At 67.5% G+C, this 112,945-nt stretch carries 102 protein-coding genes and 1 pseudogene (2 of these 103 cut by a window edge); 61 read left to right on the top strand and 42 right to left on the bottom strand.

Going from position 1 to position 112,945, the window contains the following annotated elements; translation table 11 throughout:
- The 8 genes from FVQ98_RS08015 to FVQ98_RS07980 form a co-directional block, all read left to right on the top strand.
- On the top strand, positions 1-577 hold the 3' end of the coding sequence (locus FVQ98_RS08015; RefSeq protein ID WP_147912909.1) for an Hpt domain-containing protein. 5,672 nt of this gene lie to the left of the window's left edge; 577 of the gene's 6,249 nt are visible here — the last part of the coding sequence; its start codon lies beyond the left edge, outside the window; the stop codon is at positions 575-577.
- Positions 578-613: 36 nt separating this feature from the next.
- Positions 614-1,213 carry a YqgE/AlgH family protein gene (locus FVQ98_RS08010; RefSeq protein WP_147912908.1) on the top strand — a complete coding sequence of 200 codons (600 nt, stop codon included), beginning with the start codon at positions 614-616 and terminating at the stop codon, positions 1,211-1,213.
- Positions 1,214-1,669, top strand: coding sequence for a Holliday junction resolvase RuvX (gene ruvX, locus FVQ98_RS08005; RefSeq protein ID WP_147912907.1), 456 nt, complete (start codon positions 1,214-1,216; stop codon positions 1,667-1,669). It begins immediately after the preceding gene.
- Positions 1,666-2,166, top strand: coding sequence for a bifunctional pyr operon transcriptional regulator/uracil phosphoribosyltransferase PyrR (gene pyrR / locus FVQ98_RS08000; protein WP_147912906.1), 501 nt, complete (start codon positions 1,666-1,668; stop codon positions 2,164-2,166). The genes ruvX and pyrR overlap by 4 nt, the downstream gene beginning before the upstream one ends.
- 2 nt (positions 2,167-2,168) lie before the next feature.
- Positions 2,169-3,131 carry an aspartate carbamoyltransferase catalytic subunit gene (locus FVQ98_RS07995; protein WP_147912905.1) on the top strand — a complete coding sequence of 321 codons (963 nt, stop codon included), beginning with the start codon at positions 2,169-2,171 and terminating at the stop codon, positions 3,129-3,131.
- 225 nt (positions 3,132-3,356) lie between these two features.
- Positions 3,357-4,667: a dihydroorotase gene (locus tag FVQ98_RS07990; protein ID WP_147912904.1), complete on the top strand. Its 1,311-nt coding sequence runs from the start codon at positions 3,357-3,359 to the stop codon at positions 4,665-4,667.
- Between the two features lie 108 nt (positions 4,668-4,775).
- Positions 4,776-5,528: a lysophospholipid acyltransferase family protein gene (locus FVQ98_RS07985; protein ID WP_370512931.1), complete on the top strand. Its 753-nt coding sequence runs from the start codon at positions 4,776-4,778 to the stop codon at positions 5,526-5,528.
- Between the two features lie 285 nt (positions 5,529-5,813).
- Entirely contained in the window at positions 5,814-7,688 is a 1,875-nt protein-coding gene (locus FVQ98_RS07980; protein ID WP_187265674.1) for an IPTL-CTERM sorting domain-containing protein, read from the top strand.
- 106 nt (positions 7,689-7,794) lie between these two features.
- Here FVQ98_RS07980 and FVQ98_RS07975 read toward each other — a convergent pair whose 3' ends face one another.
- Entirely contained in the window at positions 7,795-8,907 is a 1,113-nt protein-coding gene (locus FVQ98_RS07975) for an ABC transporter ATP-binding protein (protein ID WP_147912901.1), read from the bottom strand.
- A 96-nt stretch (positions 8,908-9,003) separates the two neighbouring features.
- Between FVQ98_RS07975 and FVQ98_RS07970 the strand changes: the two genes are divergently transcribed.
- The 5 genes from FVQ98_RS07970 to FVQ98_RS07950 all read left to right on the top strand — a co-directional run bounded on the left by FVQ98_RS07970 (position 9,004) and on the right by FVQ98_RS07950 (position 13,509).
- The gene (locus tag FVQ98_RS07970; protein ID WP_147912900.1) at positions 9,004-10,617 is read left to right on the top strand and encodes an ABC transporter permease; all 1,614 of its coding nucleotides are present in this window, start codon (positions 9,004-9,006) and stop codon (positions 10,615-10,617) included.
- Between the two features lie 51 nt (positions 10,618-10,668).
- Positions 10,669-11,007: an ArsR/SmtB family transcription factor gene (locus tag FVQ98_RS07965; RefSeq protein WP_147912899.1), complete on the top strand. Its 339-nt coding sequence runs from the start codon at positions 10,669-10,671 to the stop codon at positions 11,005-11,007.
- Between the two features lie 181 nt (positions 11,008-11,188).
- A complete protein-coding gene (locus FVQ98_RS07960; protein ID WP_147912898.1) occupies positions 11,189-11,497 on the top strand; it encodes a c-type cytochrome in 309 nt (102 codons plus the stop codon).
- Between the two features lie 11 nt (positions 11,498-11,508).
- The gene (locus FVQ98_RS07955; protein WP_147912897.1) at positions 11,509-12,798 is read left to right on the top strand and encodes an NAD(P)/FAD-dependent oxidoreductase; all 1,290 of its coding nucleotides are present in this window, start codon (positions 11,509-11,511) and stop codon (positions 12,796-12,798) included.
- A 105-nt stretch (positions 12,799-12,903) separates the two neighbouring features.
- Positions 12,904-13,509 (top strand): c-type cytochrome, encoded by a 606-nt coding sequence (locus tag FVQ98_RS07950; RefSeq protein ID WP_255507689.1) that lies wholly within the window; start codon positions 12,904-12,906, stop codon positions 13,507-13,509.
- A 101-nt stretch (positions 13,510-13,610) separates the two neighbouring features.
- Here the strand turns inward: FVQ98_RS07950 and FVQ98_RS07945 are convergent, their stop codons facing one another.
- Positions 13,611-14,714: a YeeE/YedE family protein gene (locus FVQ98_RS07945; RefSeq protein WP_147912896.1), complete on the bottom strand. Its 1,104-nt coding sequence runs from the start codon at positions 14,712-14,714 to the stop codon at positions 13,611-13,613.
- Positions 14,715-14,766: 52 nt separating this feature from the next.
- On the opposite strand from FVQ98_RS07945, the gene FVQ98_RS07940 reads away from it, so the two are divergent.
- The 10 genes from FVQ98_RS07940 (at position 14,767) to soxB (ending at position 23,683) form a co-directional block, all read left to right on the top strand.
- Positions 14,767-15,753: an MBL fold metallo-hydrolase gene (locus FVQ98_RS07940; RefSeq protein ID WP_255507688.1), complete on the top strand. Its 987-nt coding sequence runs from the start codon at positions 14,767-14,769 to the stop codon at positions 15,751-15,753.
- Positions 15,750-16,259 (top strand): thioredoxin domain-containing protein, encoded by a 510-nt coding sequence (locus FVQ98_RS07935; protein WP_255507687.1) that lies wholly within the window; start codon positions 15,750-15,752, stop codon positions 16,257-16,259. The genes FVQ98_RS07940 and FVQ98_RS07935 overlap by 4 nt, the downstream gene beginning before the upstream one ends.
- Positions 16,260-16,361: 102 nt before the next feature.
- Positions 16,362-16,697 (top strand): hypothetical protein, encoded by a 336-nt coding sequence (locus tag FVQ98_RS07930; protein ID WP_147912895.1) that lies wholly within the window; start codon positions 16,362-16,364, stop codon positions 16,695-16,697.
- Between the two features lie 139 nt (positions 16,698-16,836).
- Entirely contained in the window at positions 16,837-18,216 is a 1,380-nt protein-coding gene (soxC, locus tag FVQ98_RS07925) for a sulfite dehydrogenase (protein ID WP_147912894.1), read from the top strand.
- On the top strand, positions 18,200-19,270 hold the full coding sequence (locus FVQ98_RS07920) for a c-type cytochrome (protein ID WP_147912893.1): 1,071 nt from the start codon (positions 18,200-18,202) through the stop codon (positions 19,268-19,270). The genes soxC and FVQ98_RS07920 overlap by 17 nt, the downstream gene beginning before the upstream one ends.
- 99 nt (positions 19,271-19,369) lie before the next feature.
- Positions 19,370-19,828 carry a thiosulfate oxidation carrier protein SoxY gene (gene soxY / locus FVQ98_RS07915; RefSeq protein ID WP_147912892.1) on the top strand — a complete coding sequence of 153 codons (459 nt, stop codon included), beginning with the start codon at positions 19,370-19,372 and terminating at the stop codon, positions 19,826-19,828.
- A gap of 144 nt (positions 19,829-19,972) precedes the next feature.
- Positions 19,973-20,284: a thiosulfate oxidation carrier complex protein SoxZ gene (gene soxZ, locus FVQ98_RS07910; protein ID WP_187265673.1), complete on the top strand. Its 312-nt coding sequence runs from the start codon at positions 19,973-19,975 to the stop codon at positions 20,282-20,284.
- A 96-nt stretch (positions 20,285-20,380) separates the two neighbouring features.
- Positions 20,381-21,193, top strand: coding sequence for a sulfur oxidation c-type cytochrome SoxA (gene soxA, locus FVQ98_RS07905; protein ID WP_147912891.1), 813 nt, complete (start codon positions 20,381-20,383; stop codon positions 21,191-21,193).
- Between the two features lie 12 nt (positions 21,194-21,205).
- The gene (gene soxX / locus FVQ98_RS07900) at positions 21,206-21,886 is read left to right on the top strand and encodes a sulfur oxidation c-type cytochrome SoxX (RefSeq protein ID WP_147912890.1); all 681 of its coding nucleotides are present in this window, start codon (positions 21,206-21,208) and stop codon (positions 21,884-21,886) included.
- A 60-nt stretch (positions 21,887-21,946) separates the two neighbouring features.
- Positions 21,947-23,683 carry a thiosulfohydrolase SoxB gene (soxB, locus tag FVQ98_RS07895; RefSeq protein ID WP_147912889.1) on the top strand — a complete coding sequence of 579 codons (1,737 nt, stop codon included), beginning with the start codon at positions 21,947-21,949 and terminating at the stop codon, positions 23,681-23,683.
- 385 nt (positions 23,684-24,068) lie between these two features.
- Here the strand turns inward: soxB and FVQ98_RS07890 are convergent, their stop codons facing one another.
- The 10 genes from FVQ98_RS07890 to gspG all read right to left on the bottom strand — a co-directional run bounded on the left by FVQ98_RS07890 (position 24,069) and on the right by gspG (position 34,731).
- Positions 24,069-25,469 carry a GspE/PulE family protein gene (locus FVQ98_RS07890; protein ID WP_147912888.1) on the bottom strand — a complete coding sequence of 467 codons (1,401 nt, stop codon included), beginning with the start codon at positions 25,467-25,469 and terminating at the stop codon, positions 24,069-24,071.
- Positions 25,470-25,478: 9 nt separating this feature from the next.
- Positions 25,479-28,244, bottom strand: a complete 2,766-nt coding sequence (gspD, locus tag FVQ98_RS07885; protein WP_255507686.1) for a type II secretion system secretin GspD — start codon at positions 28,242-28,244, stop codon at positions 25,479-25,481.
- Between the two features lie 142 nt (positions 28,245-28,386).
- A complete protein-coding gene (gene gspN, locus FVQ98_RS07880) occupies positions 28,387-29,202 on the bottom strand; it encodes a type II secretion system protein N (protein WP_147912886.1) in 816 nt (271 codons plus the stop codon).
- Positions 29,203-29,233: 31 nt separating this feature from the next.
- Entirely contained in the window at positions 29,234-29,752 is a 519-nt protein-coding gene (gene gspM, locus FVQ98_RS07875) for a type II secretion system protein GspM (RefSeq protein ID WP_255507685.1), read from the bottom strand.
- Positions 29,749-30,984 carry a type II secretion system protein GspL gene (gspL, locus tag FVQ98_RS07870; RefSeq protein ID WP_147912885.1) on the bottom strand — a complete coding sequence of 412 codons (1,236 nt, stop codon included), beginning with the start codon at positions 30,982-30,984 and terminating at the stop codon, positions 29,749-29,751. The genes gspM and gspL overlap by 4 nt, the downstream gene beginning before the upstream one ends.
- 45 nt (positions 30,985-31,029) lie before the next feature.
- Positions 31,030-32,013: a type II secretion system minor pseudopilin GspK gene (gene gspK / locus FVQ98_RS07865; protein ID WP_147912884.1), complete on the bottom strand. Its 984-nt coding sequence runs from the start codon at positions 32,011-32,013 to the stop codon at positions 31,030-31,032.
- A gap of 152 nt (positions 32,014-32,165) precedes the next feature.
- Positions 32,166-32,858: a PulJ/GspJ family protein gene (locus FVQ98_RS07860; protein WP_147912883.1), complete on the bottom strand. Its 693-nt coding sequence runs from the start codon at positions 32,856-32,858 to the stop codon at positions 32,166-32,168.
- A gap of 287 nt (positions 32,859-33,145) precedes the next feature.
- Positions 33,146-33,541, bottom strand: a complete 396-nt coding sequence (gene gspI / locus FVQ98_RS07855) for a type II secretion system minor pseudopilin GspI (RefSeq protein ID WP_255507684.1) — start codon at positions 33,539-33,541, stop codon at positions 33,146-33,148.
- The gene (locus FVQ98_RS07850) at positions 33,538-33,975 is read right to left on the bottom strand and encodes a prepilin-type N-terminal cleavage/methylation domain-containing protein (protein ID WP_147912882.1); all 438 of its coding nucleotides are present in this window, start codon (positions 33,973-33,975) and stop codon (positions 33,538-33,540) included. Before FVQ98_RS07850 ends, gspI begins: the two co-directional genes overlap by 4 nt.
- A gap of 312 nt (positions 33,976-34,287) precedes the next feature.
- Positions 34,288-34,731, bottom strand: coding sequence for a type II secretion system major pseudopilin GspG (gspG, locus tag FVQ98_RS07845; protein WP_147912881.1), 444 nt, complete (start codon positions 34,729-34,731; stop codon positions 34,288-34,290).
- A 74-nt stretch (positions 34,732-34,805) separates the two neighbouring features.
- Between gspG and FVQ98_RS07840 the strand changes: the two genes are divergently transcribed.
- Positions 34,806-35,486: a hypothetical protein gene (locus tag FVQ98_RS07840; RefSeq protein ID WP_147912880.1), complete on the top strand. Its 681-nt coding sequence runs from the start codon at positions 34,806-34,808 to the stop codon at positions 35,484-35,486.
- 294 nt (positions 35,487-35,780) lie between these two features.
- Here the strand turns inward: FVQ98_RS07840 and ilvA are convergent, their stop codons facing one another.
- A complete protein-coding gene (ilvA, locus tag FVQ98_RS07835) occupies positions 35,781-37,367 on the bottom strand; it encodes a threonine ammonia-lyase, biosynthetic (RefSeq protein WP_147912879.1) in 1,587 nt (528 codons plus the stop codon).
- 349 nt (positions 37,368-37,716) lie between these two features.
- On the opposite strand from ilvA, the gene FVQ98_RS07830 reads away from it, so the two are divergent.
- Positions 37,717-38,169 carry an OsmC family protein gene (locus tag FVQ98_RS07830; protein ID WP_147912878.1) on the top strand — a complete coding sequence of 151 codons (453 nt, stop codon included), beginning with the start codon at positions 37,717-37,719 and terminating at the stop codon, positions 38,167-38,169.
- 356 nt (positions 38,170-38,525) lie between these two features.
- Here FVQ98_RS07830 and coq7 read toward each other — a convergent pair whose 3' ends face one another.
- Positions 38,526-39,170, bottom strand: a complete 645-nt coding sequence (gene coq7, locus FVQ98_RS07825) for a 2-polyprenyl-3-methyl-6-methoxy-1,4-benzoquinone monooxygenase (RefSeq protein ID WP_147912877.1) — start codon at positions 39,168-39,170, stop codon at positions 38,526-38,528.
- A gap of 262 nt (positions 39,171-39,432) precedes the next feature.
- On the opposite strand from coq7, the gene FVQ98_RS07820 reads away from it, so the two are divergent.
- From FVQ98_RS07820 to pgi, 13 genes are all read left to right on the top strand, one after another.
- Complete coding sequence (locus tag FVQ98_RS07820; protein ID WP_147912876.1) at positions 39,433-40,377, top strand: porin; 945 nt, start codon at positions 39,433-39,435, stop codon at positions 40,375-40,377.
- A gap of 285 nt (positions 40,378-40,662) precedes the next feature.
- On the top strand, positions 40,663-41,607 hold the full coding sequence (locus tag FVQ98_RS07815; RefSeq protein ID WP_147912875.1) for a porin: 945 nt from the start codon (positions 40,663-40,665) through the stop codon (positions 41,605-41,607).
- 386 nt (positions 41,608-41,993) lie between these two features.
- On the top strand, positions 41,994-42,974 hold the full coding sequence (locus FVQ98_RS07810; protein ID WP_147912874.1) for an ABC transporter permease: 981 nt from the start codon (positions 41,994-41,996) through the stop codon (positions 42,972-42,974).
- 58 nt (positions 42,975-43,032) lie between these two features.
- Complete coding sequence (locus FVQ98_RS07805) at positions 43,033-44,622, top strand: ABC transporter substrate-binding protein (RefSeq protein ID WP_147912873.1); 1,590 nt, start codon at positions 43,033-43,035, stop codon at positions 44,620-44,622.
- Positions 44,623-44,733: 111 nt separating this feature from the next.
- Complete coding sequence (locus FVQ98_RS07800) at positions 44,734-45,654, top strand: ABC transporter permease (protein WP_147912872.1); 921 nt, start codon at positions 44,734-44,736, stop codon at positions 45,652-45,654.
- Positions 45,655-45,729: 75 nt separating this feature from the next.
- Positions 45,730-46,734, top strand: coding sequence for an ABC transporter ATP-binding protein (locus FVQ98_RS07795; RefSeq protein ID WP_147912871.1), 1,005 nt, complete (start codon positions 45,730-45,732; stop codon positions 46,732-46,734).
- Positions 46,735-46,742: 8 nt separating this feature from the next.
- A complete protein-coding gene (locus FVQ98_RS07790) occupies positions 46,743-47,789 on the top strand; it encodes an ABC transporter ATP-binding protein (RefSeq protein WP_147912935.1) in 1,047 nt (348 codons plus the stop codon).
- A 377-nt stretch (positions 47,790-48,166) separates the two neighbouring features.
- Complete coding sequence (locus tag FVQ98_RS07785) at positions 48,167-49,312, top strand: methionine ABC transporter ATP-binding protein (RefSeq protein ID WP_147912870.1); 1,146 nt, start codon at positions 48,167-48,169, stop codon at positions 49,310-49,312.
- A 5-nt stretch (positions 49,313-49,317) separates the two neighbouring features.
- Positions 49,318-49,983, top strand: a complete 666-nt coding sequence (locus FVQ98_RS07780; RefSeq protein WP_147912869.1) for a methionine ABC transporter permease — start codon at positions 49,318-49,320, stop codon at positions 49,981-49,983.
- Between the two features lie 170 nt (positions 49,984-50,153).
- Positions 50,154-50,966, top strand: coding sequence for a MetQ/NlpA family ABC transporter substrate-binding protein (locus FVQ98_RS07775; RefSeq protein ID WP_147912868.1), 813 nt, complete (start codon positions 50,154-50,156; stop codon positions 50,964-50,966).
- Between the two features lie 135 nt (positions 50,967-51,101).
- A complete protein-coding gene (locus FVQ98_RS07770; protein WP_147912867.1) occupies positions 51,102-53,015 on the top strand; it encodes a bifunctional metallophosphatase/5'-nucleotidase in 1,914 nt (637 codons plus the stop codon).
- A gap of 113 nt (positions 53,016-53,128) precedes the next feature.
- Complete coding sequence (gene tal, locus FVQ98_RS07765; RefSeq protein WP_147912866.1) at positions 53,129-54,076, top strand: transaldolase; 948 nt, start codon at positions 53,129-53,131, stop codon at positions 54,074-54,076.
- 8 nt (positions 54,077-54,084) lie between these two features.
- Positions 54,085-55,680: a glucose-6-phosphate isomerase gene (pgi, locus tag FVQ98_RS07760; protein ID WP_255507682.1), complete on the top strand. Its 1,596-nt coding sequence runs from the start codon at positions 54,085-54,087 to the stop codon at positions 55,678-55,680.
- A gap of 44 nt (positions 55,681-55,724) precedes the next feature.
- Here the strand turns inward: pgi and FVQ98_RS07755 are convergent, their stop codons facing one another.
- The 6 genes from FVQ98_RS07755 to groES all read right to left on the bottom strand — a co-directional run bounded on the left by FVQ98_RS07755 (position 55,725) and on the right by groES (position 62,503).
- A complete protein-coding gene (locus FVQ98_RS07755; protein WP_147912865.1) occupies positions 55,725-57,917 on the bottom strand; it encodes a TonB-dependent receptor in 2,193 nt (730 codons plus the stop codon).
- Between the two features lie 182 nt (positions 57,918-58,099).
- Positions 58,100-59,641, bottom strand: coding sequence for a PepSY-associated TM helix domain-containing protein (locus tag FVQ98_RS07750; protein WP_147912864.1), 1,542 nt, complete (start codon positions 59,639-59,641; stop codon positions 58,100-58,102).
- A complete protein-coding gene (locus FVQ98_RS07745; RefSeq protein WP_147912863.1) occupies positions 59,638-59,928 on the bottom strand; it encodes a hypothetical protein in 291 nt (96 codons plus the stop codon). Before FVQ98_RS07745 ends, FVQ98_RS07750 begins: the two co-directional genes overlap by 4 nt.
- Positions 59,925-60,188 carry a hypothetical protein gene (locus FVQ98_RS07740; RefSeq protein WP_147912862.1) on the bottom strand — a complete coding sequence of 88 codons (264 nt, stop codon included), beginning with the start codon at positions 60,186-60,188 and terminating at the stop codon, positions 59,925-59,927. Before FVQ98_RS07740 ends, FVQ98_RS07745 begins: the two co-directional genes overlap by 4 nt.
- Before the next feature lie 189 nt (positions 60,189-60,377).
- Positions 60,378-62,030 carry a chaperonin GroEL gene (gene groL, locus FVQ98_RS07735; protein ID WP_147912861.1) on the bottom strand — a complete coding sequence of 551 codons (1,653 nt, stop codon included), beginning with the start codon at positions 62,028-62,030 and terminating at the stop codon, positions 60,378-60,380.
- A gap of 182 nt (positions 62,031-62,212) precedes the next feature.
- Complete coding sequence (gene groES / locus FVQ98_RS07730; RefSeq protein ID WP_147912860.1) at positions 62,213-62,503, bottom strand: co-chaperone GroES; 291 nt, start codon at positions 62,501-62,503, stop codon at positions 62,213-62,215.
- A 517-nt stretch (positions 62,504-63,020) separates the two neighbouring features.
- Between groES and FVQ98_RS19630 the strand changes: the two genes are divergently transcribed.
- Positions 63,021-63,197, top strand: a complete 177-nt coding sequence (locus FVQ98_RS19630) for a hypothetical protein (protein WP_187265671.1) — start codon at positions 63,021-63,023, stop codon at positions 63,195-63,197.
- A gap of 14 nt (positions 63,198-63,211) precedes the next feature.
- Positions 63,212-64,375 carry a calcium:cation antiporter gene (locus tag FVQ98_RS07725; RefSeq protein WP_147912859.1) on the top strand — a complete coding sequence of 388 codons (1,164 nt, stop codon included), beginning with the start codon at positions 63,212-63,214 and terminating at the stop codon, positions 64,373-64,375.
- Between the two features lie 88 nt (positions 64,376-64,463).
- On the opposite strand, the gene xth is transcribed toward FVQ98_RS07725, so the two are convergent.
- Complete coding sequence (gene xth / locus FVQ98_RS07720) at positions 64,464-65,240, bottom strand: exodeoxyribonuclease III (protein WP_147912858.1); 777 nt, start codon at positions 65,238-65,240, stop codon at positions 64,464-64,466.
- A gap of 136 nt (positions 65,241-65,376) precedes the next feature.
- Here xth and FVQ98_RS07715 point away from each other — a divergent pair, with 136 nt between their 5' ends.
- The gene (locus FVQ98_RS07715) at positions 65,377-67,146 is read left to right on the top strand and encodes a dipeptidase (RefSeq protein ID WP_147912857.1); all 1,770 of its coding nucleotides are present in this window, start codon (positions 65,377-65,379) and stop codon (positions 67,144-67,146) included.
- A 107-nt stretch (positions 67,147-67,253) separates the two neighbouring features.
- On the opposite strand, the gene FVQ98_RS07710 is transcribed toward FVQ98_RS07715, so the two are convergent.
- The 6 genes from FVQ98_RS07710 to FVQ98_RS07685 all read right to left on the bottom strand — a co-directional run bounded on the left by FVQ98_RS07710 (position 67,254) and on the right by FVQ98_RS07685 (position 71,648).
- Entirely contained in the window at positions 67,254-67,811 is a 558-nt protein-coding gene (locus FVQ98_RS07710; RefSeq protein WP_147912856.1) for a DUF488 domain-containing protein, read from the bottom strand.
- A 19-nt stretch (positions 67,812-67,830) separates the two neighbouring features.
- Positions 67,831-68,055, bottom strand: a complete 225-nt coding sequence (locus FVQ98_RS07705) for a hypervirulence associated TUDOR domain-containing protein (RefSeq protein WP_147912855.1) — start codon at positions 68,053-68,055, stop codon at positions 67,831-67,833.
- A 117-nt stretch (positions 68,056-68,172) separates the two neighbouring features.
- Positions 68,173-68,670, bottom strand: a complete 498-nt coding sequence (locus FVQ98_RS07700) for a dihydrofolate reductase (protein ID WP_147912854.1) — start codon at positions 68,668-68,670, stop codon at positions 68,173-68,175.
- Between the two features lie 91 nt (positions 68,671-68,761).
- Positions 68,762-69,745 carry an alpha-ketoacid dehydrogenase subunit beta gene (locus FVQ98_RS07695; protein ID WP_147912853.1) on the bottom strand — a complete coding sequence of 328 codons (984 nt, stop codon included), beginning with the start codon at positions 69,743-69,745 and terminating at the stop codon, positions 68,762-68,764.
- Positions 69,742-70,743 (bottom strand): thiamine pyrophosphate-dependent dehydrogenase E1 component subunit alpha, encoded by a 1,002-nt coding sequence (locus FVQ98_RS07690; protein ID WP_255507680.1) that lies wholly within the window; start codon positions 70,741-70,743, stop codon positions 69,742-69,744. The genes FVQ98_RS07695 and FVQ98_RS07690 overlap by 4 nt, the downstream gene beginning before the upstream one ends.
- A gap of 74 nt (positions 70,744-70,817) precedes the next feature.
- Positions 70,818-71,648 (bottom strand): thymidylate synthase, encoded by an 831-nt coding sequence (locus FVQ98_RS07685; protein WP_147912852.1) that lies wholly within the window; start codon positions 71,646-71,648, stop codon positions 70,818-70,820.
- 121 nt (positions 71,649-71,769) lie between these two features.
- Here FVQ98_RS07685 and FVQ98_RS07680 point away from each other — a divergent pair, with 121 nt between their 5' ends.
- The 5 genes and pseudogenes from FVQ98_RS07680 to FVQ98_RS20060 all read left to right on the top strand — a co-directional run bounded on the left by FVQ98_RS07680 (position 71,770) and on the right by FVQ98_RS20060 (position 79,539).
- Positions 71,770-72,444: an ion channel gene (locus tag FVQ98_RS07680; RefSeq protein WP_147912851.1), complete on the top strand. Its 675-nt coding sequence runs from the start codon at positions 71,770-71,772 to the stop codon at positions 72,442-72,444.
- A gap of 175 nt (positions 72,445-72,619) precedes the next feature.
- On the top strand, positions 72,620-73,585 hold the full coding sequence (imuA, locus tag FVQ98_RS07675) for a translesion DNA synthesis-associated protein ImuA (protein WP_147912850.1): 966 nt from the start codon (positions 72,620-72,622) through the stop codon (positions 73,583-73,585).
- On the top strand, positions 73,551-75,344 hold the full coding sequence (locus tag FVQ98_RS07670) for a Y-family DNA polymerase (RefSeq protein ID WP_147912849.1): 1,794 nt from the start codon (positions 73,551-73,553) through the stop codon (positions 75,342-75,344). Before imuA ends, FVQ98_RS07670 begins: the two co-directional genes overlap by 35 nt.
- A gap of 442 nt (positions 75,345-75,786) precedes the next feature.
- A pseudogene (locus FVQ98_RS20395) lies at positions 75,787-76,104 on the top strand (PHP domain-containing protein); the annotation flags it as partial.
- 96 nt (positions 76,105-76,200) lie between these two features.
- Positions 76,201-79,539: a helix-hairpin-helix domain-containing protein gene (locus tag FVQ98_RS20060; protein WP_417629347.1), complete on the top strand. Its 3,339-nt coding sequence runs from the start codon at positions 76,201-76,203 to the stop codon at positions 79,537-79,539.
- A 37-nt stretch (positions 79,540-79,576) separates the two neighbouring features.
- Here FVQ98_RS20060 and FVQ98_RS07660 read toward each other — a convergent pair whose 3' ends face one another.
- Positions 79,577-80,479, bottom strand: a complete 903-nt coding sequence (locus FVQ98_RS07660) for a LysR family transcriptional regulator (RefSeq protein WP_147912848.1) — start codon at positions 80,477-80,479, stop codon at positions 79,577-79,579.
- A gap of 91 nt (positions 80,480-80,570) precedes the next feature.
- Between FVQ98_RS07660 and FVQ98_RS07655 the strand changes: the two genes are divergently transcribed.
- The 5 genes from FVQ98_RS07655 to FVQ98_RS07635 all read left to right on the top strand — a co-directional run bounded on the left by FVQ98_RS07655 (position 80,571) and on the right by FVQ98_RS07635 (position 86,871).
- Complete coding sequence (locus tag FVQ98_RS07655) at positions 80,571-81,434, top strand: class I SAM-dependent methyltransferase (protein WP_147912847.1); 864 nt, start codon at positions 80,571-80,573, stop codon at positions 81,432-81,434.
- A complete protein-coding gene (locus FVQ98_RS07650) occupies positions 81,431-82,273 on the top strand; it encodes an arylamine N-acetyltransferase family protein (protein WP_222707583.1) in 843 nt (280 codons plus the stop codon). Before FVQ98_RS07655 ends, FVQ98_RS07650 begins: the two co-directional genes overlap by 4 nt.
- 196 nt (positions 82,274-82,469) lie before the next feature.
- Positions 82,470-85,079, top strand: a complete 2,610-nt coding sequence (alaS, locus tag FVQ98_RS07645) for an alanine--tRNA ligase (RefSeq protein ID WP_187265670.1) — start codon at positions 82,470-82,472, stop codon at positions 85,077-85,079.
- Between the two features lie 3 nt (positions 85,080-85,082).
- The gene (locus tag FVQ98_RS07640; protein ID WP_147912845.1) at positions 85,083-85,601 is read left to right on the top strand and encodes a TlpA family protein disulfide reductase; all 519 of its coding nucleotides are present in this window, start codon (positions 85,083-85,085) and stop codon (positions 85,599-85,601) included.
- A 163-nt stretch (positions 85,602-85,764) separates the two neighbouring features.
- Positions 85,765-86,871 (top strand): transglutaminase-like domain-containing protein, encoded by a 1,107-nt coding sequence (locus FVQ98_RS07635; RefSeq protein ID WP_147912844.1) that lies wholly within the window; start codon positions 85,765-85,767, stop codon positions 86,869-86,871.
- 115 nt (positions 86,872-86,986) lie between these two features.
- On the opposite strand, the gene FVQ98_RS07630 is transcribed toward FVQ98_RS07635, so the two are convergent.
- Positions 86,987-87,928, bottom strand: a complete 942-nt coding sequence (locus FVQ98_RS07630; RefSeq protein ID WP_147912843.1) for an MBL fold metallo-hydrolase — start codon at positions 87,926-87,928, stop codon at positions 86,987-86,989.
- A gap of 128 nt (positions 87,929-88,056) precedes the next feature.
- On the opposite strand from FVQ98_RS07630, the gene FVQ98_RS07625 reads away from it, so the two are divergent.
- Positions 88,057-88,572: a hypothetical protein gene (locus FVQ98_RS07625; RefSeq protein WP_147912842.1), complete on the top strand. Its 516-nt coding sequence runs from the start codon at positions 88,057-88,059 to the stop codon at positions 88,570-88,572.
- Positions 88,573-88,642: 70 nt separating this feature from the next.
- Here FVQ98_RS07625 and FVQ98_RS07620 read toward each other — a convergent pair whose 3' ends face one another.
- Genes FVQ98_RS07620 through FVQ98_RS07610 form a run of 3 tightly spaced genes read right to left on the bottom strand, consistent with a single transcriptional unit; the run spans position 88,643 to position 91,481 of the window.
- A complete protein-coding gene (locus FVQ98_RS07620; RefSeq protein WP_147912841.1) occupies positions 88,643-89,584 on the bottom strand; it encodes a pseudouridine synthase in 942 nt (313 codons plus the stop codon).
- A 59-nt stretch (positions 89,585-89,643) separates the two neighbouring features.
- A complete protein-coding gene (gene trmB / locus FVQ98_RS07615; protein ID WP_370512930.1) occupies positions 89,644-90,519 on the bottom strand; it encodes a tRNA (guanosine(46)-N7)-methyltransferase TrmB in 876 nt (291 codons plus the stop codon).
- Positions 90,516-91,481: an inositol monophosphatase family protein gene (locus FVQ98_RS07610; RefSeq protein WP_147912840.1), complete on the bottom strand. Its 966-nt coding sequence runs from the start codon at positions 91,479-91,481 to the stop codon at positions 90,516-90,518. Before FVQ98_RS07610 ends, trmB begins: the two co-directional genes overlap by 4 nt.
- Before the next feature lie 299 nt (positions 91,482-91,780).
- Between FVQ98_RS07610 and FVQ98_RS07605 the strand changes: the two genes are divergently transcribed.
- Positions 91,781-92,206, top strand: a complete 426-nt coding sequence (locus FVQ98_RS07605; protein ID WP_147912839.1) for an Hsp20/alpha crystallin family protein — start codon at positions 91,781-91,783, stop codon at positions 92,204-92,206.
- A 36-nt stretch (positions 92,207-92,242) separates the two neighbouring features.
- On the opposite strand, the gene miaA is transcribed toward FVQ98_RS07605, so the two are convergent.
- The 3 genes from miaA to FVQ98_RS07590 form a co-directional block, all read right to left on the bottom strand.
- Positions 92,243-93,241, bottom strand: a complete 999-nt coding sequence (gene miaA / locus FVQ98_RS07600; RefSeq protein WP_147912838.1) for a tRNA (adenosine(37)-N6)-dimethylallyltransferase MiaA — start codon at positions 93,239-93,241, stop codon at positions 92,243-92,245.
- Positions 93,222-94,421, bottom strand: a complete 1,200-nt coding sequence (locus FVQ98_RS07595) for a multidrug effflux MFS transporter (protein WP_147912837.1) — start codon at positions 94,419-94,421, stop codon at positions 93,222-93,224. Before FVQ98_RS07595 ends, miaA begins: the two co-directional genes overlap by 20 nt.
- A 249-nt stretch (positions 94,422-94,670) precedes the next feature.
- Positions 94,671-95,564, bottom strand: a complete 894-nt coding sequence (locus FVQ98_RS07590; RefSeq protein WP_147912836.1) for an alpha/beta hydrolase — start codon at positions 95,562-95,564, stop codon at positions 94,671-94,673.
- 131 nt (positions 95,565-95,695) lie between these two features.
- On the opposite strand from FVQ98_RS07590, the gene FVQ98_RS07585 reads away from it, so the two are divergent.
- On the top strand, positions 95,696-96,862 hold the full coding sequence (locus FVQ98_RS07585) for a glycerophosphodiester phosphodiesterase (RefSeq protein ID WP_147912835.1): 1,167 nt from the start codon (positions 95,696-95,698) through the stop codon (positions 96,860-96,862).
- A gap of 83 nt (positions 96,863-96,945) precedes the next feature.
- Here the strand turns inward: FVQ98_RS07585 and FVQ98_RS07580 are convergent, their stop codons facing one another.
- Positions 96,946-97,431, bottom strand: coding sequence for a hypothetical protein (locus FVQ98_RS07580; RefSeq protein WP_147912834.1), 486 nt, complete (start codon positions 97,429-97,431; stop codon positions 96,946-96,948).
- 325 nt (positions 97,432-97,756) lie between these two features.
- Entirely contained in the window at positions 97,757-99,607 is a 1,851-nt protein-coding gene (gene mutL / locus FVQ98_RS07575; protein ID WP_147912833.1) for a DNA mismatch repair endonuclease MutL, read from the bottom strand.
- A 329-nt stretch (positions 99,608-99,936) separates the two neighbouring features.
- On the opposite strand from mutL, the gene FVQ98_RS07570 reads away from it, so the two are divergent.
- Entirely contained in the window at positions 99,937-101,025 is a 1,089-nt protein-coding gene (locus FVQ98_RS07570) for a choice-of-anchor Q domain-containing protein (RefSeq protein WP_222707582.1), read from the top strand.
- Positions 101,026-101,390: 365 nt separating this feature from the next.
- The gene (locus tag FVQ98_RS07565) at positions 101,391-102,050 is read left to right on the top strand and encodes a DedA family protein (protein WP_147912831.1); all 660 of its coding nucleotides are present in this window, start codon (positions 101,391-101,393) and stop codon (positions 102,048-102,050) included.
- Between the two features lie 237 nt (positions 102,051-102,287).
- Here FVQ98_RS07565 and FVQ98_RS07560 read toward each other — a convergent pair whose 3' ends face one another.
- Positions 102,288-103,754, bottom strand: coding sequence for an N-acetylmuramoyl-L-alanine amidase (locus FVQ98_RS07560; protein WP_147912830.1), 1,467 nt, complete (start codon positions 103,752-103,754; stop codon positions 102,288-102,290).
- Positions 103,751-104,248: a tRNA (adenosine(37)-N6)-threonylcarbamoyltransferase complex ATPase subunit type 1 TsaE gene (gene tsaE / locus FVQ98_RS07555; protein WP_255507679.1), complete on the bottom strand. Its 498-nt coding sequence runs from the start codon at positions 104,246-104,248 to the stop codon at positions 103,751-103,753. The genes FVQ98_RS07560 and tsaE overlap by 4 nt, the downstream gene beginning before the upstream one ends.
- Here tsaE and queG point away from each other — a divergent pair.
- Positions 104,240-105,334 (top strand): tRNA epoxyqueuosine(34) reductase QueG, encoded by a 1,095-nt coding sequence (queG, locus tag FVQ98_RS07550; protein WP_255507678.1) that lies wholly within the window; start codon positions 104,240-104,242, stop codon positions 105,332-105,334. The two genes, tsaE and queG, sit on opposite strands and share 9 nt — an antisense overlap.
- A gap of 180 nt (positions 105,335-105,514) precedes the next feature.
- Here queG and FVQ98_RS07545 read toward each other — a convergent pair whose 3' ends face one another.
- Positions 105,515-106,426: an AEC family transporter gene (locus FVQ98_RS07545; protein ID WP_147912828.1), complete on the bottom strand. Its 912-nt coding sequence runs from the start codon at positions 106,424-106,426 to the stop codon at positions 105,515-105,517.
- 128 nt (positions 106,427-106,554) lie between these two features.
- On the opposite strand from FVQ98_RS07545, the gene FVQ98_RS07540 reads away from it, so the two are divergent.
- A complete protein-coding gene (locus tag FVQ98_RS07540; protein WP_147912827.1) occupies positions 106,555-107,523 on the top strand; it encodes a tripartite tricarboxylate transporter substrate binding protein BugE in 969 nt (322 codons plus the stop codon).
- A 148-nt stretch (positions 107,524-107,671) separates the two neighbouring features.
- Here FVQ98_RS07540 and FVQ98_RS07535 read toward each other — a convergent pair whose 3' ends face one another.
- Positions 107,672-108,829 carry a c-type cytochrome gene (locus FVQ98_RS07535; RefSeq protein WP_370512929.1) on the bottom strand — a complete coding sequence of 386 codons (1,158 nt, stop codon included), beginning with the start codon at positions 108,827-108,829 and terminating at the stop codon, positions 107,672-107,674.
- A 28-nt stretch (positions 108,830-108,857) separates the two neighbouring features.
- On the bottom strand, positions 108,858-109,574 hold the full coding sequence (locus FVQ98_RS07530; protein WP_255507677.1) for a c-type cytochrome: 717 nt from the start codon (positions 109,572-109,574) through the stop codon (positions 108,858-108,860).
- Positions 109,575-109,649: 75 nt separating this feature from the next.
- Here FVQ98_RS07530 and xerD point away from each other — a divergent pair, with 75 nt between their 5' ends.
- From xerD to FVQ98_RS07515, 3 genes are all read left to right on the top strand, one after another.
- Positions 109,650-110,672: a site-specific tyrosine recombinase XerD gene (gene xerD / locus FVQ98_RS07525; protein ID WP_147912825.1), complete on the top strand. Its 1,023-nt coding sequence runs from the start codon at positions 109,650-109,652 to the stop codon at positions 110,670-110,672.
- Between the two features lie 95 nt (positions 110,673-110,767).
- On the top strand, positions 110,768-112,654 hold the full coding sequence (locus FVQ98_RS07520; protein WP_187265668.1) for an acyltransferase family protein: 1,887 nt from the start codon (positions 110,768-110,770) through the stop codon (positions 112,652-112,654).
- A gap of 65 nt (positions 112,655-112,719) precedes the next feature.
- Positions 112,720-112,945, top strand: partial view of a Bug family tripartite tricarboxylate transporter substrate binding protein gene (locus tag FVQ98_RS07515; RefSeq protein WP_147912823.1) — the start only. It continues 764 nt past the right edge of the window; only the first 226 of its 990 coding nucleotides appear in the window; its start codon is at positions 112,720-112,722; its stop codon lies off the right edge, out of view.

Raw genomic sequence — 112,945 nt, 5'->3', positions numbered from 1 at the left:
GCGCTTGCCGGGCTTGGTCGCCATCACGGCGCTCGCTTCAGGTGCCGTGGCTCTGATCTACAACCCGGTGGCGCTGGCCTCGGTGTACGGTGAGCAGGCCCATGCGCTGACCGGCCAGATCCCGAGCACCGAGGTTGTGGCGGCGCCCGGAGCGCCGGTTGAGCCGGTGGCGCCTGCGCTGGCCCCGCACTCGGATATTCCGCTGGTGCTGGTCGTTGACGATTCCATCACCGTGCGCCGGGTCACGCAGCGCCTGCTGCAGCGCGAAGGCTACCGCGTGGCCTTGGCGGCCGACGGTCTGCAGGGCCTGGAGCGGCTGCAGGCCGAGCGGCCAGCGGTTGTGCTGTCCGACATCGAGATGCCGCGCATGGACGGCTTCGACTTTGTGCGCAACATCCGCGCCGACGAGAAGCTGGCCGACTTGCCTGTGATCATGATCACTTCGCGCATCGCGGAAAAGCACCGCGAACACGCTCGCGAGCTGGGCGTCAGTCACTATCTCGGCAAGCCGTACTCGGAAGACGAGCTGCTTGGCCTGATCAAGGGCTACACCACGGTCGCGGCGCTCGCCAAGTGACGCGGTCGGCCTGGCCCGACCGCTAGAATCGGGTGCATGGCCGATGCTGTGCAGCCGATCAACTTGACGAACCACTTCCTCATCGCCATGCCGGGCATGGAGGATGGGACCTTCGCCGGCAGCGTCGTGTACGTGTGCGAGCACAGCGAGCGGGGCGCACTCGGGTTGATCATCAACAAGCCGGGCGACATCAACCTGGGCGACTTGTTCGAGAAGGTCGATCTCCCGCTGGACCGCAAGGAGCTGAGCGCACAGCCCGTCTTCCACGGCGGCCCCCTGCAGACCGAGCGCGGCTTTGTGCTGCACGACCCGATGATCGCGGACGGGCTGGGCGCCGACGAGTCCATCTACGCCTCGACGCTGGCGGTGCCCGGCGGGCTGGAGATGACGACCTCGAAGGACGTGCTGGAAGCCATGTCCAGCGGCGGCGGCCCGCGTCGCGTGTTGATCACCCTGGGGTTTTCTTCATGGGGCGAAGGGCAGCTCGAATCTGAAATTGCGGGCAACAGCTGGCTCACGGTCGATGCCGACATCAGCGTGATCTTCGATTCGCCCATCGAACAGCGCTACGACCGTGCCATGCGCTTGCTGGGCCTGGAGGCCTGGATGCTGTCGCCCGACGCGGGGCACGCCTGAATGGCCGCGCCCGCCCTCGCGCCAGGCGCCGCCGCTCCTGCCTCCGTATCGGCACCATGGGACGTGCCGGCCTCACAAGCCAGTTTCCTCGCCTTCGACTTTGGCTTGAAGCGCACCGGCGTCGCCAGCGGCAACCGAATCACGCGCACCGCGACGCCCCAGGCCACCATCCGCGCTGAAGGCGATGCGCGCTGGCCGCAGGTACAGGCGCGCATTGCGGAATGGCAGCCCGACGCGCTCGTCATCGGCGTGCCGTTTCACCCCGATGGTGCCGCGCACGACAACACGCGCCGTGCGCAGAAATTCGGGCGCCAGTTGCGCGCCCGCTTTGGCTTGCCGGTCTACGAGGTGGACGAGCGTTACAGCACCACCGAAGCGCGTTCGCAGGGCGCGCTCGACGCCGATGCCGCCGCCGCCGCCATCATCCTGGAACAATTCTTGAGGGGTCTCCCATGAGTTCACTGGCGCTCGACGCCGAGGCGCTGTATGCCGATCTGGTGCAAGGTGTGCGCCCGCTGTTGACGGCCGACACGCGCCTGGTCGGCATCGTCTCCGGCGGCCAGTGGCTGGCCGAGCGGCTGCAGCGCGACCTGGGCCGCAAAGGCACGCCCGGCGCCATCTCGTCGGCATTGCACCGCGACGACTTTGCCAAGCGGGGCCTCGCCGCTGCCGGCCAAACCACCCTGCCGTTTGAGGTGAACGGCGCCGACATCCTGTTGCTCGACGATGTGCTCTACACCGGCCGCACCATCCGCGCCGTGCTCAACGAGCTGTTCGACTACGGCCGCCCGGCGCGGGTGCGCCTGGCCGTGCTGGTCGATCGCGGCGGTCGCCAGTTGCCCGTCGCGGCCGACTTCGCTGCCGCGCGCGTCACCGTGCCGGCGGGGCAGTCGCTGGCACTCGCGCAAGGTGATGCCGGGTCTTTCAGTTTCCGCATCGAACACAAGGGGTGACCGTGCTGGCCCGACGCAACCCGCAACTCAACAAGAACGGCGAGCTGATCCACCTGCTCAGCACGGAAGGGCTGTCGCGCGACATCCTCACGCACATCCTCGACACAGCGGCGCAGTTCGTCAGCGTGAGCGACCGCGAGGTCAAGAAAGTGCCGCTGCTGCGCGGCAAGAGCGTGTTCAACCTGTTCTTCGAGAACAGCACCCGCACGCGCACCACGTTCGACATTGCTGCCACGCGCTTGTCGGCCGACGTGTACACGCTCGACATCGCGCGCTCGTCCACCGCCAAGGGCGAATCGCTGCTCGACACCGTGGCCAACCTCAGCGCCATGGCGGCCGACATCTTTGTCGTGCGCCACAGCGAAAGTGGCGCGCCCTACCTGCTGGCCGAGCATGTCGCGCCGCACGTGCACGTGGTCAACGCGGGCGACGGGCGGCACGCGCACCCCACGCAGGGGCTGCTCGACATGTACACCATCCGTCACTACAAGAAGGACTTTTCCAACCTGGTGGTGGCCATCGTGGGCGACGTGCTGCACTCGCGCGTGGCGCGCTCGGACATCCATGCGCTGACCACGCTTGGCGCGGCCGAGGTGCGCGTGGTTGGCCCGCGCACGCTGGCGCCGGGCGACTTCGGCCCGATGGGCGTGCGCGTGTGCCACACGCTGGAAGAAGGCATCAAGGACGCCGATGTGGTCATCATGCTGCGCCTGCAGAACGAACGCATGAGCGGCGCGCTGCTGCCCTCCAGCCAGGAATTCTTCAAGAGCTTCGGCCTCACGCCCGACAAGCTGCGCTGGGCCAAGCCCGACGCCATCGTCATGCACCCGGGCCCGATCAACCGCGGGGTCGAGATCGATTCGCAGGTGGTCGATGGCCAGCAAAGCGTGATCCTGCCGCAGGTGACTTTCGGCATTGCGGTGCGCATGGCGGTCATGAGCATCGTCGCGGGCAACGAGGCATAACGTGGACCACCCCCAGGCTCCACGCGCTGCGCGCTGTTGCGCCACCCCCCTCGAGGGGGCGCCGCCGCTGGCCGGTGCAAGCCCGGCCAGGGCGGCTGCTGGCGTGGCCTGCTCCGCGGCCATTCGATCGGGTGCGTGGGCTGATCAGGCCTTGTGTGAACTACTTAATTGATAGCTGGCCGCGCAAGCTGCGCCAGGGCCAGACGCCGATTTGACACTTAAACCATGAAACTCCTGATCCAGCACGGCCGGGTGATCGACCCGGCCACCGGGCGCGATGAAGTGAGCGATGTGGCCATCGCTGCCGGCCGCATCCTGGGCATCGGCAAGACGCCAGCCGACTTCGCGCCCAACCGCACCATCGACGCGCGCGGCTGCTGGGTGCTGCCTGGTCTGGTCGACCTCACGGCGCGCCTGCGCGAGCCGGGGCACGAACACGCCCGCATGCTGGAAAGCGAGATGGCCGCCGCCGTCGCCGGTGGCGTGACCAGCCTGGTCTGCCCGCCCGACACCGACCCGATCCTGGACGAGCCCGGCCTCGTCGAAATGCTGCGCACCCGTGCCGAGCGCCTGCACCAGGCCCGCGTGTTCCCGCAGGGCGCCCTCACGCGCGGGCTGAAGGGCGAGGTGTTGACCGAAATGGGCCAGCTGACCGACGCGGGCTGCGTGGCCTTCGGCCAGGCCGACGCGCCCATCGTCAACACCCAGGTGCTGCAGCGCGCACTGCAATACGCCAGCACCTTTGGCTACGCCGTCTGGTTTCGCCCGCTCGACCCTTGGCTGGGCACGGGCGTGGCCGCCAGTGGCCCGCTGGCCATGCGCATGGGGCTGGCCGGTGTTCCGACCACGGCCGAAACCATTGCGCTGCACACCCTGTTCGAACTGCTGCGCGCCCTGCGCGGCAGCGGCGCCGGTCCGCGTGTGCACCTCTCGCGCCTGTCCAGCGCGGCGGGCGTCGAGCTGCTGCGCCAAGCCAAGGCCGAGGGTCTCAACGTCACCGCCGACATCAGCATCAACTCGCTGCACCTGACCGACCACGACATCGGCTACTACGACACCCGCACCCGCCTTACGCCGCCGCTGCGCCAGCAGCGCGACCGCGATGCGCTGGGCGCGGCGCTGCTCGACGGCACCGTCGACGCGCTGGTGTCCGACCACACCCCGGTCGAAAACGACGCCAAGCACCTGCCCTTTGCCGAGGCCGAACCCGGCGCCACCGGGCTCGAATTGCTGCTGCCGCTGGCGCTCAAATGGGGCGCCTCGGCCGGCGAGGGCGCGGAATCGCGCGCGCTGGCCGCCGTCACCAGCGCGCCCGCGCGTGTGCTGGGCCACGCACTGGGCACACTGCAGGCCAGCTGCGGCCGTCTGGCCGAAGGCGGCGTGGCCGACCTGTGCGTGTTCGATCCCGAAGCGCGCTGGACCGTCGCGCCCGACGCGCTGCGCAGCCAGGGCAAGCACACGCCGTTTGAAGGCTACGAACTGGCCGGCCGCGTGCGGTGCACGCTGGTGGGCGGCCACCTGGCGCACGGTGGCTGAAGCCATGACACGCTGGCGCAGCACGCTGCGGCGATGCGCGGCTGCGCAGACGACTCCTCTGCCTTTGTTTGGGGTCGGTGCACGCATCTGGCCGCGCCCACAACAGCCGTGAAAGTCTTCACCGCCACCTGGCTGCTGATGCGCGGCGGCGCGCACATCGCGCGCGGCTGGTGGACCATCCGCACGCGCTTTCCGCAACTGACCCAGGCTGAGCGCGAGGCCGAAGTCCAGCGCTGGGCCGCCGGCTTCCTGCGCGTGTGGCGGATCGACCTGCAGGTGCATGGCGCGCCGCCCAAGGACGGGCCGCTCATGCTGGTGGCCAACCACATCTCCTGGCTCGACATCCTGGTGCTGCACGCGGCCGGGTTCTGCCGCTTTGTCGCCAAGTCCGACATCAAAGGCTGGCCCGTCATCGGCCACATGGCCACCCAGGCCGGCACGCTCTACATCGAACGCGAATCGCGCCGCGACGCCCTGCGCGTGGTGCACCACATGCGCGACGCGCTGTTGCGCGGCGAAGTGGTCGGCGTCTTCCCCGAGGGCACCACCAGCGACGGCCAAAGCCTGCTGCCCTTTCACGCCAACCTGATCCAGGCCGCGGTATCGGCCGCCGCGCCGGTTTTGCCCGTGGCGCTGGAGTTCGTCGACGCGCGCACAGGGCGCATCAGCATGGCGCCCATCTACATCGGTGATCAGACCCTCGCCGGCTCCGTCTGGCGCACGTTGACCACCCCCGGCATCCGCGCCGTCGTGACCTACGGCGCGCCGCAGCTGCCCGTTGGCCGCGAACGGCGCGAATGGGCCGCCGCCCTGAAAACCAGCGTCGCTGCCCTGCGCCAGCACACGGCTGCTCCTGAATAAATAGCTTGTCGCGCAAGTGGTTGTAGGGCTAGTGGGCGATTTTTATAGGAGTCGCTGACCCCGCCGCACGGCTTGGGTCCCATGTCGCATGCCGCCGCCCGCCCCAAAATACCCAGTTTCAGGGATATGCACTTTGAAACATCCCGGCTAGGCTCGTCCCCATCTGTTCGCAGGTCGATGGACCGCTGCGGCTCAAAGGCATCCGGCCCTGGCAGCGCCCGCCGGGGCGCCGCACCATCTACCGACCGAACGGCCCCGTTCCACTTCCTGCTCAAGGTGCTGTGCATGTTGTCTTGTCCCGTGACCTCTTCGCGCCGCCGCGCTTCTGCGCTGCGGCGCGCCGCCGTCTTGCAGGCCGTCCTGCTGGCCGCCGGCGCCGCCCAGGCCGCCACCTGGACGGTGACCAGCGTGGGCGACAACGCCACCACCGCCCCGTGCAGCGTCGGCAACCAGTGCGCCACCTTGCGCGACGCCATCGCCGCCGCCGCAGCGGCGGGCGACACCATCCAGTTCAGCGGCACTGGCATCATCCCCTTGGTGGCCGAGCTGGTGGTGAGCAAGAACCTGACCATTCATGGCCCTGGCGCAGCCCAGCTGACGCTGAGCGGCCAGGGCGCGGTCCGGATTCTGACCGTTTCTGCGGGCAGCCTCACGCTCAGCGGCGTGACCTTGGCTGATGGCAGCGCTCAGCGCAACCATCCGAATGACTGGGGCGGGGCTGTCTATGTCAGCCAAGGTGCCACGCTGAGCTTGGCGGACAGCGTGGTTCGCAACAACACGGCCGGCTTCGGCGGAGGCTTGGCGGCCTCAAACGGGACGCTCGCGGTGACCGACACCACTTTTGAAAACAACAGTGCGAGCTTTTACGGAGGCGCCGCATTCGTTTGGGGTGTCGCTTCCAACGGTTCCTTTGTAGCCAATACCTTTAGCGGCAACGCCGCCGACAGTAGCGGTGGGGCCATCAACGCGAACAACGACAGTGTGCTCACCGCAGTCAACAACACTTTTGAGGACAACCGAGCTGAGCTGCCGGGCGGCGCTGTGTTTGTCGTTGGCGCAGCCTCGATCCGGAACAACACATTTTCGGCCAACCGAGCCAGTGGGGGTGCGGCAATTTTTGCAGTGTCGCTCGCGGGCATTGACAACAACGTGTTCACGGATAACGTGTCGACATTTTTAGGAGGTGCACTGTGGGGGAGTATCGCCGGTAGCCGCAACGTTTTCTTCAATAACACGATCGCTGGCATGGCCGATGACGCCACGACCTACGGCACTACCAGCCCCATCATCACCACCGCCGCGCCTCTGGGTGCCCTGGGCAACCACGGCGGCCTGACCCAGACGATGCTGCCGCAAGGCGCGGCCCTTTGCGCGGGCGACGTCAGCCTGCTGCCGGCTGGCACCACGACCGACCAGCGCGGCCAGCCGCGCACCTCGGCGGTGCCTGCGGGCACCTGCTTGGACGCGGGCGCCGTGCAGCTGGTGCGAACCGCGGCGACCGTTGTTGTGGCGGTCACAGGCAACGGCAGCGTCAGCGCCGGCGCCACACCCGCGCCGCTGGCCGGCGGCATCAGCGCCTGCACCAGCCAGGGCGGCGCAGCTTGCCAGGCCGACTACGACAGCAACTTGGTGCCCAACGTCACGCTCACCGCCACGCCACCCGCCGGCGAGGTCGTCTCCTGGGGCGGCGCCTGCGCCGGCGCCACGGGCAACAGCTGCATTGTCACCATGGACCAGGCGCGTGCGGTCACGGCCGCGTTTGCCGCCGCGCCGGCCCTCCCCGTCGGCTTGATCGTCGCCGTCACCGGCAACGGCAGTGTCAGCGCCGGCGCCACGCCCGCGCCGCTGGCCGGCGGCATCAACGCCTGCGCCAGCCAGGGCGGCGCAGCTTGCCAGGCCGACTACGACAGCAACTTGGTGCCCAACGTCACGCTCACCGCGACTCCGCCCGCTGGCGAGATCGTCAGCTGGGGCGGTGCATGCGCCGGCGCCACGGGCAACAGCTGCACCGTCACCATGGACCAGGCGCGTGCGGTCGCGGCTGTATTTGCCGCCGCGCCGCCGGTGCCGGTGCCCACGCTGGGCCAGTGGGGCTTGCTGCTGCTGGGCGCGCTGGCCGCGGCGATCGGCGGGCTGGCGCTGCGCCGTCGCAGCGCCTGAATGCTATCGAAACAGAAGCTAGTCGCGCAAGTGGTTGTAAGGCCAGAGGGCGATTTGGCTTGAAATTGAGGGTGCGGCGGCGCTGAGCGCGCCTGCACCCGCTGCGTCAGGCCGCGCGCGCGGGTGAGGCTGCGGGTGAGGCCGCCGGTGCTGAGGCCTCGGCCGGGAAGGTGACGATGTGGTCCACCTCGGGCCGGATGCCGATCCATTCGCCGACGCGGTGGTTGTGGTGGCTGGGTACGTGGGCCATCACGGTTTCGCCGCTGGCGAGCTTCAGCGTGTAGAGAAATTCCGAGCCGCGAAAGGCCTTGCGCACGATCTGCGCCTGCACCGGCGCGGCATCGTCGTGGACGATGTCGTCGGCGCGCAGCAGCAGGTCGCAGTCGCCGTTCGGGTAGGCGCCGGGCAGCGGGCAGTCGGTCAGGTTCTGCAGCGTGCCCAGCGGCGTGTCGACCTGCGCGCCGGCGCCGCTGGCAATGATGCGCGCGGGCACGAACACGCCGTGGCCGATGAAGTCGGCCACGAAGCGCGTGGCCGGCCGATGGTAGAGCGTGTACGCGTCGTCCCACTGGTGCAGGTGCCCGTGGTTCATCACGCCGATCTGGTCGCCGATGGCGAAAGCCTCCAGCTGGTCGTGCGTGACGAAAAGCGCGGTGGCGCCGGCGTTTTTCAGGATGCCGCGCAGCTCGTGCGCCAGGCGCTCGCGCAGGTCGACGTCGAGGTTGGAAAACGGCTCGTCGAGAAGCAGCAGGCGCGGTGACGGCGCCATGGCGCGGGCGAGGGCGACGCGCTGCTGCTGGCCACCGGACAGTTCATGCGGGTAGCGCTTTTCACTGCCGGAAAGGTCGACCAGCTTCAACACGTCGGCCACGCGCGTGGCGCGCTCGGTGGCGTTCAGGTGGCGCAGACCGAAAGCGACGTTGTGCGCCACGTCAAGGTGCGGGAACAGCGCGTAGTCCTGGAACACCATGCCGATGCGGCGCCGCTCAGGCGGCAGGTGCACGCGCGCGCTGCTGACAATTTCGTCGCCCAGGCGGATCTCGCCGTGGCTGACGCGCTCCAACCCGGCGACGGCGCGCAGCAAGGTGGTCTTGCCGCAGCCGGAAGGGCCGATCAGCACGCCGATGTCGCCCGCGCGCAGGGTGAGTGAGGCGTCGTGGACGGCGGGGCGGTCGGCGCCGGGGTAGAGGACGCTGACCTGGTCGATCTGCAGGAACATGGTGGGCGATTGTAGATGCGTACAATTCTCATTTGGCTCGGCAACGAACGGCTGTAGCCAGGCGCGCTGCGCTGTCATTGACCGACCCACTAACCCATCTTGCGCGCGCTGCCGACCTTCCTGCTTGTCCTGCTGGCCTTGGTGCTGGTGCTGCCGTTGCTGGCGGTGGGGGCGTCGTGGCTGCAATGGAACGCCGCATCGGCCCAGATCCTGCGCGAGATGGCGACCACCGTGCTGCCCGAATACCTTTGGGTGACCGTGAAACTGGCGGTGATGGTGGGCATCGGCGTGGTCGCCCTGGGCGTGCCGGCCGCGTTGCTGGTGACGGTGTTCGACTTTCCGGGGCGCCGCACGTTCGAATGGCTGCTGTTGCTGCCGCTGGCCATGCCGGCCTATGTGACGGCCTATGCGTACACCGACTTTCTGCAGTTTTCCGGCCCGCTACAAGTTTGGCTGCGCACCACATTTGGCCTGGAAGGGCGTTTGCTGCCCGAGGTGCGCAGCGTGTGGGGCGCGGCCTGGGTCTTTGCGTTCTCGCTGTACCCCTATGTCTACCTGCTGTCGCGCACCGCGCTGGCCGAGCGCGCACCGCAGTTGATGGAGGCGGCGCGCCTGCTGGGCGCCTCTCTGCCTCGACGCGTGCGCGAGATCGCCCTGCCGATGGCGCGCCCGGCCGTGGCGGCCGGCACGGCGCTGGCGCTGATGGAGGTGTTGGCCGACTACGGGGTGTCGGCCTACTTCGGTATTCAGACTTTCACGGCGGGCATCTACAAGGCCTGGCTGTCGATGGACAACCGCGTCGCCGCGGCGCAGCTGGCCACGCTGCTGCTGGCGCTGGTGGTAGTGCTGCTCTGGCTGGAGCAGCGCGCGCAGCGGCGGCTGCGCTTCGTTGGCAGTGCGACGGCGCGTGCCAATTCGGGCGACGCGCGGCCGATCGTGTTGCACGGCCGGCGCCGCGTGTTGGCCTGGGTGCTGTGCCTGCTGCCGGTGCTGATGGGTTTCGTGCTGCCGGTGCTGTTCATGCTGCGGCCGCTGGCGGCCGACTGGTCGGTGCTGCCCTGGGACAAATTCCTGACCTGGGCCTGGAACAGCGTGCGCCTGGGCGCCATCACGGCGGTGCTGGCGGTGGGCGCCGCTTGGTTCATCGCCTACAGCGTGCGGCGCGCGCCCGATGCGTTGCGGCGCAGCGCGGCGCAGCTGGTGTCGCTGGGTTACGCGGTGCCGGGCGCGGTGATCGTGGTCGGCATGCTGCTGCCAGTGGGCTGGGTGCAGGCGCGCTGGCCCGAAAGCGGCGTGGGCGGCTGGATCACGGTGACCATCACCGGGCTGGTCTGGGCTTACCTTGTGCGTTTTGTCGCGGTGGCGCTGCAGTCCATGCAAAGCGGCTACGCGCGCGTGCCGCGCAGCCTGGACGAATCGGCTCGCATGCTGGGCGCGGGTGGCCTCGTGCTGGCCGGGCGCGTGCACTGGCCGCTGCTGCGCCGCGCCAGCTTTGCCGCGGCGCTACTGGTGTTTGTGGACGTCATGAAGGAGCTGCCCGCCACCATCGTGCTGCGGCCCTTCAATACCGACACGCTGGCGGTGGTGGCCAACCAGCTGGCGCGCGATGAGCGCCTGGGCGAGGCGGCGCTGCCCTCGTTGGCACTGGTGCTGGTGGGGCTGGTGCCGGTGATCCTGCTCAGCAGAACGTTGCGTTCGGACAAGCGCTGAAGTGATCTGGCGCGGGTATAGTGGTGTCGGCCGCTGCGCGAGTGTCCGAACATGGTCAACAGTGACATTTTTGAAGACGAAGAAACCCGCACCGAAGAAGTCTTCGAGCGTGCGGCGGAGCTTTTTCGCGTCCTGTCTGCTCCCACGCGCCTGAAGATCATCAGCGCGCTGTGCCCGGGCGAAAAGAACGTGGGTGCGCTGCTCAGCCAGATCGCCACCACCCAGCCCAACATGAGCCAACACCTGAACACGCTCTACAAAGCCGGGGTGCTGGGCCGCCGCCGCGATGGCGTGCAGATCTACTACCGCATCGTCGACGAACGCGTGCTGACGCTTTGCAAGGCGGTGTGCGCGCAACTGGCGCAGGAAGACCTCAGCTTCGAGTGCTGAAGGGCGCTGCGGTCCTGTTCATGCAACAGGGCGGTGATTGCCACATGCGCGGCGTTAAAACCCTTTCGCAGGATCGGGTAAGTCCTGAGCAGATGTCTCGGGTGGCGCCCCTATCATCGGACGCATATAAGCGCGGGCGAATCTGTCGCCGCGCCGTGAAATGCCAACCCGAGGAGTCGCCATGAAACTGCCACTGTCCTTGGGCCTTGCCGCCGTCGCACTGTGTGCGACCAGCGCGGTGCAGGCTCAGGTCGATCTGAGCCAGGTCCGCAGCTGGGCTGCGGCTTGCGCCAACTGCCACGGCACCAATGGCAACGCCCAGAAGGGCAGTGAGCCCCTCGCTGGTGGCAACAAGGACGAGATGCTCAAGAAGCTGATGGATTTCAAGAGCGGCGCCAAGCCCGCGACCATCATGCATCAGCTGAGCAAGGGTTACACCGACGAACAGCTGGCGGCCATCGCGACTTGGTTCGCGGCCCAGAAGAAGTGAGGAGGCGCACCATGGATCGTCGTCAATTCGTTCAGGCCGGCTCCGCGGCTTCGGTACTCGGCATCACGGCCGGCTGCGCCTCCACAGGCAGCGGCAGCAGCGGCACCTCGGCGCGCGGCAAGGTGGTCGTCGTGGGCGGCGGCTACGGTGGTGCCACCGCGGCCAAATACTTGCGCATGTGGTCCGACGGGGGCATCGATGTGACCCTGGTCGAGCCCAACGACGCCTTCATCTCTTGCCCCATCTCCAACCTGGTGATCGGCGGCAGCAAGCAGATGGCGGACATCACCACGCCCTACGACAACCTGGCCCGGCGCCATGGCGTGAAGATCGCCAAGGACCGCGCGGTGGGCATCGACGTCGACAAGCGCCAGGTCAAGCTGGCCGGGGGGGCTACGCTGCCTTACGACCGACTGGTACTGTCGCCTGGCATCGAGTTCATGTGGGACGCGCTGCCCGGCATGAAGAAGCCCGGCGCGCAGGACAAGGTGCTGCATTCCTGGAAGGCCGGCCCGCAGACCGCAGCGCTGCGCAAGCAACTTGAAGCCATGCCCGATGGCGGCGTGTACGCGCTGAGCATTCCGCTCGCCCCGTACCGCTGCCCCCCTGGCCCGTACGAGCGCGCCTGCCAGGTGGCGCATTACTTCAGCAAGGCCAAGCCCAAGTCCAAAGTGCTCATCCTCGACGCCAACGACGACGTCACCTCGAAGGGCCCGCTGTTCAAGAAGGCCTGGGCCGACCGCTACAAGGGCATCATCGAATACCGTCCCAAGCACAATCTGACCGACGTCGATGCCGCCACCGGCACGCTGAAATTCGAGTTCAACGACGACGTGAAGGCGCAGGTGCTGAACGTGGTGCCGCCCCAGCGCGCGGGCGACATCGCCCACAACGCGGGCCTGACCACCGCCAACAAGCGCTGGTGCGAGGTCGACTGGTTGACGATGGAATCGAAGGCCGCCAAGAACGTGCACATCCTGGGCGACGCGCTGCAGGTCGCGCCGCTGATGCCCAAGTCCGGCCACATGGCCAACCAGCACGGCAAGGTCGCCGCGGCGGCCATCGTGGCGCTGCTTTCGGGCCGCGCGCCCAACAACCTGCCGATCTACAACAACACCTGCTACAGCTTCGTCAGCGACACTGACGTGGTCCACGTGGCCAGTGTCCACCGCTACGACGCCGCGCAGAAGACGATGCTCACGGTGCCTGGTTCAGGCGGGGTGTCGGCCGCAGCGAGCGAGCTGGAAGGCCGCTACGCCATGGCCTGGGCCAACAACATCTGGGCCGACACCTTGGCGTGATGGCAAGGCGGGGCCGCGCTGCGGCGTCGCTGCACCGCACCGCACGGTGCAACTGTTTGAGCGATTCACGGGCCCTTGGTGGCCCGGCTTTTTTTGGTGGACCTCATGGCAAGACGAACTCACACCTGGACCATGGCGCTGCTGTTGATGGCGGCGACCGGTGCAGCGCATGCGCAGGCCAACGAAGAGCGGGCCAAGAAAATCATCGGCGGCTCCTGCTTTCTGTGCCACGGCGCCGACGGTGAATCGGCCAGCGAGGTGTTTCCGCGGCTGGCCGGACAGAACGCCGAGTACATCGCCAAGCAGTTGGAAAACTTCAAGAGCGGCAAGCGCAAGAGCACGGCCATGGCCAGCATGGTGACGGAGCTGTCGCCTGACGACATGCGGGCGCTGGGCCACTTCTACGCCAGCCGGCCGCCGCACAAGGAGGCCGCCAAGGACGCCGAACTGGCCGCCGCCGGCCGCTACTTGTACTTGCACGGCAACAAGCACAGCGGGGTGCCCGCCTGCGCCAGCTGCCACGGCCCGGACGGGGCGGGCAGCGCCACCCTGCCGCGTCTGGCCGGCCAGTTTGCCGCGTACACCGACGCGCAACTCAAGCAGTTCAGCAAGCGGGAGCGCAACAACGACAACGCCGTCATGCACAGCGTGGCCGAAAAGCTCACGCCGCAGGAAATGGCGGCGGTGGCCGAGTACCTGAGTGGTCAATAAACGCTATCTATTCGGTAGCTGTTTGCGCAGATGGTTCTAGGGCTACAGCGCTATTTGCCTTGAAATAGTGCGGGGCGGGACATTGTCTGCCATGCAGCCACTCAGGGCGCCACCGGCACCACCACGGGCGCGCGCTGCGTCGCCGGATGATGGGTTTGCACCGGCTCGGCGAGCAGGCGGTCCATCACTCCAGCGCCGGCCCACATGCCCAGCAGCGTGATCCACGCCGTCAGCGCGAAGATCGATCCGCCCGTCATACCAGCGCCCACCGCGCAGCCGCCGGCCAGCATGCTGCCAAAACCCATGGCCATGGCGCCGACGATGTAGCGTGCCATGCTGTAGCCGTCCTTGAAGCCTTCGACCTTGAATTCGCGCCCGATCAGCGCGCCGAGGGCCGAGCCGATGAACACGCCGGGCAGCATGCCCGCGTCAAACCCGAACGGGGTGCCCGGCGTGGTGAGCACGCGCATCAGCCACTCGGCCGACGGGCCGCTGAAGGTCAGGCCCTGCACCTGCACCATGTCGAAGCTGGACTGCGACACCGCGTAGCTGAACCACCAGGCCAGCGCCACGGCCAGGCCGGTGCCGATGCCGCCCACCCACATCCAGAAGCGGTTGGCCGTGCGCAGCGAGAAAACGATGGCCACGGCCATCCAGCCCAGGCCAAACAGCAGGCCACCCCAGTGGTCGCTGCCGACGCGTGCCAGGAGGTCGCGCGCCGCGCCGCCATCGACGGTCCACCAGCTCGACACTTCGGTGCGCAGCGGCGCCAGCGCGCCGGCCAGCGAGGCCTGCGCCGTGACCGCGAACACCAGCCCCGAGAGCAGGGCGCGCAGGTTGCCATTGGCCGACAACACCAGCAGCCGGCTGGCGCAGCCGCGCGTCATGATCATGCCGGCGCCAAACAGCAAGCCCCCGACCGCCGCGCCCGACAGGCTGCCGCGCGCGGCGAGCTGACGCGACTGCGTGACATCCAGGTGGCCGGTCAGCACCAGCGCCTGCGCCACGACCACCGCGGTCGAGAAGGCCAGCAGCCACACCGACAGTTTTTCGCCGAATTTGCCGCGCCAGAACTCCAGCACCGCGGCGCGCAGGCAGAAGCGCGAGCGTTGGGCAAAGAAGCCGAACAGCGCGCCGATCACCGCGCCGCCGGTCGCGAGCACCGCGGCGGTACTGTACTGCTCAACCCAACTTGTCAGGTCCATGGCCTTTGCCGATAATCAATTAAGTACCAGCTTATAAATATAAGGGGCCCAGATGCAGGGGGCAATTGATCGACGTCAAGTTCTTCAGCGATGCGTCTGCGCGGCTTTTGGCGGCGCCGCACTGGCTTGGTCGCGCTACGGCAACGCGGCCGACGCACCGGCAGCGCCCGTCGAAATGCAGCCGCACGAAGTCGTGCCGGGCTGCTGGTATGTGGAAGGCCTGTCGGCCCTGGGCTCGCCGGCCAACCAGAACTTCATCTCCAACGCCGGCTTTGTCGTCACGTCCGACAGCGTGGTCGTGATCGACGCGCTGGGCTCGCCCGCGCTGGCCGAGCGCCTGCTGGCCGAGATCGCCAAGATCACGCCCAAGAAGGTCTCGCACGTCATCGTCACCCACTACCACGCCGACCATGTCTATGGCCTGCAGGTGTTTCAACAGGCGGGCGCGCGCATCATCGCGCACCAGGCCGGGCGCGAATACCTGTTTTCCGATACCGCGCGGCTGCGCCTGCAGGCCTCGCGCGACGAACTTAAACCCTGGATCAACGACCAGACGCACCTGGTCAACGCCACCGAGTGGATCGACGCCAAGCGCGACCTGACGGTGGGCGACACGCGGTTCGTGCTCCAGCCCGTTGGCCCGGCGCACACGCCGGAAGACGTGGCGGTCTACATCCCCAGCCGCAAGGTGCTGTACGCGGGCGATCTGGTGTTTCGCAACCGCATTCCCTTTGTCGGGCAGGCCGACAGCCGCAACTGGATTGAGTCGCTGGGCAAGCTGCTCACCTTCGATGCGCAGGTCATCGTGCCGGGCCACGGCCCCGCATCGACCGAGGCGCGCAAGGACATGCAGCTGACGCGCGACTACCTGGTGTACCTGCGCAAGACCATGGGCGAGGCCGCGCGCGACATGACACCCTTCGACGAGGCCTACAAGGCCACGGACTGGAGCCAGTACGAACACATGCCCCTGTTCGGCCCCGCCAACCGCATGAACGCGTACAACACTTACTTGCTGATGGAGCACGAAACGCCGTGACGCACTGGCCGCCCTCTCTGCTGCCCGCCTGGCCGCGCCGCCGCGCGCTGAGCGCTGCCGTGGCGCTGGTCGGCGTATGGGCGGCCGGCGCGGATGGGCCAGCGCGCGCGGCCACACGCACTTTGCCGCTGTCGAAGTCGCTGCCCGACGAGCTGAACCGTGCGCTCAAGGCCGGGCAGCCGCTGGTCGTGATGGTCAGCCTGCACCGCTGCCCATGGTGCGAAGAGGTGCGCAACAATTACCTGGGCCCGATGCACGCCGAGCAAGCGCTGCCGGTGGTGCAGGTCGACATGCGCGGCACCCAGCGCACGGTGGATGCGCAGGGGCGGGCGACCGGGCACGATGCGCTGGTCAAGGCGTGGGCCGTGAAGGTGGCACCGACGGTGCTGTTTCTCGGCCCCGGTGGCCGCGAGGTGGCGGACCGGCTGGTGGGCGGGTCAACGGATTTCTACGCCGCCTACCTGGACCGGCGGCTGGAGCAGGCGCGCAAGGCGTTGGCCGGATGACGCGTCGGATTTGAAGTGTTTTTGGCCTGCGGCGCTACAGGATCAAGCGCGGGCAGCTATGTAAAAGATAGCGTTTGGCAGATCGACAACAAGGAGACGACGATGAACACAGCGCTTGGCATTCGTTCATGGCTCGCCGCAGGCGCCCTGGGGCTGGGCAGCGCCGCCATGGCGCAGACGCCTGCCATCTTCAAGGACGCCGATCTCAAGCTCGGTGAAAAGCTGATCGCCGAAAACAAGTGCAGCGAATGCCACGCGCGCAAATGGGCGGACGATGGCAACGCCATCTACCGGCCCAAGGGGCGCATCAACACGCCCAGCGCGCTGCGCAGCATGGTCGAGAGCTGCAACACCGAGATGAACCTCGGCCTGTTCCCGGAAGATGTGACGGCGGTGGCGGCCGTGCTGAACCGCGACCATTACAAGTTCAAGCAGTGAGCCGCGTAGCGACGCGGGCTGCCGCGCGCCTGGGATGCGCGACGCCAAAGGAAGTTCCCCAAATCGGGGCTTACCCCATGCTGTTTTGCGCGAAAACCCGTTAATATAATCATTTGCGCATATAAAGAATTTGACACTCATGCCCGACGATCAAATCCCCTGCGCGCCCGCCGGCGTCGAACGAGGACGCTTGCGCAAGGCGCCAGAGAACTTCCTGGACGCCGCTGGCGTCCGAACTGTTTTTGCAGAGGCCAAAAAGGGTCGCCGCGACTTCATCCGCGGCGCATTCGCCGCTGCGGTGGCGGGTGGCGCTGCGGCGCGCGCCAGCGCTCAGGCGCCGTCGGTGGGCGAAGGCGAAGCCGCGATTCTCAAGCTGCCGGCCCACAGCACCGGCCTGGGTCAGCCCGTCGTGACCGACGGCTATGGCCGTCCGTCCAAGTACGAAGGCAACGTGCAGCGCCGCCAGAGCCCCGGTCTGACGCAGACCAACCAGGCGTCGGTGTCGTTTGCGCCCATGCAGTCGCTGTTCGGTATCGTCACGCCCAGCGGCCTGCACTTCGAGCGCCACCACCAGGGCTGGTGGGACATCGACCCGGCCCAGCACCGTCTGATGATCAACGGCATGGTCAAGACCCCCAAGGTCTTCACCATGGACGAAATCATGCGGCTGCCCAGCGTGTCGCGCTTTCACTTCATCGAGTGCGGCGCCAACACCGGCATGGAGTGGGGCAACGTGGCCGTGCCCACGGCGCAGTATTCGCACGGCATGCTGTCGTGCAGCGAATTCACCGGCGTGCCGCTGATCACGCTGCTGGAGATGGCCGGCGCCGACCTGAAGGGCGGCAAGTTCGTGCTGGCGGAAGGCGCCGATGGCTCGTCGATGACGCGCACGATCCCCATGAGCATGATCACCTCCGGCCAGGTGCTCGTCGCCTATGGGCAGAACGGCGAAATGCTGCGCCCCGAAAACGGCTACCCGCTGCGCCTGGTGGTGCCGGGCATCCAGGGCGTGAGCTGGGTCAAGTACCTGCGCCGGATCGAGCTGGGCGACAAGCCCTACGCCACCAAGGACGAGGCGGTGCACTACATCGACCTGATGCCCGACGGCCAGCACCGCCAGTACACCAGCATCCAGGAATGCAAGAGCGTGGTCACCACGCCCTCGGGCGGCCAGGTGCTGCTGGACAAGGGCTTCTACAACATCAGCGGCCTGGCCTGGTCGGGCCGCGGCAAGGTCAAGAAAGTGGACGTGTCGGTCGACGGCGGCCGCAACTGGCGCACCGCGCGGCTGGAGTCGCCGGTGATGGACCGCTGCCTCACGCGTTTCAATCTCGACTGGGTGTGGGACGGCAAGCCCGCCATCGTGCAGAGCCGCGCCATGGACGAAACCGGCTACGTGCAGCCGAGCTACAAGCAGTTGCGTGCCGTGCGCGGATCGCGCTCGATCTACCACAACAACGCCATCCAGTCCTGGTTGGTTCAGGAAAACGGCGAGGTCAAGAATGTTCAAGTGTCGTGAAGCGGTTGCATCGCTTTTGATAGCTGCTTGCGCAGTACCGGCGCTGGCTCAGGACAAGTTTCCTGGTATTGGCCGGGCGGCCACGCCGAAGGAAGTGGCCGCGTGGGACATCGACGTGCGCCCCGACTTCAAGGGCTTGCCCCCGGGCAGCGGCAGCGTGGCCAAGGGCCAGGACGTGTTCGAGGCCAAGTGCGCGACCTGCCACGGCTTCTTTGGCGAACTGAACTCGGTGTTCTCGCCGCTGGTGGGCGGCACGACGGCGGACGACATCAAGTCTGGCCACGTGGCCACGCTCAAGCGCACCGATTTCCCGGGCCGCACCACCTTCATGAAGGTGCCCACCGTCTCGACGCTGTGGGACTACATCAACCGCGCCATGCCCTGGGACAAGCCCAAGTCGCTCACCAGCGATGAGGTGTACGCGGTCACGGCCTTCCTGCTGAACCTGGCGCATGTCGTGCCCGAGAACTTCACGCTGTCCGACAAGAACATCGCTGAGGTGCAGAAGAAGATGCCCAACCGCGACGGCATGACCACCGCGCACGCGATGTGGCCGGGCAAGGAGCTGGGCGGCACCGCCAAGCCCGACGTGCAGGCCGTCGCCTGCATGAAGAACTGCGGGCCTGAGCCCAAGACCACCTCGGTGTTGCCCGAGCATGCGCGCAACAACCACGGCAACCTGCGCGAGCAGAACCGCACCGTCGGGCCGCAGCGCGGCAGCGACACGACCAAGGCCGAAGGCCTGCTGGGCGACGCGGCCGGCCCGGTCAAGGTGGTGGCCCCTGCCGGCGGTGCAGCCAGCCCGAATGCCGCTGCCATCGCTTTGACGCAGACCCACGCCTGCACCGCCTGCCACAACATGGACGGCAAGCTGGTGGGCCCCAGCTTCACCGAGATTGCCAAGAAGTACCCCGGCAAACCCGACGTGCTGGCGGCCAAGATCAAGTCTGGCGGCTCCGGTACCTGGGGCGAAATCCCCATGCCACCACAAACCTTGCCCGAGGCGGACACCAAGGCCATCGCGGCCTGGCTGGCCGCTGGCGCCGGGAAATAAGCCCTGCGCGACCCCACATGCACCAATGGGGGGGTTTCCCCCATGCGCATGCCCACTGAACGCATTAGCATTCACTTAATTTTGAGGAGTATCAACCCCATGCAAACCCGTCGACAGACACTGAAGCAGAGTGCCGTGGTGGCTGGCCTGCTGGCCGGCACCGGCCTATTTCCGCAGTACGCGCTGGCCTTCAACAAGGCCGCGTTCGAAGCCAAGAGCCTGAACGACGCGCTCAAGGCGCTGGGCGCCAGCGGCGCTCCCGCTGCCAGCACCTCCGTCACGCTGACGGCACCCGACATCGCCGAGAACGGCGCCGTGGTGCCGCTGGCTGTTGCTTCATCGCTGCCTAACGTCAAGCAGATGGTGCTGCTGGTCGAGAAGAACCCCAACGCCCTGGTGTCCGTGTTCAACGTGACGCCGGAAGTCGAGGCCAGTTTCTCCACGCGCGCCAAGATGGGCGAATCGTCCGACGTCTACGCCGTGGCGATCACCGCCGACGGCAAGGCGCATTACGCCAAGAAGGAAGTCAAGGTCACCCTGGGCGGCTGCGGCGGATAACTGATGGTCACCCCCTGAGTCGCTGCGCGCCTTCCCCCTCAAGGGGGACAACGCCAGTTGCCGGCACAGGTCCGGCAACGGCGTTCGCTGGTAAGGCGGGCGCGGCACGACCGGCAAGTACTGAATTGAATTAGGAGAAAGAACATGGCAGATCCAATGCGAATTCGCGCTCAGGCCGCTGGCGACAAGGCCACGGTGCGCGTGCTCATGAGCCACGAGATGGAGTCCGGTCAGCGCAAGGACGCTTCCGGCAAGCTGGTGCCGGCTTGGCACATTTCGGACGTCACGGCCAGCCTGAACGGCAAGCCGGTGTTCAGCTGCGAGTGGGGTCCGGCGGTGTCGAAGAACCCGTTCCTGCAGTTCACGCTGAAAGGCGCCAAGGCCGGGGACAAGATCTCCGTGACCTGGAAAGACAACAAGGGCGAGACGCGCACCGACGAAGCCACGGTGTCGTAAGCCCCGAGGACTGGCCTCGCAGGGCGCGAGAGCGGGCGTGCATACCCTTCACGCCCGCTTTTTTTTGTGTGAAGTAAAAGAACGGAGAACATTCCTATGAACCACTCCCTCATGGCGCGCGTGGCGATCGCGTTGACAGCGACGGCCCTCGCCGGTGGCGCGCTGGCCCAGGAAAAATCCTCGACGCAGGCGATCGAGGAATACCGTGAGATGCTGCAGGACGGCAACCCCGCCGATCTGTTCGAAGCCAAGGGCGAAGACCTGTGGAAGCAAAAACGTGGACCCAAGAACGCGTCGCTTGAGCGCTGCGACCTGGGCAAAGGCCCGGGCGTGGTGAAGGGTGCGTTTGTCGAGCTGCCGCGCTTCTTTGCCGATACGGGCAAGGTGCAGGATCTGGAATCGCGCCTCGTCACCTGCATGAGCACGCTGCAGGGCATCGACCCGAAGGCCATCGTCAATGGCCAATGGGGCAAGGGTGAGCGCGCCAACACCACCGCGCTGGCGACCTGGATCGCCGCGCAGTCCAAGGACATGAAGTTCAACCTGCCGCAGTCGCATGCGCAGGAGCGCACCATGTACCAGGTTGGCAAGCGCCTGTTCTACCAGCGCGGTGGCGCGCACGACTTTGCCTGCGCCTCGTGCCACGGCGAAGAAGGCAAGCGCATCCGCCTGCAGGATCTGCCCGACCTGCGCAAGAACCCGGGCGACGGCATCGGCTTTGCCGCATGGCCGGCCTACCGCGTGTCCAACGGCCAGATGTGGACCATGCAGCACCGCCTGAACGACTGCTACCGCCAGCAGCGCTTCCCGGAGCCGACCTTTGCGAGCGATGCCACCGTCGCGCTCGGCGTTTTCCTGGGCGTCAACGCCAAGGGCGCCAAATCAGCCGTTCCCACCATCAAGCGCTGAAGGAGAAACCCGATGAAATCCCCAACTTCCGTCTTCGCGCTTTCGATTCTGGCCGCCGTCGCGGTCGCCGGGTGTGCCACAGACATCGGCAGCGGCAGCACGTCTTCGCAGTCGTCGGCCGAACTCGACGCCCTCACGCAGAAGATCGTGGGCGAGTCTTTCCACGACAAGGGCATCGTCAAAGTCAGCAAGGTCTTCGCCGACGACGAGACGATCCGCGCCTGCAACGCCGCAGACGTGTCGGGCAGACCGCTCGACGCCGAGACCGCCAAGCGCATCGAGGCGCTCAACATGAAGACCATCAAGTGGCCCGCGGGCGGCAAGTTCATCGGCGACTGGAAAGCCGGCGAAGCCCTGGCCCAGAGCGGCCGTGGCATGACCTGGACCGACTCCGACAAGGTGCCCAACGGTGGCAATTGCTACAACTGCCACCAGATCGACAAGAAGGAAATTTCCTTCGGCACCATCGGTCCCAGCCTCTACAACTACGGCAAGCTGCGTGGCGTGAAAGACCCGAATGCGCCCGAATCCAAGGCCATGGTGGAGTACACCTGGGGCAAGATCTGGAACAGCAAGGCCTACAACGCTTGTTCCAACATGCCGCGCGCCGGCCACATGGGCATCCTGACCGAGAAGCAGGTGGCGGACATCGTCGCCCTGCTGCTCGACCCGAGGTCTCCGGTCAACCAGTAAGGGCCCACCAACCCGGCCATGCCGGGTTTTTTTGTTTGTCTTAGTTAAGCAGTCGCTGATATGAATCTGTCCAAACGCGAATTTCTCCAGGTGCTCAGCGCCGCCAGCGTCGCGGGCATGGGCCTGAGCCGCTATGCGCACGCCGCAACACCAGTGGCCGCCGAGGGCCTGTACGACGTGCCCAAGTTCGGCAACGTCTCCTTCCTGCACATGACAGACTGCCACGCGCAGTTGAAACCCATCTACTTCCGCGAGCCCAGCGTCAACCTGGGGCTCGGCGAAATGAAGGGTCGCCTGCCCCACCTGGTGGGCGAGCACCTCCTCAAGGCTGCGGGCCTGAAGGCTGGCACGCCGGCAGCGCACGCGTTGACGTACCTCGACTTCGAGGCCGCCGCCAAGCGCTACGGCAAGGTCGGCGGCTTCGCACACCTGGCCACGCTGGTCAAGCGCATGAAGGAAAGCCGCCCGGGTGCACTGCTCCTGGACGGTGGCGACACCTGGCAGGGCAGCGGCACCTCGCTGTGGACCAAGGGCCAGGACATGGTCGACGCCTGCAAGCTGCTGGGCGTGGACGTGATGACCGGCCACTGGGAATTTACCCTGGGCATGGAGCGCGTCAAGGAGATCATCGAGAAGGACTTTGCCGGCAAGGTCGACTTCGTCGCCCAGAACGTCAAGACCACCGACTTTGGCGACCCCGTCTTCAAACCCTACGTCATCAAGCAGATGAACGGCGTGCCCGTGGCCATCATCGGCCAGGCCTTTCCTTACACGCCGATCGCCAACCCGCGCTACATGGTGGCCGACTGGGAATTCGGCATCCAGGACGAGAACCTGCAGAAGATGGTGGACGAAGCGCGTGGCAAGGGCGCGCAGGTCGTCGTGGTGCTGAGCCACAACGGCATGGACGTCGACCTGAAGATGGCCAGCCGCGTGCGCGGCGTGGACGCGATCCTGGGCGGCCACACCCACGACGGCATGCCGGTGGCCAGCGTCGTCAAGAACGGCGGCGGCCAAACCCTGGTGACCAACGCTGGCAGCAACGGCAAGTTCCTGGGCGTGCTCGACTTCGACGTCAAGGACGGCAAGGTCAGCGACTACCGCTACAAGCTGCTGCCCGTGTTCGCCAACATGCTGCCGGCCGACAAGGACATGGACGCGCTGATCACCAAGATCCGCGGCCCGTATGAAGCCAAGCTGGCCGAACAACTGGCCGTGACCGAAGGCCTGCTGTACCGCCGCGGCAACTTCAACGGCACCGGCGACCAGCTGATCGTCGACGCGCTGATGGACGTGCAGGGCGCCGATCTGGCCTTCTCGCCCGGCTTTCGCTGGGGCACCTCGCTGCTGCCGGGCCAGGCCATCACGCGCGAATGGCTGCTGGACATGACCGCCACCACCTACAGCTACGCCACGCTCACCGAGATGAAGGGCGAGATGATCAAGACGGTGCTGGAAGACGTGGCCGACAACCTCTTCAACCCCGACCCGTACTACCAGCAAGGCGGCGACATGGTCCGCGTGGGCGGCCTGACCTACGCCTGCAGCCCGACCGAGGGCATGGGCAAGCGCATCAGCGACATGCGCCTGAAGGGGAAGCTGATCGACCCCACCAAGACCTACAAGGTGGCCGGCTGGGCGCCAGTGGCCGAAGACGCCGCCAAAGCCCGCAACCCGACCATGGTCTGGGACGTGGTGGAGCAGTGGCTGAAGGCGCGCGGCGGCAGGGTCGCGCCGCGCAAGCTGAACAGCCCCAAGCTGAGCGGCGTGCTGCCGAACTCGGGTTACGCGGCCTGACGACGTCTCGCCTGCGCCAGCTCGCTCCTGAATAAGGAGCTGACTGCGCAGATGGTTGTAGGCCCGAGAGCCAAAAAGGCTTGAACAAGAAAAAAGCGACTCGCCTTGGGGCGGAGTCGCTTTTTTTCCATTGAACCCGGCCGAGTGAACCTGCACGCCGTGTCGCACCGACCCGCCGTCTGCACTGGCCGCGCAACGCGGGGCAATGGCACGGCGCGGGTGGCGTGTGCGCCGGCCAGGTGCGGCGGGGCAACACGAGGTGATGCGGCTGGAGGTTGAACTGCCACCTTTGCGCTATCGAATGTGAAGCTAGCCGCGCAGTTGGCGCTAAGGCTAGAGGCCCAAAAGCCTTGAAAACAGCTGCCGCAACAGGCGGCGCTCACACTCAATCGCGCGTGACGCGCAACACTTCTTCCCGGCTGGTGATGCCTTCGGCGATCAGGCGTTCGGCGTCGTCGCGCATCAACTGCATGCCGGCGGCCAGGCCCGCGGCGCGGATGGCGGCTTCGGGCGCCTGTTCGTGCACCTGCGCGCGGATGCCGTCGTCGACCATCAGCAGCTCGAACACGCCGGTGCGGCCCTGGTAGCCCGTCTGGCCGCAGGTGTCGCAGCCCGCGCCGTTGCACACCGCGCAGTACTTGCGCACCAGGCGCTGCGCCAGCACACCGAGCAGCGAGCTGGACAGCAGGAAGGGCTCAACGCCCATGTCGATCAGGCGCGTGACGGCGCTGGCGGCGTCGTTGGTGTGCAGCGTGGCCAGTACCAGGTGGCCGGTCAGCGAGGCCTGGATGGCGATCTGCGCGGTCTCGATGTCGCGGATCTCGCCGATCATGACAATGTCGGGGTCCTGCCGCAGGATAGCGCGCAGCGCACGCGCAAAGGTGAGTTCGATCTTGCTGTTGACCTGCGTCTGGCCGACGCCGGGCAGGTCGTATTCGATCGGGTCTTCCACCGTCATGATGTTGTTGCGCGTGGCGTCCAGGCGAGCCAGGCTGGCGTACAACGTGGTGGTCTTGCCTGACCCTGTGGGCCCGGTCACGAGGATGATGCCGTGCGGCTGCGCGATCAGGTGCTCGAATTTCTGCAGCACGCTGCCCTGCATGCCCACGGCTTCCAGCGTCAGCTTGCTTTCGGACTTGTCCAAGAGGCGCAGCACCGCGCGTTCGCCGTGCGCATTGGGCAGGGTGGACACCCGCACGTCGATCGCCCGCGTGCCCAGGCGCAGGCTGATGCGGCCGTCCTGCGGCAGACGTTTTTCGGCGATGTCCAGATCCGCCATGATCTTCAGGCGCGAGATCAGCGCCGCGTGCAACGCGCGGTTGGGCCGCACCACCTCGCGCAGCGCGCCGTCGACCCGAAAGCGCACGCTGGAATGGCGCTCGTAGGCTTCGATGTGGATGTCGCTGGCGCCGTCGCGCGCCGCCTGCGTCAAGAGCGCGTTCAGCATGCGGATGATGGGCGCGTCGTCGGCCGATTCCAGCAGGTCTTCGACCGCCGGCAGCTCCTGCATGATGCGAGACAGGTCGGCGTCGGATTCGACTTCGCTCACGACCGCCGCGGCGCTGGACTCGCTTTGCGAATAGGCGGTGCTGATGCGCTGGGCCAGGCTTTGCGCGTCGGCCTGCTGCAGCGCGATCGGCGCTGGGCCCGCGCCGAAGCTGCGCATGACCTCGCTCAACTGGCCAGCGTCAGGGTGGCCATCGTGCCACAGGGTAAGCCCGTGACCATCGTCTTCCAGCAGCAGGCGCGAGGTTCGCGCGAACGCGTAGGGCAGCGGGTAGCGCATGCCGTGCCCTCAGGGACGCGTGAATGTGGTGCCGCTGTAATCGCTGCCTTCACCGGCGATCGGATTGATCATCGGTGGCGGCGGGGCGGGCCGGCTCCAGGCCTCGGGCCGAGCGGGCACGGCGGGCGGCAGACTGCTGGGGTTGATGGGCAGTACGACGCTGGCCTCCGGCTGCGTGGCCTGCTGCGTGGCGCGCATCATTTCGTAGCGGTCCAGCGAATAGCTTTCGGTTGACGGCGCGTCGCGCACGATCACCGGGCGCAGAAAGACCATCAGGTTGGTCTTGCTGAGGCTGCGACCGCGGGTTTTGAACAGGTTGCCGACCACGGGCACGTCGCCCAGCACGGGTACCTTGTCCTCGGTGCTCTGGTAGGCGTCTTCCATCAAGCCACCCAGCGCGACGATGCCGCCATCGTTCACCAGCACGCTGGATTCGATGGCGCGCTTGTTGGTGGTGGGGCCCGCCTGGTTGCCCAGGGTGCCAGGCACCACATTCGACGTTTCCTGGTAGATCACCAGCTTGATGGTGCCGTCTTCACTGATCTGAGGGCGCACCCGCAGCGTGAGGCCGACGTCCTTGCGGTCGTAGGTCTGGAACGGGTTGACCGAGTTGGTGTTGGAGCCGGTGTTGGTATAGCTGCCCGTCACCATGGGCACGTTCTGGCCGACGATGAACTTGGCTTCCTCGTTGTCCAGCGTCAGCAGGGTGGGCGTGGACAGCACGTTGCCCGCCCCGGTGCTCTGGATGAAGTTGGCCATGATGCCCAACGCATTGCTGCCCAGCAGCAGGTTGAAGCCGGTGCCAGGGGCCATTGTCGGCTTCCAGCCGGTCCGGTTGGCCCCCAGAAACTGGGCGGCAAAATCGAAGATGTTGGGCGTGACGGCGCCGCCTTCGCTGAGGCTCGGCGAGCGGTAGTTGGTGCCGACAACGCCAACGGTGCTGCCGTGGCGGCCGAGAGCCTGCCACTGGATGCCGAAATCCGCGGCGCGGTCGGCGCGCACCTCAGCGATCAGGCTTTCCACGAAGACCTGCGCGCGGCGCTGGTCCAGTTTGTCGATGACGGCGCGCAGCTCGCGGTAAACCGGTTCGGGCGCGCTGATGATCAGCGAGTTGGTGGCCGGATCGGCCTGGATCTGCCCGCCGGTCGACGGCTGGTTGTTGCCCGCGGCATTGATGGTCGGCCCCGAAGCTAGGCTATTGCCGCCGCTCGCGCCCTGCGCGTTGTTGATCGACTGCATGCCCTGGTTGGCACTCAATCCGCCCGCGCTGGCCATGGCGCCGCCACCTGCGCCGCCCGCACCGGCGTTGGACTGGCCGGGCAGCGCCGCCAGCGCGGCGCGCAGCGTCACCGCCAGCTTGGTGGCATCGGCATTTTTCAGGTAGACCACGAAAATGTTGCCACTGCCGCCGTCAGCGCGGGTGGTGGGCGGCTGGTCCAGTTGCTCGATCAGCGTTTTGGCCAAGGCCAACCGGGCGGGGTTGGCCGCCCGCACGATGATGGCGTTGCTGCGTGGCTCGGGAACCAGCGTGGTGCGGTAGCCTTCGTTGGCGCCAGCGGCTGCGGCCACCGGCACGTTCGGCTGACCGGGCACACCCTGTGGGGTTATCGCCGTGCCGCTGCCGCCCGATTCCAGCAGACGCGCCACGAGCGGAGCCAGATCCGAGGCGACCGCGTAACGCAGACGCACCACCTCGACACCCGTGGCGTTCGACACGTCCAGCGATGAAATGATGCGCGCCAGCCGCTGCAGGTTGTCGGCGTAGTCGGTGATCACCAGCGAGTTGGTGCTGGCGTTGACGTTGATCGTGTTGTTCGGGCTGATCAGCGGCCGCAGCACCGGGACCAGATTGTTGGCATTCTCGTGCGTCAGGCGGAAGATCTGCGTGACGATCTGGCCGCCCGTGGCGCGCGGCGTGCCCGCCGACACCGCGCTGCTTTGCAGCTTGGCTTCGGCTTCGGGCAGCACCACGTACATGCCGTTGGATTCGACCAGCGCAAAGCCTTGCGTGCGCAACTGGGTCGAAAAAAGGCGCATCGCTTGCGCAGGGCTCACCGGCGTGGTGCTGGTCAGCGTCATCGTGCCCTTGACGCGCGGGTCCACCACCACGTTGCTGCCGGTGATGGTGGCCATGGTGCGCGCCACGGCGTCGATCTCGGCGTTGGCGAAATCCAGCGTGACGTTGCCACGTGCTGTTGGCTGCGATTCCTTGGAGGACTCGGGCGTGGCGGCGGCGCGCTTGCGGGGCGCGGCTTCGGGCGCTGGCGCATCGCCGGTCTTGGCTTGCGCGAGGACCACGGCGGGTTGGGTGGAGGCGGCCGAATCCGGCTCCAGCGTCAGCAGCAAGGCGTTGCCTTCGCGTGAAGTGCGAACGTTGGCGGCCTCGGCCAGTTCCAGCACCATCCGTGTGCGGTCACCGGCGGCGGCCAGGCGAATGCCCTTGATGTTGCCTTGCGCCAGCGGCACGGTACTCGCCATGTTCCCTGTCTGGATGCCCGGCAGATCGATGGCGATGCGCGGCGGTGACTGCATCAGGAAGCTGCTGGGCGACACGTCGGTGGCGCCGTTGAATTCGATGCGCACCGCATCGCGTCCGTCTTTCTGCAGGCCCGTGATGGCGCTGATGGCGGCCTGCGCGTTGACCATGGTCGCGGCGCCCAGGAGGGTGACGGCGGTCGCGGTCTGGCCCCAGTGCTTCAGCACGTGGTGCATGAGGCAGCGCAGACAGGGTTGACTGGCCGCCGAGAAGGGGTTATTGACACGGGCGCGGGCCATCGGGCATACGTCTCTGCAGGCGATTTCCACTGTAGCAGTTGGGCCTGCAAGGGTCAGAATTCGGCGCGCCAGATTGTGTGAAAATTCCATAAAAACAACGACTTGCCTAGGATTTGTCAGCTTTGACATCAAGTTGCGGTGCTCAGCCGATCGAGATGATCGCGCGCTCGCCCTGGCGTCTTCCGAGAATGTTGAGCAGGTTGGCGAGTTGCGCCTCGAGGCCCGGGGCCGCGGTGGCTTCGCCCTTGAAACGCAGGCGCGACCCGACCCACTGGCCGTCGCCCGACAGGCGCAGCGCGCCGTCCAGCGTCGACAGTTGCAGCGAAACGGCATCGCCGCCCTGAACCTGTACGCGGTACGAGCCGAGCGGCTGCACCGTCGAGAGGCGCGAGGACAGGTGGCGCAGGGTAACGTCCAGTGCACCTGCTACCGCCAGCCGACCGGAGACCGACTCGACCTGAAGCCCACGCGTCGACAAAGCGAGTTCACCCTGCGGCTGAACGGTGTTCCAGGGTGTGCCGAGGCCGGTCAGTACCGCGGCGGGCCATTGCGACTGCGCGTCGGCAATGCGGACGCGCCCGCCACCCCAAAGGGGGGTGACGGCGAGATCCAGTGGTGTGTTCGGCGTACAGCAGTCGGCAGTCACCGCGGCGCGCACGCCAGTCCAGTCCGGCCGCAGTCGCCACTGCACGCGCCCAGGCAGCGCGGTGACGTCCTGGCTGCCGGCACCACCGGTGAGCACCAGCCGCGCGGATCCGGCCCAGAGGCTTCCCGCCGGCTCGGTCAACTGGACCATGCCGCGGCTCGCGCTGTACACGCCCTGTGCCAGCCACCGTGCCGGGGCGGTGACCACAACCACGGCCAGCAGTCCGAGCAGCGCGCCTGCCACGGCCCACGCCCAGGGCGCGCGCAAGCCACGTTCGCCAGGGTCTGCGCTGCCGCGCTTCCAGATCTTCATCGGGGGCTCCCCGGCAATGGTGCGCGCGGCCTCACGAGCTGGGCACGCTGAGTGACAGGGTGCCGCTCCAGTGCACCGGAGCGCCCGGGGCGGTGTCGCCGCTGCGGGTCAGACGCGCTTCGACCGGCGTGGCCCGCGCGTTGACGCGCACGTCAGACAGCCAGTCTGCCAGTGCCGCGGCAGATGCGCCCTTCAGAACGACGTTGGCGCGATCGCCGATCACGCTCAGCTGCCCGGTATCACCCAGGCGCTGCTTCATCGCGGTCTCGAGCGCCTTCAAGGCCTCATCCTGCGCCAGCCGGGGCACGGACTTGAGCGCGTCCGCCTCGGCCTTGAGTTGTTGCATCTGCTGCGCCTGGGCCTGCAAGGCCGTTCGCTGGGCCGGGGCTTCGCGCAGTGTGCGCAGCGCCGGTGCCAGGCCGACCCACCACAGCACTGCCAGGCCGACCACGGCCATCGCCAGCACCACCATACGCCGCTCGCGGGCGTCCATTTGCGCCCAGTTAAGCGCCAGGCGGCCAGGTGGCCGGTTTTCCCGAGCGCGGCTCACAGCGAGCTCTCCTGACGCAACACCAAGGCGTCGGCGTCGGTGTGCGCGCGGTAACCCAGTGGCCGCAGGCGCTGGTTGGCGTCGCTGAGGGCGCTGGCCGGCAGCGGCACGCCCTTGACGCGCAATTCGCCTGCGCTGTATTCGATGGCCGACGGCGTGGTCTGCGTGCCCAGCACCTGCCCGAGGGCACTGATCATCGGCTCCAGATCGCGGTGCGACGTGGCGCCCGAACGCTGCCGCAACGAGGCGACTTCGCGGCTCATCTGCACCGGTGCGTCGACGATGGCGCGCACGTGCGGGAAGCTTTCGGTCAGCGTGCCGTTGACCTGGGCGCGTCGCGTCTGCAATTCGTCCTGAGTGCGCCAGGCCCACAGGTTGAGTCCCGCCAGGTTGGCCAGCAGCAGCACGGCGACACCCCAGCGTGCTGGACGCCACTGCGGGGCATGCAGAAAGTCGCGCCACATCGCTCCGGCGCGCTTCACGGCGCGCGCGCGGCCGGTCCGGGCAAGGTCCAGCTGCGCCAGGTCCCAGTTCGATCGGCTCGCTGCCAGCAGGCGCTTGGCGGGCTGGTGGATCGTCACGCGGCGGTTCAGCAGCTGTTCCGCGAGTTCTGCCACGGCCGGCTCGGCCAGCAATTCCAGTGGAGCGCCATCGCCATCGCTGTTGGCCTTCAGCGCATCCGGCGGCAGCAGTGCCAGGGTGCCCTGGGTGAACGGCAGAGCCTGCGCACCGCCCGGGACGCCGTCGCCGGTCATCAGCACGCGCGCGTGATCGGGCTCGCCCGTGACGATCATGCGCAGGGCGCCGGTGCGGGGCCGCAGTTCGGGCACGATGCGCGTGATGGGCCGCTGTGCCGCGTCGAGCGCGCGCAGGTGGGCCGCCAGCCACGCCCGGTTGCAGACCGCTACCCAGGCGTTGCCGCCGCCCGCAGCGTCGGGGTCGACTGCAAAATGCAACTGGTCGGGGTCGTCCAGCAGCACATCCTCCAGCATGCCGACCAGGGTCGGGCGCAGGCGCGGCGAGCCCGGACCCACGCCGCGCGGCAGCGTGACCCGATGCCACGACACCTGGCTGGCCGGCGCCATGGCCACCACTTCGACGCCGCGACCGGCGGGGGGCAGCAGGCCGATCGCCGCCGTCCCATGCGAGGCCAGCGATTGGCCGTCGGTGGACGTGGCGTAGTCGTAGTTGCCCGGTAGACCCGGCGGCAGGGTGATGAGGAGCAAGCTCATGGCGAGTCGGCGATTGTAGGCGGCGACTGTGTCAGGCAGGCCGACTTAGCGCGCAGGGCCTGTCAGCCCCGCAGGCGTGGGGCCCGCGCCTAGGTCCACCGTGAGCGCTGTCCGCTCGCGCCACAGGGTGGTGACCCGGCGGGTCGCGCGTTCTCGCTGTACGACCGAGACCTCTTCCAGCGCGACATCGTTCAGCCGCAGGCGGCCACGCACCTCGAAGAAATCGGACGTCGTGCTGGTCCAGCTGATATTGGCGCCGCTCACGCCCGTCGCCTCCATCGCCTTGGCGGGTGAGCGGAAAAAGGCGCTGTCGCGCTGCACCACGATGCGCTGGGCACGCGCCATGTCCAGGTCGGGGATCGCGGCCGCAATCACCTGCGCGCTGGCGGTGTTCAGGTTGACGGGGGTGATCTGACGGTTCAGTAGCGGCAGTACGGTGACGTAGGGCCGCAACGCCGCCAGCGTGTCGTGCGAGAGGCCCAGCCAGGCCAACTGTTCGAAGCGGCGCGGCATCAGCGGTGCGTCGGCGCCGTCCTCGGCCGCTTGGCCACGCATGGCTGCGTCGGCGCGCGCCAGGCCCCGTTGCAGGGCGCCCAGCTCGCCGGCAGGCAGGTTGAGCAGCTCGAACAGCCGGGTGAAGCGCGTGAGTGCGGTCAGCTGGTCCTGCGGCGAACTGGTGATCAGGTTCATCACGTTCAGACGCGATTGCATGTCGGTGACCTGCCCTGACAGAAAGGCATCGCGGTCGTTGTCGTTGCCCGATTCGCCTGCGGCCAGGAAGGAGGACAGACGCGCCTCGGCCAGGGGCACGGCCCAGGGCTCGCCCAGGTGGTCGGCGTCGAAGCCGCGGGTGCGGTCCTCGCGCAGATCGCCCGCCAGGATCAGGCGCCCCCAGTCGAGCGCGCCGGTCAGGATCCATGCCGATTGCACGCGCGTGCGCTCGGCCGCTTCCACCTCCACGCCGCGCCACTGGCGCCACATGGCCGCGGCCGCCAACGTGGCGACCAGCGCCACGGTGATCATCGCCATGAGCAGCGCCGCGCCGGATTGCGCGGTGCGAGGCAGCGCGGCACGCGAAGCAGCGGAGCGTGAGGGCCTCTCGCCGCCGCCCGGCCGCCCGAAGGCGGCGAGCGCCCCCTTGGGGGGCAGCGCAGCATGCGAAGCAGCGAAGCGTGGGGGCCTCACTGCGTGCCCCCAAAATTCGGCCGCACCCAGTCGATCACCATCGGGCCGTTGATGGCCTGGCCGGGCGCCAGGGTGATCATCAGGCGGATGCCGTCGGGCAGGGTGTCGGTGGCGGTGGCGTCCTGTGCGCCGCTGGACAGCGGGTTGGTCCAGGCGTTCTGACGGAAGTAGTGCAGCTGCCACTCGGTGGCGTTGGCGACGCGCACGGCCTGCGGGCCGCCGGCGATGCCGCGGTCTTCGTTGGCGGCCTGGCTCCAGATGCCGGCGTTTTCCCATGCGGTTTGCCAGGTGTTCTGCGACATCACTGGCGCCGACTGCCAGCGCAGCCACTGGCCGTCGCCCCGGCGCGTCCAGGCGACCACGCGCAGGCCGGCTGAGGGCTCGCCCGCGCTCATGCGGGTGATGCGCAGCAGGCGACCGTCCCACGACAGGCTGCGCTGGCCGGCGCCGGTCTGGTAGGGCGCGCTGCCCTCGACCACCGGCCACACCATCATCGCGTCCAGGTCGGCGTGCCACTGCGCCAGCCCGGCCTGCAGCGCCAGCACATCGTCCGTGTAACGCCGCGTGCTGTCCTGCGCCCGCACCATGCCGTCGATGCCGCGCCAGGTCAGCATCGCCATCACCGCCATGATCGTCAGCGCCACCAGCACCTCGATCAGGGTGAAACCGCGGGAGCGGCGGGTTTTCAAACCAAATCGGCCTCTGGCCCTAGAACCATGTGCGCCAGCAGCTGCGAAATCGGTAGCGACAACAGGGCTGGCCGAAGGACCCGGTGTCGGCCGCCAAGCCAGCGCTGCACCGGCAAAAGCCCAGCCCAGCCCCGCATTCCCCCGAGCGAACGGCCGCGGAGCAGGCCAGTTCAGCGCACGCCGTGCTCGGGCTTGTGCCGAGCACTGGCGTTGTCCCCCAGCCCGAAGCGCGTCAGCGCGGAGAGAGCGGGGGGATGGCGCCGAAGGCGACTCAGGGGGGGGCACCGCTAGTTCCTTCCGACGATGGTGGTCACTCGCACCACCTGTTGACCGGCCTCCAGCACGGTCACGTCGACGCGGCGGAAGTTCGGGTTGGGCGTGGGCCGCACGGCTTGCGCGATCTGCAGCGTCAGCCCGGCCTGCACGCAGTCGGTGACGGAATCGCCCACGCCCGGCAACTGGCGCGCCAGGCGCAGCTCGGTCATGCGGTTTTCGGCGCACAGCTGGCCCAGCAGCAGGCGGCCCTGGCGGTCGGCGTTGTTGGTGAGCGCCGCGGTGGACTTGAGGCCCGCCACCAGCGCGATCGCCGTGATGGCCAGCGCCACCATGACCTCAACCAGGGTGAAGCCGCTGAAAACGCCGGGCGCGCCGCCGCGCCCGCTGCTGGCGCATGCCGCCGTCACGGCGTGCGCTCCACGGCAAAGGGGCGCAAGCCATCGGTGCCGACGGCCATCTGCTTGACCTGGGCGCCCGCGCGCTGCAGCACCACGGTCTGCGCGCCGATGATCGGGTCGGGCCCCAGCACCAGCGGCACGTTGCCCGGCGCGCTGGTCTGGCTGTCCAGCCACTGCGTCGGCATCGGCGCGGCGCTGGCCGGCAGCCCTTCAAACACAAAACCGCTGGCCGTGGTGCGCCAGATCACCGGCACCCCGGCCGCGCGCGACTGGGCCCGCGCCGATTCAAACAGCGCCGCCAGCCGCTCGGCATCGCGCTCCAGCGCGTTCGCCTCGCCATCGCGCAGCGCCAGGCTGGCCACCGCCGTGCCCATCGCCACGATGGCGATCACGACCATCATCTCGATCAGGGTGAAGCCGCGCCGAATATTTAAGTGAAACATGCCTCTAGCCCTAGTCCCGTCTTCGCGGGTAGCTAGCATTTTAGAAGCAAAGAGGGGTTGAGCGGGCGTCTCATTGCGCGCCACCGGCGGCAAGCATGGGCCCGCTGTTCAGGCAGTGTTCAGGCGCAAAGCCCGCACAAGCCCAGCCGCCTTCTGCACCCCGAGGAGCCAACGGCCGCGGAGCAGGCCAGTCCAGCGAACGCCGTTGCCGGACCTGTGCCGGCAACTGGCGTTGTCCCCCTGCCCGAAGCGCGTCAGCGCGCAGAGAGCGGGGGGAAGGCGCCAAAGGCGACTCAGGGGGGTGCATCCTTTTTACTGCCAGCTGCCCACGTCCGCGTTCTTGCCCTCGCCCCCGCTCTGCCCATCCGCGCCGAAGCTCATCACGTCCACCTCGCCCTGCACACCGGGGTTGAGGTACTGATAAGGGCGACCCCAGGGGTCGTTGGGCAGCTTTTCGAGGTAGGGCTTCCAGTTGTTGGGCGCAGGGGCGGTGGTGGGGCGCACGACGAGCGCCTGCAGGCCCTGTTCGGCCGTCGGGAAACGCAGGTTGTCCAGCTTGTACAGCTTCAGCGCCTGCATGATGTTGTGCACGTCGGTGCGCGCGGCCGTGGCGCGCGCGTCGTCGGTGCGGTCCAGCACGTTGGGCACGATCAGCGCGGCCAGCACGCCGATGATGACCAGCACCACCATCATCTCGATCAGGGTGAAGCCGGCACTGCGGCGCAGGCGGCGGGCGAGGGAAGACAAGGCGGTCATCGTTGCGTGAGAAGAACAGATCAGATCAATCGCATCAATGATAATCGCCGCATGTTGAGACGAGGCGCGCGCTTGTGAGGCTGTTACCTTCCTCCCGCTGGGCGGTGGGCGGCGTGACGCTGGCCGTCTGGGCGCTGGCCGCGGGCAGCGCGCTGTTCTGGTATCTGCGGGCCGGCGACACCGGCCTGCCGGTCAAGGCGCCGGCCACCGGCGCCGGCAACGGCGCGGTGCAGGTCGACACCCGCGTCGTCGCACGCACGCTGGGCGCGCCCGAAGCCAGGGTGGCGACCGAACCAGCGGCCGACGTTACCGGGCGGCTGGCACTGCGCGGTGTGGTCACACACCAGGGCCGCGGCGCCGCCCTGATCTCGGTCGACGGCAAGCCGCCAGTTAAGCCGCTGCTGGTGGGCGCGGTGCTGGAAGGCCTGGACGGCTGGGCTATTCGATCTGTCTCGCAGCGCGCGGTGGTGATCGCTGCGGGCGAGCGCCAGGCCAAGCTGGAAATGCCGGCGATGGAGTTGCGCTCAAGCAAGGGCGACGCGGTGGCGCCGCCTCGACCTGCGCAGCCTGCAACAACACCTGGCCTGCTGCCGGCACCCGCGCCCGCCCCGGCGCAAGTGCCCGGCATGCCGCAGGGCGTGAACCCGGGTCAACCCGTGTTGCCCGGGCCCGCGGTTGGCACAGGCACTGGCAGTGTGGCGGGCGCGCTTCCTCAGCCGCGCGCGTTCCCGGTGCGGCGTCCGCCGGGCATGTGATCTGCGCTCCCTGGCTTTTTTGAATCAAATCAGGCTGCAGCCGGCGTCCAGTGGGCGCTGGTAGCTATGCAATAAATAGTAAGCCGCGCTGTCGCCGGAGTGTTGGCGCGTCGGCCTGGGTGTCCGCAGGACGTCAACGCTTCCAGGCAGCCGCTGGTGCGCCGGCATGTTAGCTGGACCGCTCAGGAACGCCGTCTGGACTCGATCACGGGCAGGGCGCCGACGACGGGGGCGGGTTCAGCCATGCCGCAGGGTCATACCCGCTGGGCTTTTCGCGCCGCGCCGGCAGACTGTTCAGCGCTGCAGGAACAGCCGGTACGCCGGGTTGTTGGTTTCTTCGACCCAAGGGTAGCCCAGCTCGCCCAGAAACGCCGTGAAGGCGGCGTCGTCCGCGGCAGGCACCTGGATGCCGACCAGGATGCGGCCATCGTCCGCGCCCTGGTGGCGGTAGTGGAACAGGCTGATGTTCCAGTTGGGCGACATCAGGCTCAGGAATTTCAGCAGCGCGCCCGGCCGTTCGGGGAAGACGAAGCTCATCAGCCGCTCGTCGCTGGCAAGAGGTGAGCGCCCACCCACCATGTAGCGCACGTGTTCCTTGGCCAGTTCGTCGTGCGTCAGGTCGATCGCGCCAAAGCCGGCACGCTCGAAGGCGGCCGCGATGCGCGGCGATTCGCCCTTGCCGGCGGTGGTCAGGCCGACGAAGACGTGCGCCTGGCCCTGCTGCGCGGCGTCGCTGATGCGGTAGTTGAACTCGGTCACGTTGCGCGGGCCGGCCGGCAGGTTGCCGATCGCTTCGATGAAGCGGCGGAAACTGCCGCGTTCCTCGGGGATCGTCACGGCGAACAGGGCTTCGCGCTCTTCGCCGACCTCGGCGCGCTCGGCCACGAAGCGCAGGCGGTCGAAGTTCATGTTGGCGCCGGACAGCACGGCGACGTAGCTTTCGCCCTTGGTCTTGTGCGTCGCCACGTACTGCTTGACCGCGGCCACCGCCATGGCGCCGGAGGGCTCGACGATGCTGCGCGTGTCGATGAACACGTCCTTGATGGCCGCGCACACGGCGTCGGTGTCGACGGTGATGAACTCGTCCACCACGCCGGAGGCGACGCGGAAGGTCTCTTCGCCCACCTGTTTCACGGCCGTGCCGTCGGCGAACAGGCCGACATCGGTCAGGGTGACGCGCCCGCCCTGCGCCACGGACTGCGCCATGGCGGACGAATCGCTCATCTGAACGCCGATCACCTTCACTTCCGGCCGCACCGCCTTGATGTAGGCCCCCACGCCACTGATCAGGCCGCCGCCGCCGATGGCCAGAAAGACCGCGTCCAGCGGCCCCTGGTGCTGGCGCAGCACCTCCATGCCGATGGTGCCCTGGCCGGCTATCACCAGCGGGTCGTCGAAGGGGTGGATGAAGGTCAGCCCCTGCTCGGCCTGCAGTTGGACGGAATGCTCGTACGCGTCGGAATAGCTGTCGCCCGCCAGCACCACTTCGCCGCCCAGCGTTTTGACGGCGTCCACCTTCACCTGCGGCGTGGTGGTCGGCATGACGATCACGGCGCGCGCGCCCAGCTTGTGCGCTGACAGCGCCACGCCCTGCGCGTGGTTGCCGGCGCTGGCGCAGATCACGCCTTTTTGCAGCTGCTCGGGCGTCAGGTGCGCCATCTTGTTGTACGCCCCGCGCAGTTTGAAGCTGAACACCGGCTGCTGGTCCTCGCGCTTGAGCAGCACCTTGTTGTGCAGGCGGCGGCTCAAGCTGCGCGCCGGGTCCAGGTCGGACTCGATCGCCACGTCGTAGACGCGGGCGGTCAGCACCTGCTTGAGGTAGTCGGTGGCGGTCAGGGCGCCGGCGACAGGCGCGGGCGCGGCAGGGCGGGAAGCGGGCATGGGCAAAGGCCGTGGGTGGCGGGGCAGGAGGGTCGATGATACGGCGCGGCCCCGGCGCGGCGCACCCGCGCGCAGGCGCCCTGGTTGCGTTGCAGCAAAAAAAAGCCCCGGAGCCAGAGCGCCGGGGCTTAATCCACCTATTGAAGGGGTGGAGGAGACAAACGGTGCAGATGGAAACCCATCCGCTTGAGACGCAGTGTACGTGAAAAGCACGGGCGTTCGCTACCTTTTGCTGCTATGCAACACAACCCGTGGGGTATTTGCGGCAATTTTTGGCGCTGGCCGCCCTTGGTCGTACCGATTCCGCTACGCTTGCGTCCCACTTTTCACCTACCGCAAGAGGCCAAACATGGAATGCACAGTGAGCTGGACGGGCGCCGCGGGCACGCGCTCTGGCATGGGTTTTGTGGCGGAAACCGGCTCCGGCCACGTGATCGCCATGGATGGCGCGCCCGACGAAGCCAAGCCGGCCAACGGCGGCCAGAACCTGGCGCCACGCCCCATGGAAACGGTGCTGGCCGGCACCGGCGGCTGCACCGCGTACGACGTGGTGCTGATCCTCAAGCGCGGCCGCCACGACGTGCGCGGCTGCTCGGTCAAGCTGACCAGCGAACGCGCCAGCGAAGACCCAAAAGTGTTCACCCAGATCCACATGCACTTCACCGTCACCGGCAAGGGTGTGCCCGCCAGCGCGGTTGAGCGCGCCGTGGCGCTCAGCCACGAGAAGTACTGTTCCGCCTCGATCATGCTGGCCAAGACGGCCAACATCACGACCTCGTTCGAGCTGGTGGAAGCGGCCTGAGCGCGGGCGCGGAGGCGCGCGCTGCCGCTCGACTGTGCTTGTGGCCGTTGGGTTGGTTGCGGATGCGGGTCTGCGGGTGGTGTGCCAAGTGCGGGGAAGCTATCCTATTTATAGCTGTCTGCGCAGATGGTTGTAGGGCTGAAGACCGTTTTCTTTAAAATCTTTGACGGGGCGGCGCCTGCTTGGGCGCCCGATCAGGTCTAACCCAGTCCGCGTTCAGCCCATAGGAGAGGTACAGGCGCTGCGCCCCGGCGCGCGCCCCACGAAATCAAAAAAGATAGCTGCCCGCGCAGGTGTTTCTAAGGGGAAATTGGTTTTTTAACCTGAACTTTTGGCCGGCATGCACCGCGACCGCATCAGATCCGGTGCGCGGTTGTTGTCATGACCTTGGCCGCCAGCCGCATCAGGCCGCGCACCGGCGCGGGCAGCGGCGTGCCGCCCGCGGACAGGGCGTCGTCGGCATGCCTGGCCTCGTCTTCCTTCATCTGCGCCACGATGGCGCGCGACGCCGCATCGCCGGCAGGCAGGCGGTCCATGTGGCTGGCCAGATGCGCCTCGACCTGGCGCTCGGTTTCCACCACGAAGCCCAGGCTCAGGCGGTCGCCACCGATGCGCCCGGCCACCAGGCCGATGCCGAAGGCGCCCGCGTACCACAACGGGTTGAGCAGAGAAGGGCGGTCGCCCAACTCGTCCAGGCGCTGGCGCGTCCAGGCCAGATGGTCGGTCTCCTCGCGGGCGGCGGCGTCGAGGTGGCGGCGCAGTTCGGGGTCGCGCGTGGTCATCGCCTGCGAGGTGTAGAGCGCCTGGGCGCAAATCTCGCCCACGTGGTTGACGCGCATCAGCGCGCCTGACAGGCGCTGGTCGGCCTCGCTCAGGGGCGCACCCGCGCCCACCGGGGCGGCGGGTGTCGGCCGTGCGGCGCGTGGCGCAGCGAAGAGCGTACGCAAGGTGCTGTCGGCGGCAGCGAGGAGCCGGTCGGTGGTGGTGTCGGTGGCTGTCATATGCCTATGTTAGGCTGCCTTGAGAACAAAAACCCGTGTCCAGGGGGCGAGAGGGCGTCGCCGAAGTTCTGTTGCGATGTTGCAACGAATAGGCGTTTACCCTAGCTAAGCCTCAGTGAAGCGCATAGAATTTGGGCTCACCCTGAATTCAAATGTTTTCAGCTATGGGTGGGGCGACATTGGGGCCTGAGACGGAAATTCTTCGATCCCTACGTTGCTTCGAACTTTCTCTTCCGTGTCAATCTACCCTGGAGAATCTGCAATGAAAAAATCGCTTATCGCTTTGGCAGTGGTCGCCGCATCCGGCGCCGCCATGGCTCAATCTTCCGTGACCCTGTACGGCGTTGCCGACGCCGGCGTGGGCAAGATCAAGTACGGTTCGGGCGGCGACAAGCCGGCCACCGACGCCAGCAACAAAACCGAATTCATCAGCGGCAGCCTGATGAACAACGGCACCAGCCGTCTGGGCGTGCGCGGCACCGAAGACCTCGGTGGCGGCCTGAAAGCTGGTTTCAACTTCGAAACCGGTCTGGATCTGGACGACGGCGCTGCTGTCGGCGCCTTCTGGGCTCGTCAAGCCAACGTGTGGCTGGGTGGCAACTGGGGTACCGTCAAGCTGGGCCGTCAGTTCACGCCTTCCTACCTGACGACGGCTTCGTACGAACTGACCGGCACCGCCAACTACTCGGTTCTGGCCAACACCTACAACTACGCCGGTGTCGGTTCGCGTGCCAACAGCGCTTTCGCCTATGTGACGCCTAACTTCGGTGGCTTCTCTGCTGCCGTGGCCTACGTCACCAAGAACGACAACGCTGGCCGCAGCGTGTGGGATCTGGGCCTGATGTACAACAACGGCCCGATCGGCGCCGGCATCTCCGCCAACAAGATCAAGGACGGCAAGACCAACTACCAAGCTGGTGCCAAGTACAGCTTCGGCAACTTCGCTGTCGCCGGTTCGTACACGCAAGCTTCGCGCGGCGATGCCCGCCGCCGTGGCTTCGGTCTGGGTGCTTCGGCTGGCTTCGGTGCCTTCACCGTGACCGTCGACGTGACCCGCGACATGAAGAACGAGTGGAGCGGCAAGAAGTACACGAACGGCGTGGTGGAAGCCAAGTACGCGCTGTCCAAGCGTACGTTCGTCTACGGCGCCTTCCTGCGTCTGGACAAGACGAACAACTACGGCATCGGCGTTCGCCACAACTTCTGATCGCGGTAGTCGACCCGGCTCGGGCGTCTTGATGCAAGGCGCCTGAACCGAGTCAAAACCCGCCGGGGCTGCAACGGCCCCGGCGCAGATGAGGCGGTTTGTTGCAATAGGCCAACAAAACCGCCGACCCGGCCCGGTTTCATCACGGAAACCTTTGCAAGTTCGGCCGACAACAGGTGCAATAGAGGCAACTTCCCGATTGGGGGGGTTGTGCCGGATCAAGTTGGGCAGTGGTGGTCCAACACACAGGCGCCGGCGCCCTGTTTCAACCTTGGAGAACTTGCAATGAAAAAATCGCTTATCGCTCTGGCCGTCGTCGCGGCTTCCGGCGCCGCCATGGCTCAGTCGTCCGTCACCCTGTACGGTGTGGCCGACGCTGGTATCGGCAAAGTGAAATACGGCTCGGGCGGCACGACCCCTGGCAACGACGCCAGCAACAAAGTGGAATTCCAGAGCGGCAGCCTGATGACCAACGGCAACAGCCGTATCGGCGTGCGCGGCGTGGAAGACCTGGGTGGCGGCCTGAAGGCTGGCTTCAACTTTGAATCCGGTCTGGATCTGGACGACGGCGCTTCGCTGGGTTCTGGTGGTGGTTTCTGGGGCCGTGCAGCCAACCTGTGGCTGGGTGGCGGCTGGGGTACCTTCAAGCTGGGCCGTACGCTGAACCCGTCGTTCTACGGCATGGCTACTTGGGAACTGACCGGCGCTGCCAACTACTCCGTGGTGGCCAACACCTTCGGTTTCTCGGGCAATCCTACGCCTCGCCACAACAGCCAGTTCAGCTACAAGACGCCTGATCTGGGTGGCTTCAGCGCCGAACTCGGCTACATCTTCAAGCCCGACAACGCTGGCAACGCCCGTTGGGACGTGAACGCCATTTACGCCAACGGCCCGATCGGTGTTGGCCTGGCTGCTCACAAGCAGAAGAACGGCAAGCTGGGCTACGGCGTTGGTCTGAAGTGGAGCTTCAGCAACTTCGCCCTGGCAGCTTCGTACAACGACAAAGAGAAAGTCCGTCGCGGCTTCTCGCTGGGTGGTTCGGCCAACTTCGGCGCCTTCACGCTGACGGTTGACGCCACTCGTGACACCCGCAACCAGCTGGGCAAGAAGCGCACCAACTTCCTGGTGGAAGGCAAGTACGCCCTGTCCAAGCGCACCTTCGTGTACGCCGCTGGCCTGCGTCTGGACGGCACGACCAACTACGGTCTGGGCATCCGTCACAACTTCTGATCGACGACATTGTTCGCCCGGTGGCAACGCCGGGCAGCAAGTTCAAGAGGGCCTTCGGGCCCTCTTTTTTGTTGGTGCGATCAAGGCCAGCAGGTACTCAAGTCGATCAGGCTGAGTGTGATGGCCTGACGAAACGGCCAGTGGGGGCACGGTGCTGCATGGCAGCGCGCATGTGCGAACGGTGCCTGAACACGCATCTGGAATTGGGCAAGCCGGCGAGTTCCAAGCCTTGATCGAGTGCTCTCGGCGCACGGTTGCAGAAGGACGCCGGCGCTGGCTGCATGCATTTCGGAGTACCGGTTGGTACTCCCTGCCTATGCGCGCAATCCCTGCCCAGTCGCCGCATAACCCGGTGATAGGATCGCCCATCGCTACAGTTTCTGAGTATGGGTGCCTTTCTTCTTCGCCGGCTGATCCAGGCCGTCATCGTCATGGTGTCGGTGGCGTTCATCGCCTTCCTGCTGTTCCAATACGTCGGCGATCCGGTACTGTTCCTGCTCGGTCAGGACGCCACGCCCGAGCAGATTCGGCAGTTGCGCGCTGACCTGGGGCTCGACCAACCGTTCTTCGTCCAGTTCTGGCACTTCCTCGTCAACGCTGCGCAAGGGGAGTTCGGCCTGAGTTTGCGCCAGGGCGCGAAAGTGTCGCGCCTGCTAGGCGAACGCTTTCCCGCCACGTTCGAGTTGGCCATGGTGGCCGCCGTGCTGGCGCTGGTGGTCGGCGTGCCGATGGGCGTGTACGCGGCGCTCAAGCGCGGCAGCTTCATGAGCCAGGTGTTCATGACCGTGTCGCTGCTCGGCGTGTCGCTGCCCACTTTCCTGATCGGCATTTTGCTGATCCTGGTGTTTTCCGTCTGGCTCGGCTGGCTGCCGAGCTTCGGTCGTGGTGAAACGGTGCAGGTCGGCTGGTGGAGCACCGGGCTGCTCACCGTCGACGGGTGGAAGCACATCATCCTGCCGGCGATCACGCTGGCCGTTTTCCAGCTGACCCTGATCATGCGGCTGGTGCGTGCCGAGATGCTGGAGGTGCTGCGCACCGACTACATCAAGTTTGCCAAGGCACGTGGCCTGACTGATCGCGCGATCTACTTCGGCCACGCGCTCAAGAACACGCTGGTGCCGGTGATGACCATCACCGGGCTGCAACTCGGTGGCCTGATTGCCTTCGCCATCATCACCGAAACGGTATTCCAGTGGCCGGGCATGGGCCTGCTGTTCATCCAGGCGGTCACCTTTGCCGATGTGCCTGTGATGGCCGCCTACCTGTGCCTGATCGCCCTGATCTTCGTGGTCATCAACCTGATCGTCGACCTGCTTTACGTCGTCGTCGATCCGCGCCTGCGCGTCGCCAAAGCTGGCGGCCACTGAAGCGCGCCGCGGTTTTCTCCCTTCAACGGTTCCGTTCCTTCACGTCGAGGTGATTGTCATGAAAAAACAAACAAAAATGGCTCTGGCGCCCGTGGTGATTGCGCTGGCAGCTATGGGTTCGGTAGCGTCTGCGCAGACCGTCCGCATTGCCAACCAAGGCGATGCGCTTTCCCTGGACCCGCACTCACTGAACGAATCGCTGCAGCTGAGCGTCGACGGTAACGCGTACGAGCCGCTGGTCGGCCTGGACCCGAAACTGAACCTGGTGCCCGCGCTGGCCACCGCCTGGAAGCAGACTTCGCCCACCGTCTGGCGCTTCGAGCTGCGCAAGAACGTCAAGTTCTACGACGGCACGCCCTTCACGGCCGACGACGTGGTTTTCACCATGGCGCGCGTGGCGGGCGAGGGCTCGGACATGAAGGCCTACGTCAACGACTTCAAGGAAGTGCGCAAGGTCGACAGCCACACGGTCGAGATCGAAACCAAGACGCCCTTGATGATCCTGCCGCAGATCCTCACCCAGGTGATGGTCATGAGCAAGAAGTGGGCAGAGGACAACAACGCGACGCGCCCGGTCGATCGCCGCAAGGGCGTGGAGAACACCGCTTCATTCAAGACCAACGGCACCGGCCCCTACCACGTGAAGGAGCGCCAGCCGAACGTGCGCACCGTCTTCGTGCGCAATCCGAATTACTGGGGCAAGATCGAGGGCAACGCGCGGGAGGTGGTCTTCACCACCATCTCCAGCCCCGCCACGCGCGTGGCCGCTCTGCTCTCGGGCGAGATCGACGTCATGGAGCCGGTGCCGGTGCAGGACATCGCGCGTGTCAACAGCAACGCGTCCACGCGCGTCCTCTCTGGCCCCGAGCTGCGCACGGTGTTCCTCGGCATGGACCAGAAGCGCGACGAGTTGCTGTTCTCCAGCGTCAAGGGCAAGAACCCGTTCAAGGACAAGCGCGTGCGCCAGGCGTTCTACCAGGCGATCGACATCAACGCGATCCAGAAGAACGTGATGCGCGGCGCCTCGCGCCCCACCGCGCTGATGATCGGCCCCGGCAACAACGGCTGGAGCGCGGCCCAGGACAAGCGCCTACCCTACGACGTGGAAGCCGCCAAGAAGCTGATGGCCGATGCCGGCTACCCCAACGGCTTCGAGCTGACCATGAACTGCCCGAACGACCGGTACGTGAACGATGGGCAGATCTGCCAGGCGGTGGCGGCCAACCTGGCGCGCATCAATGTCAAGGTCAACCTGCAGGCCGAAACCAAGGGCACGTATTTCCCCAAGATCCTGCGCCGCGATACCAGTTTCTACATGCTGGCCTGGACGCCGTCGACCTACGACGCGCACAACGCGCTGAATGCGCTGATGCGCTGCCCGGACGACAAGACCGGCGCGGGCCAATTCAACCTGGGCTCGTACTGCAACCCCAAGCTGGATGAGCTGACGGTGAAGATCGGCTCCGAGACCGACAAGGCGAAGCGGGATGCCATGATCCAGGAAGCCTTCCAGCTCCACATCGACGACGTCGGCCACCTCCCTCTGCACCAGCAGGCGCTGGCTTGGGGCGTGAATAAGAAGATCGACCTGCCGCTTCGCGCAGACAACTTCATGCCGTTCAAGTGGATCACCGTGAAGGCCAAGTGAGGACGAAGAATGAAGTGCACAGCCACGCTGCCGGGCACCTCTGCTTTGACCCGTATTTGAACGAAATAGGGCTCTGATCAGCCACCGTATTTCGCAAACAGCTATCGATTCATGAGCACTCTGGTTTCCCGCTGGTGGGACAGCGACATTGGCTACAGTTTCCGGCACTCGCCCACGGCGATCGTCGCGGCGGTGATCGCCTTCATCTGCCTGTTCTGCGCGATCTTTGCCGGCTGGGTGGCGCCGCACAACCCGTTCGACCTGACCACGCTCGAGCTCGGCGATTCGCGCCTGCCCCCCGCCTGGTACCCCGAAGGCAAGGCGACCTACCTGCTGGGCACCGACGACCAGGGCCGCGACATCCTGTCGGCGCTGATGTATGGCACGCGCATTTCGCTCTTCGTTGGCCTGGCGGCGGTCGCGCTGTCGCTGGTGATCGGTGTGCTGCTGGGGCTGATCAGCGGCGCGGTCGGTGGCTGGGTCGATGGCTTTCTGATGCGCCTGTGCGACGTGGTTTCGTCCTTCCCCGCCATTCTGGTGGCGCTGCTGATCGCGGGGGTGGCGCGCGCCTTGTACCCCAACGCGGCCGAGGGCGTGGCCTTCGGCGTGCTGGTGCTGGCCATTGCGTTTGCGGGCAGCAACGGCTGGGTGCAGTACGCGCGCACGGTGCGCGCCAGCACCATGGTCGAACGCGGCAAGGAATACGTGCACGCCGCGCGCGTGACCGGGGTGTCCAAGTGGCGCATCATGCTCAAGCACATCCTGCCCAACGTCATGGGCCCGGTGATGGTGTTGGCCACCATCCAGGTCGCCACCGCCATCATCACCGAGGCGACGCTGTCCTTTTTGGGCGTGGGCGTGCCGCCGACGTCGCCGTCGCTGGGCACACTGATCCGCGTCGGAAACGACTATTTGTTCTCGGGCGAATGGTGGATCACCATCTTCCCGGGGCTGATGCTGGTGTTGATCGCGCTGTCGGTGAACCTCTTGGGTGACTGGCTGCGCGACGCATTGAATCCAAGGCTGAACTGATGAACAAAATGGCCTCTGGCCCTACATGGATCTGCGCAAGCAGCTATCGAAACAGTAGTATTTGAATCGAACCGCATGGCACTGCTGCAAGTCAAGAACCTGGTGGTCGAGTTTCCCAACCGGCGCGGCACGCTGCGCGCGCTGGACGACGTGAGCTTCGACATCGCGCCGGGTGAAATCCTGGGCGTGGTGGGCGAGTCGGGCGCGGGCAAGTCGCTCACCGGCGCGTCCATCATCGGTCTGCTGGAGCCGCCCGGCCGCGTCGCCGGGGGCGAGATCCTGCTCGAAGGCCGGCGCATCGACAACCTGCCGCACGAGGAAATGCGCCACGTGCGCGGGCGCCAGATAGGTGCGATCTTCCAGGACCCGCTGACCTCGCTCAACCCGCTGTACACCGTGGGCCGGCAGCTGACCGAAACGATCCAGACGCACCTGGCCGTCAACGCGGCGGAAGCGCGCCAGCGCGCCATCAACCTGCTGAAGGACACCGGTATCCCGGCGGCCGAGCAGCGCATCGACCACTACCCGCACCAGTTCTCGGGCGGCATGCGCCAGCGCGTGGTGATCGCCCTGGCGCTGGCGGCCGAGCCCAAGCTGATCGTGGCCGACGAGCCGACCACCGCGTTGGATGTGTCGATCCAGGCGCAGATCATCAGCCTGCTCAAGCGCGTCTGCCAGGAGCGCGGCGCCGCCGTCATGCTGATCACGCACGACATGGGCGTGATCGCCGAAACCTGCGACCGCGTGGCCGTGATGTACGCCGGCCGCATCGCCGAGATCGGCCCGGTGCACGAGGTCATCAACCACCCAGCGCACCCCTACACCGCTGGCCTGATGGCTGCCATCCCCGACATGGAGGCCGAGGTCGACGTGCTCTACCAGATCGACGGCGCGATGCCGCGGCTGAACGCCATTCCGCAGGGCTGCGCCTTCAACCCGCGCTGCCCCTACGGCTTTCAGGAGCGCTGCCGCACCGAACGGCCCGACCTGATGGACGCCGGCCCCACGCGCGCCGCCTGCTGGCTGCACGCGGGCGATGGGCGCGTGCAGCGCATCACGGACAAGGCGGTGCCGGCATGAACACAGAGATGCCCAGCCCTGTGGCCGAAACCCCGGTGAGCGCAGGCCCAACCCATGCGGGTCACGAGCCGCTGGTGCGCGCCGTCGGCCTGGCCAAGACCTTTGATGTGTCGCCGCCCTGGCTCAACCGCGTGCTGGAGCGCAAGCCGCGCCAGCTGCTGCGCGCCGTTGACGACGCCACGTTCACGATCGAGAAAGGCCAGACGCTGGCGCTGGTGGGCGAATCGGGCTGCGGCAAGAGCACCGTGGCGCGCCTGCTGGTCGGCCTGTACGAGCCGACGCGCGGCAACTTCTTCTTCGATGGGCAGGACGCGCACGCCGCGTTCGAGGGCAAGGGCGGCCGCGCCCTGCGTCGCCGCATCCAGATGATTTTTCAGGACCCCTACGCCAGCCTGAACCCGCGCTGGAAGGTGGCCGATATCATCGCCGAGCCGCTGCACGAGCACGGCATGGCCACGTCCAGCGCGCAGGCGCTGGAGCGCGTGGGCGAGCTGCTGCAGTCGGTCGGACTGTCGGCGGCCGACATGGTGAAGTACCCGCACCAGTTCTCCGGCGGGCAGCGCCAGCGCATCTCGATCGCGCGCGCGCTGGCCACCGCGCCCGAATTCCTGGTGTGCGATGAGCCCACGTCGGCGCTCGACGTGTCGGTGCAGGCCCAGGTGCTCAACATCATGAAGCGCCTGCAGGCCGAGCGCGGGCTGACCTACCTGTTCATCAGCCACAACCTCGCCGTGGTGCGCCACGTCAGCGACCAGGTTGGCGTGATGTACCTGGGCCGGATCGTCGAGTTGGCGCCCAAGCGCCAACTGTTCGCACACCCGCAGCACCCCTACACGCGGATGCTGCTGGACGCCATCCCCAAGATGCACGACACCGGCCGCGCGCGCACGCCGGTGCAGGGCGAGGTGCCCAACCCACTCAACCCGCCCACGGGCTGCACCTTCCACCCGCGCTGCCCGCACGCCAACGAGCGTTGCAAGGCAGAGCGCCCCGCGCTGCTGCACCTGCGCGGGGTGCAGGTCGCCTGCCACGCGGTTGAAGAAGGCCGTATCTGAGCGCTTGAGCCGGCGGGCGAAACGGGGTCGCCAGAGCGGAGCGCCCCAGTGCCGCTGCTATCTTATCAGTAGCTTCTGGCGCAGATTCACAGCGGGCCAGAGTGCGATTGGATGCTGAAATCAGCGCTTGCGCTGCATTCCTGTCAGTCCGACCTTTGAGCTCCGTCGTCCGACAAATGCCGAAATCTGGCATATACAAAGTAAAAAGTATTATTTTGAGAAATGAAGGGTTCGTTTGAGAATCGCCCCCTCGCCGGTTCGCGCGATCCGCAACCGGCACAGGTCTTTGCAGATGAACCATGTTTGCCACCGATACTTTTTCCTTCCTCCGATCCGGGGGGCGCACCCCGCCGCCGCCATCTCCCTCCACCCCGCTGATGCCGTCGGGCCTTGACGCGGCCCGCGCCTCGCTCGCGTCGGGCGCTGGTCTGGTGCCGGTCAGCGCGATCCGTCTCGAAGGCGTCGACCTGTATTACCCCGGGCCGGGCAAGACCCGCGTGCAAGCGCTGCGCGGCATCGATCTGGACATCCGCGCCGGCGAGGTGTTCGGCATCATCGGTCGCAGCGGCGCGGGCAAGAGCTCGCTGGTGCGCACCATCAACCTGCTGAACCGCCCCAGCGCAGGCCGTGTCACGGTGGGCGGCACCGAGTTGACCGCCCTGAATGCGCTGGGCCTGCGCATCGCGCGCCACGAGATCGGCATGGTGTTCCAGCACTTCAATCTGTTGGCCTCGCGCACGGTGTACGGCAACGTCGCTCTGCCGCTGGAACTGGCTGGTCTGGACAAGGCCAGCATTCGCGCTCGCGTCGAGCCGCTGCTCGACCTCGTCGGCCTGGCCGCGCTGTCGGGGCGTTTTCCGTCGCAGATCAGCGGCGGCCAGAAGCAGCGCGTGGGCATCGCCCGGGCGTTGGCCAGCCAGCCCAAGGTGCTGCTGTCGGACGAAGCCACGTCGGCGCTCGACCCCGAGACCACGCGTTCCATCCTGGCGCTGCTGGCACGCATCAACCGCGAACTGGGCCTGACCATCGTGCTGATCACGCACCAGATGCAGGTAATCAAGCAGATCGCGCACCGCGTGGCAGTCATGGAAGGCGGCCAGGTGGTCGAGCAGGGCCCGGTGGTCGAGGTCTTCACCCACCCGCAGCAGGCCATTACCCGCAGCCTGATCGAGGAAATCCTGCCGCGCACGCTGCCACCGAGCGTGCGCGAGCAGGTGGCTTCGGCGCGCGCCGGCCTGCCCCGCACCCATGTCGGACGCCTGCTGCGCCTGACGATGTCGGGCGTGCACGCCGATCGGCCGGTGCTGTCGCGTCTGGTGCGGCAGTACGGCGTCGACATGTGCCTGCTGCACGGCCAGATGGACGCCATTCAGGGCCAGACCATGGGCGTGCTGGCGGTGTATGTCACCGGCCTGGCCGAGTCCGTCGATGCCGCGGTGCAGGGCATTCGCGATGCCGGCGTGCGCGTGCAGGACGTGACGGACGCGACATCCGACCTTGACCTTACCGCTGCGCAGGAGTGAGCACCATGTTCGAGAACTTCACGCCTGCACTGTTGGACCTGTTCACCACGTCGCTTTGGGAGACCGTGCTGATGGTCGGTATCTCCGGCCTGGCAGGCACCGCCGTGGGCTTGCCGCTGGGCGTGCTGCTGCGCCTGACCGACCAGGGCGGGGTGCTGGCGCACGCCGGGTTCAACCGCGTGGTTGGCGGCCTGGTGAATGCGGTGCGTTCCACGCCCTTCATCATCCTGCTGGTGGCCATCATCCCGTTCACGCGGCTGGTCACCGGCTCGTCGATCGGCACGGCGGCGGCCATCGTGCCGCTGACCATCGCTGCGGCGCCGTTCATCGCGCGCCTGGTGGAGGCCTCGCTGCGCGAGGTCGATCCGGGCCTGGTGGAAGCCGCGCAGGCCATGGGCGCCACCACCGGGCAGATCGTCTGGAAAGTGCTGCTGCCCGAGGCGCTGCCCGGCATCGTGGGCGGCGTGACCATTGCGCTGGTGGCCTTGACCGGCTATTCGGCCATGGCCGGGGCGATCGGCGGTGGCGGCCTGGGTGACTTGGGCATCCGCTATGGCTACCAGCGTTTTCTGCCGGACGTGATGCTGGCGGTGGTGCTGGTGCTGATCGCCTTCGTGCAGGTGGTGCAGACCGCGGGTGACTGGCTGGTGCGCCGCCTGAGCCATCGCTGATCGCTATTTAAAAAGTAGCTGGTCGCGCTGGACCAGAGCGCGCTGCAGTCACTTTTCATTCAAATTCGGATGTGCATCGGCTCTGCTGGGCTTGACCAGCGGCCGGGCGCAGCCTGCGCCAATTCTTTCCCAATCTTGTCGACGTTTTTCAGTCAGAAAGGACCTGTCTCATGCAACGACGCACCGCTCTTCACGCCGCCTGGTCGGTCATGCTCGCTTCCGCGGGGCTTGCCTTCGCGGGCGCCAGTGCCCAGGCGCAGGACAAGCCCAGCATCAAGGTCGGCGTCACCGCCGGGCCGCACGCGCAGATCCTGGAACAGGTCAAGAAAGTCGCGGCCAGGAACGGTCTGACGATCCAGGTGGTCGAGTTCAGCGACTACGTGCAACCCAACGCTGCCCTGGCTGCCGGCGACCTGGATGCCAACAGCTACCAGCACAAGCCCTACCTCGACCAGCAGCTTGCCGACCGCGGCTACAAGTTCAGCAGCGTGGCCAGCACCGTCACCTTCCCGATCGGCCTGTATTCGAAGAAGGTCAAACACCTGAAAGACTTGAAATCCGGCGCGCGTTTCGGCATTCCGAACGACCCCACGAACGGCGGGCGCGTGCTCCTGCTGCTGCAGGCGCAGGGCCTGATCAAGCTGAACGCCGACGCTGGCCTGAAGGCCACGCCACTGGACGTCGCCGAGAACCCGAAGAAGCTGCGCTTCGTCGAGCTCGACGCGGCCCAGTTGCCACGCTCGCTGGACGACCTGGATGCGGCGGCCGTCAACACGAATTACGCCCTGACCGCCGGCCTGAACCCGGGCAAGGACGCGATTGCCATCGAAGGCCCCAAGGGGCCGTACGCCAACCTGCTGGTGGTGCGCAGCGCCGACAAGGCACAGCCCTGGGTGGCCAAGTTCGTCAAGGCGTACCAATCGCCCGAAGTGCGCCAGTTCATCCAGTCTGAGTTCAAGGGATCGATCGTGGCCGACTTCTGAGCTGTCCGCCGCTTGCGCCTGTCTGAGGCGACCCGCGCGTCGTGGCGTCACGCGACTGACGCGCGCCTGTCATCGCCGTTCAACATGTGTGCCACACCATGGCTGAAGTTGGATTCAGTCAATGTGAGGTCAGGCATGTCGCAAGGAAAGTCGAGGGGCGTTCGCGCCACATGGAGATGGGTTGCAGGCGTCGCTGCCGCCAGCGCGCTAATGACGGCGTGCGGAGGCGATGACGATGTGACGCCGCCAGCTTCGGGAGATTTCACGCTGACGCTGGTTCACATCAACGATCACCATTCCACGCTCGACAGCAAGAGCAAGACCCTCAAGCTGGGCATCGGCGGCAGTGCGCCCGCCAGTGTGGCGGTGGACGCGGGAGGCTTCCCGCGCGTGACCCAGGCAATCGAGGAAATCGTCAAGGCCGCGGGCCCGAATGTGCTGAAGATCCACGCGGGCGATGCCCTGACCGGCACCTTGTACTTCAACCGCGCCGGTGCCGACGGCGAAGCCGACGCCGCGCTGATGAACACGGTGTGCTTCGATACCTTCAGCCTCGGCAACCACGAATTCGACAAGGGCGACAGCGGCCTCAAGGGCTTTCTGGATCTGCTCAGGAAGGGCGCTTGCAAAACCGCCGTGCTGAGCGGGAACGTGGCGTTTGGCGCCAATTCCGCGCTCAACCCGGCGCGTGCAGCGGGCTACGTGGTGCCGTCGACGGTGATCGAGCGCGGCGGCCAGAAGATCGGCGTGATCGGGCTGACCATTGCTGGCAAGACCAAGGCTTCCTCCAGCCCCGATCCCGACACGCAGTTTCAGGACGAGGCAGTTGCGGCTCAGCGCGAGATCGACAGGCTGCGCGCCCAGGGGGTCAACAAGATCGTGGTGGCCAGCCACATCGGTTACGAGTACGACCGCCAGATGGTCACCAAGCTGAGCGGCGTGGACGTCGTGGTTGGAGGTGATTCGCACACGCTGCTCGGTCCGAAGAGCCTGTCGACGCTGGGCGTGGGTTCGCCTGCAGGGGACTACCCGACCTTGGCCTTCGACAAGGAAGGCAAACAGGTGTGCGTCGTTCAGGCCTGGGAATATGCCCAGGTGGTGGGCGAGTTGAAGGTCCGTTTCGATCGCGACGGCGAATTACTCGAATGCAATGGCACGCCGCATGTGTTGATCGGCAACAACTTCACCGTGGGCGGCAAGGCGCCGACGGCGGCGGAGCAGACCGCGATCAATGCGAACGTCAAGGCCGCCGGTTTTCTGCGCGTGACGGCACCTTCGGTGGTCGCCACCAATGTGCTGGCGCCGTACAAGGGGCGCGTCGAGGTGTTCAACAAGACCGTGGTCGCGCGCGCGCCGACAGAGTTGTGTTCCCGGCGGGTGCCGGGCGGGGAAGGCTCGATGGACTACAGCCGCTCCAGCGCCGGGTGCAACACCGAAGGCCTGGTGAGCCAGCGTGGTGGTGACATCCAGCAACTGGTGGCACAGGCTTATCTGCAGGTTGCCAACGCCAAGTACGGCGGTGCCGACATCACACTGCAAAGCGGCGGCGGCGTACGCGTGCCCCTGCTGGGCGAGGTGACGGCGGCCAATGTGATTCAGGTGCTGCCGTTCGGCAACATGCTGTTCCGCCTGCAGATCACGGGCACCGAGGTCAAGGCCATGCTGGAGGACGGACTGGAAGCCACCTTCGGCCCTGGTGGCAGTTCCGGCCCGTACCCGTATGCCGGCGGCCTGCGCTTCGACGTGGATTCCAAGGCGGCGGCGGGCGCACGCGTCAGCAACGTCGAAGTGCGCGATCCGGCCAGCGGCGCCTGGGGACCGCTCGACCCCGCCAAGACCTACCGCCTGTTCGTGCTGAGCTTCAACGCCACCGGCGGTGACGGCTACAAGACGCTCGCGGCCGTGCCCGCGGCGCGACGCCTGGACATCGGGGTGCTGGACGCGGACGTGCTGTTCGATTACCTCGACACCCTTCCCAAGGACAGCGCCGGCCTGCCGACGGTGGGGCGGCTGGCGAACGAGCTGTACAGCACGCGCAAGTTCAAATAGCGCCAGTCGGCGGCGCAGCCAAGGTGGTGGCGGCCGCCGCCCAGTTGCAACCGGGCGTATCGCCGGCGCGCGCCGGCTCGGGCACCCTGCGCGAGGCGGGATAATCGCCAGCCATGAACCAGCTCGACGCTCTCAAGCAATTCACCACCGTCGTCGCCGACACGGGCGATTTCCGCCAGTTGGCGCAGTTCCAGCCGCAGGACGCGACCACCAACCCGTCGCTCATCCTGAAGGCGGTGCAAAAGCCGGAATACGCGCCGCTCTTGGCCGACACCGTGGCGGCGCACCGCGGCCAACCGCTGGACGAGGTAGTGGACCGGCTGCTGGTGCGCTTTGGCACCGAAATCCTGTCGATCATCCCGGGCCGCGTCTCGACCGAAGTCGACGCGCGCCTGTCGTTCGACGAAGATGCCACCTTCACCCGCGCCGAAAGGCTGATCGAGCTGTACCAGGCCGCCGGTGTGCCCACCGAGCGCGTGCTGATCAAGATCGCCAGCACCTGGGAAGGCATCCGCGCCGCCGAGCGCCTGCAAAAGCGCGGCATCGCCTGCAACCTGACGCTGCTGTTCAGCTTCTGCCAGGCCGTGGCCTGCGGGCAGGCCAAGGTACAGCTGATCTCGCCGTTCGTCGGCCGCATCTACGACTGGTACAAGAAGCAGGCGGGCGCCAGTTGGGACGAAGCCGCCATGGCGGGGGCCAACGACCCGGGCGTGCAGTCGGTCAAACGCATCTACGACCATTACAAGCGCCACGGCATCGCCACCGAGGTGATGGGTGCGAGCTTTCGCAACGTCGGCCAGATCACCGCGCTGGCGGGGTGCGATTTGCTCACCATCAGCCCCGAACTGCTGGCGCAACTGGCCGCGTCCGACGCGCCGCTGGCGCGCGCGCTGGACCCCGAGGCCGCGCGCAGGATGGACCTGCCGCCCGTGCGCTACGACGAGGCCGGCTTCCGCCTGGCGCTGAACCAGGACGCCATGGCCACCGAAAAGCTGGCCGAGGGCATCCGCGCCTTCATCGCCGACGCCGAAAAGCTTGAAGCCCTGATGCAGGCCGCGTGAAGCGCGACATGAAGGCCCCGATGGCCCCTGCCGGCTGGCAGACCCGTCCGCGCGCCGACGAGGCGCCCAGTTGGCCGGCGCTGGCGACCCATGCCGTCCGCGCATTTGGTGGCGGCGCGGACAGCTTCGACCTGCGCCGCGCATTCGCCGACCAAGGCGATCGTGCAGCCAAGTTCAGCTTTGAGGCGCCACAGCTGTGGGCCGACCTGTCCAAGAACCTGATCGACGACACCGCCCAGCGCCTGCTGACGCAACTGGCCGAGGAATGTGGCCTGGCCGCCCACCGGGACGCGCTGTTCGCCGGTGCGCCCATCAATGTGTCCGAGGACCGTGCGGTCAGCCATGTTGAATGGAGAAATCCGGCCTTAGCCCTAGAGCAGTCTGCGCAACCAGCTATTCAAAGCATAGCGCAATGGCGGGCCACGATGCTCATGCTGGCCGATGCCGTGCGCGCCGATGCTGCGGTGACCGACGTGGTCAACATCGGCATTGGCGGCTCCGACCTGGGGCCGCGCATGGTGGTGCAGGCCTTGCACGCCGCCGGCGCGACCAGCGGGCCGCGCGTGCACTTCGTGGCCAACATGGACGGGCACGAGTTGGCCGCGCTGCTGCCGCGCCTGCAGCCGGCCCACACACTGTTTCTGGTCGCGTCCAAGAGCTTCGGCACCGCCGAAACCATGCGCAACGCGCTGTCGGCGCGCGACTGGTTTCTGGCGAACGGCGGGCAGGACGTGGCGCGGCACTTCGTCGCCCTCAGCGCCAACGCGGCAGCGGCGCGCGACTTCGGCATCGAGCATTGCCTGACGTTTGACGAAGGCGTGGGCGGGCGCTACTCGCTGTGGTCGCCGGTCGGCCTGTCGATTGCCATTGCGGCCGGGCGCCAGGGTTTTGAAGAGCTGCTGGCCGGTGCCCACGCGATGGACCAGCACTTCGTGCAGACGCCGCTGGCGCGCAACCTGCCGGTGCAGCTGGCGCTGCTCGACCTCTGGTACCGCAACCACCTGCACTTTGCGAGCCGCTGCGTCGTGCCCTACGTGCATGGGCTGCGCGCGCTGCCGGCGTACCTGCAGCAGCTGGAGATGGAAAGCAACGGCAAGCGGGTCGATCTGCAGGGCCGCGCGCTGCGCGTGGCCAGCGCCGCCAGCACCTGGGGCCAGGTCGGCAGCAACGGCCAGCACGCCTTCTTTCAGGCCCTGCACCAGGGCAGCGATGTGGTGCCGGTCGAATTCGTGCTGACAGCGCAAGCGGCGCACGATCTGCCCGAGCACCACCGCAAGCTGTTGGCCAATGCGCTGGCACAGGCGCGCGCGCTGATGATGGGCCAGGAAGGCGATGCGCCCGAGCGGCACTTCCCTGGCAACCGCCCGTCCACCGTGCTGCTGCTGCCCGACCAGTCGCCGCGCAGCATCGGCGCGCTGCTGGCCCTGTACGAGCACCGCACCTTCGCGCTGGGCTCGCTGTGGGGCCTCAACAGCTTCGATCAGTGGGGCGTGGAGCTGGGCAAGCGCCACGCCGGGGAGATCGAGGCTGCCTTGGCCGATGGCAACCCCGAGGCGCTGGACGCCTCCACCGCCGCGCTGGTTGGGCGGTTGCGCGGCGCCTGAATCCGCGCGCGCAAGGAAACCTCGCGCCCGGCGGGCGCTGCCGCTCAGAACGACATCGTCGCCGACACGCGGAAGGTACGCGGGGCGCCGGGCATCAGGAAGCCGTCGCCAAAGGTGCCGATCCAGTACTTCTTGTCGGCCACGTTTTCCACGCTGGCGTTCAGGCGCACCGGCAGGCTGGCGACCTTGGTGGCGTAGCTGGCCATCAGATCGAATCGCTTCCAGGCGGGCACGCGCATGCGGTTGCCTGAATCGGCCCACTGCTTGCCGGTGTAGTGCACGCGCCCGCCCAGGGTCAGACCCTGCAGCGGCGTTTCCCAGTCCAGCCCGATGCGCGCGCGCAGGGCAGGGGTGCCGTAGGTGGTCTTGCCGGTGTTGCGCTGCACCGACTTCAGGTGCGTCACACCGCCGAGCACCGACAGGCTGGGCAGCAATTTGCCGTACACGCTCCATTCCACGCCGCGCAGGCGCTGCAGCCCGTCGTCAACCAGCTGGTTGCTGCTGTTGGTGATGAAGGACGGGCGGCGGATCTCGTACGCGCTGAAGGTGTGGGTGAGCTGGCCGGTCTGCACCTTCACGCCGACTTCGGCCTGTTTCGTCACGCGCGGGCCCATCACGTCGCCGGCGTTGGCAAAGCCCACGCCAACCACCTGGCCGGGCTCCATGCCTTCGGTGTAGTTGCCGAATAGCGCCACGCCGTCGCCCCAGGGGCGCACCACGGCGCCGACCATGGGCGAAATGCGGCTCTTGCTGTAATGGGTCCAGGACTGCTTGATGCTCTGGTGGCGCAGGCCCAGCGTGAGCAGCACCTTGTCGCCCGCAAAGCTCATGGTGTCGGCCAGGGCGACCGAGCGGAAGTCGTTGTTGACCTTGACGCTGGCGTTGTCAAAGCCGTTCCAAACGGGCGCGTTGGGGAACACCGGCGTGACCGGGTCGTACATGTTGGTGGTGTAGCAGTAGTTGCACGGCGTGTTGTTGGTGCCTTCCTTCATCTTCAGGATGTTGGCCGACAACTGTGCCCGGTGCTTCACGCTGCCGGTGGTGAACTTGCCGATGACGCCGACCTCGGCGGTCTGGCGTTTGGAGCGGGTGTCAACGTGGTAGATGGCGCCGCGCGTGGCGCCGTCCGGCCCGGTGACGAAAGCGCGGGTGCCGAACATCAGCCCGCGGCCTTCGGCTTCGCCCGCGCCGAAGGCGACGTAACCCTGCCAGTTCTCATTGAAGTCGAACTCGCCGCGCGCCAGCACGCCGCTGTTGTCGTACTTGCCGTGCGTGCCGCGGAACATGTTGGTGTCGCCGCGCGGCGGATCGAGCAGCACGCCGACGCCGCGGATGTTGGCGTTGCCCAGGAAGTTGAACATGCCGGGGCTGCCGTTGTCGATCTTGTTGACGCTGTTGTAGACGTCCAGCGAGAAGCGCGCCCGGTCGCCCAGATAGTCCAGCCCCAGTGCGCCCACGCGGCGCGTCTGTTTCTCGTCTCTGGCACCGAGTTCGCCGGTGCCGTAGACACCGTTGAAGCGCAGGCCCAGGCGCTGATCCTGCCCGAAACGGCGCGCCAGGTCGGCGTGAGCCTGGCCGTAGGAGTGCGTGCCGTAGGTCACCGTCAGGTCGGCGATCGGCTTGCCCAGCGCGCGCTTGGTCACCATGTTCACAGTACCGGCCACGCTGGTGCCCGGCGGCATGCCGGACAGCAGCACGTTGGGGCCGCGCAGCACCTCGACGCGCTCGAACATCTCGATCGGCACCGAGTTGGCCGGGGCGATGCCGTACAGGCCGTTGGTGGCGATGTCCTGCGCGCCCATGTCGAGGCCGCGCAGGTTGAAGTTCTGCAGCATGTGGTTCTTGTTGGTGGTGAAGACCACCGCCGAATCGTTTTCCAGCACGTCCTGCAGCGTCAGCGCCGACCAATCCTCGGCCAACTCCCGCGTGTACGCGTTGACATGCACCGGCGCTTCCATGATTGACGTGGCGCCCAGAATGCCCAGCCGCGCGCCCGAGGCGGCCTTATTGCCTGGGGCCAGGCGCGGCAGGTCCTCACGCTCGTAGGTGCTGCGGATGGTGACTTCGTCCAGCGTGCCGGCGACAGGCGTCGGCGCAGCGGCCGCAGGGCTGGCCGACGCAGGCGCATCAGGCTTGGTGGCGGGCGCTGCCGTGGTTTGCGCGGCCACGGAAGTGGCCAGGCCGATCAGCGCGAGGGCGATGGGGGTGAGCCGAGCGGTACGGTGAGGTCTGTGCATGGAAAAGGCTTTCAGGAGCTTAGTAAATACAAATGACAATGATTCGTAATCAATATACAAATAGCAACGAATATCCGTGCTCGTCCGCGGGTATCCGCTTGCATTTCAGTGATTGGATAGGGGTTTGAGCCCCATAGAAACTGCGCAGGATGCTAGAAAATTCATAGTGTTGTCGGGGCGCATCAGGGCAGGGATGGCAGCGCCGCAACGCGCGACGCGGCGGCGCTCTGGCGCCAGCCCAGCCAGGCGAAGAACAGCGCCAGCGCCGCGCACAGCACGCCCAGCAGCAGGCCGTCCGGGCTGGGGGCCAGCAGCGCCGATAGCGGCACCAGTGCATTGCAGACCGCCGTGAAGCCCAACAGGCCGGCCGATGCGCGCGCCGTACCGCGCCACAGCGCCCAGGCGACGCAGCCGGTGAAGATCGCGTAGTACGTCCCCTGGTGCAGCGCATCGAGATCGCCCAGCGCCGGTGCCAGCCAGCGGGCCAGCGCCAGCGTGGCGGGCAGGGCCGCGGCGCAACCCAGGCACACGCCCACGGTGAGCGCCGAGACCACGCGCACATGGCGCGGGCGCACCGCCGCGTCGGCGTGCGCGCCGCGTGCGCGCCGGGTGCGGCTCTCGATCCACAGCAGGTTGCCGGTGTAGAACAGCAGCGCCCCCGACAGCCCCAGCAGCACATACAGGATGCGCACCGGATCTCCGCCGAAGCTGCCGAAATGCAGCGCGAACAGGCTGGCCAGCAGCGCGCTGCCCGCAGGGCCCGAGGTGCCGGGCAGGTAGGAGCGGTCGTAGATTTCGCCCGTGCCCAGGTTCACGAAGGCCAGACCAAAGCGGGAGCCGCGCTGGAAGTGGCGTTCGTCGACCCCGTTGACCACCCCCACGGTCACGCCGTCCGGGCGCGTCACCCAGTCCATCGTGCTCGGCTGAAAGTGCGGCACCTGCGCCTGCACGCGCTGGCGAATAGCGCTGGGCGGCAACCAGTCGGTGCGCGCCACTTTGGGCGCTGGCACGCTCTCGCGGGCCACCGTGGCGCGCAGGCCGTTTTGGTAGACCAGCTTGTCCTGTGCGTCGTACACCAGATCGTGCAGGCCGAACACGGCAGCGCTGAGGGCGATCACCAGGTGGAACGGCAGGCTGGTCACGCCCAGCAGGTTGTGCACGTCCAGCCACATGCGCTTGAGGTTGGCGCCAAGCCGCAGGTAGAAAAGGTCCTTCACCAGCGAGGGCAGCAACACCACGATGCCCGAGACCAGCGCCAGCCCGTAGGCCAGCGAGACCAGCCCGATGATGGGCTCGGCCACCTCCAGCGAAATCGGCAGGCCGCCCTTGCGGTGCAGGTAGTCGACGAAGTTGCCGCTGGTGTGGCTGTCGCGCGGCATGCTGTCCATGCGGCGCAACTGGCCATCGCGGCCAAGCTGCCACCACACCGGGTCGGCGCCGCGCGGAACGTGCGCCAGCGCGGGTTGCGCATTGTCGGGCCCGGCCCAGCGCAACCGGACCCGGCCCTTGGCGTCGGGGTGGGTATCCAGGTAGGCGGCGGCCAGCGCGTCTGCGTCGTCGCTGAGCTGACTGGAAGGCGGCGCCGGGGGCTGCGTCCAGCGCGTGATGTCCGCCTCCAGCATGGAGAACGCGCCGGCATAGAAGGCGATGAACAGCATCAGGCCGCAGACGATGCCCACCCAGGTGTGGACGGCGAGGTAGTCCTTGACGGTCTGCGTCTTCATTGCAGCAGCTTCCACGCCAGCAGGGCGGCCAGGTTGGCCAGCAGGAAAAGCACGATGCACTGGCGCCGGCTGCGCGCCAGAAAGGCCACGCACGGGGCCGCACCCCACAGGCCGACCGCCAGCCACATCGCCAGCTGATCGCGCACCGGCATGGGGCCAGCCAGGGCGCCGCCGTACATCAGCAGCCAGCTGAGCCACAGCGCCAGCGGAAAGCCCAGCAGCAAGCCGGTCAGGCCCTTGAAAAGCAGATGGCGTGGCGCCGCCGCGTGGGTGCGCGCGCGGGTCATCGGGCGGCGCTCGCGGCCATTCGTCGGCGGCGTGCCCGCAGGTAGCTCCAGCCAGGGACGACCAGGATCGCCATCGCCAGCACCTCGGCCACGGCTTCGGCCAGACCAGCACCGGCGGCGCGCAGCGGCCAGACCGCCAGCGCCGCGGCGATCAGGCCCAGCGCCGTGCCGCGCCAGCCGCGCAACGGCCCTTCAGCGCGGGGCGTGGCCGACAGGAAAAACCAGCCCGCAGCGGCAGAGAAAAGCAGTCCGAGTGCCATCAAAATCACGAATGCAAATGAGAAGGAGTCGCATTCTATATGCTTTTGATAGAACTCCGAAATTCAGAATAAAAAGTGGCATAAGCCCTTATCCAGAAAGCGCTGCCAGCTATCGAATAAGAAGTAAAAAAGCCCCGCAGGCTACGAACCTGCGGGGCTTTGTCTGCTCTGGCTGGAGCAGGGGCTGGCTTACATCATGCCGTCCATGCCACCCATGCCGCCCATACCACCCATGCCGCCCATGCCACCGGCAGGTGCGTCGTCCTTCGGTGCTTCGGCGACCATGGCTTCGGTCGTCAGCATCAGGCTGGCGACGGAGGCGGCGTTCTGCAGCGCGGTGCGGGTCACTTTCGTCGGGTCCAGAATGCCCATCTCGATCATGTCGCCGTACTCGCCGTTGGCGGCGTTGTAGCCAAAGTTGCCTTTGCCTTCCAGCACCTTGTTGACCACCACGCTGGCTTCGTCGCCGGCGTTGTAGACGATCTCGCGCAGGGGCGCTTCAATGGCCTTGAGCACCAGCTTGACGCCAGCGTCCTGGTCGGCGTTGGCGCCCTTGATCTCGCCAGCGGCTTGCTTGGCGCGCAGCAGCGCCACGCCACCACCGGCCACGATGCCTTCTTCCACCGCAGCGCGGGTGGCGTGCAGGGCGTCTTCCACGCGGGCTTTCTTTTCCTTCATCTCGACTTCGGTGGCAGCACCGACCTTGATGACGGCCACGCCGCCGGCCAGCTTGGCCACGCGCTCTTGCAGCTTCTCGCGGTCGTAGTCGCTGGTGGCTTCTTCGATCTGCACGCGGATCTGCTTGACGCGCGCTTCGATGTCTTCGGCTTTGCCGGCGCCGTCGATGATGGTGGTGTTTTCCTTGCCCACTTCGATCGTCTTGGCCTGGCCCAGGTCGGCCAGGGTGACTTTCTCGAGCGACAGGCCCACTTCTTCGGCGATCACTTTGCCGCCGGTCAGGATGGCGATGTCTTCCAACATGGCTTTGCGGCGGTCGCCGAAGCCAGGCGCCTTGACGGCGACCACTTTCAGGATGCCGCGGATGGTGTTGACCACCAGGGTCGCCAGTGCTTCGCCATCGACTTCTTCAGCGATGATCAGCAGCGGACGGCCGGCCTTGGCCACGGCTTCCAGCGTGGGCAGCAGCTCGCGGATGTTGCTGATCTTCTTGTCGAACAGCAGCACGTACGGGTTGTCCAGAATCGCGGCTTGCTTTTCGGGGTTGTTGATGAAGTAGGGCGACAGGTAGCCGCGGTCAAACTGCATGCCTTCGACCACGTCCAGCTCGTTGTCCAGCGACTTGCCGTCTTCGACGGTGATGACGCCTTCCTTGCCGACCTTGTCCATGGCGTCGGCAATGATCTTGCCGATCGACTCATCGGAGTTGGCGGAGATGGAGCCGACCTGGGCGATTTCCTTGCTGGTCGTGGTGGCCTTGGAGGCCTTTTTCAGCTGCTCGACCAGCTGGGCCACGGCCTTGTCGATGCCGCGCTTGAGGTCCATCGGGTTCATGCCGGCGGCCACGTACTTCATGCCTTCGCGCACGATGGCCTGGGCCAGCACGGTGGCGGTGGTGGTGCCGTCGCCAGCGTTGTCAGACGTCTTGGAAGCGACTTCCTTGACCATCTGGGCGCCCATGTTCTGCAGCTTGTCCTTCAGCTCGATCTCTTTGGCGACCGACACGCCGTCCTTGGTCACCGTGGGGGCGCCGAACGAGCGCTCCAGCACCACGTTGCGGCCTTTGGGGCCCAGGGTGGTCTTGACCGCGTTGGCCAGAATGTTCACGCCTTCAACCATGCGGGCGCGGGCGTCAGAACCGAAAACTACGTCTTTTGCTGCCATTTGATTGGCTCCTGAAAATATGAATGAAAAGTGGCTTTGGCGCTAGATGGATCTGCGCAGCCAGCTATGAATTTGGGAGTATTCGATGGGCGGGAAGAATTACTTCTGTCTTCGGCCGGGCTTTCAGCCCTTAACTTGGTTGCACCAAGTGAGCCTGCGACGAAAGCAAATCACTGCGTGATTTACTTTTCGACGACTGCGAACAGGTCGTCTTCCTTCATCACCAGCAGCTCTTCGCCATCGACCTTGACGGTCTGGCCGCTGTACTTGCCGAACAGCACGCGGTCGCCCACTTTCACGTTCATCGGCAGACGATCACCGTCGTCGTCCATCTTGCCCGGGCCCACGGCCAGGATTTCGCCCTGATCCGGCTTCTCGGCCGCGTTGTCAGGGATCACGATGCCAGAGGCGGTCTTGGTTTCGTTCTCGAGGCGCTTGACGATCACGCGGTCGGCGAGAGGGCGCAGTTTCATGGAGGCTCCTAAATGGTTGAAGTACAACGGTTTATGTCGCTTCGCCGGACCCTGAAGGCCCAGCGGAATCGATCCGGATGCGATGGCGGTCGGCGCGTGTTAGCACTCAACTCCAACGAGTGCTAATCATAAGGGCGAACCCGCGTGTTTCAAGCGCTTTCGTGCGATTGTTTGTGTCTTGGGTCAAGCGGGGTCTGACCAAGGTCGGGCAGGCTGGCGATCCTGCACGGGCGAGCCGCGTCTGGGCGCTTGAGTTCCGGCGAGCTGCGCAGTCGTCGTAGAATCCGGCGACTCGCCACCGCATGGCGAGACCGGCCTCGGACGACCTGGGTGCGGTTCATCCTTTTGGGGACGGCCCTGTGAACTGAGGTTTCATGGACCGATTCCTGGTGCAGTCGCACTGCGCTGCCAAGCTGCTTTTTCTCCCTTCCCGTCACAACTCGGTCTGCGTTGAAGTGCAGACTGATCGCTGTTGCCTGCAAATTCACGCTATGGCCATGGCCACGAGGGGTGCACGATGAACCTGCTCATCTGGGGTTCATTGGCCATGGCGTTCGCCTTGGCTTACACCGCCTGGGCTGCCGCACGCGACGGTACCAACGAGCGGGACGTCAAGGCCTTGTGGTGTTTTTGCGGCTTCTCGTTCATTCTGGCGGGGCTGTTCGCAGCCATCGTCCACCTGTCCCCCGAATAGAGATCGATTGCAACATGGCCAATCCAATTCCCCACACTTCCGAGCGGCTCATTCCGGCCTCCACCTGGGCGCTGATGATCGGTGCCTGGGCCGTTGTCGGACTGTTCTTCGCTTTCGGCAGCCGCTGGCTCGCCGCGCCCATCGATCCTGTGACGGCCAGCCTGGTCTTCGCCGGCCTGTTTGTGACCATCCTGGCCGCGTCGTTCGGCGTGGTGCGCGAGGCCGATCACCTGGCGCATCAGCTCGGGGAGCCTTACGGCACCTTGATCCTGACCCTGTCCATCGTCTCCATCGAGGTGATCCTGATCGCCTCGGTGCTGCTCGGCCCGGCCGAGGTCCCCACCATCGGACGCGATTCGATCTTTGCGGTGATGATGATCATCCTGAATCTGGTGATGGGCATCTGCCTGGTGGTGGGCGCGGCGCGCAACGGCGACCAGGAATACAACGCGCAAGGCGCGGTGACCTACCTGTCGATGATCGTGCTGCTGACCGGCACGGCGCTGGTGCTGCCCACGTTCACTTCGGGCGCCGGCGAGTTCACGCGCACGCAAGCCATCGCCATGAGCGTGCTGACGGCCTTGCTGTACGGCGCCTTCCTGTGGAAACAGATGAGCAGCTACCGCCGCCTGTTCATCCAGCCGGAACCCGGCACCATGGCCATCGGGCATGCTGCCTTCCGCAGCGCCAGCGGCGCTGAAGGGGGTAGCGGCCCCATCGACCGCAAGGCAATGCTGGTGCGGTCGGCCGTCCTGCTGGTGCTGATCCTGCCCATCGTCCTGCTCGCTCACTTTCTGGCCGTGGTGACCGACTACGGCATCGCCGCCATGGGCGCCCCGGCAGCAGTCGGTGGCGTGCTGATCGCCATCATCGTTTTCACGCCCGAGTCCATCACGGCGGTCAAAGCGGCCATGAACAACGAAATGCAGCGCGCCATCAACCTGTGTCTGGGCGCCTTCGTGTCCACCGTGGGCCTGACGGTCCCGGCGGTGTTGATCATCGGGCTGCTGACAGGCAAGCAGGTCATCATGGGCATCCCGCTCGTCGAGGTGGTGCTGTTCGTGCTGACCGTGGCGTTGTCCATGCAGACTTTCAATGGCCAGCGCACGTCGCCGGTGCAGGGCTTCATGCACATCACCTTGTTTGTGATCTTTGGCCTGCTGCTGTTCAACCCCTGACCGCTCGCGTCTTCCTTACGACTTCAGCCCCCGCAGTGCGTGGGGGCTTTTTTGATGCGGCTGCTGCGCCTGGTTGGGCCGCGTCCGTTCAGCCCAACTCCACCGTCACCGGCGCGTGGTCGCTGGGCTTGGGCCACTTGCGCGGCACGCGGTCGATGCTGCAGGCTTGCACGGTGGGCAGCAGCGGCGGGCTGACCAGGATGTGGTCGATGCGCAGGCCGCGGTTCTTCTGGTAGCCCAGCATGCGGTAGTCCCACCACGAAAAGCTTTTCTCGGGCTGCTCGAACAGCCGGAACGCGTCGGTCAGGCCCAGGCCGATCAGGGCCTTGAAGTGGTCGCGCTCTTCGGTGGTGTGGTGAATGGTTTCGGCCAGGCCCACCGGGTCGTAGCTGTCGCGGTCTTCAGGCGCGATGTTGAAGTCGCCCACCAGCACCAGCCGCGGGTGCGCGACCAGCTCGGTCTGCAACCAGGCTTGCAGGCCGGTCAGCCAGGCCATCTTGTAGGCAAACTTGTCGCTGCCGGGCTCCTGGCCGTTGACGAAGTAGCCGTTGACCACGCGCACCGGGCCGCCCGGGCCGGCCACCGTGCCGGCAATGACGCGCGAATGCTCGTCGGCAAAGCCGGCGATGTTGCGCGCCACGTCGCTGACCGGTGTGCGCGACAGCAGGGCCACGCCGTTGTAGGTCTTCTGGCCGAACACGGCGGCCTCGTACCCCGCTTCGCGCAGCGCGTCGTGCGGGAACTTGTCGTCGCTCATCTTCAATTCCTGCAGCGCCAGCACGTCGACCGGGTTGGCGGCCAGCCAGTCGAGCACGTGCTGCAGGCGGGCGGTGAGGGAGTTGACGTTCCAGGTGGTGATCTTCATGGCCATGACACACAGAGAAAGGGGCGCGCCGAGGGGTGGCGGACAAGGCGCCACTTTATAGAATGATTTGCCCCCGGTCCGGCCCGCGCTCGCGTCGCCGAACAAGCCCCCGACTTTCATCGACAGGAGACACGCCATGCCCCCCTTTCGTCCCCGCGCCCTGGGCGCTGCGCTGGTCCTGGCCTGTGCCGCCGTCGGGCTGGCGGGCTGCGCGTCGGTCGGCGGCTCGGCCAGCGCCACGCTGAAAAAGCCGCAGCTCGACCAGATCATCGCCAGCCAGCAGAACCAGCCGGCGGGCAGTTTCGCGGCCTTTCTGGGCCGCGTGAAGGCGAGCCAGCCTGCGCTGCTGCCCGCGATCACGGCGTACGAGCAACGCCAGCCGTTGGCAGGCGACGACCTGGTCAACATCGCGCGGCTGCTGGGCGTGTACAACCGGCTGGCGCACCAGGGCGCGGTGATCGACACCACCACGCAAATGGTCGCGCTCAAGACCGTGCGCGGCAGCGCGCCGCCGCACGAAGACCCGGCCATCATCGCCTTTGGCCAGATGGTGCAGCGCCTGGCGGGCGACTTCGGCCTGAAGTACCGCAACGTGGACAACCGCATCTTTGAAGTGACGTTGCCCGGCACCGGCGCGGAGGAATTCGGCATCCTGACGCACGCCGACGTCGTGCCCGCCAACGCCGAGGAATGGGTGCTGGACGACGGCACCCAACTGGACCCGTTCAAAGTGACGCGCGTGGGCGACTTGTTGTATGGGCGCGGCACCATCGACGACAAGGGCTCCATCGCCGCGGTGCTGTACGCCATGAAGGCTGTGAAGGACAGCGGTTTGCCGCTGCAGCGCAGCATCCGCCTGATGATCGAAACCACCGAGGAAACCGGTGGCGACGCCATGAAGTACTACCAGGGCAAGACGCCGCTGCCCGCCTACAACATCGTGCTGGACAGCCGCTACCCCGCCGTCGTTGCCGAAAAAGGCACGGGCGCGCTGAAGGCCGCCTTCCCGGTGGTGATGGTCAAGCCGGCGCCCGGCGCGGCCGTCATCACGGCGATGACCGGCTCCGGTTCGGCCAACGCCATCCCGCAGACCGCCACGGCGCGCCTGCTGTCGACCGACGTGGCAGGCCTGGCTGCCAAGCTGGAAGCCGCCAAGCCGGCCTTTATCGCCAAGTACGCGCCGCAGGGCGGAAAATTCGACATCGCTATCGCGCGGCAGACGGTGGACGGCGCCGACGGTGTGGACGTCAAGGTCACCGGCAGCTCGGCCCACGGCTCGCGCCCGGAAGAGGGCGTCAACCCGGTGCCGCGGCTGGCGCTGTTCCTGCATGAAGCGGCCGCGCCGCTGGCCGGCAACCATTACGCCCACGCGGTGCGCTACGTCAGCGAGCTGTTCGGCACCGACTACCTGGGCCGCACGCTGGGCGTGGCCTACCGCGACGACTTCATGGGCCCGTTGACGCTGTCGCCCACGCTGATCAAGGTCGACGGCAAGGAACTGGGCGTGACCGCCAACGTGCGCATGCCGCGCGGCAACACGCCCGACGCGCTGAAAGCCGCGCTGGCCCAGCGCATCAACAGCTGGGCCGCTGAGGCCAAGCTGCCCATGACACTGACCCACACGCAAGGCAACTGGATGGCGCGTGACCCCAAGGGCGCCTGGCTGGGCACGCTGCTCAACATTTTTGGCGACACCACGGGGCTGGAGGCCAAGCCCGTGTCCACCGCCGGCAGCACCACCGCCAAGCAGATGCCCAAAGCCATCAACTTCGGCCCGGCCATGCCCGGCAAGAAGTACACGGCGCACAACGCCAAGGAATACAAGGAAGTCAGCGACCTGAACGCCGACTTGCAGATGTTCACCGAGATGCTGGTGCGCATCGGCAACCTGCAGCAGATGCAGTGACGGGTTACTGGCATTTCAGGTGTTTTTGGGCTGTAGCCCTACAACCATCTGCGCAACCAGCTATCAAAACATGAGTATTTGAGGGCTGGCGCCCCTGCGCGGCTGCCTCAGGCGTCGGCGGTGGGGGCGCGGGCCGGGTAGGTCACCGTGCCGTTGCCGTGCACCTGGGCGCCTGGGGTGAGATGGGCGGCTTCGCTGCGGCCATCCATCAGGTGGCAGACCTGTTCGCCTGCGGCCAGCAGGTGGTCGGCAATGATGCGCCGGTGGCAGCGCCACCACACCGCTTCGGAACACATGATGGCGCAGCGCTCGTGCTGGCCCTGCCGCCGCAGCGTTGCCAGCGCGGCGGCGAAGGGCGGCTGCAGCGCCCAGTCGGCGTAGTGGTGAAAGCTGGCGTTGTCCCAGAAGCCGTTCACCTCGGGCGCCACACCGGGCTGCCGGCCGCGCCGCCCGCCCAGGTCGGGCAGGCGTTCGTAGGCGATGCCGCGCTCGGCCAGATCGCGCGCCAGCGTGTCGGCGTTGAACTGCGGGTTGGTGCGCGAGCGCGGGAAGCTGCGCACGTCGATCAGCCGCGTCACGCCCACGGCCTGCAGGCGCGCCGCCAGTTGGTCGACCGACAGCGTCGAATGCCCGATGGTGAAGTAGGGCAGGCGCGCGTCGGTCATGGCGGGGTCCGTCGGCGCGTCAGCTTTTCAGCAAGCGCAGGGCGGTGCCCTTGTGCACCGCCAGGTGCTCGGTCTTGTCGCTGCGGATTTCGTACTGCGGGTCGTCGGGGCTGGCGTGGTGTGTGTAGCCCTTCCAGTCGAAATCGCGGTCGTAGATGCCGACGATGTGCCCGCTGACACGCCCGGCTTCGGAGTTCCAGCCGACGTGGTCGCCGACCTTGAAGCGGTGGATGGTTCGGGTCATGGCTTCACCTCTCGCGTCCAGGGAAGGACCTGCGCATTGTGGGCGCCTGGCATGGCGCCGCGGCAGGCGAGGGTGAAAACCCCTGTCGCTGCAGGTGCGGTGGGGCCGCGCCGAACGTCAGGCCGGCGCCGCGGTGCGCTGCCAAGTGACGAAGGCGCCGCGCAAGCCGGTGGTCGAGTCGAACGGCTCGCGCGCCACCTCGTGCCATTCGGGGCCGAGCGTGGGGGCGAACGCGTCGCCGTTGAAGTCGGCGTCGATCACCGTTTCGACCACCGTGTCGGCCAGTGGCAGGGCCTGGGCGTAGATCTGCGCGCCGCCGATGACCCACACGGCGTCGGCGCTTTCACAAAGTTGTAGCGCCTTGCGCAGGTCTGGTGCGGTTGTGGCGCCGTTTTCTTGCCAATCGGCCTGCCGCGTGACGACGATGTTGGTGCGTCCCGGCAGCGGCCGAAAGCGGGCGGGCAGGGAATCCCAGGTCTTGCGCCCCATGATGACCGGATGGTGCATCGTGGTGCGCTTGAAGTGCGCCAGGTCTTCCGGCAGGTGCCAAGGCATCTGGCCGTCCTTGCCGATGACGCCGTTGCGGGCGCGGGCGTAGATGAGCTGAATTTTCATACCGGGCAGGGCACGTGCGGGTGTCGGAACACAGGCCCGCATTGTGCGGGCAACAAGCGGGGGCGAGCGTTTCCGCTGGCCCCTGCAGCGGTCAGCGGCGGACCAGTTGCTGCGCCGCCGCGGCGATCTTGGCGGCGTCGACGCGGGCTTCGGCCTCCAGCGTGGGCGCATAGCCCACCGGGATGCGCGGGGCACCCAGGCGCGCGACCTTGGCGTTCGTCTGTTCGGCCACCGTGGCGGCGATTTCGGCGCCAAAGCCGGCGACCTGGATCGCCTCGTGCACCACCAGCAGGCGGCCAGTCTTGGCGACGCTGGCCAGCACGGCGGCCTTGTCCCACGGCCAGATGGTGCGCAGGTCGATCACCTCGGCTTGCACGCCTTGGGCGGCCAGCTGTTCAGCGGCTTGGGCGCAGGCCTGCACCTGGCGCGACCAGGAGACGATGGTCACGTCAGCGCCCTCGCGCAAGGTGCGCGCCTTGCCCAGCGGCACGACTTCGCCGGGCACCACTTCGCCCGGCACGCCCCACAGCTCCTTGTGCTCCATGTAGATCACCGGGTCGCCCGAGGCCAGCGCCGCCAGCAGCAGCCCGTGGTTGTCCGCCGCCGTGCCGGGCGTGACCACCACCAGCCCGGGGATGTGGGCAAACCACGCTTCCAGCGACTGGCTGTGCTGCGCGGCCGAGGACGACCAGATGCCGATCGGCATGCGCATGACCAGGGGCACGCGGCCCTGGCCGCCGAACATGTAGCGGTTTTTGGCGGCCTGGTTGACCACTTCGTCGATCGCGCACAGCGCGAAGTCGACCACGCGCAATTCGACCACCGGCTTGCAACCGGCCAGCGCCATGCCGACGGCGGCGCCGACGATGGTGCTTTCGGAAATCGGCGTGTCCACGATGCGCTCCGGCCCGAAGCGCTTGACCAGCGGCTGTCCGTCCGCGTCGCGGTACTGGCCGAACACGCCGCCGCGGCCCAGGTCTTCGCCCAGGGCCAGCACGTGCGGGTCGGCTTCCATGGCTTGGGCCAGCGCCAGCGCAGCACCCTGCGCATACGTCATCGTCACGGCGGCGCTCATGCCCACATTCCTTCTCCGGTGTTCTGAATATCGGTGTATGCCGCGCTGCGGTCGGGCAATGGGGCGGCGGTGGCGGTGGCCACGGCGGCGTCGATCTCGGCCTTGGCTTCGCGGTCGATCTGCTCGGCGGCGGCGCCATGGCCTTGCGCGACCAGTTGCGCGCGTGTGCGGGCGATGCCGTCGCGCGCCAGGGCGGCTTGCACCTCCTGCGGGTCGCGGTAGGTGGCGGCGTCGACCGAGACGTGGCCCTTGTGCCGGTCGGTCAGCGCGTGCAGCAGGCGCGGGCCGCTGCCGCTGCGGATCTCGCGGATCAGCTCGGTCGCGGCGTCGCTCACGGCCTGCACGTCGGTGCCGTCGACCTGCACGGCGGCGATGCCCATCGACGTGGCGCGCGCGCTGGCGCCGGGGCCGGCGGTCATGGGCGCGCTGGCGGTGGTGGCCGAAATGCGGTTGTCCTCGCACACGAACAGCACCGGCAGGTGGTAGACCACGGCCCAGTTCAGCGCTTCCATGAAGGGGCCGCGGTTGATGGCGCCGTCGCCGAAGAAGCACACGGCGATGGCGTCTTGCCCGCGGATCTTCAGGCCCTGCGCGGCGCCCACGGCGATCGGCAGGCCGGCGGCGACGACGCCGTTGGCGCCCAGCATGCCGACGGAGAAGTCGGCGATGTGCATGGAGCCGCCCTTGCCGCTGTTGTAGCCGGTGGCGCGGCCGAACAGCTCGCACATCATCCTGGTCGGGTCGGCCCCCTTGGCCAGCGTGTGGCCGTGGCCGCGGTGGGTGGAGGTCAGCAGGTCGGCGGGCTTCAGGTGCGCGCACACGCCGGCGGCCACGGCTTCCTGGCCGGTGGACAAATGCAGCGGGCCGCGCACCAGCGCGGGCTTGTCGGCGGCGGCATGGCCCCAGGCGGCCACGCCGCCCTGGCTGGCGATTTCGGCCGCGTCTTCAAAGGCGCGTATGCGCACCATGGCGCGGTACAGCGAAAGCAGATCGGTCATCGTTATGCTATTAAAAAAGAAGCTGCCCGCGCAGGTGGTTGTAGCGCGGGAGGCCGATTTGGCTTGAAAAAAACCTACACCGCCACAGGCGCCTTGATGGCCGGGTGGTGCTGGTAGTCCCGCACGTCGAAGTCCTCGAACTGGTAGTCGAAGATCGATGCGGGGCGCCGCTGGATGTGCAGCGTGGGGTAAGGATAGGGCGTGCGCGACAGCTGTTCGCGCACTTGATCGACGTGGTTGTCGTAGATGTGACAGTCGCCGCCGGTCCAGATGAAGTCGCCCACCTGCAGATCGCACTGCTGCGCCACCATGTGCGTGAGCAGCGCGTAACTGGCGATGTTGAAGGGCACGCCCAGAAAGATGTCGGCGCTGCGCTGGTACAGCTGGCAGCTCAGCTTGCCGGGCTGGCCAGCCACCTCCGATGGCGCCACATAGAACTGGAAGAACGCGTGGCAGGGCATCAGCGCCATCTGGTCGAGCTCGGCCACGTTCCAGGCGCTGACGATGATGCGGCGCGAATCGGGGTTGCTTTTCAGCGTGTCGATCACCTGCTGGATCTGGTCGATGTGCCCGCCATCGGGCGTTGGCCAGCTGCGCCACTGCACGCCGTACACCGGGCCCAGGTCGCCGTCGGGTCGGGCCCATTCGTCCCAGATCGTCACGCCGCGCTCGCGCAGCCAGTCGTTGTTGGACGAGCCGGTCAAGAACCACAGCAGCTCGTAGATGATGCTTTTGAGGTGCACCTTCTTGGTCGTGACCAGCGGGAAGCCCTCGCTCAGGTCAAACCGCATCTGGTAGCCGAACACGCTTTTCGTGCCCGTGCCGGTGCGGTCGCTCTTGGCCACGCCGTGCTCGGCCACGTGGCGCATGAAGTCTTCGTACTGGTGGCGGATCGGGCGGCTCATGCGGGCGATTCTCGCATCGCCAGCGGGGCTGGCGCCGGCTGGGGGCATCGGCGGCGGCGGCGGGGCGGATTGGGGCGTTTACCTACGCCAGTAAGCGCGCCGACTCCCGACAATCGCGGCCATGATGGACCCGCTCACCTGGCCGCCCCTGCTGCGCCGCAACCCCAGCGCCCTGCTGCTGGCGGCCCAACTGCTGGGCGTGCTGCTATACCCCTTGATGGAAGAACACGCGGGCGGGCAGATCCTGCTGACGGCGTTCGGGCTGATGGTGCTGGGCCTGGCGCTGTGGGTGGTGCGGCGCAGCCCGGTGGCGTCGTGGGGAGCGGTGGTGCTGGCCGGTTTGGTGGTGCTGATGTCGGTAGCGAACGTGGTGCACCCGCTGCGCACGCTGACGGCCGCCATCGCGCTGGCCGAAAGCGCCTTCTATTTCTACGCTGCGCTCAGCCTGTGCGTCTACATGCTGCAGGACCAGCACGCCAGCCGCGACGAGTTGTTCGCCGCTGCCGCCACCTTCACCGTGCTGGCCTGGGCGTTCGCCCACCTGTTTGCCGCCTGCCAGGCGATCGCGCCGCACAGCTTTGGCGCGCAGATCGACCCCGAGCAGCCACGCACCTGGATCGAGCTGCTGTTCCTCAGCTTTTCCACGCTGTCGGGCGTGGGCCTGGGCGACATCATTCCGCTCAAGCCGATGGCGCGCTCGCTCGTCATGCTGGGCGAATTCACCGGCGTGATGTACGTCGCGCTGGTGGTGTCGCGCCTGGTGGGGCTGCTGACGATCAAGCGGCTGGGGCGCTGAGCCCGACGGCCTGCCGGGCCAGCAAAAAGCGGGCCGCTGGCGCGGCCGGCCGCTGCGCACTCCCGCCCTGATAGCAGCCCGCGCACGCCCCGCAAGGCTTTGCCGAGGCACATGAAAAGCGCTTGCCAAGCGGTCATGGACGCGGCCAGAATACTGTATAAAAATACAGTTAATCATGGCTGCTCTACCTGCTTTTTCTGCCGATCAGGCCGCCTGCCACGGCGTCTGGATGGCCGACGAAATCGCGTCGGCTCAGGCCGCGGTCGCCCCCACCGGCCACGCCGCGCTGGACGCCGAATTGCCCGGCGCCGGCTGGCCGCTGGGCGCCTTGATCGAGGTGCTGCAACCGGCGCCGCAGGGCAGCGTCTGGCCGCTGCTGCTGCCCGCGCTGGCGCGCCAGGCACAGCAGGGGCGCGTGGCGCTGATCCAGCCGCCGCACGAGCCCTTTGTGCCCGCCCTGGTGGCCGCTGGCGTGCCCTGGTCGCAGACGCTGTGGATCCAGGGCGCCACCCCCGCGCAGGCCGCGTGGGCGGGCGAGCAGGCGCTGCGCTGCCAGGACGTGGCCGCCGTCGTGGCCTGGCTGCCGCGGGCGCAGGCGGCCGATTTGCGGCGGCTGCACCAGGCGGCGGCGTCCACCGGCGCGCTGCTGTTCGTGCTGCGGCCCGCGCACGCGGCGCAGGCGGCGTCGCCCGCGCGCGTGCGGCTGCGGGTGGCGGCCGCACTGCCCCCTTTAAGCCGGCCGCGGCTGCGGCTGGTGGGGGCGGCGCCGGTGCCGGCCGATGCACCCCGGGCGGCCTGGCCGCAGCTGCGGGTCGATCTGCTCAAGCGCCGCGGCCCGCCGCTGGCCCAACCGCTGTGGCTGCCGGCGGCCGGTGACGCCGTGTTGAGCGTGGCGCGCGCCGCGCTGCGCGCCGCCCAAGGGGACGGCGTTGACCGTGCCGATGACCTGCGGCCCGCCCCGCTGCCGCACACGCGGGTGATGAACGAGGCGCTGGGCGGGGCACGCCCCGCCGCTGCGCCCACCGTGCACCGGCTCCTGCCGCGCCGCGCCAGCGGTCAACGGCCGCCACCGGGCGCGCGCCCGGGCTCACCCCAGGAGGACGGCCATGCACTGGCTGGCATTGCGGTGGCCGTTGCCTGAGGCGACGCCCGCGGCCACGCCAGCGCCTTTGTCCGCGGAGGCGCTGGCCTGGTGGGCGCTGGGCTTCACCCCGCACGTCGCCTGGGTCGATGAAGGCCTGTTGATGGAGGTGTCCGCCTGCGAACGCCTGTGGGGCGGCCGGCGCGCGCTGCTGCGCCAGGTCTGGACCCGCCAGCCGGCCGACACCGTGCCGCTGGCCGCGCAAGGGCCGACCAGCCTGGTGGCACTGGCGCACCTGCGGCTGAAAGGCGCGGGCGCTGGCGACACCGCTGCGTCCACCGCGCTGGCGCGCGCGGCCGATCTGCCCCTGCACACCCTGAGCGCTGCGCGCCCGCACCTAGCCACGCTGTCGCAACTGGGCTGCCGCCGCTGGGGCGACGTGGCGGCGCTGCCGCGCGCCGGCCTGGCGCGGCGCTTCGGCCCGGGGCTGGGCCGCGCACTTGATGTCGCCCTGGGCCGCGCGCCCGACGTCTGCGCCTGGATCACCCCGCCCGACACCTTCGAGCAGACGCTGGAGCTGCCCGAGCGCGCCGACACCTCCCCGGCGCTGCTGTGGTCGGCGCGGCGCCTGCTGCAGGCGCTGCAGCACTGGCTGGCCGCGCGCCACCAGGGCGTGCGCGCGCTGGAACTGTCCTGGCGCTTCGACCAGCGCCGCCTGAACGGGCAGGAGCTGCCGCCCGAGCAGGCCATCGAATTGCGCACCGCCGAGCCGGTGCAGGCCATGGCCCATTTGCAGCGCCTGCTGGCCGAGCGCTTGGCGCGCACCGCCATGCTGGCGCCCGCGCGCAGCCTGCGCCTGCGCGCGCTCGACACCGCGCCCTGGCAGGCCGACACGCCCAGCTTCCTGCCCGAAGACCAGCCGCGCGGCGAGCCCTGGCACGTCTTCATCGAACGCGTCAGCGCCCGCCTGGGCGCCCACAACGTGCGCCTGCCCGTCGCGCAGGCCGACCACCGCCCCGAAAGCCGCCAGCACTGGCAGGCGGCTGAACAGACCCTGCGCCGCCCCACCGCGCGCTCCGCCGCCGCCCACCGCCCCACCGCCCAAGGAAAACCCATGCCTACCGCCACCACGTCCGCCCGCCACCTGCCCGACGCCCTCAGCCCCACCTGGCTGCTGCGCCCGCCCCAGCCCCTGGCCACCGTCCACGACCAGCCCTTGCACAAAGGACAAGCCTTGCGCCTGATCAGCGGCCCGCAGCGCGTCGAAGCCGGCTGGTGGGCCGACGCCGTGCCGGCGGAAGATCGGGAGGGTGCCGCGCCGCCCGTAGCGCGTGAGCGCACAGCGCGTTACGCCGCCGGGGCGGCCGGCGGCAGCACAGCACGCGAAGCCGCGGAGCGTGAGGGCCATCACTCGCCGCCGCCCGGCCGCCCGAAGGCGGCGAGCGCCCCCTCGGGGGGCAGCGCAGCAGGCGAAGCCGCGGAGCATGGGGGCAACTACCCTGCCGCCGGGCCGCTCCCAAGGCGAGGTGTGGCCCCCTTGGGGGACAGCGCAGCAGGCGAAGCCGCTGAGCGTGGGGGCCATCACCCGCCGCCGGGCCGCCCCAAGGCGGGTGCGGCCCCCTCGGGGGGCAGCGGACCACGCGAAGCGGGGGAGCGTGGGGGCCAAGTCTCTCGCGATTACTTCATCGCCCAAAGCGCCACGGCCGAGCTGCTGTGGATCTACCGCGAACGCCCCACCGCCGCCGATGTGGCGCGCGGTGACGCGGGGGCGGGGCAGGGCGCGGCCACGCGCTGGTTCCTGCACGGGCTGTATGCCTGAACTCAGCCACAAGCAGCAGGCCGAACGCGCCGACTGGCTGCGCCGCCAAGCGCGTGGCGACCAACCGTCGCCGGGCCGCCCCAAGGCGGCTGGGGCCCCCTCGGGGGGCAGCGGACCACGCGAAGCGGGGGAGCGTGGGGGCAACCACCCCGCCGCCGGGCCGATCCCAAGGCGAGGTGCGGCCCCGGCACCCGGCTTGTCCGGGGAGGCCTCCCCGGACTGGGGCAGCGCAGCAGGCGAAGCCGTGGAGCGTGGGGGCCACTCGCCACCGCCCGGCCGCCCGAAGGCGGCGAGCGCCCCCTCGGGGGGCAGCGCAGCAGGCGAAGCCGCGCAGCGTGGGGGTCTGTCCAGCCGCCGTAGGGCCGCTCCCAAGGCGGCTGGGGCCCCCTCGGGGGGCAGCGGACCACGCGAAGCGGGGGAGCGTGGGGGCCTATTTTTTGAGCTGCACTGCCTCACCCACTTCAGCTTCCAGCGCGGCGCCAGCAGCCCGGAAGAGCTGGTGCAGCGCGCCTGGGCGCTGGGCTATTCGGCGCTGGCCATCACCGACGAATGTTCCGTGGCCGGCGTGGTGCGCGCCTGGCAGGCGCTGGGCGAGCTGGAGCGTTCGTCTCCCGCCCAGAAGGACAGCGACGACAGCGATGTTCCCGCCGCACTGGCCGCGTTGCACGCTGCGCGCGCCGCCACCGGCGTGGCCGCGCCGCTGCAACTGCTCTACGGCGGCGAGTTCCGCTTTGGCGGGCAGGGCACGCTGGTGGTGCTGGCGCGCGACTTGGCCGGCTGGGGCGCGCTGTGCACCTTCATCACGCGCTGCCGTGGGGCAGCGGCCAAAGGGGCCTACCGCCTGCCGCCGCTGGCCGTGGCGCTGGCCGCGTTGCCGGGCTGCGAATGCCTGTGGGCGCCCTGTCGCAGCGATTGGAAGGGTGGCGAAATTGCTCCTGAATTGGAAGCTGTCTGCGCAGATCGCATTAAGGCTGCAAGCACTTTTCACTTGATAACCGGCCTCTTGCTGGAACTGCACGGCGATGCCAGCGACCCGCTCTGGCTGCTGGCGTTGCAGCGCTTGTCGGCCGCCACCGGCCTGCCGCTGATCGCCGCGGGCGACGTGCACATGCACGTGCGCGCCCGCAAGCGCCTGCAGGACGTGATGACCGCCATCCGCCTGGGCCGCCCGGTGCAGGCCTGCGGGTTCGAGCTGCAGCCCAATGGCGAACGCCACCTGCGCCCGCTGGCGCGGCTGGGCGACTTTTATCCGCCCGACACGCTGGCCGCCACGCAGGCGGTCGCGGCGCGCTGCCACTTTCGGCTGGAAGAGGTGAAATACAACTATCCGCAAGAGGCCGTGCTGCCCGGTCTCAGCCCCACGCAGACCTTGGCGCGGCTCGTGCGCGAAGGCGCGGCGTGGCGCTTCCCGGGCGGCACCTTGCCGCACATCCAGGCCTTCATCGACAAAGAGCTGGCGCTGATCGCCGAGTGCCGCTACGAGATGTTCTTCCTCACCGTGCACGACATCGTGCGCGCGGCGCGGCGCATGGGCATCCTGTGCCAGGGCCGGGGCTCGGCCGCCAACTCGGTGGTCTGCTATTGCCTGGGCATCACCGAGGCCGACCCGCGCATTTCCAACCCGCTGCTGGAGCGCTTCATCAGCCGCGCGCGCCGCCACGAGCCGCCCGACATCGACGTCGACTTCGAGCACGAGCGGCGCGAAGAAGTCATCCAGTACATCTACCGCAAATACGGCCGCCACCGCGCCGCCCTGGCCGCCACCGTCATCAGCTACCGCACCCGCAGCGCCCTGCGCGACGTGGGCATGGCGCTGGGCGTGGACGCGCGCTTGATCGACGCTTTCTCCAAGGGCCACCATTGGTTTGACGACGGTCTGGCCGAGCATCGGCTGGGCGAGCTGGCCGCCCAGGTGGGTGCAGCCGTCAACCCAACGCAGGCCCGACTGTGGCTGGAGTTGACGCGGCAGCTCAAAGGCGCGCCGCGCCACCTCAGCCAGCACGTGGGCGGCTTCGTGTTGACCGAAACGCCGCTGCACCGGCTGGTGCCCGTGGAGCCCGCTGCCATGACGCGCGAGGGTGATTGGGAAAACACCCTGGGCGTGCTGCCCGATGAAGTCGACGCCAGTGGTGATGACGTGGTCCCTTCCCACGGTGATCCCGGCGGCCACCCCCGCGCCGGCGCCGCCGAAGCGCCGCCGCCCGCCGCCCGCCCGTACGAGCCTTCGCCCCTGGACGCGTGGCTGCCCGCGCCGCCCGCGTTGCGCCAGGTCATCCAGTGGGACAAGGACGACCTGGAGGCGCTGGGCATGCTGAAAGTCGACGTGCTCGCGCTGGGCATGCTCACCGCCGTGCGCCGCTGCATCGATCTGGTCAGCCAGCGGCGCGGCCATGTTTTCACGCGCGCCGACATCCAAGGTGAAGACCCCGCCACCTACGAAATGATCCGCCGCGCCGACACCATCGGCACCTTCCAGATCGAAAGCCGCGCGCAGATGAGCATGCTGCCGCGCCTCAAGCCCACCACCTTCTACGACCTGGTCGTGCAGGTCGCCATCGTGCGGCCCGGCCCCATCAGCGGCGGCATGGTGCACCCGTATTTGAAAGCGCGCGATCGGCAGCGGCGCAACCTGCCGATCGAATACGAACTCTCCAGCGACGATCAACCTGGTCGGCCTCCACGCCTGGCCAAGGCGCTGGCGCGCACCCTCGGCATCCCCATCTTTCAGGAACAGGTGATGGAGCTGTCGATGATCGCCGCCGGCTTTAGCGCCGACGACGCCGACCGCCTGCGCCGCGCCATGGCCGCCTGGAAGCGCAAGGGCGGCCTGGGCCCGTTTGAAGCGCAGCTGACCGAAGGCATGCTGAAAAACGGCTACAGCCCCGCATTCGCCGCGCGCATCTTTCAGCAGATCAAAGGCTTTGGCGAATACGGCTTCCCGGAAAGCCACGCCTACAGCTTCGCCCTCATCGCGTACGAAAGCGCCTGGCTCAAATGCCACGAGCCCGAAGCCTTCCTCGCCGCGCTGCTCAACTCGCAACCCATGGGCTTTTACGGCCCGTCCCAACTCATCCAGGACGCCCGCCGCCACGGCGTGCAGGTGCTGCCACCCGACGTCAGCGCCAGCGACTGGGATTGCACGCTGGAAGCGTGGGCGCCTGCCGCTCAATCGGGGTCAGAGTCCGATTTCTGCGGTGCTGAATCCGATGCGGATGCCGCCTTGCACCGCGGTGCCGGCGGTAATGAGATCAACGCCGATTTTAAGTCAAATCACCTTCCAGCCCAACAACCACTTGCGCGGCCAGCTCCTGATGCGATAGCAAACATCGCCTGCGCCGACACTCCCACCCGCCCCGCCGTGCGCCTGGGCCTGTGCCTGGTCAAGGGCCTGAGCCAAACCGCCGCGCAGCGCATCGAAGCCGCACGCGCCCAGCAGCCCTTTGCCAGCGTCGACGACCTGGCGCGGCGGGCAGGGTTGGACACGCGCGACTTGAATGCCTTGGCCGCCGCCGACGCGCTCGCCAGCCTGGCCGGCCACCGCCGCCAGCAGGCCTGGCGTGCTGTGAGCCCCCACGCTCCCCCGCTGCGCGAGGTGCGCTGCCCCGATCCGGGGAAGGGCCCCCGGACCAGCCGGGTGCTGGGGCCCTCGCCGCCTTCGGGCGGCCGGGCGGCGGCGAGTCGCGTGCCCCACACGCCTTCGCTGCTGCAAGACGCCCCCATCCACGAACCCGCGCTGATCCTGCCCCCCGCGCCCGAGGGCGAAGACATCGTGCACGACTACGCCGCGCTCGGCCTCACTTTGCGCCGCCACCCGCTGGCGCTGCTGCGCCCGAGGTTGGAGCGCTGGCGCCTCAAAACCGCGGACCAGCTGCGCGACTTGCCCCACGGCCGCCGCGTGCGCGCCTGCGGCCTGGTCATCGGCCGCCAGCAGCCGGGCACCGCCAAGGGCACGATCTTCGTCACGCTGGAAGACGAAACCGGCCCCGTCAACGTCATCGTCTGGAAAAGCGTGCGCGACGACGAAGCCCAGCGCAACGCCCTGCTGCGCGCGCGCCTGCTCGCCGTCGAAGGTGAATGGCAGCGCGACAAGGACAGCGGCGGCGAAGTCCGCCACCTGATCGCCCAGCGCTTTCGCGACCTCACGCCCCTGCTGGGCCGGCTGGGGGAATTCACTAGCAGTCGGGATTTTCATTGACGCTGTCGCGCCATGGGATCGCGGTAGCGTGTTGGCTTCAGCCCGGGTATTGAAACAACGCGCGCCGGAACGCCTGCGCCGCCAAGCCGAAGGGTTCGTCGATCCGGTGCGCCAGATAGGCTTCCATCGTTACCTGGCTGTGGCGGCCCAGCGCCCGCGTGGGTACCCGCACCAGGCGCCCTTCTTGCAAGTCGCGTTCGATCTGCCAGAGGGGCAACCTGCCCCAGCCCAGGCCAGCGGCGATCATGGCGTGCTTGGCGTCCTGCGTGGAGACGCGGCAGACCTGGTTGGACAGCACACCGAAGCTGCGGCCGTCAGACAGCGGCGACGGGTCGGACTGCACGATCTGCAGGTGATCGGCCAGCGCGGTGGGCCCTGCGCTGGCAGCGTCCAACTGCGCCAGCGGGTGCGCTGCAGCGACCACCGCCACGTGCCCGATGGCGCCCACCGCCTCCACCGCGATGCGCGGGTCGCGAAATTCTTCGCCGACCACAATCGCAAGCTGGCAGCGTTTGTCCAGCAGCGCCGCAATCGGTCCGCCCAATGGTTCGACGGTCAGCCGAATCGCCACCGAAGGGTATTTGCCGCGCGTTTCGCGCAGCGCGTGACCGACGACGGGCAGCGGAAACAGCGTGTCGACCGTCAGACCCAACTGCAGCTCCAGCGCGCCACCCAAGTCCCGTGCGCGCGCTCGCATCACGTCCACCCGCAGCAAGATGTCACGCGCGTCGGCCAGCAGGCCCAGCCCCTCTGGCGTCATCGTGGGGCGATGGCCCGAGCGGTCGAACAGCTTCACGCGCAGCTGGTGCTCCAAGTTGGCAATCGCCTGGCTGACGGCGGACTGCGCGCGCGACAGGCTGGCGGCACCGGCGCGAAAGCTCCCGCGCTCCGCCACGGCGACGAAGGTGCGCAACTGGTCCAGTGACAAGGCGTCCAACATGATCGTTTTAACCGATTGAAAACATCACAATAACAGCACTTTTCAAGATCAATACCGCGCCCTACGATTTGGTCAGAAGGTACACAACCCGATGACCAAACACACCAACCGCATCGCACCAGAGCCCACAGCCGTCAGGGTGGCGCTGTGGCGCGCCCGGCACCTGGAGCTGGACGCGCAGCCCCCCATCCTGAACGACGCAGTGGGCCTGCAACTGGCCCAACCCACCGGTGACTGGCGCCGGCGCCCCGACATGCATGCCGAGCGCACCCAACCGTTTCGCGCGTCCATCGTGGCCCGCAGCCGCTTTGTTGAAGACTGCGTGCTGCAGCAGTTGGGCCGCGGCGTCACGCAATACGTGATCCTGGGCGCGGGCCTGGACACCTTCGCCCAACGGCACCCCGAAGCCCTGGCGGCCGGGCTGCACGTGTTTGAAGTCGACCAGGCCGGCCCGCAAGCCTGGAAGCGCCAGCGGCTGGAACAGTTGGGCCTGGGCGTGCCGGCTGGCCTTCACCTCATCCCCGTCGATTTCGAGTCCGACGCGGGCTGGTGGGGAGGTCTTTTAAACGCCGGGTTTGACCCGGCCAAGCCGGCCGTCATGGCGTCCACCGGGGTCAGCATGTACCTGACCAAGCCGGCGACCTGCGCCTTACTGCAGCAGGCCTCCGTGCTAGTCAAGGGCTCCTTTTTCATCATGAGCTTCATGCTGCCGATCGACCAGGCCGACCCCGACATTCGCCAGGGCCTGCTGCAATCCGCCAAGGGCGCACAGGCCGGCGGCACGCCCTGGATCAGTTTTTTCTCGCCGGAGGAGATCGTCCAGATGGCCACGGACGCCGGCTTTCCCCACGCACGCTGCGTGTCGGCCACCGAATGGAGCACGCTGTATTTCCAGAACCGGACCGACGGCCTGAAACCGGCGCGGGCCGAAGAACTGTTGGTGGCCACGACATGACGGCGTCAAATCACCCCTTGAAGGGCGAGCCCCCGCTGGACCTGGCGCGTTATGGCGCGCGGATTGCCTATGCCGGCCCACTGGACACCCGCCTGGCGACGTTGCGCGCGCTGCAATCGGCGCACATCGCGGCCATCCCCTTTGAAGCTATTGACGTGTGGCTGGGCGCGGGCGTCAGCCTGGCGCCGGCGGCCATCGAAGACAAGCTGCTGCGCCGCGGGCGTGGCGGCTACTGCTATGAACAGAACGGCCTGTTCCAGCGTGCCCTGGTCCAACTGGGCTTCACGGTGGAACCCCGCATCGCCCGCGTGCTGTGGGGTGGTGAGGGTGACGGCGCGTTTCAGCCGCGCACCCACATGGCGCTGCGGGTCGAAGCCGAGGGGCAGCCATGGCTGGTCGATGTGGGGTTCGGCGCCGCGGTGCCAACGGAGCCGCTGCCATGGCACAGCGACGCCGTGCAGGACACCGCACTGGGTCGTTACCGCCTGGTGCCGACCAGTTTCGGGCGCAAGCTCGAAATCGAAAGCAACGGCCAGTGGCGCCCGCTGTACGAGGTCTTTGACGAGCCGCCGCAGCCGCAGGATTTCGAGGTCAGCAATTGGTTCACGTCCACCCACCCGGACTCGGTGTTCCGTCGCCACCTGATCGTCGCCCGCGCAAGCCCGGCAGGGCGCACCACCTTGTTCGATGCCGAACTGTCTTTCCGGTCACCGGACGGTGCGGTGCGGCGGCAGTCGCTGAATGCGGCGCAACTGGAATCGGTTTTGCAGGACCAATTTCAACTGGTGGTTGAACCCGCCTGGCGCGCCCGGTTGGCTGCCCTGACCGACCAGGGCTGACCGGCCCGCGATGCACGCCGAGGGGCAGCCGACGGGCCGCTGCCTCGTCCGCCCTGGACAGATAAAATCATCGGTTTGGCGGCCGCTGTGTCGGCCACCCGCTCACCGCCCGCGATTGCTATAGATAAGATAGCTATCTGCGTAGATGGCTGTAGGGCTGCAACCCTAAAAGATCATGAAAACCGCCCAACCCCCCATGACCGTCGCGGACATCCGCAAAAGCTTTCTGGACTTCTTTGAAAGCAAGGGCCACACCGTGGTGCCGTCCAGCCCGCTGGTGCCGGGCAACGACCCGACGCTGATGTTCACCAACAGCGGCATGGTGCAGTTCAAGGACGTGTTCCTGGGCACCGACAAGCGCCCTTACGTGCGTGCGGCCAGCGTGCAAGCCTGTCTGCGCGCGGGCGGCAAGCACAACGACCTGGAAAACGTGGGCTACACGGCGCGCCACCACACGTTTTTCGAGATGCTGGGCAACTGGTCTTTCGGTGACTACTTCAAGAAGGAGAGCATCGAATGGGGCTGGGAGCTGCTGACCAAGGTGTTCGGTCTGCCCGCTGAGAAGCTCACGGCCACCGTCTACATCGACGACGACGAGGCCTATGAGATCTGGAATAAGGTCATCGGCCTGCCACCCGAGCGCATCATCCGCATCGGCGACAACAAGGGCGGCAAGTACAAGTCCGACAACTTCTGGATGATGGCCGACACCGGCCCGTGCGGCCCGTGCTCTGAAATCTTCTACGACCACGGCCCGCACATTCCCGGTGGCCCGCCCGGATCGCCCGACGAAGACGGCGACCGCTTCATCGAGATCTGGAACCACGTGTTCATGCAGTTCGAGATGCATGAAGACGGCAGCCTCACCAAGCTGCCCGCGCCTTGCGTGGACACCGGCATGGGCCTGGAGCGCCTGGCCGCCATCCTGCAGCACGTGCACAGCAACTACGAGATCGACCTGTTCGAGCGCCTGATCGCCGAAGCGGGCAAGGTGACCGGTTGCGCCGACCTGGCCAACCCGTCGCTGAAGGTGATTGCCGACCACATCCGCGCCACGGCGTTCCTGGTCAGCGACGGCGTCATCCCCAGCAACGAAGGGCGCGGCTACGTGCAGCGCCGCATCATCCGCCGCGCCATCCGTCACGGCTACAAGCTGGGGCAGAAGCAACCCTTCTTCTACAAGCTGGTGCCGGTGCTGGTCGAACTGATGGGCGCCGCCTACCCGCGTTTGCAGGCCGACGCCAAGCGTGTCGAAGAGGTGCTGAAGACCGAGGAGGAGCGCTTTTTTGAGACGCTGGCCAACGGCATGGAGATCCTGGACGACGCGCTGATCGCCGGCCGCAAGGAACTGCCCGGTCACGTCGCCTTCAAGCTGCACGACACCTACGGCTTCCCGCTCGATTTGACGCAGGACGTGTGCCGTGAAAAAGGCGTCACCGTGGACGTCGCCGGCTTCGACGAAGCCATGGCCGCACAAAAGGCCGCGGGTCGCGCGGCGGGCAAGTTCAAGATGGACAAGCAGGTCGACTACAGCGGGGCGGCCAACGTGTTCACCGGCTACGACGAACTGCAACACGCTTCTAAAGTGGTAGCGCTCTACGCAGACGGCGTGAGCGTTGACGCGCTGAAAGAAGGCGAAGCCGGCATCGTCGTGCTCGACACCACGCCCTTCTACGCCGAAAGCGGTGGCCAGGTGGGCGATTCGGGCGTGCTGGCGGCCGAAGGCGTCGAGTTCGGCGTGCAGGACACGCAGAAGATCAAGGCCGACGTGTACGGCCACCATGGCGTGATGACGCAGGGCAGCCTGAAGGTGGGCGACATGGTTGACGCGCGCGTCGACCAGGCCACGCGCGCCGCCACCATGCGCAACCACAGCGTCACGCACCTGATGCACAAGGCGCTGCGCGAGGTGCTGGGCACGCACGTGCAGCAAAAGGGCAGCCTGGTCGATGCGGAAAAGACGCGCTTCGACTTTGCCCACAACGCGCCGGTGACCGGCGCCCAGATCATCGAGATCGAGCGCCGCGTCAACGACGAGATTCTGGCCAACGCGCCGACGCAGGCGCGCGTGATGGACATCGAAAGCGCGCAGCAGACCGGCGCCATGATGCTGTTTGGCGAGAAGTACGGCGAGACCGTGCGCGTGCTGGACATCGGCAGCAGCCGCGAACTCTGCGGCGGCACGCACGTGCAGCGCACGGGCGACATCGGCCTGTTCAAGATCGTCAGCGAAGGCGGCGTGGCCGCCGGTGTGCGCCGCGTCGAAGCCATCACCGGCGCCAACGCGCTGCAGTACGTGCAGGGGCTGGAAGCCACGGTGCAGAGCGTGGCCGCCACGCTGCGCGCGCCCGCGGTGGAAGTGCAGACGCGCCTGTCGCAGACGCTGGACCAGGTGAAGTCACTCGAAAAGGAAATTGCCCAGCTCAAGGGCAAGCTGGCGTCCAGCCAGGGCGACGAGCTGGTGGGTCAGGCCGTGGAGGTCAAAGGCATCAAGGTGCTGGCCGCCGCGCTGCCCGGCGCCGACGCCAAGGCGCTGCGTGAAACCATGGACAAGCTGAAGGACAAGCTGGGCACCGCCGCCATCGTGCTGGCCGCCGTCGACGGCGACAAGGTGCAGATCGCCGCCGGCGTGACCAAGGACAGCGTGGGCAAGGTGAAGGCGGGCGAGTTGGTCAACTTCGTCGCCCAGCAGGTCGGCGGCAAGGGCGGTGGCAAGCCCGACATGGCGATGGCGGGCGGCACCGATGCGTCGGGCTTGCCCAAGGCGCTGCAAAGCGTCCAGGCCTGGGTCGCTGAACGCGCCTGACGCATGAATCGAGGCGTGCTGTCCCGGCGCCATCTGTGCTTGGCCATCGCGGCTGGCGCAGTCGCGGCGCCCGCCCGCGCGCAGCATGTGGCGAAACCCTGGCCCGCCAGCCGGGCCATGCCGCCGCTGGTCGGCCCCGATCTGCAAGGCCAGGCCTGGGATCTGGCCGCGCTGCGCGGCCGCGCGGTGCTCATCAACTTCTGGGCGACCTGGTGCGCGCCCTGCAAGGAAGAAATGCCCACGCTGCAGACGCTGGCCGAGCTGGAAGGCGAGCGCCTGGCCGTGCTGGCCGTCAACGTGCGCGAGCTGCTGCCGCGCGTCGTGCGCTATGCGCAGTCGGCGGGCCTGACATTCGCGATCCTGCCCGACCCGCGCGGTGAGATCACCCGCGCCTGGGACATGAAGGTCTTCCCCACCACGGTGCTGGTCGATGGGCGCGGGCGGCCGCAGCGCGTGGTCAGCGGGGCGGTCGACTGGACGGGCGCTGCGGCGCAGGACTGGATCGCCGCACTGCGGGGCTGATCGCCGGGCGATGCCGCGCGCGCTGCCCCAGCGCGGATAATCGCCCCTCCGCGCGCCGCCCTTGGCGCCGGTCACCTGCCTTCGGGGCATTGGCGTCGCTTGGGTTGAACCGGGCCGCCTCGTGTGCGCCGACAGGTGTTTCCACCCATTCGGAGTTCTCTACATGAACCTGGTACGCCGTGCCTTCATCGGGCGCGCTGCGGGCGTTGGCCTTGCCGCAACCCTGCCCTCAGCCTGGGCGCAAACCGCTCCTTCCCCCGCACCCCACCGCTTCGCCCCGCAGACGGGCGACTGGCGCACGTTCGACGTCGTCACGCGCGTGGACTTGCCCGCCACCCCCAGCGCCACGCGCGTGTGGGTGCCGCTGCCCTCCGTGCAGACCGCCTGGCAAACGCCGCTGGGCGACAGCTTCAGCAGCAACGGGCAGGCCGACGTCGTGGCCGATGGCCAGCAGGGCGTGCGCCTGGTCGCGGTCGATTTCCCGGCAGGCACCGCACAGCCCTTCGTTGAAGTGACCAGCCGCGTGCGCACGCAAAGCCGCGCGCCGGGCGCACCCCGCGTGCGCGAAGACGCCGCCACGCTGCGCGCCGCGCTGCAGCCCACGCGCCTGATCCCCACCGACGGCATCGTGCGCGACACGGCGCTGAAAGCCACGCGCGGTGCGCGCGGCGACGAGGCCAAGGTGCGCGCCCTGTACGACTGGGTGGTCGCCAACGCGTGGCGCGAGCCCACCGTCAAGGGCTGCGGCGAAGGCGACATCCGGACGATGCTGGAGACGGGCAATCTGGGCGGCAAGTGCGCCGACCTCAACGCGCTGTTCGTCGGCCTGTGCCGCGCGGCGGGCGTGCCGGCGCGCGACGTGTACGGCATCCGCCTCGCGCCCTCGGCGTTTGGCTACCAGCAACTGGGCAGCGGCTCGGCCAACCTGACGGGCGCCCAGCACTGCCGCGCCGAGGTGTATTTGCAGGCCAAGGGCTGGACGGCGATGGACCCGGCCGACGTGGCCAAGGTGATGCGCCAGGAGCGCCCCGAGTGGATCAAGCGCACCGACGACCCGCTGATTGCGCCCGTCTTCCGCGGCCTGTACGGCGCGTGGGAAGGCAACTGGATGGCCTACAACACCGCGCACGACGTCAAGCTGCCGGGCAGCCGCGGCGAAGCGCTGGGCTTTGTGATGTACCCGATGGCCGAGAACGCCGACGGCTGGTTCGACCAGTACGAGCCGGCGACCTTCAAGTACAAGATCAGCGCGCAGGAAGTGAAGGCCTGAGCCCTGTGCAGAGAAGAGCTACTGCTTGGAATTGCTCCTGAAACAGTAGCTGCTTGCGCAGGTGGTTGTAGCGCTGGGGTTCGATTTGACTTGAAATCGCTGCCCCGGCCCCGCGCTACACGCCGTCCAGCACGTGCGTGTCGGTGCGGCGCAGCACGCCCTTGTCGAACAGCGGCGTCAGCAGCGCGTCCAGCCACTCGGCCCAGCCCAGTTCGGGACTGTGCTGCTGGTGCAGCAGGTGCAGCGTGGGTGCGCTGTCCAACCAGGTGTGAAAGTCGGCCAGCGGCATCTGCTCGACATCCAGCAACTGGTACTTGACCAGCACCTTGGCCGCGTAGGCCGCGTGCTGGTGCGGGTGGGCGATGAAGTGCTCGATGCGGGTGCGCGCCCGCGCCATGGCCGCGTCGAACGCGCCGCCTGCGCGGCCGAACGCGGCGCCGTGGCCGGGCACGACGATCCGCGGCGCCAGGCGCTCGATCACGTCCAGCGTGTCGAGGAAGGGCTCGAAGCCGCCGCTGCCCTCGATGTACGGAAAGATGATGCCGACGCCGTGCTCCCACATCGCGTCGCCCGACACCAGCACGCCGTGCGTCGGCTCGAACAGCAGCACGGCCAGCGCGTCGTGGCCGGGCGCGGCGTGCACCTGCCAGTCGTAGTTGCCCAGGCGCACGCTCTGGCCAGGCACCAGCGCGTGCTGGGCGGCAAAGCGGTCGCAGCGTTGCACCGTGTCGCCAAAGGTGAGCTGGTCCTCGTCCCAGGCCAGCACGTGGGGCAAGGAAGGCTCGGGCACCCAGGTCTGCGCCTGGGGGTAGGCCGCCTGCAGCGCGCCGGTGCCGCCGCAGTGGTCGCTGTGCAGATGGGTGTGGGCGATGGTCGCCAGTGGCTGCGCGCCCAGGTGCTGGCGCACCAGGTCGACCGTGTCCGCTGCGTGCTTGACGTGGCCGGTGTCGATGATGGCGGGCGCGTCGCCCAGGCAAAGCAGGTTGTTGGAGGACAGCCAGTTGCGTTCGCACACCACCAGGTCGCCGGGGAGCCGCAATGGAGACATATGCAACATGTTCAACAATTAGAAAGTGCTAACATTTTTGAAGGGGTCTGTTTGCCTGGATGAAGATGGTCAACGCGGTGCGTGGCCGCCTGCCAAGCGTGCCGACACTGGCTTTTTTTCAAGCGGCGAAGGCCCAAATGCAGTTTATCCAACGTTTGCGCATCCGCTGGGCGATGCGCGAGTCCAACCTGCGGCGCGTGCGCAGTGCCTGCGCCATACTGATGCGCCATGTCGGTCTGAGCGGTCGCCTTGAATGCCTGACCACCCGCAACGCCATGGGCCATGCGGGCTACCTGGTGCTGATCGAATCATCACAGCACGTACCGCCGCATGTGCGCGCGGGCCTGCAGGCCTATTTCAGGCGCAAGCTGACCGAGCTGGGCGAGTTGCGCGGTTCGCCGCTGCTGAATGTGCAGGTGCGCGATGTCGATGACCTGACCCACGCGCAGGCGATGCCGGCCGATGTCGGCTCGGGCCACGTGGCTGCCACATTGATGGCCGCCAACGCGGGGCGCGAACCGGGCGAGGAACTGGCCGATCTGCGCCGCGACATTCGCCGCCGCTTGAACGAGCGGCGCGAGTCGCGCGCCGAGCACTACAGCCCGCGCCGTCCTATCGCGCTGACCGAGCTGGGCGATTTGCCGGCGAACTGAGCGCTGTAGCCGGGTATCGGCTCCGCAGTGGCGGCCTAGCCGTTGTGGTGGGCGCCCTTTCTGTGTCCGATCACGCCAGCGCCTCGGCTGGGCGCGCTCTCTGCAGCTGGCGCCGTGAACGGAACAAGCGCCGCTGCCCGGTGACCGGGTCATCGAAAGCCAACTCGCGCGCCAGCAGCTGCAGGGGTTGTGCCGGGTCGTCCGGCTCGCCAGGGCCGCGCAACACCGTCGGGTAAAACGCATCGCCCACGATGGGCGCGCCCAGCGCCTGCATGTGCAGGCGCAGCTGGTGGCGCTGGCCGGTCACGGGCCGCAGGTGGTAGAGCGCGTTGCCGCCCGCCAACGCCGCCGCGCGCTCGATGTGCGAGCAGCTGTTGGGCGCGCCCGGTACTTCGCGCGAGAGGAAGAAGCGGTCCGGGTCGCGTTCCAGCCGGCTGGTGTGCGTCAGTGGCGCGGTCAACGTCGGCAGATCGGGCGCGACGGCTTCGTACAGCTTGTCCACGCGCCGGTCGCGGAACAGCGCCTGGTAGGCGTCGCGCGTGTTGGGCTTGATGGCGAACACCACCAGGCCGGCCGTTTCGCGGTCGATGCGGTGCACGGGCGACAAATCGGGCAGCGCCAGCGCGCGCTTCAGGCGCACCAGCAGGCTGCGCTGGATGAATTGGCCACTGGGCGTCACGGGCATGAAGTGCGGCTTGTCGGCCACCACCAACCCTTCGTCCTGGTACAGCACCTGCGCGTCTTCAGGCGCGTCGGGCTCGGCGTCCAGCTGGCGGTAGTAGAAGACGCGCTGGCCTTCGGTGGGCGTCCGCTGCGCATCGACCGGCGTGCCGTCGGCGTTCAGCACATCGCCGGCCGCCAGGCGCGCGGCCCACTGCGCGCGCGGCAGCACGGGCAGGCGCTCGCACAGAAAGTCCAGCACGCTGGCCCACGGCCCGCCGTGCACCACGGCGCAGCTGGCGCTGACGCCGTCGCGCAGCGGCAGCGCGTCGGGGCGGCGGGGGCGGCTCATGCGGTTTTCAAGCCCAATCGCCCGCTGACCGTACAACCACTTGCGCGGGCAGCTTCTGTCTAGATAGCGGGCGCGGCGCTGCCCGGTGCGGGCCCGCTGTCCGCTGCTGCCACAACACCCGCGTCCGTGCGGCGAAAGACCAGGTCCCACACGCCATGGCCGAGCTTGAGGCCGCGCCGCTCGAACTTGGTTTCGGGTCGGTACGCGGGTGTGGGCGCGTAGCCGTCGGCGGTGTTGGTCAGCAGCGGCTCGGCCGACAGCACGTCCAGCATCTGCTCCGCGTAGGGCTGCCAGTCGGTGGCGCAATGCAAATAGCCGCCGGGCGCCAGGCGCTCGGCCAGCAGACGCACCAGCTTGGGCTGAATCAGGCGGCGCTTGTGGTGGCGCGACTTGTGCCACGGGTCGGGGAAGAACACGTGCACGCCGTGCAGGCTGGTGGGCGCGACCATGTTTTGCAGCACCTCTACAGCGTCGTGTTGCAGGATGCGCACGTTGTGCAGGTCCTGCTCGCCGATCAGCTTGAGCAGCGCGCCCACGCCGGGCTCGTGCACCTCGCAGCCGAGGAACAGTGTGTCCGGCATCAGCGCCGCGATGTGCGCCGTGGCCTGGCCCATCCCGAAGCCGATCTCCAGCACGGCTTTGTCGTATTTTTGGCCGCCAGCCCTAGAGCCATCTGCGCAGGCAGCTACCAAATCTGTAGTGGCGGCGTCGTACGGCAGGATGTACTTGGGCCCCAGTTCGGCCAGCGCGCGGGCCTGGCCGATGGTGGTGCGGCCGGCGCGCACGACAAAGCTGCGCACCCCGCGCGGAAAGGCGACGTTGGGGGCGAAGCCGGGTTGAGCGGCAGCGGCAGCCGCGTGGTCGGCGGCGGTGGTGTCGGTGGTGGAAACCTCGGGCGGCACAGCGCCGTCGCCGTGCCCGGTAGCGGCCGTCACGGCTGGGCGGGGCCGTCGCCGGCTGGGGCATCGCCCGACCACGCCTCAAACGCCTGGTCGACGGCATCGGTCGGGGCCGCGTCGGCGGCGGCCTTGCCGTTCGGCTTTTTCAGCGAAACGCGCTCCTTGCGCTCGTCGGGCGTACGCGGGGCGCTACCGTAAATGGAGTACTTGCTGAGCAGCGTGACCAGCTGCGCGTACACGCGCGGGTTGCCGGCCAGGCACTCGGTTTGCTCGATGTGGCCGGCTTCGCCGCTGAAGTTGCCGATCAGGCCGCCGGCCTCGGTCACCAGCAGCGAGCCGGCGGCCACGTCCCAGGGCTTGAGGCCGGTTTCAAAGAAGCCGTCGGTGAAGCCCGCGGCGACGTAGGCCAGGTCCAGCGCAGCGGCGCCGGGGCGGCGCAGGCCGGCGGTGCGCTGCATCACGTCGCCCATCATCTTCAGGTAGGTAGGGAAGTCGTCGCCCTTGCGGAACGGGAAGCCGGTGGCGATCAGGCTTTCGGCCAGGCGCGTGCGCTTGCTGACGCGGATGCGCCGGTCGTTCACGTAGGCGCCGCGCCCGCGCGTGGCGGTGAACAGGTCGTTGCGGGTCGGGTCGTAGACCACGGCCTGCTCGATGCGGCCCTTGACGCTGAGCGCGATGCTCACGCAGTAGACCGGAAAGCCGTGGATGAAGTTGGTGGTGCCGTCCAGCGGATCGATGATCCACACATGGTCCGACTGCGGGTTGCCGTGCGTGCTGCCGGATTCTTCGGCCAGGATGCCGTGGTTGGGGTAGGCGGTCAGCAGGGTTTCGATGATGGCCGCTTCGCTCGCGTGGTCGACCTCGGTGACGAAGTCGTTGATGTTCTTTTGCGAGATGCGGACCGCTTCAACGTCGAGCGCGGCGCGGTTGATGATGGCGCCAGCGGCGCGCGCGGCGCGAATGGCCACGTTGAGCATGGGGTGCAGGGAGGACGACATGGATTGTGTGAAGAGCGGTGGACCGGCGGCGCGCAAGAGGTGGCAGCCCAAGCCGGTGCCGCGCGATGGCGGCCAAAGATGGGATTTTCCCACGGATCGGTCCCGCGCGCACCCCCCCCGCGTGCCCGCTCGGCCGGCAGGTCACACGGGCGCCGCTGCAATTGGTTGCGATCTGGGGCGGGCGCGCGTCTGCTCCCTTCTTGAAACTGCGGGCTGGCGTCCCGACCGTAGGGATGTCCGCCCGCCAGCGGTTTTCAGATCGGATGGCGGCAGTCTTCTTCACGACGCAGGAACCCGCCATGACCCAGTCGACCCACCGCGTCAAGCTGTTCGATGACCTGATCAAGGAATTCGCGCCTGGCTTCTTCATCAAGCCGCTGCAAGGCGAGCAACTGGCGCCGGGGCAGATCCGCCTCGACGTGCGCGAAAACGAGCAGGCGTTCACCGTGCTGGCCGAAGTGCCGTGCGTGCCGAAGGACCAGATCGACGTGTCGATCGACGGCAGCGTGGTCACGCTGCGCGCCGAGGTGAAGCCGCAGCCCGGCCCGGGCGAAGGCGACAAGGTGCTGCGCACCGAGCGCTACGTCGGCGCGCTGGCGCGCAGCTTTCAGCTACCGGCCGATATCGACCAGGCGGCGGCGCGCGCGAAGTACGAAAACGGCATCCTGATCCTCACGCTGCCCAAAAAGCAGGCGGGCGCGGCGCAGCGGCTGAACATCGACTGACGCGGCCTATTATGGCGCCGCCTGGCAGGGGCGGTGTCAGGCGTCTGGTGCGGCCAGCGTCGCCAGCAATTGCTCGGCCATGCGTTCGGGCGTGCTCAGCGCATCCACCGCCAGCACCTGCCGCTGCGGCATGCTGCGCAGCCAGGTGATCTGGCGCTTGGCCAGCTGGCGCGTGGCGGCGATGCCGCGTTCGCGCAGCAGCGCCAGCTGCGCGGCGGTCAGGGCGCCCGACGGCGCGGCGTCGTCCAGCGCCTCCCACGCCTGCCGGTAGCCGACGCAGCGCATGCTGGGCAGGTCGGGCTGCAGGTCGCCGCGCGCGCGCAGGCGCTGCACTTCGGCCAGAAAGCCGGCGTCCAGCATGGCGTCGAAGCGCTGGGCGATGCGCGCGTGCAGCCAGGCTCGGTCGGCGGGTTCCAAGGAAAACAAGGGCATGGCCCTAGAACCATCTGCGCGGTCAGCTCCTGTTTTTGTAGTATGCAGCGCCGACAGCGGGCGCCCGGTGATCTGCCACACTTCCAGCGCACGCTGGATGCGCTGGCTGTCGGCGGGTGCCAGGCGCGCGGCGGTGACGGGGTCGACGGCGGCCAGCTCGGCGTGCAGGGCGGGCCAGCCTTGTTCGGCCGCGCGCGCTTCAATGGCGGCGCGCACGGCGGCATCGGCCGGCGGCAGGTCGTCCAGACCGTCGGCCAGTGCCTTGAAGTACAGCATGGTGCCGCCGACCAGCAGCGGCAGCCGCCCGCGCGCGCGGATCTCGGCCATCAGCCGTTCGGCATCGCGCACGAATTCGGCCGCGCTGTAGGCCTCGGTCGGCTCGCGGATGTCGATCAGGTGGTGCGGCGCAGCGGCCAGCTCGGCGGGCGTGGGCTTGGCGGTGCCGATGTCCATGCCGCGGTAGACCAGGGCCGAATCGACACTGATGATCTCCACCGGCAGGCGCTCGGCCAGCGCCAGGGCCAGCGCGCTCTTGCCGCTGGCGGTGGGGCCGGCAATGCCCAGCGCGGGCGGCAGGGCAGCGTCAGTGCGTGGGGTCGCCATAGCGCGGCACCAGAAACCAGGCGGTCAGCGCGATCACGCTGCACCACAGCAGAAAGCCGAGGCCGAGCGGGCGGGCACTGCCGTCCATCGCGCTGCCCAGCCACAGGCCCATGGGGAAGGCTACCGCCATCATGATGAAACCGTTCAGCGCCGAGGCGGCGCCCGCCATCTGCGGGAACGGCGACACCGTGCCGCTCTGGCCCACCGGCTGGTGCACCCCATGCGCCACGATGAACAGCGCCTGCGGCAGCACGATCGCCCACAGGCCGTGCCAGGGCTGGCCCCAGCCGCCCCAGGCCAGCACGGCCATCAGCACGCCCGCGCTGAAGGTGATGCAGCCGGCCCAGCGCACGGTGCGCACGATGCCCCAGCGCACCAGCAGGCGGCGGCAGGCCACGGTGCCGGCGATGTACAGCACCGAATTGGCCGCCATCACCGCGCCGTAGGCCAGACGCGACAGGCCCAGCGCCTCGATCAGCAGGAACGACGAGGTGGCCAGGAAGGTGAACAGCGCCACGTACGAGCCCGTGGACAGCAGCGAATAGGTGATGAAGGTCGGGTGCCGCGCGATCGTGCCCCAGGCCCGCAGCAGCGCGGCCGGGCGCAGCGCGTCGGGGTTGCGCGCGGGGATGGTTTCGTCGAAGCGCAGCACCAGCAGCGCCAGCGTGCCCAGACCGAACAGCACCTGCACCGCCATGGCCGCGCGCCAGTGCACGGTCTGGGTCAGCAGGCCGCCCAGCGGCGCGCAGCAGATCGCGATGACACCCAGGCCGGACAGGCCCTTGCTCATCATGCGGGCGCCTTCCAGCGGCGCGTACAGGTCGCGCACGATGGCGCGGGCGCACATCACCGCCGCGCCCATGGCGGCGCCCTGCGCGATGCGGGCGACGATCAGCAGCTCCATCGTCGGTGCCACCACGCAGGCCAGCGCGGCCAGCACGTAGGCTGCCATGCCCCACAGCAGGATCGGCTTGCGCCCAAAGCGGTCGGACAACGGGCCCCACACCAGCTGCGACACGCCGAAGGCCAGCAGCAGCGCCGCCAGCGTCAGCTGCACCTGCGGCATGGGCGCGCCCAGGTCGGCCTGCAGCGCCGGCAGGGCCGGCAGGTAGACGTCGGTCGTGACGGGCTGGATGCCCAGCAGCAGGCCGAGCAGCACGACGATGATCAGGGGCGACATGCCCGGCGCCGCGGCGGCTGGCGCAGGCGCGGCACGCGGCGAAAGGGTCGACGGGGTGGGCACGCGGCGAGGGTAGCAGATGGGCGCGCGGCGGCAGCCTGTGCCGCTGAGAGCGGGCGCCGGGCGTGTTACCGCGCGGTTCAGCGGTCAGGCGTGGGGTGGCGAGTCAGCCGCTGCCCAGATATTTGCTAGCTAATCAATAGCTGCTTGCGCTGGTGGTTGTATGGCGAAGTGCCAAAAACACTTGAATCAGGCGCCCGCTGCAGCGCTCAGTGGCGGGGGCGCGCCAAAGCAGCCGTCACCGAACAGCGCGGGCAGCGCGGCGCGGTACTGGTCCTGGCCGACGCTGTTGGTGTTGTGGTGCGAGCCGCCTTCGACCAGCACAAAGCGCTTGGGCTCGGCGGCGGCGTCGAACAGCTGACGGCCCAGCGCCGGCGGGATCAGCCGGTCCTCGCTGCCGTGCACGACCAGCACCGGCGAGCCCACCTGCGCGATGCGCGCACGCGAGTCAAAGCGCTGCGTGATCAGCGGCCCCACCGGCAGCCAGCCCCACTTCATGGTGCGCGCCACGTCGGGGATGGAGGTGAAGGTGCCTTCCAGGATCAGCCCGCGCTGGTCGCGCACCTGCTCGGCCAGCTGCACCGCCACGCCGCCGCCCAGCGAGTGGCCGAAGATGAAGCGCAGCGCATCGGGGTGCTGGCGCGCCAGCCAGTCCCAGGCGGCGCGCGCGTCTTCCAGCGCCATGGCTTCGGACGGCAGACCGGCCGAGCTTTTGCCAAAGCCGCGGTAGTCGATCGCCAGCACCGAAAAGCCCAGTTCCTGCATGCGCCGGATGCGGCTGGCCGAGCCGCGCACGTCCCAGCGCGCCCCGTGCAGGTACAGCAGCACCGGCGAAGCGCAGGCGGCACGGGCATCGGCCGGATGCCACAGGCCGTGCAGGCGCACCGGCTGGCCGCTGGCGCGCGAATCGAAGTCGATCCACACGTCCTGCATGCCTTCGGCGACGGTGGCCGACTGGCCCCAGGTGCGGTCGGTGGGCTGGAAGATCCAGGCGCGCTGCTTCTCGTCCAGCGCGGCGCAGCCGGCGAACGCGGCAGCGCCCAGCGCGGCGACCACGGCAAGGCGGAATCGAGAAATTGTCATGACCGGGGATCGACGCTGGCGGCACCCGAAAGTTCTGCAGCCCGCGCAGGGGGTGGAAACAGACCGTCACAGAACCGACTTGTGGGCGTCATACGCTCGCGCCCCAGCCATTGTTTTTTTGGAGGAGTTGAATGCGCACACGCTTGGTTTCCCCCCTGCTCGCCAGCGCCCTGGTGGCCGCCAGTCTGGCCGCCTGCGGCGGCAGCGACGACAGCGCCTGGAACACGCTGAACGGCGACAAGCCCTTGGTGATCGGGCACCGCGGCGCGGCCGGCTACCTGCCGGACCACACGCTGGAAGGCTACCGTCGCGCGGTCGAGATGGGTGCCGATTTCATCGAGCCCGATCTGGTCGCCACCAAGGACGGCGTGCTGGTGGCGCGGCATGAGCCCAACATTGTCGCCACCACCGACGTGAAAGACCGGGCCGAGTTCGCCAAGCGCAAGCGCAAGGCCATGGTCGACGGCTTTGAGGAAGAAGGCTGGTTCGTCAGCGACTTCACGCTGGCCGAGTTGAAGACGCTGCGCGCGGTGCAGCCGCTGTCGGACCGCGACCAGCGCTACAACGGGCAATTCCAGATCCCCACTTTCGAGGAAGTGCTGACGCTGGCCGAAACCGAGTCCAAGCGCACCGGCCGCACCATCGGCGTGTACCCCGAAACCAAGCACCCGACCTACCACCAGCGCCTGGGCTTGCCGTTGGAAGACCGCCTGCTGGACGCGCTGGCCAAGCGGGGGCTGACCAAGAAGTCGTCGCCCGTCATCATCCAGTCCTTCGAGACCGGCAACCTGAAGTACCTGCGCGGCAAGACTGCGGTGCGCCTGGTGCAACTGGTGGACGGCTACGACATCCACCCCGATGGCAGCATCGACTTCAGCCTGCCCTGGGGTCAGCCTTACGACCTGACGGTGGCGGGCGACAAGCGCAACTACGGCGCGTTGCTGACGCCCGCGGGCCTGGCGGACATCAAGAAGTACGCCGACGGCATTGGCCCCTGGAAGCCTTACCTGATCCCCACGCGCCTGACGCTGGGCGCCGACGGCAAGCCGGTCGATCTGAACGGCGATGGCGCCATCGACGAGCGCGACCGCCGCGTCATGCCGGCCACCTCGGTGCTGGCCAACGCCCACAAGACCGGCCTGTTCGTGCACCCCTACACCTTCCGCAGCGAAGCCAAGCGCCTGGCAGCGGACGACAAAGGCGACCCGAAGGCCGAGTACCGGCGCTTCTACGAGCTGGGGGTGGATGGCGTGTTCTCTGACTTTGCCGACCACGCCAAGGCGGCGCGCGACAACTGAAGCCGGGCGGCAAAGGCCGCTCTATGTGTGCACGCACGCAGCGCGGCGGTGCTGGAAAAGCCCAGCGCCGCCACGCTTGTTTTTTACTGCGACATGTTGAGGTGCTGCGCACGTTCCCACGCGGCCCGCGCGGCCGGGCTGGCTTCGGCCCAGGTCAGGCGCGACTTGCCGCGGTAGGCATCCCAGTCCTCGGCCAGGGTTTCCTGCACCTCGTCGTACGAACGGCCGCGATGCTTGTCGACGTCGCGCAGACCCAGGTCGTAGGCCGGCCGGTAGTCTTCTTCGTAGGTGTAGCCGTCGACGTAATACGGTTGGCGCGCGTGTTCTTCCTTCCAGTAGGCGTGCTCAACCGTCGGGTCGAAGCCTTCGGCCACGGCCTTGCCGGCCAAGCCGCCAACTACCGCGCCCACCGCGGCGCCCACGGCGGTGCCGATCGGCCCTGCCACGGTGCCCACGGCAGCACCTGCAGCTGCGCCGCCGGCCAGCGCACCCAGGCCGGTGCCGACCGGATGCGCACCGGGCTCGCCGGTGATCGGGTCGGGGTTGAGGTCTTTGGGTTTGTCGCTCATAAATGTCTCCAGAAAAGTCTGACCACAAGGCGCACGACGCGAAAGTCGGCCAGGAGACTGCCGTTGGTGCCGTTCACGCTCTTGAGCAGAACGCGACGGCCCGCGGCAGCACGCCATCACCTTAAGTCGGAGCCGGGCGCTCACCTGTAGGACAAGCGCGGTGCGGCTTGTGCGCGACGGTGCGTGCGCGATTGCGTTCGGGCACCTGCGGCTTTGGCTGACCGCGGCTTCGGCTTCGCGCCATGCAGCGCGGGTTGCGCCTCGACCGCCAGCGCAGCCTTCACACGGGGCGTGGTGACGCGTGCTGCCGCGTCGTTCCCCTGTGTCAGCGCCCGCGCAAAAACAGTCCGTCCAGTTCGCGCAGCGTGAGCTGGCGCCAGGTCGGCCGACCGTGGTTGCACTGGTCGGAGCGCTCGGTCGCCTCCATTTGGCGCAGCAAGGCGTTCATCTCCTCGTGCGTCAGACGGCGGTTGGCGCGCACGGCGCCGTGGCAGGCCATGGTGGCCAGCAGCTCGTGCTGGGCGCGTTCGATCACGGTGCTGGCCTCGTGCTGCGCCAGCTCGGCCAGCACGCTGCGGGCCAGCTCGACCGCGTCGCCAGCCGCCAGCGTGGCGGGCACGGCGCGCACGGCCAGTGTGCGCGGCGAAAACGGGGTCACGTCCAGCCCCAGGCGCTGCAGCACCGCGCTGGCCGACTCGGCGGTGGCGACCTCCTGCGGCGTGGCGGCAAAGGTGGCGGGGATCAGCAGCGGCTGGCTGGCGACTTGCGCGCCGTCGAGCTGGGTCTTGAGCCGTTCGTACACGATGCGTTCGTGCGCGGCGTGCATGTCGACCAGCACTAGGCCGGCGTGGTTTTCCGCCAGGATGTAGATGCCGTGCAGCTGCGCCACGGCGTGGCCCAGCGGCCAATCGGGCGTGGCGGGGACGGGCGCGCCGGACGCTGGCACGTCGGCTGTGTCGGCGTCGTCGGTGAAGGCACGCGGCTGCCACAGCGCGCGCAGTTCTTCCATCGCCTGCAGTGCGGTTGCTCCTGAATCGGGAGCTGCCTGCGCAAGTGGCAGTTGGGCTGGCGGCCTGAAAGGCTTGAAATCCTCCTGACCGACCGCCGCAGGGCTCCAACTGCCCGCCGGTGCGGGATCGGCGCCGTCCACCTGTTGCGCCAGCAAGGCGGCGCGCGGTGCGGCCAGCGCCTGGTCGACCGCGTGGCGCACGGCCTGGTGCACCTCGCGCCCATCGCGAAAGCGCACCTCGATCTTGGTCGGGTGCACGTTGACGTCGACACGCGCCGGGTCCAGCTCGACAAACAGCACGTACACCGGCTGGCGGTGGCCGTGCAGCACGTCTTCATAGGCGCTGCGGGCAGCGTGCACAATCACCTTGTCGCGCACATAGCGGCCGTTGACGTAGGCAAACTGCTGGTCGGCGCGCGAACGCGCGTGGTCGGGCAGACCGGCGCGGCCGGTGACGCGCACCGCGCCCACGCGGTGGTCCACGGCGATCGAGGCGGCCAGGAAGTCGTCGCCCAGCACATCGCCGATGCGCCGGGTGCGCGCGGCGTCGCCGTCGCCCTGGCGGCGCCATTGCTCGACCAGCTTGCCGTCGTGCCAGATGGCAAAGCCGACATCCGGCCGCGCCAGCGCGTGGCGGCGCACGGCGTCGATGCAGTGGGCCAGCTCGGTCGCGTCGGTCTTTAGGAATTTGCGCCGCGCGGGCACGCTGAAGAACAGCTCCTTGACCTCCACGGTGGTGCCGCCGGCGCGCGCCGCGGGTTTCAGCTCGCCCGTGCGTCCATCCAGCAGCCAGGCATTGGATTGGTCCGTGGCCCGCGACAGCAAAGCGAGTTCAGCTATGGAGTTGATAGCCGCCAGCGCTTCGCCGCGAAAACCCATGGTGCCGACCGATTCCAGCTCGGCCAGGCTGGCGATCTTGCTGGTCGCGTGGCGCTTGAGGGCCGTGGCCATCTGCTCCGGCACGATGCCGTCGCCGTCGTCTTCCACGCTGATCAGGCGAACGCCACCGGCCGACAGGCGCAGCGTGATTTGCGTGGCGCCGGCGTCCAGCGCGTTGTCCAGCAGCTCGCGCACCACGGAGGCGGGGCGCTCGACCACCTCGCCGGCGGCGATCTGGCTGATCAGTTCATCGGGGAGTTCGCGGATGGCGCGGCGCGGGGAAGACATCGCTGCGCATCATAGGGGTTCGGTCCAGCCGCAACTGCTGACGGGCCACCCGACCGCTTCGGTGACGGGGTAGGGTTGACCGAAGGGCGGTGAAATGGTCTCTATAGTATTACAAAAGTATTAAAAATATCGCAAACTTTGTGCTTTGTTGCTCATTGAGACCCACCATGACCCATCGGACTGCAGTTTTGTCTTTGCCTTTGGCGTGTTTCGGCGCTGTCGGTGATGTATCTCTCGCTGGCCACGCGGGTGGGCATTTCCTGCGACGCGCGGTCGTTGCTGGGTTGATCGGGCTGAGCGCGGTGGCGGCGTCTGCTGCGACCCACACGGTGAGCACGCTGGCCGACACGGGTGCCGGGTCGTTGCGTGCAGCGTTGGCGACGCCGTTAACCGGCGACACGGTGGCCTTCGCACCTGCGCTGGCCGGCACGCTGACACTGGCGTCACCGCTGCCCACGATCACGGTTTCGCTGACGGTGACGGGACCGGGCGCCGACAAGGTGAGGGTGCTGAATGCGGCCGGTCGCGTGTTTGACCTGCAGAACGCTGGCGCGGTCACGCTGAACGGCCTCAGCCTGAGCGGCAGCGGACTGGACCTGGGCGAGAACGGCGGCGCCATCCGCAGTCAGGGCGCGACGCAGCTGACGCTGGACGGCGTCGCCATCGCCCGCAGCACGGTCACCAAGCAGTGGAACGGCGGTGGCCTGGGCGGCGGGGTGTACAGCGGCGCCGGCAGCAGCCTCAGCGTGCGCGCCAGCACGTTCGAAGCCAACCGCGCTGACAAGGGCGGAGCGATCTACGCAGTCGGCGCCGGCCTGACCATGGTCAACAGCACGCTGACGCAGAACCAGGCCGATGACAGCGGCGGCGCTATCTCGCTGGAATTTGGCCCTGCGTCGACCATTACCCAATCGACGCTGACCGCCAACAGCGCTGCCATTGGCGGCGGGGTGTACGTGCGGAACACGGCGTCGCTCAACCTGGTGAACAGCGTCCTGGCGGGCAACACCGACCGCGGCGGCGCCAACGACGTCGACCATGGCAACAACACGGTGAGCGCCACCGGCTCGCTGTTCTCCGAAACCGACGCGACGAGCGTGGTGCACAACGGCGCCGACAGCAACAACCTGTACGGCGCCGACCCGCTGCTGGGCGCGCTGGCCAGCAACGGCGGAACGACCCAGACGCAACTGCCGGGCGCAGGCAGCCCCGCGCTGAATGCGGTAGCGTGCACGGGCGTTGCGCTTGACCAGCGCGGCATCGCCCGGCCGCAGGGCGTACTGTGCGACATCGGCGCTGTCGAAGTCGCCGCACCGCCCGCTGCCGTGCCGACACTGAGCAGCGCAGCCTGGGCCTTGCTGGCGTTCGTGCTGGTTGGCGTGTTCGCGTGGCGCCGTGGGCGCATCGGGACCAGCTGAGGCCTTGTTGCAGGGCAGTGCGGAAGGCGTGGCCCACCGCACCGTTGCGTGTGGCGGCTGAATCAGTGATCTGAATGAAATTGAGCTCTAGGCTAAGCGGATTAAGCGCAGAACGCTATTGAAAGAGTAGCTGATGCCACCTCGCCTCGGTGGCAGGCGATGGCACAGCTGGCGTCGTCGTCCATGGGCCGCCGACGAGGTGCGCGTCAGCCTACTGAGTTCATCGGCCGATCTTGTGATGCCGGGCAGCAGCGCATCGGAGAGCGCTGGCGCGCTGATCGGCGAGGTAATCAGGCCGGCGCCGCGTGCCACGGCGTTACACCGCCCGGGCCGTGCTGCAACATGGCGACCCGATAATCCGTCCCATGGAAATCGTGATGCATCTGGTCGACTTCATCCTTCACGTCGACAAGTACCTGGGCGCTTTCGTGGCTCAGTACGGTCCTTGGGTTTACGCGCTGCTGTTCATCATCGTCTTTGTCGAGACCGGTGTCGTGGTGATGCCGTTTCTGCCGGGCGATTCACTGCTGTTCGTCGTTGGCGCTCTGGCCGGCGCGGGGCACATGCACATCGGCGTGGCCTGCGCGGTGCTGCTGGCTGCGGCCATTCTGGGGGACCAGTGCAACTACAGCATTGGGCGCTACATCGGGCCCAAGGTGTTCCAGTGGGAAGACTCGCGTTTCTTCAACCGCAAGGCGTTCGACAGGGCGCACGCGTTCTACGAGCGCTATGGCGGGGTGACCATCATCCTGGCGCGCTTCATGCCCTTCATCCGCACCTTCGTGCCTTTTGTCGCGGGCGTGGCGGAGATGGACCGCGGCAAGTTCACGCTGTTCAACGTGGTCGGTGCGCTGATCTGGGTGCTGGGGCTGTGCACTGCAGGTTACGTGTTCGGCAACCTGCCCTGGGTTCAGGCGAACCTGAGCAAGATCATCTGGGCGCTGATTCTGGTGCCAGGGCTGATCGCCATCTACGGGGGCTGGAAGGCCGGGCGAGCCGACAAGGCGGGCGCAGGGCCCGCCTGACGCGGCAGGGCGCCGCGGTTTCTCTCCGGGCAGAAAAAACGGGCGTTCTGGTGAACGCCCGCAAATAAAAGAAGAGGAGAACTTGCAATGGGCTATGAAATCCCTATGCCTAGGGTTTTCATCACCCAGCCCGATTTCACCACAAATTCCATCGCTTGTGGTGTAGGACAACGAGCAAACGACTCGCAGTAGGCTGAAAGTACCGATCATTTACCGTAAGTGGGTACTTACGGCCTGTCAAACTTGCCGGTTGCGCGCGAGCGGCGGGTTGGCGGCAAAGTATTTCTCGATGCCGTTGATCAGCGCGTTCGCTAGGTTGTTCTGGTAGGCGTCGGTGCGCAGCTTGCGCTCTTCTTCGGGGTTGCTGATGAAGGCGGTTTCGACCAGCACGCTCGGAATGTCCGGCGCGCGCAGCACGGCGAAGTTGGCGCGTTCCACGTTGCGCTTGTGCAGCCGGCCCACGTCGCCGATCTCGCGCAGCACCGCGGTGCCCAACTTCAGGCTGTCCTTGATCTGGGCCGTGGTGCTCATGTCGAGCATGGCGCGCTGCACCAGCGAATCCTTGACCCCCAGGTTGACGCCGCCGATGCGGTCGGCGTCGTTTTCCTTGTTCGCCAGCCAGCGCGCCGCCGTGCTGGAGGCGCCGCGCTCGGACAGCGCATAGACGCTGGCGCCGCGCGCTTCCTCACGCATGAAGGCGTCGGCGTGGATGCTGACGAACAGGTCGGCGCCCACGCGGCGGGCCTTTTCGACCCGCACGTTCAGCGGCACGAAGAAGTCCGCGTCCCGCGTCAGGAAGGCGCGCATGGGATTGCCGGCGACCACGGTGTTGTTGATGCGGTCGCGCAGCTTCAGCGCCACCTGCAGCACCACGTCCTTTTCGCGCGTGCCGCCGGGGCCGATGGCGCCGGGGTCTTCGCCGCCGTGGCCAGGGTCCAGCGCGATGATGATCAGGCGGTCGGTCCGGCCGGCGGCTACCGCGGGTGGCCTGGTGGCTGGCCCGCTGGATTCGCCACTGGCGGGCTTGGGCGCGGGCGCCTTGGCGGTGGGGCGCGCGGGCGCAGGAGCAGGCGACCGGGCCGTGGCGGTGCTGTCCTTGTCGCGCACCATGGCGTTGGCGCGCTCGAACTGCTTGGCGATCAGATCGCCCAGCGTGTCGGTGGTGGCCGCCGTGTCGGCGCGGGCAACGGCGGTATCGGCCGTGGCGTTGGCGCCGAGGTCCTTCATGCGGTCGGCGATCAGCTGTTCCAGTGGGTCCGGCGGGTTGGCTGGATACAGGTCGAACACCAGCCGGTACTTGTACGCGGCCACGGGCGTCAGCGTGAAAACCTGCGGCTTGATTGCCTGTTTGAGGTCGACCACCAGGCGCACCACGCCGGGCGAGTTCTGGCCCACGCGGATGCCGGCGATGTTGGGGTCGTCCGATCGCACCTTGGCCACCAGCTCGCGCAGCGTGGGGTTCAGGTCCAGCCCGTCGATGTCGACCGCCAGACGCGGGGGCGAGCCGATCATGCGGTGCGTGGCCTTGAGCGCAGTGTCCGACTCGATGGTGACGCGCGTGTAGTCCTCGGCCGGCCACAGGCGCACGGCCACGATGCTGGCGCCGCGGGCGATATGACTGGCGCCCAACAACAGCACCAGGGAGCCGCCTTGCTTGAGCAGGCGGCGGCGGTCGGGGGCGGCGGGCGGTAGGCGGTCGGTCATAAAGGCATGTCCTGCAGCAGGCGGGCGCCCAGTGCGGTGGGCGCGTGCACGGTCACGTGGCGCGCGTAGTGGTCGCCTGGGCGGATGTGCAGCACCCAGTCGGCCACGGGCAGCAGGCCGGCGGCTTTTTCCGGCCATTCGGCCAGCTTGAGGCCGGGGGCGGCGAAGAGGTCGCGAAAACCGGCGTCCTCCCATTCCTGCGGGTCGTTGAAGCGGTAGAAGTCGAAGTGCGAGATGGCCAAGCCTTCCGGGGTCTCGTGCGGCTCCACCACGGCATAGGTCGGGCTCTTGACGCGCCCAGTGATGCCGAGCGCGCGCAGCAGGTGGCGCACGAAAGTGGTTTTGCCGGCGCCGAGGTCACCGTGCAGTTCGATGAACGCGTCGCGCAGGCCGGGCGCGGCCGCCAACTGGCGGGCAAAGGCCTGCGTGTCCGCTTCCGTCGTCCAGTGCCAGTCGCGGCGCGGGGCGGTTTCTAAAATGGGGGCGTGGAGCATGGCAAGGTGATCGATGCGCAGGCGTTGTGGGACCAGTTCGGGGCGTGGGCGCTCGAGTTGGGCTTTTCGCATGTCGGCGTGGCGGGGGTGGATTTGTCGAGCGCCGAGCCAGGCTTGCTCGACTGGCTGTCCAACGGTTTTCACGGCAGCATGGACTACATGGCTGTTCACGGCCTGAGGCGGGCGCGCCCGGCCGAGCTGGTGCCCGGCACCGTGAGCGTGATCACCGCGCGCATGGACTACCTGCCGCGCCAAACGCCGCAGGACTGGCAGGCTGTGGAATGGGCGCGTCTGGAGCGGCCCACCGAAGGCGTCGTGTCGGTGTACGCTCGCGGTCGCGACTACCACAAGGTGCTGCGCGGCCGGCTGCAAAAGCTGCAGCAACGGCTGGCCGAGGCGATTGGCCCGTTTGGCCACCGTGTGTTCACCGATTCGGCGCCGGTGCTGGAGGCCGAACTGGCCGCGCGCAGCGGCCAGGGCTGGCGCGGCAAGCACACGCTGGTGCTGAACCGCGAAGGCGGCTCGATGTTTTTCCTGGGCGAGATCTACGTCGATCTGGCGCTGCCCGCCACCGAGCCCGTGGGCGCGCACTGCGGCAGCTGCCAGGCCTGCATCGACGTGTGCCCCACGCGCGCCATCGTTGCGCCGCACCGCATCGACGCGCGGCGCTGCATTTCCTACCTGACCATCGAGCACGACGGCTCCATCGACGAATCCCTCCGACCTCTGCTCGGCAACCGCATCTACGGCTGCGACGACTGCCAGCTCATCTGCCCCTGGAACAAGTACGCGCGGCGCAGCAGCTTGGCCGACTTTGACGCGCGCGAGGGCATGAGCGGCGAACAACTCAGCGCTCTGATGCGCTGGAGCGAAGCGGAGTTCCTGCAGCGCACCGAAGGCAGCCCGATCCGCCGCATTGGTCACGAGCGTTGGTTGCGCAACATCGCGGTGGCCCTCGGCAATGCGCTGACCGCGCTGACGCCGCAGGATCCGCGGCGCACCGACATCCTGCACGCGCTGCAGGCGCATGTGGCGCACCCGAGCCCGATCGTGCGCGAGCACGTCGCCTGGGCGTTGGGTCGGTAGCGGCATCGGTTTGCTAGTAATTTGTGACAGCGGTGCGGCGCCGGACATGCGCAGCACGCTGCCAATTTCATAGCATTCTAGGCGACCCGTCAATGCCGTTGCCGTTGGTCTCAGGCATTTCCCCACACTGCTGTGGCGTTGCCGCCGCGCCAGTCCAGGGGCGCGGCTCACGCGTTGTGCTCAGACCTGGCCAATCAGGCCCAGCGCAAACGGCAGACTCAGCATGCCCAGCAGCGTCGACAGCGTCACCAGCCCCGCCACGTACGGGCCGTTGTAGCCCATGCGCGCGGCTAGCACGTAACAGCTCGACGCGGTAGGCAGCGCGGCAAAGGTCAGCAGCATCAGGCTTTCGGCGTGACCCAGGCCGAACGCGCGCGCCACGCCCCAGGCCAGCAGCGGCGTGAGCAGGTGGCGGATGGTCAGCACGCCCACGCCCAGCGCCTTGCCGCGCGCCAGCGACTGGAACTGCATGCCGGCGCCCGCCGCCATCAGCCCCAGAGCGATCGATGCGGCGCCGATGCGCGACACGGTGGGCGTGGCCCAGTCCGGGATCGAAAAACCCGCCAGATTGAACGCCAGGCCCGAGGCGGTGGCGATGATCAGCGGATTGCGCACCACTTCGCCCAGAAATCCACGCTCGCCGTGGCGCGCCATCGGCCAGACCGCGGCCACGTTGAACAGCGGCACGCACACGCCAATCAGCACGGCGATCAGCTGCAGGCCCTGCGCGCCGGCCAGACGTTCGGCCAGCGCCAGGCCGATGAAGGAATTGAAGCGAAACGCCACCTGCGCGCTGGCCGCGTGATCGCGCCGGTCGATCCGTCGCCCCAGCCAGGGCAGATAGGGCAGGGCATAGGACATCGCGATGCCGCCCAGCCCAGTGACCAGGCCCGCGGCCATCAGGCCCGAGGCGGCCCCCAGGTCGAGCGGTGTGCGCACGATCGACTGGAACAGCAGCACCGGAAACAGAAAGAAATACACCAACGCCTCTGCCGCCTGCCACACCGGCCGGTTAAGCGCCGTGTAGCGGCACAGCAGATAGCCGATCAGAATCAGCGAAAAGTCGGGGAAAAGCAGCTGGGCGTAATGCACGGTGCGCGAGCATACCCCCTCTACCTCGGGCAAACCCTCACAACTCGGGCACACGATGTTTTGAACAATGCCCGATTCGGCTTTCTAATCGGTACTTTTGGTTTTTTGCATTCAAGGAGTTAAAACATATGCACCGTCGCCACCTGATCGCGCTTGCCGCGGCCGCTGCCACACTGACTTGCGGCAGCGCCTTTGCGCAGGGCTACCCCAACAAGCCGATCCGCCTGATCGTGCCCTTCGCTGCTGGCGGCACCACCGACATCATTGCCCGCGTCATGTCCGAGCCGCTGACCAAGGCCCTGGGCCAGTCCGTCGTGGTGGACAACAAGGGCGGTGCGGGCGGTGCGATTGGCGCGGCTGAAGCCGCGCGCGCCGCGCCTGACGGCTACACGCTGAGCGTGGCCACGGTGTCGACCACGGCCGCCAACCCGGCCATCAACACCAAGATCGCCTACGACCCGATCAACGACTTCGTGCCGATCATGAACATCGCTGCGACGCCGAACATCATCGCGGTCAACCCGTCCTTCCCGGCCAAGGACTACAAGTCCTTCGTCGAACTGCTCAAGAAGAACCCGGGCAAGTACTCGTACGCCTCGTCCGGAACGGGCGGCATCGGCCACCTGCAGACCGAGCTGTGGAAGAGCCTGACGGGCATCTTCGTCACGCACATCCCGTACCGCGGCGCGGGCCCGGCCCTGAACGACGTGGTGGCCGGCCAGGTGCCGATCATGTTCGACAACCTGCCTTCAGCGCTGCCGTTCATCAAGAGCGGCAAGCTGGTGCCGATCGTGGTGGCCGCGCCCAATCGCGTGAAGGACCTGCCCGACACGCCCACGTTCAAGGAAGTGGGTCTGGAGCCGGTGAACCGCATGGCGTACTACGGCCTCCTGGCGCCCAAGGGCACGCCCAAGGACATCGTCGACAAGATCCACGCGGCTGCCAAGAAGGCGCTGGAAGAGCCGGCGGTGAAGAAGCGCATTGAGGAGACGGGCTCGATCATCGTCGGCAACACGCCGGAAGAATTCGCCAAGCAGATCAAGGATGAATTCGCTGTGTACAAGGAAGTGGTCAAGAAGCAGAAGCTGAGCCTCTGACCCGCCGCGCTGCTGCGCAGCGTACGAAAAAGGCGCCCTCGGGCGCCTTTTTTTATTTCTGGCTCGGTGCAAAGACGCCAGGCCAGCTGGCTTGAAGCTATGAAAAGAGTAGCTGCTTGCGCAGGTGGTTGTAGGGCTGAAGGCCGATTTACTTGATATTCTGACCCAGCACCTTGCCGTTGACCGTCTTGCCGTACATCGAGTCGTCGGTGTCGTGGAATTCCTTGCGCGTGGTCGCCACGTCGCGCGTGAACCGGGGGTCCTGCGGACGCTCCTGGCTGTCGATGTACAGGGCCACGTCCCACGCCTCCTGGTCGCTCAGGCTGCCGCCCTTGCTGAATGGCATGTTGGACTTGATGAAGGCGGCGGCGTTGCTGATGTTGGACATGCCCGCTCCCCAGTTGTACGACTGCGCCCCCCACAGCGGCGGGAACACCTGCGTGTCGCCGCTGCGCGTGCCCTCGCCGCCCGCGCCGTGGCACAGGGCGCACTGCGCTTCGTACACGGCCAGGCCGCGCTGGTAGTCGGGCGCCTGGGTCGGTTTCTCGAGCTTCTTGTAGCCCGCGCCGGCGATCTTTTCGCCCACCGGGGCGCCCTTGGCCAGCCAGTAGGCGTAGGTTTGCAGCGCGTTCAGCACCTCGTCGCCGTAGGGTGGCGCCTTGCCGTTCATGCTGTACATGAAGCAGCCGCGCAGGCGGTCCTCAAAGGTGTCGACGTGCTTCGTCTTGCTGCGGTAGGCCGGGTAGAGCAGGTAGGCGCCCCACAGCGGCGCCGAGTCGGCCAGGCGGCCGGCGTCCAGGTGGCAGTTGACGCAGTTGAGCGTGTTGCCCACGTAGGGCTTGGCGTTCTGGGCCGTGTGCAGAAAGATCTGCTCGCCCTTGCGGATCACGTCGCCCAGCGGGCCGTCGGGAATGGCGCTCTCAGCCGGGGGCTTGAAGCCCACTGTCTGAATTGCGCCAGCAGGTGCGTCCGTCGCTGCAGGCGCCGGCGCTGAGGCCACTTGAGCAGGCGCGCCGGGCGCTGCGGGTGTTGCCGGTGGCGGTGCAGCCGTCGCCACCACAGGTGCTGGCCCGGCGCCGGGCGCCGCAGAGGCGGGCTGACTGGCAGGGGCCCCACTGGCTGCGTGGCGCAGCGTGTCGTTCAGCGTCAGCGCGGACGGGATGCGGATCGCCGAACTGACCACCACCACCGCGATGACTGCGACGAGCACGATAGCAAACATCTTCAGTCCAACGTACTCGCTGTCCTGGCTGAGGGCGGTCGAGCGGCTGGGCTCCGGTAGGGCGGCGGGGTGCGGGGCGTTCATGCTTGGCTCCTGAACAAGGCGCGGCGGCTCATTTGGCGCGGCTGGCGTAGTAGGCGGCCACGGCCTTGACGTCGTCGCTGCTCAGTTTCTTGGCGATGCCGGACATCAGGCCGAGCGGGCCAGGGCCGCGCTTGCCGGCCTTCCAGGCCTCGACCTGCTCCTGCATGTAGGCCGCGCTCAGGTGCGCGATGGCCGGGAAATGCTCGCCCACCCCTTCGCCGCCCGGCCCGTGGCAACTGGCGCACGCTGGCACGCCATCGCCCATGCGCCCGCGCTGGGCGAGCCACGCGCCCGCGTCGCCGGGCTTGGCGCCCGATGGCGGCGTGGCCGGGCGCGCGATCCCGCTCGGCAGGCTCGCGAGGTAGGCCGACACATCGGCGCGCTGCTGGGGGTTCAAGCCTTTCGCGATCGGCGCCATGATCGGGTTGGCGCGGCTACCGTCCGCAAAGGCGTCCAGCTGCGCTCGCAGGTAGGCGGCGCCGCTGCCGGTGAGCGGCGGGAACGCGCCCGCGCCTTCGGCGTTCTGTCCATGGCAGCTGGTGCAGGCGGCCACGGCCGGCGGCACGCCAGCGGTCATAAGGGTCTGGCCCGCCTTGGCGTTGCCCGCGGGCGCCGCAGCGGCGGGCGCGCTGGCAGGTGGCGCACTGCCACTCTGGGCCTGAGCCGTGGCGCTGAGGGCCAGCCACAGGACGGCGCCGATGCCGACGCGGAGGGCGGGGTGCTTGGGCATGTGGAGGAGCCTCATGGGGTGAACCTGTTCAATGGCGCCGCTTGATCCTAGGCGCGCTGCGCCGCCGCTGGCTGTCGGACAAGGCCGCACATGCCCGGATTGCAATCGCACCGGAGGCGCTGCGCCCACACCCGCCTCTGCTATCGTCGCCAAGTGACCGCCGACGTCGATTCCTCACCTTCCGCGCCTGTGGCGACCCACACCGCCCCAGCGGCCGCGCGCGTGCCGGAGGTGGACGCTTTCATCGACGCGCTGTGGCTGGAAGACGGCCTGGCCCGCAATACGCTCGACGCGTACCGGCGCGATCTGACGCTTTACGCCGCCTGGCTCGCCACCACGCACGGCGCGCCCATCCTGCAGACGCAGGAACACCAGTTGCTGGGCTATTTCGCCGCCCGATCGGCCACCCGCGTCACCTCTGCCAACCGGCGGCTCACCGTCCTAAAGCGATTTTTCCGCTGGGCCCTGCGTGAAAGGCTGATCGACGCCGACCCGACGCTCAAGCTGCTGCCCGCGCGACAGCCGCTGCGCGTGCCCAAAACCCTGAGCGAAGCGCAGGTCGAAGCCTTGCTGGCCGCGCCCGACACCGACACGCCGCTGGGCGTGCGCGACCGCACCATGCTCGAATTGATGTACGCCAGCGGCCTGCGCGTGAGCGAACTGGTCACGCTGAAGGCCTTGCACATCGGCCTGGCCGAAGGCGTGCTGCGCGTCATGGGCAAGGGCAACAAGGAGCGCCTGGTGCCGTTTGGCGAAGTGGCGCGCGAATGGCTGGATAACTACATAAACGATAGCAGGCCGCGCTTGCTGGGTGCGCGCCAGACCGAGGATTTGTTTGTGACCAGCGCCGGCCGAACGCCCGGCACCGCCATGTCGCGCGTGATGTTCTGGAGCATCGTCAAACGCTACGCACGCGAAGCCGGCATCACCGCGTCCCTGTCCCCCCACACGCTGCGCCACGCCTTCGCCACCCATTTGCTGAACCACGGCGCCGACCTGCGTGCGGTGCAGATGCTGCTGGGCCATGCGGACATTTCGACCACGACCATCTACACGCACGTGGCGCGCGAGCGACTGAAAACGCTGCATGCGCAGCACCATCCGAGGGGTTAAGACCGGTTTTACGGATGTGAGCGTTTAAAGTCTGATCATTGCTATAAAAAAAGGCAGCCAAAATGATCAGGGGGTATCGGAGGGACATTGACGGCTTGCGCGCACTGGCCGTTATTTTGGTCCTGGCAGTCCATGCTTCTCCCGCCAAAGTGCCCAATGGCTTTATTGGGGTAGACATATTCTTCGTCATCTCAGGGTTCTTGATCACCGGCATATTGATGGACGATCTGCAGTCGGGTAGGTTTTCTCTCAGGAATTTTTATGTAAGACGCATCAACCGGCTGTTTCCTGCGCTGCTCCTGGTCTTAATTTCGGTGCTGATAGCGGGTTCATTCGTTATGTATCCGGATGAATACCTCCGGATGGCTTTCTCGGCATGGATGAGCACCGTCTTCGCGGCCAACATAGGCTTTTTCAGTGAGGCAGGGTATTGGGATACCTCCAGCAAGCTCAAGCCGCTGTTGCATCTGTGGTCGTTGGGGGTTGAAGAGCAGTTCTACCTCGCGTGGCCGCTGCTCTTGTGCTTGTGCTTCAGGAAGAGGGGCTCACTGCTGTTGGTCGCGCTGGTCATCGCCATGGTGTCACTGGCGCTCAACCTCTACCTGACTCCCAAGAATCAGGCGGCAGCCTTTTACCTGCCGTTTGGTCGGTTATGGGAACTGGCCGCCGGTGGAGTGCTCGCATGGGTGCAGCGCGCCCAGGGTATGCAGAATTCATCGAATGCGCGCGACGCGTTTCATGGGAGTGCCAATGCGTTGAGCTGGGGGGCACTGTTGTTGTTGTTGGCCAACCAGATCACACCCATGGACGACCGAGCGTTCCCTGGGTATTACGCGGTCGTTGTGGTGCTGGCAGCCGCGATATTCATCGCGGCCGGCCCCCAAGCGTGGCTTAACCGACGGGTGTTTTCCCATCCTGTGTTGGTTTACATCGGCAAGATCAGCTATCCACTGTATTTGTGGCACTGGCCATTGCTTGTGTTTGCGCGTCTTGCTGGGGAGGGGCAGTGGACCGTATCGCACCGAAACTACGCGGTGCTCGGCTCCATTGCACTTGCGATGCTGACTTTCCATGGCGTCGAGCAACCGTTGGCCAAAATCAAGAGACGGGGCCGGTTGGCACTGTGGTTGCTGGCGCTGATGGTCTGCATGGGCACGGTGGCTGCCCTAGCCTCAAAAGCCGTGCTGTTGTTTGGATTGAAGGCGTACATCATTCCGCCCATGGAACGGCTTGGTCACGCTAAACCCGCAGTGCAAAGCACCGGAAGCATCGTCCTACTGGGTGACAGCAACGCCGGTCATTTGGAATATGGGTTGAAATGGATCTACGGGGATCGCACCCAGAGCTTCTGGACAGCCAGTTGGCCATACCTTGATGGTACGCAGTACAGGGATGGCCACAGACCCCCTGCCGGAGGCAAAGGCACGCCGGCCCTGACCGAAGAAGCGTTGCGCAAGATAACGGGAGATGCTGCGGTTCGACTCGTGATTCTCTCCAACGCCTATTCGCAGTACCTGATCGGTGATGGTCTGCGCAGCGTTTCCGATTCAGCTGCGGGGGAAACAAAGGCTCAAGCGTATGAGGCCGGCCTGCGGCGCACTGTTCAGCGTCTGCTCGACAGCGGCAAGCAGGTGTTGGTCATCGAGTCGATCCCAACGTATGGGAATCTGGCCACGGTCATGGCGTGCAGCACGGGGCTTCGCCCCTGGTTGCGTCATCAGCCTGCGGGGTGCACACAGTCTCGTTCGACGTTAGAGACGGAGCGGCGCCCCTACCAAGACGTTCTTGACCGCGCTTTCGAGGGCATGTCTGGCGTCACCAGATTCAACACCCTAGACGAACTGTGCGACAAGGATCAGTGCTACGTTCATCGCGACGGTGAGCAGCTCTACTACGACTCGGGGCACTTCACCGCCGAGGGCAGCCAATTGATGAGCGCTGCCATCGCGCGGCGCATCGAAGTCATGCTGGCTGCGCGCTGAGTGCGTGACGTTGCCCAAGTCACTCTGCGGCGCAAGACGAGCAGCCCCTGACGCACAATCGCCCCATGACCGCTTCCTCCTTCTGCCTCTCCCGCCGCGCCGCCGTTTTGGGCCTGGCCGCGCTCGCCGCCGGCCCACGCGCGGCCTTCGCCCAGAACTGGCCCACCAAGCCGATCAGGATCACCGTCGCCTACCCGCCAGGCGGCGTGGCCGATGCCATGGCGCGCCTGCTGGCGGACAAGCTGTCGCCGATCCTGGGGCAGAGCGTGGTGGTGGACAACAAGGCCGGCG

The organism is Ottowia flava, assembly GCF_008017535.1.
Lineage (GTDB): Bacteria > Pseudomonadota > Gammaproteobacteria > Burkholderiales > Burkholderiaceae_C > Ottowia > Ottowia flava.
This window is presented reverse-complemented; position numbering and strand designations above follow the sequence as displayed.

What these genes read in the sequence shown, in the direction of transcription:
- FVQ98_RS07535 (WP_370512929.1), bottom strand. Translation starts at nt 108,829, where the DNA reads ATGAACGCCCCGCACCCCGCCGCCCTACCGGAGCCCAGCCGCTCGACC.
- imuA (WP_147912850.1), top strand. Translation starts at nt 72,620, where the DNA reads ATGGCTGCTCTACCTGCTTTTTCTGCCGATCAGGCCGCCTGCCACGGC.
- gspG (WP_147912881.1), bottom strand. Translation starts at nt 34,731, where the DNA reads ATGACCGCCTTGTCTTCCCTCGCCCGCCGCCTGCGCCGCAGTGCCGGC.
- ilvA (WP_147912879.1), bottom strand. Translation starts at nt 37,367, where the DNA reads ATGCCCGCTTCCCGCCCTGCCGCGCCCGCGCCTGTCGCCGGCGCCCTG.
- FVQ98_RS07795 (WP_147912871.1), top strand. Translation starts at nt 45,730, where the DNA reads ATGGCACTGCTGCAAGTCAAGAACCTGGTGGTCGAGTTTCCCAACCGG.
- FVQ98_RS07620 (WP_147912841.1), bottom strand. Translation starts at nt 89,584, where the DNA reads ATGAGCCGCCCCCGCCGCCCCGACGCGCTGCCGCTGCGCGACGGCGTC.
- FVQ98_RS07980 (WP_187265674.1), top strand. Translation starts at nt 5,814, where the DNA reads ATGTTGTCTTGTCCCGTGACCTCTTCGCGCCGCCGCGCTTCTGCGCTG.
- gspN (WP_147912886.1), bottom strand. Translation starts at nt 29,202, where the DNA reads ATGAAGATCTGGAAGCGCGGCAGCGCAGACCCTGGCGAACGTGGCTTG.
- tsaE (WP_255507679.1), bottom strand. Translation starts at nt 104,248, where the DNA reads ATGCTCCACGCCCCCATTTTAGAAACCGCCCCGCGCCGCGACTGGCAC.
- alaS (WP_187265670.1), top strand. Translation starts at nt 82,470, where the DNA reads ATGACCGTCGCGGACATCCGCAAAAGCTTTCTGGACTTCTTTGAAAGC.
- FVQ98_RS07580 (WP_147912834.1), bottom strand. Translation starts at nt 97,431, where the DNA reads ATGAGCGACAAACCCAAAGACCTCAACCCCGACCCGATCACCGGCGAG.
- FVQ98_RS07785 (WP_147912870.1), top strand. Translation starts at nt 48,167, where the DNA reads ATGCCGTCGGGCCTTGACGCGGCCCGCGCCTCGCTCGCGTCGGGCGCT.
- FVQ98_RS07770 (WP_147912867.1), top strand. Translation starts at nt 51,102, where the DNA reads ATGTCGCAAGGAAAGTCGAGGGGCGTTCGCGCCACATGGAGATGGGTT.
- FVQ98_RS07530 (WP_255507677.1), bottom strand. Translation starts at nt 109,574, where the DNA reads ATGAGGCTCCTCCACATGCCCAAGCACCCCGCCCTCCGCGTCGGCATC.
- mutL (WP_147912833.1), bottom strand. Translation starts at nt 99,607, where the DNA reads ATGTCTTCCCCGCGCCGCGCCATCCGCGAACTCCCCGATGAACTGATC.
- FVQ98_RS07850 (WP_147912882.1), bottom strand. Translation starts at nt 33,975, where the DNA reads ATGTTTCACTTAAATATTCGGCGCGGCTTCACCCTGATCGAGATGATG.
- FVQ98_RS07990 (WP_147912904.1), top strand. Translation starts at nt 3,357, where the DNA reads ATGAAACTCCTGATCCAGCACGGCCGGGTGATCGACCCGGCCACCGGG.
- FVQ98_RS07630 (WP_147912843.1), bottom strand. Translation starts at nt 87,928, where the DNA reads ATGTTGCATATGTCTCCATTGCGGCTCCCCGGCGACCTGGTGGTGTGC.
- pgi (WP_255507682.1), top strand. Translation starts at nt 54,085, where the DNA reads ATGAAGGCCCCGATGGCCCCTGCCGGCTGGCAGACCCGTCCGCGCGCC.
- pyrR (WP_147912906.1), top strand. Translation starts at nt 1,666, where the DNA reads ATGAGTTCACTGGCGCTCGACGCCGAGGCGCTGTATGCCGATCTGGTG.
- soxY (WP_147912892.1), top strand. Translation starts at nt 19,370, where the DNA reads ATGCAAACCCGTCGACAGACACTGAAGCAGAGTGCCGTGGTGGCTGGC.
- FVQ98_RS07775 (WP_147912868.1), top strand. Translation starts at nt 50,154, where the DNA reads ATGCAACGACGCACCGCTCTTCACGCCGCCTGGTCGGTCATGCTCGCT.
- FVQ98_RS07945 (WP_147912896.1), bottom strand. Translation starts at nt 14,714, where the DNA reads ATGGACCTGACAAGTTGGGTTGAGCAGTACAGTACCGCCGCGGTGCTC.
- soxC (WP_147912894.1), top strand. Translation starts at nt 16,837, where the DNA reads ATGCCCGACGATCAAATCCCCTGCGCGCCCGCCGGCGTCGAACGAGGA.
- FVQ98_RS07655 (WP_147912847.1), top strand. Translation starts at nt 80,571, where the DNA reads ATGACCAAACACACCAACCGCATCGCACCAGAGCCCACAGCCGTCAGG.
- FVQ98_RS07565 (WP_147912831.1), top strand. Translation starts at nt 101,391, where the DNA reads ATGGAAATCGTGATGCATCTGGTCGACTTCATCCTTCACGTCGACAAG.
- FVQ98_RS07595 (WP_147912837.1), bottom strand. Translation starts at nt 94,421, where the DNA reads ATGTCGCCCCTGATCATCGTCGTGCTGCTCGGCCTGCTGCTGGGCATC.
- FVQ98_RS07680 (WP_147912851.1), top strand. Translation starts at nt 71,770, where the DNA reads ATGATGGACCCGCTCACCTGGCCGCCCCTGCTGCGCCGCAACCCCAGC.
- FVQ98_RS19630 (WP_187265671.1), top strand. Translation starts at nt 63,021, where the DNA reads ATGAACCTGCTCATCTGGGGTTCATTGGCCATGGCGTTCGCCTTGGCT.
- FVQ98_RS07540 (WP_147912827.1), top strand. Translation starts at nt 106,555, where the DNA reads ATGCACCGTCGCCACCTGATCGCGCTTGCCGCGGCCGCTGCCACACTG.
- FVQ98_RS07650 (WP_222707583.1), top strand. Translation starts at nt 81,431, where the DNA reads ATGACGGCGTCAAATCACCCCTTGAAGGGCGAGCCCCCGCTGGACCTG.
- gspD (WP_255507686.1), bottom strand. Translation starts at nt 28,244, where the DNA reads ATGGCCCGCGCCCGTGTCAATAACCCCTTCTCGGCGGCCAGTCAACCC.
- FVQ98_RS07625 (WP_147912842.1), top strand. Translation starts at nt 88,057, where the DNA reads ATGCAGTTTATCCAACGTTTGCGCATCCGCTGGGCGATGCGCGAGTCC.
- ruvX (WP_147912907.1), top strand. Translation starts at nt 1,214, where the DNA reads ATGGCCGCGCCCGCCCTCGCGCCAGGCGCCGCCGCTCCTGCCTCCGTA.
- FVQ98_RS07920 (WP_147912893.1), top strand. Translation starts at nt 18,200, where the DNA reads ATGTTCAAGTGTCGTGAAGCGGTTGCATCGCTTTTGATAGCTGCTTGC.
- FVQ98_RS07705 (WP_147912855.1), bottom strand. Translation starts at nt 68,055, where the DNA reads ATGACCCGAACCATCCACCGCTTCAAGGTCGGCGACCACGTCGGCTGG.
- soxB (WP_147912889.1), top strand. Translation starts at nt 21,947, where the DNA reads ATGAATCTGTCCAAACGCGAATTTCTCCAGGTGCTCAGCGCCGCCAGC.
- FVQ98_RS08010 (WP_147912908.1), top strand. Translation starts at nt 614, where the DNA reads ATGGCCGATGCTGTGCAGCCGATCAACTTGACGAACCACTTCCTCATC.
- FVQ98_RS07930 (WP_147912895.1), top strand. Translation starts at nt 16,362, where the DNA reads ATGAACACAGCGCTTGGCATTCGTTCATGGCTCGCCGCAGGCGCCCTG.
- FVQ98_RS07740 (WP_147912862.1), bottom strand. Translation starts at nt 60,188, where the DNA reads ATGGCACTCGGACTGCTTTTCTCTGCCGCTGCGGGCTGGTTTTTCCTG.
- FVQ98_RS07755 (WP_147912865.1), bottom strand. Translation starts at nt 57,917, where the DNA reads ATGCACAGACCTCACCGTACCGCTCGGCTCACCCCCATCGCCCTCGCG.
- FVQ98_RS07975 (WP_147912901.1), bottom strand. Translation starts at nt 8,907, where the DNA reads ATGTTCCTGCAGATCGACCAGGTCAGCGTCCTCTACCCCGGCGCCGAC.
- FVQ98_RS07815 (WP_147912875.1), top strand. Translation starts at nt 40,663, where the DNA reads ATGAAAAAATCGCTTATCGCTCTGGCCGTCGTCGCGGCTTCCGGCGCC.
- FVQ98_RS07810 (WP_147912874.1), top strand. Translation starts at nt 41,994, where the DNA reads ATGGGTGCCTTTCTTCTTCGCCGGCTGATCCAGGCCGTCATCGTCATG.
- FVQ98_RS07690 (WP_255507680.1), bottom strand. Translation starts at nt 70,743, where the DNA reads ATGACCGATCTGCTTTCGCTGTACCGCGCCATGGTGCGCATACGCGCC.
- groL (WP_147912861.1), bottom strand. Translation starts at nt 62,030, where the DNA reads ATGGCAGCAAAAGACGTAGTTTTCGGTTCTGACGCCCGCGCCCGCATG.
- FVQ98_RS07585 (WP_147912835.1), top strand. Translation starts at nt 95,696, where the DNA reads ATGCGCACACGCTTGGTTTCCCCCCTGCTCGCCAGCGCCCTGGTGGCC.
- FVQ98_RS07715 (WP_147912857.1), top strand. Translation starts at nt 65,377, where the DNA reads ATGCCCCCCTTTCGTCCCCGCGCCCTGGGCGCTGCGCTGGTCCTGGCC.
- FVQ98_RS07725 (WP_147912859.1), top strand. Translation starts at nt 63,212, where the DNA reads ATGGCCAATCCAATTCCCCACACTTCCGAGCGGCTCATTCCGGCCTCC.
- FVQ98_RS07590 (WP_147912836.1), bottom strand. Translation starts at nt 95,564, where the DNA reads ATGACAATTTCTCGATTCCGCCTTGCCGTGGTCGCCGCGCTGGGCGCT.
- FVQ98_RS07610 (WP_147912840.1), bottom strand. Translation starts at nt 91,481, where the DNA reads ATGTCGTCCTCCCTGCACCCCATGCTCAACGTGGCCATTCGCGCCGCG.
- FVQ98_RS07750 (WP_147912864.1), bottom strand. Translation starts at nt 59,641, where the DNA reads ATGAAGACGCAGACCGTCAAGGACTACCTCGCCGTCCACACCTGGGTG.
- FVQ98_RS07950 (WP_255507689.1), top strand. Translation starts at nt 12,904, where the DNA reads ATGGCAAGACGAACTCACACCTGGACCATGGCGCTGCTGTTGATGGCG.
- soxA (WP_147912891.1), top strand. Translation starts at nt 20,381, where the DNA reads ATGAACCACTCCCTCATGGCGCGCGTGGCGATCGCGTTGACAGCGACG.
- tal (WP_147912866.1), top strand. Translation starts at nt 53,129, where the DNA reads ATGAACCAGCTCGACGCTCTCAAGCAATTCACCACCGTCGTCGCCGAC.
- xerD (WP_147912825.1), top strand. Translation starts at nt 109,650, where the DNA reads ATGCCCGGATTGCAATCGCACCGGAGGCGCTGCGCCCACACCCGCCTC.
- FVQ98_RS07960 (WP_147912898.1), top strand. Translation starts at nt 11,189, where the DNA reads ATGAAACTGCCACTGTCCTTGGGCCTTGCCGCCGTCGCACTGTGTGCG.
- FVQ98_RS07830 (WP_147912878.1), top strand. Translation starts at nt 37,717, where the DNA reads ATGGAATGCACAGTGAGCTGGACGGGCGCCGCGGGCACGCGCTCTGGC.
- FVQ98_RS07745 (WP_147912863.1), bottom strand. Translation starts at nt 59,928, where the DNA reads ATGACCCGCGCGCGCACCCACGCGGCGGCGCCACGCCATCTGCTTTTC.
- groES (WP_147912860.1), bottom strand. Translation starts at nt 62,503, where the DNA reads ATGAAACTGCGCCCTCTCGCCGACCGCGTGATCGTCAAGCGCCTCGAG.
- FVQ98_RS07790 (WP_147912935.1), top strand. Translation starts at nt 46,743, where the DNA reads ATGCCCAGCCCTGTGGCCGAAACCCCGGTGAGCGCAGGCCCAACCCAT.
- FVQ98_RS07685 (WP_147912852.1), bottom strand. Translation starts at nt 71,648, where the DNA reads ATGAGCCGCCCGATCCGCCACCAGTACGAAGACTTCATGCGCCACGTG.
- FVQ98_RS07890 (WP_147912888.1), bottom strand. Translation starts at nt 25,469, where the DNA reads ATGCGCTACCCGCTGCCCTACGCGTTCGCGCGAACCTCGCGCCTGCTG.
- FVQ98_RS07605 (WP_147912839.1), top strand. Translation starts at nt 91,781, where the DNA reads ATGACCCAGTCGACCCACCGCGTCAAGCTGTTCGATGACCTGATCAAG.
- soxZ (WP_187265673.1), top strand. Translation starts at nt 19,973, where the DNA reads ATGGCAGATCCAATGCGAATTCGCGCTCAGGCCGCTGGCGACAAGGCC.
- xth (WP_147912858.1), bottom strand. Translation starts at nt 65,240, where the DNA reads ATGAAGATCACCACCTGGAACGTCAACTCCCTCACCGCCCGCCTGCAG.
- miaA (WP_147912838.1), bottom strand. Translation starts at nt 93,241, where the DNA reads ATGGCGACCCCACGCACTGACGCTGCCCTGCCGCCCGCGCTGGGCATT.
- gspL (WP_147912885.1), bottom strand. Translation starts at nt 30,984, where the DNA reads ATGAGCTTGCTCCTCATCACCCTGCCGCCGGGTCTACCGGGCAACTAC.
- FVQ98_RS07560 (WP_147912830.1), bottom strand. Translation starts at nt 103,754, where the DNA reads ATGACCGACCGCCTACCGCCCGCCGCCCCCGACCGCCGCCGCCTGCTC.
- FVQ98_RS07955 (WP_147912897.1), top strand. Translation starts at nt 11,509, where the DNA reads ATGGATCGTCGTCAATTCGTTCAGGCCGGCTCCGCGGCTTCGGTACTC.
- FVQ98_RS07820 (WP_147912876.1), top strand. Translation starts at nt 39,433, where the DNA reads ATGAAAAAATCGCTTATCGCTTTGGCAGTGGTCGCCGCATCCGGCGCC.
- FVQ98_RS07710 (WP_147912856.1), bottom strand. Translation starts at nt 67,811, where the DNA reads ATGACCGACGCGCGCCTGCCCTACTTCACCATCGGGCATTCGACGCTG.
- FVQ98_RS07640 (WP_147912845.1), top strand. Translation starts at nt 85,083, where the DNA reads ATGAATCGAGGCGTGCTGTCCCGGCGCCATCTGTGCTTGGCCATCGCG.
- FVQ98_RS07635 (WP_147912844.1), top strand. Translation starts at nt 85,765, where the DNA reads ATGAACCTGGTACGCCGTGCCTTCATCGGGCGCGCTGCGGGCGTTGGC.
- coq7 (WP_147912877.1), bottom strand. Translation starts at nt 39,170, where the DNA reads ATGACAGCCACCGACACCACCACCGACCGGCTCCTCGCTGCCGCCGAC.
- FVQ98_RS07965 (WP_147912899.1), top strand. Translation starts at nt 10,669, where the DNA reads ATGGTCAACAGTGACATTTTTGAAGACGAAGAAACCCGCACCGAAGAA.
- FVQ98_RS07670 (WP_147912849.1), top strand. Translation starts at nt 73,551, where the DNA reads ATGCACTGGCTGGCATTGCGGTGGCCGTTGCCTGAGGCGACGCCCGCG.
- FVQ98_RS07940 (WP_255507688.1), top strand. Translation starts at nt 14,767, where the DNA reads ATGCAGGGGGCAATTGATCGACGTCAAGTTCTTCAGCGATGCGTCTGC.
- FVQ98_RS07805 (WP_147912873.1), top strand. Translation starts at nt 43,033, where the DNA reads ATGAAAAAACAAACAAAAATGGCTCTGGCGCCCGTGGTGATTGCGCTG.
- FVQ98_RS07700 (WP_147912854.1), bottom strand. Translation starts at nt 68,670, where the DNA reads ATGAAAATTCAGCTCATCTACGCCCGCGCCCGCAACGGCGTCATCGGC.
- FVQ98_RS07695 (WP_147912853.1), bottom strand. Translation starts at nt 69,745, where the DNA reads ATGAGCGCCGCCGTGACGATGACGTATGCGCAGGGTGCTGCGCTGGCG.
- soxX (WP_147912890.1), top strand. Translation starts at nt 21,206, where the DNA reads ATGAAATCCCCAACTTCCGTCTTCGCGCTTTCGATTCTGGCCGCCGTC.
- gspK (WP_147912884.1), bottom strand. Translation starts at nt 32,013, where the DNA reads ATGGCGATGATCACCGTGGCGCTGGTCGCCACGTTGGCGGCCGCGGCC.
- FVQ98_RS07660 (WP_147912848.1), bottom strand. Translation starts at nt 80,479, where the DNA reads ATGTTGGACGCCTTGTCACTGGACCAGTTGCGCACCTTCGTCGCCGTG.
- FVQ98_RS07780 (WP_147912869.1), top strand. Translation starts at nt 49,318, where the DNA reads ATGTTCGAGAACTTCACGCCTGCACTGTTGGACCTGTTCACCACGTCG.
- FVQ98_RS07800 (WP_147912872.1), top strand. Translation starts at nt 44,734, where the DNA reads ATGAGCACTCTGGTTTCCCGCTGGTGGGACAGCGACATTGGCTACAGT.